General features: G+C 38.8%; 94 protein-coding genes, 1 tRNA gene, 1 rRNA gene and 4 pseudogenes (1 of these 100 running past the window's edge). 43 read left to right on the top strand and 57 right to left on the bottom strand.

Annotation, left to right across the window (positions count from 1 at the left end; all coding sequences use genetic code 11):
- Positions 1-1,859, bottom strand: partial view of a M14 family zinc carboxypeptidase gene (locus H4J46_RS09225; protein WP_182233209.1) — the 5' portion only. The gene continues 694 nt to the left of window position 1, outside the view; the window shows 1,859 of its 2,553 coding nt (coding positions 1-1,859); the start codon lies at positions 1,857-1,859; the stop codon falls past the left edge of the window.
- 235 nt (positions 1,860-2,094) lie between these two features.
- Here H4J46_RS09225 and nfuA point away from each other — a divergent pair, with 235 nt between their 5' ends.
- Both nfuA and H4J46_RS09215 read left to right on the top strand, forming a co-directional pair.
- Entirely contained in the window at positions 2,095-2,673 is a 579-nt protein-coding gene (gene nfuA, locus H4J46_RS09220; RefSeq protein ID WP_182191695.1) for a Fe-S biogenesis protein NfuA, read from the top strand.
- Between the two features lie 27 nt (positions 2,674-2,700).
- Positions 2,701-2,937 carry a hypothetical protein gene (locus H4J46_RS09215; RefSeq protein ID WP_182233208.1) on the top strand — a complete coding sequence of 79 codons (237 nt, stop codon included), beginning with the start codon at positions 2,701-2,703 and terminating at the stop codon, positions 2,935-2,937.
- A gap of 55 nt (positions 2,938-2,992) precedes the next feature.
- Here the strand turns inward: H4J46_RS09215 and H4J46_RS09210 are convergent, their stop codons facing one another.
- Positions 2,993-4,324 (bottom strand): MATE family efflux transporter, encoded by a 1,332-nt coding sequence (locus H4J46_RS09210; protein ID WP_259365763.1) that lies wholly within the window; start codon positions 4,322-4,324, stop codon positions 2,993-2,995.
- Between the two features lie 101 nt (positions 4,325-4,425).
- Between H4J46_RS09210 and H4J46_RS09205 the strand changes: the two genes are divergently transcribed.
- Positions 4,426-5,475 (top strand): polysaccharide deacetylase family protein, encoded by a 1,050-nt coding sequence (locus H4J46_RS09205; RefSeq protein ID WP_182233207.1) that lies wholly within the window; start codon positions 4,426-4,428, stop codon positions 5,473-5,475.
- Positions 5,476-5,698: 223 nt separating this feature from the next.
- Here H4J46_RS09205 and H4J46_RS09200 read toward each other — a convergent pair whose 3' ends face one another.
- The 5 genes from H4J46_RS09200 to H4J46_RS09180 are packed head-to-tail and all read right to left on the bottom strand — an operon-like array spanning position 5,699 to position 9,682.
- Positions 5,699-6,388 (bottom strand): SCO family protein, encoded by a 690-nt coding sequence (locus H4J46_RS09200; RefSeq protein WP_182233206.1) that lies wholly within the window; start codon positions 6,386-6,388, stop codon positions 5,699-5,701.
- Entirely contained in the window at positions 6,388-7,305 is a 918-nt protein-coding gene (gene cyoE / locus H4J46_RS09195) for a heme o synthase (protein WP_182233205.1), read from the bottom strand. The genes H4J46_RS09200 and cyoE overlap by 1 nt, the downstream gene beginning before the upstream one ends.
- Before the next feature lie 9 nt (positions 7,306-7,314).
- Entirely contained in the window at positions 7,315-8,322 is a 1,008-nt protein-coding gene (locus H4J46_RS09190; protein WP_182233204.1) for a heme A synthase, read from the bottom strand.
- Complete coding sequence (locus H4J46_RS09185; protein WP_182233203.1) at positions 8,323-8,883, bottom strand: hypothetical protein; 561 nt, start codon at positions 8,881-8,883, stop codon at positions 8,323-8,325. It lies immediately after the preceding gene.
- Positions 8,884-8,935: 52 nt separating this feature from the next.
- Positions 8,936-9,682: an SURF1 family protein gene (locus H4J46_RS09180; RefSeq protein ID WP_182233202.1), complete on the bottom strand. Its 747-nt coding sequence runs from the start codon at positions 9,680-9,682 to the stop codon at positions 8,936-8,938.
- Positions 9,683-9,733: 51 nt separating this feature from the next.
- On the opposite strand from H4J46_RS09180, the gene H4J46_RS09175 reads away from it, so the two are divergent.
- Positions 9,734-9,943 carry a DUF2909 domain-containing protein gene (locus tag H4J46_RS09175; RefSeq protein WP_182184364.1) on the top strand — a complete coding sequence of 70 codons (210 nt, stop codon included), beginning with the start codon at positions 9,734-9,736 and terminating at the stop codon, positions 9,941-9,943.
- Between the two features lie 70 nt (positions 9,944-10,013).
- On the opposite strand, the gene H4J46_RS09170 is transcribed toward H4J46_RS09175, so the two are convergent.
- The 5 genes from H4J46_RS09170 to lexA form a co-directional block, all read right to left on the bottom strand.
- Positions 10,014-10,898, bottom strand: a complete 885-nt coding sequence (locus H4J46_RS09170) for a cytochrome c oxidase subunit 3 (RefSeq protein ID WP_182233201.1) — start codon at positions 10,896-10,898, stop codon at positions 10,014-10,016.
- A 30-nt stretch (positions 10,899-10,928) separates the two neighbouring features.
- Entirely contained in the window at positions 10,929-11,513 is a 585-nt protein-coding gene (locus tag H4J46_RS09165) for a cytochrome c oxidase assembly protein (protein ID WP_182233200.1), read from the bottom strand.
- 11 nt (positions 11,514-11,524) lie between these two features.
- On the bottom strand, positions 11,525-13,129 hold the full coding sequence (ctaD, locus tag H4J46_RS09160; RefSeq protein WP_182233199.1) for a cytochrome c oxidase subunit I: 1,605 nt from the start codon (positions 13,127-13,129) through the stop codon (positions 11,525-11,527).
- 12 nt (positions 13,130-13,141) lie between these two features.
- Positions 13,142-14,698: a cytochrome c oxidase subunit II gene (coxB, locus tag H4J46_RS09155; protein WP_404851781.1), complete on the bottom strand. Its 1,557-nt coding sequence runs from the start codon at positions 14,696-14,698 to the stop codon at positions 13,142-13,144.
- 571 nt (positions 14,699-15,269) lie between these two features.
- A complete protein-coding gene (gene lexA / locus H4J46_RS09150) occupies positions 15,270-15,884 on the bottom strand; it encodes a transcriptional repressor LexA (RefSeq protein WP_182233198.1) in 615 nt (204 codons plus the stop codon).
- Positions 15,885-16,230: 346 nt separating this feature from the next.
- Here lexA and H4J46_RS09145 point away from each other — a divergent pair, with 346 nt between their 5' ends.
- Together H4J46_RS09145 and oxyR are read left to right on the top strand one after the other, a co-directional pair.
- Positions 16,231-16,533: a hypothetical protein gene (locus H4J46_RS09145; protein WP_182233197.1), complete on the top strand. Its 303-nt coding sequence runs from the start codon at positions 16,231-16,233 to the stop codon at positions 16,531-16,533.
- Positions 16,534-16,793: 260 nt separating this feature from the next.
- Positions 16,794-17,696, top strand: coding sequence for a DNA-binding transcriptional regulator OxyR (oxyR, locus tag H4J46_RS09140; RefSeq protein ID WP_182233196.1), 903 nt, complete (start codon positions 16,794-16,796; stop codon positions 17,694-17,696).
- Positions 17,697-17,945: 249 nt separating this feature from the next.
- On the opposite strand, the gene ahpF is transcribed toward oxyR, so the two are convergent.
- The 4 genes from ahpF to H4J46_RS09120 form a co-directional block, all read right to left on the bottom strand.
- Complete coding sequence (gene ahpF, locus H4J46_RS09135) at positions 17,946-19,547, bottom strand: alkyl hydroperoxide reductase subunit F (protein ID WP_182233195.1); 1,602 nt, start codon at positions 19,545-19,547, stop codon at positions 17,946-17,948.
- 110 nt (positions 19,548-19,657) lie between these two features.
- On the bottom strand, positions 19,658-20,227 hold the full coding sequence (gene ahpC / locus H4J46_RS09130; RefSeq protein WP_182135820.1) for an alkyl hydroperoxide reductase subunit C: 570 nt from the start codon (positions 20,225-20,227) through the stop codon (positions 19,658-19,660).
- Positions 20,228-21,395: 1,168 nt separating this feature from the next.
- The gene (locus H4J46_RS09125; RefSeq protein WP_182233194.1) at positions 21,396-21,815 is read right to left on the bottom strand and encodes a hypothetical protein; all 420 of its coding nucleotides are present in this window, start codon (positions 21,813-21,815) and stop codon (positions 21,396-21,398) included.
- Between the two features lie 107 nt (positions 21,816-21,922).
- Entirely contained in the window at positions 21,923-22,063 is a 141-nt protein-coding gene (locus tag H4J46_RS09120) for a hypothetical protein (protein WP_182233193.1), read from the bottom strand.
- A 164-nt stretch (positions 22,064-22,227) separates the two neighbouring features.
- Here H4J46_RS09120 and H4J46_RS09115 point away from each other — a divergent pair, with 164 nt between their 5' ends.
- From H4J46_RS09115 to H4J46_RS09090, 6 genes are all read left to right on the top strand, one after another.
- The gene (locus H4J46_RS09115) at positions 22,228-23,055 is read left to right on the top strand and encodes a PepSY domain-containing protein (RefSeq protein WP_310650223.1); all 828 of its coding nucleotides are present in this window, start codon (positions 22,228-22,230) and stop codon (positions 23,053-23,055) included.
- Positions 23,052-23,777, top strand: coding sequence for a PepSY domain-containing protein (locus H4J46_RS09110; RefSeq protein WP_182233192.1), 726 nt, complete (start codon positions 23,052-23,054; stop codon positions 23,775-23,777). Before H4J46_RS09115 ends, H4J46_RS09110 begins: the two co-directional genes overlap by 4 nt.
- Positions 23,778-23,923: 146 nt before the next feature.
- Entirely contained in the window at positions 23,924-24,823 is a 900-nt protein-coding gene (locus tag H4J46_RS09105; RefSeq protein ID WP_182233191.1) for an endonuclease/exonuclease/phosphatase family protein, read from the top strand.
- A gap of 183 nt (positions 24,824-25,006) precedes the next feature.
- Positions 25,007-25,663 (top strand): alpha/beta fold hydrolase, encoded by a 657-nt coding sequence (locus H4J46_RS09100; protein WP_182233190.1) that lies wholly within the window; start codon positions 25,007-25,009, stop codon positions 25,661-25,663.
- A gap of 178 nt (positions 25,664-25,841) precedes the next feature.
- The gene (locus H4J46_RS09095) at positions 25,842-27,476 is read left to right on the top strand and encodes a methyl-accepting chemotaxis protein (RefSeq protein ID WP_182233189.1); all 1,635 of its coding nucleotides are present in this window, start codon (positions 25,842-25,844) and stop codon (positions 27,474-27,476) included.
- Between the two features lie 477 nt (positions 27,477-27,953).
- Positions 27,954-28,205, top strand: a complete 252-nt coding sequence (locus tag H4J46_RS09090; RefSeq protein ID WP_182233188.1) for a hypothetical protein — start codon at positions 27,954-27,956, stop codon at positions 28,203-28,205.
- Between the two features lie 390 nt (positions 28,206-28,595).
- On the opposite strand, the gene H4J46_RS09085 is transcribed toward H4J46_RS09090, so the two are convergent.
- Complete coding sequence (locus H4J46_RS09085) at positions 28,596-29,492, bottom strand: AraC family transcriptional regulator (RefSeq protein ID WP_182233187.1); 897 nt, start codon at positions 29,490-29,492, stop codon at positions 28,596-28,598.
- A 158-nt stretch (positions 29,493-29,650) separates the two neighbouring features.
- Here H4J46_RS09085 and H4J46_RS09080 point away from each other — a divergent pair, with 158 nt between their 5' ends.
- Positions 29,651-30,799, top strand: coding sequence for an iron-containing alcohol dehydrogenase (locus tag H4J46_RS09080; protein WP_182233186.1), 1,149 nt, complete (start codon positions 29,651-29,653; stop codon positions 30,797-30,799).
- A 75-nt stretch (positions 30,800-30,874) separates the two neighbouring features.
- On the opposite strand, the gene H4J46_RS09075 is transcribed toward H4J46_RS09080, so the two are convergent.
- From H4J46_RS09075 to H4J46_RS09065, 3 genes are all read right to left on the bottom strand, one after another.
- A complete protein-coding gene (locus tag H4J46_RS09075; protein ID WP_182233185.1) occupies positions 30,875-31,411 on the bottom strand; it encodes a hypothetical protein in 537 nt (178 codons plus the stop codon).
- 199 nt (positions 31,412-31,610) lie between these two features.
- Complete coding sequence (locus H4J46_RS09070) at positions 31,611-32,642, bottom strand: CNNM domain-containing protein (RefSeq protein ID WP_182233184.1); 1,032 nt, start codon at positions 32,640-32,642, stop codon at positions 31,611-31,613.
- 528 nt (positions 32,643-33,170) lie between these two features.
- On the bottom strand, positions 33,171-33,662 hold the full coding sequence (locus tag H4J46_RS09065; protein ID WP_182233183.1) for a LuxR C-terminal-related transcriptional regulator: 492 nt from the start codon (positions 33,660-33,662) through the stop codon (positions 33,171-33,173).
- Between the two features lie 297 nt (positions 33,663-33,959).
- Here H4J46_RS09065 and H4J46_RS17520 point away from each other — a divergent pair.
- The 4 genes and pseudogenes from H4J46_RS17520 to H4J46_RS09050 form a co-directional block, all read left to right on the top strand.
- Positions 33,960-34,199, top strand: a pseudogene (locus H4J46_RS17520) (efflux RND transporter permease subunit); the annotation flags it as partial.
- Positions 34,200-34,520 carry a DUF3240 family protein gene (locus tag H4J46_RS17235; RefSeq protein WP_310650222.1) on the top strand — a complete coding sequence of 107 codons (321 nt, stop codon included), beginning with the start codon at positions 34,200-34,202 and terminating at the stop codon, positions 34,518-34,520.
- A 12-nt stretch (positions 34,521-34,532) separates the two neighbouring features.
- A complete protein-coding gene (locus H4J46_RS09055) occupies positions 34,533-35,252 on the top strand; it encodes a cytochrome b/b6 domain-containing protein (RefSeq protein WP_182233182.1) in 720 nt (239 codons plus the stop codon).
- Between the two features lie 433 nt (positions 35,253-35,685).
- Positions 35,686-35,916, top strand: a complete 231-nt coding sequence (locus tag H4J46_RS09050) for a TIGR02922 family protein (RefSeq protein WP_259365761.1) — start codon at positions 35,686-35,688, stop codon at positions 35,914-35,916.
- A gap of 120 nt (positions 35,917-36,036) precedes the next feature.
- On the opposite strand, the gene H4J46_RS09045 is transcribed toward H4J46_RS09050, so the two are convergent.
- The 5 genes from H4J46_RS09045 to H4J46_RS09025 form a co-directional block, all read right to left on the bottom strand.
- Positions 36,037-37,017 carry a Gfo/Idh/MocA family protein gene (locus H4J46_RS09045; protein ID WP_182233180.1) on the bottom strand — a complete coding sequence of 327 codons (981 nt, stop codon included), beginning with the start codon at positions 37,015-37,017 and terminating at the stop codon, positions 36,037-36,039.
- Between the two features lie 105 nt (positions 37,018-37,122).
- On the bottom strand, positions 37,123-37,833 hold the full coding sequence (locus H4J46_RS09040; RefSeq protein ID WP_182233179.1) for a DUF6445 family protein: 711 nt from the start codon (positions 37,831-37,833) through the stop codon (positions 37,123-37,125).
- 34 nt (positions 37,834-37,867) lie between these two features.
- Positions 37,868-38,581: a SapC family protein gene (locus H4J46_RS09035; RefSeq protein WP_182233178.1), complete on the bottom strand. Its 714-nt coding sequence runs from the start codon at positions 38,579-38,581 to the stop codon at positions 37,868-37,870.
- 47 nt (positions 38,582-38,628) lie between these two features.
- Positions 38,629-40,182, bottom strand: a complete 1,554-nt coding sequence (locus H4J46_RS09030) for a tryptophan halogenase family protein (RefSeq protein WP_182233177.1) — start codon at positions 40,180-40,182, stop codon at positions 38,629-38,631.
- Between the two features lie 116 nt (positions 40,183-40,298).
- A complete protein-coding gene (locus H4J46_RS09025) occupies positions 40,299-43,571 on the bottom strand; it encodes a TonB-dependent receptor (RefSeq protein WP_182233308.1) in 3,273 nt (1,090 codons plus the stop codon).
- Between the two features lie 426 nt (positions 43,572-43,997).
- Here H4J46_RS09025 and H4J46_RS09020 point away from each other — a divergent pair, with 426 nt between their 5' ends.
- The 5 genes and pseudogenes from H4J46_RS09020 to H4J46_RS09000 form a co-directional block, all read left to right on the top strand.
- A complete protein-coding gene (locus H4J46_RS09020; RefSeq protein WP_182233176.1) occupies positions 43,998-44,567 on the top strand; it encodes an RNA polymerase sigma factor in 570 nt (189 codons plus the stop codon).
- Positions 44,560-45,645 (top strand): FecR family protein, encoded by a 1,086-nt coding sequence (locus tag H4J46_RS09015; RefSeq protein WP_182233175.1) that lies wholly within the window; start codon positions 44,560-44,562, stop codon positions 45,643-45,645. The genes H4J46_RS09020 and H4J46_RS09015 overlap by 8 nt, the downstream gene beginning before the upstream one ends.
- A gap of 158 nt (positions 45,646-45,803) precedes the next feature.
- Positions 45,804-47,255 (top strand): annotated as a pseudogene (locus H4J46_RS09010) (sugar porter family MFS transporter); the annotation flags it as partial.
- A 598-nt stretch (positions 47,256-47,853) separates the two neighbouring features.
- Positions 47,854-48,888, top strand: a complete 1,035-nt coding sequence (locus H4J46_RS09005; RefSeq protein ID WP_182233173.1) for a metal-dependent hydrolase — start codon at positions 47,854-47,856, stop codon at positions 48,886-48,888.
- A 193-nt stretch (positions 48,889-49,081) separates the two neighbouring features.
- Positions 49,082-49,266: pseudogene (locus H4J46_RS09000) on the top strand (transposase); the annotation flags it as partial.
- A gap of 272 nt (positions 49,267-49,538) precedes the next feature.
- On the opposite strand, the gene H4J46_RS08995 reads toward H4J46_RS09000, so the two are convergent.
- The 11 genes from H4J46_RS08995 to H4J46_RS08945 form a co-directional block, all read right to left on the bottom strand.
- The gene (locus tag H4J46_RS08995; protein WP_259365760.1) at positions 49,539-50,438 is read right to left on the bottom strand and encodes a sugar phosphate isomerase/epimerase; all 900 of its coding nucleotides are present in this window, start codon (positions 50,436-50,438) and stop codon (positions 49,539-49,541) included.
- Positions 50,439-50,497: 59 nt separating this feature from the next.
- Complete coding sequence (locus H4J46_RS08990; RefSeq protein WP_182233171.1) at positions 50,498-52,222, bottom strand: GMC oxidoreductase; 1,725 nt, start codon at positions 52,220-52,222, stop codon at positions 50,498-50,500.
- Positions 52,223-52,304: 82 nt separating this feature from the next.
- Positions 52,305-52,940, bottom strand: a complete 636-nt coding sequence (locus H4J46_RS08985; RefSeq protein WP_182233170.1) for a gluconate 2-dehydrogenase subunit 3 family protein — start codon at positions 52,938-52,940, stop codon at positions 52,305-52,307.
- Between the two features lie 22 nt (positions 52,941-52,962).
- Entirely contained in the window at positions 52,963-54,189 is a 1,227-nt protein-coding gene (locus H4J46_RS08980) for a sugar MFS transporter (RefSeq protein WP_182233306.1), read from the bottom strand.
- 30 nt (positions 54,190-54,219) lie between these two features.
- Positions 54,220-55,272, bottom strand: coding sequence for a sugar phosphate isomerase/epimerase (locus H4J46_RS08975; protein WP_182233305.1), 1,053 nt, complete (start codon positions 55,270-55,272; stop codon positions 54,220-54,222).
- A 22-nt stretch (positions 55,273-55,294) separates the two neighbouring features.
- Positions 55,295-56,521 carry a Gfo/Idh/MocA family protein gene (locus H4J46_RS08970; RefSeq protein ID WP_259365759.1) on the bottom strand — a complete coding sequence of 409 codons (1,227 nt, stop codon included), beginning with the start codon at positions 56,519-56,521 and terminating at the stop codon, positions 55,295-55,297.
- A 494-nt stretch (positions 56,522-57,015) separates the two neighbouring features.
- Positions 57,016-58,545, bottom strand: a complete 1,530-nt coding sequence (locus H4J46_RS08965) for a tryptophan halogenase family protein (RefSeq protein ID WP_182233169.1) — start codon at positions 58,543-58,545, stop codon at positions 57,016-57,018.
- A gap of 74 nt (positions 58,546-58,619) precedes the next feature.
- On the bottom strand, positions 58,620-60,107 hold the full coding sequence (locus H4J46_RS08960; protein WP_182233168.1) for a tryptophan halogenase family protein: 1,488 nt from the start codon (positions 60,105-60,107) through the stop codon (positions 58,620-58,622).
- 64 nt (positions 60,108-60,171) lie between these two features.
- Positions 60,172-61,239 carry a cupin-like domain-containing protein gene (locus H4J46_RS08955; protein ID WP_259365758.1) on the bottom strand — a complete coding sequence of 356 codons (1,068 nt, stop codon included), beginning with the start codon at positions 61,237-61,239 and terminating at the stop codon, positions 60,172-60,174.
- 42 nt (positions 61,240-61,281) lie between these two features.
- Positions 61,282-62,040, bottom strand: a complete 759-nt coding sequence (locus tag H4J46_RS08950; RefSeq protein WP_259365757.1) for a SapC family protein — start codon at positions 62,038-62,040, stop codon at positions 61,282-61,284.
- A 174-nt stretch (positions 62,041-62,214) separates the two neighbouring features.
- The gene (locus H4J46_RS08945) at positions 62,215-65,325 is read right to left on the bottom strand and encodes a TonB-dependent receptor (RefSeq protein WP_259365756.1); all 3,111 of its coding nucleotides are present in this window, start codon (positions 65,323-65,325) and stop codon (positions 62,215-62,217) included.
- A gap of 455 nt (positions 65,326-65,780) precedes the next feature.
- Here H4J46_RS08945 and H4J46_RS08940 point away from each other — a divergent pair, with 455 nt between their 5' ends.
- Complete coding sequence (locus H4J46_RS08940; protein ID WP_259365755.1) at positions 65,781-66,560, top strand: AraC family transcriptional regulator; 780 nt, start codon at positions 65,781-65,783, stop codon at positions 66,558-66,560.
- Positions 66,561-66,617: 57 nt separating this feature from the next.
- On the opposite strand, the gene H4J46_RS08935 is transcribed toward H4J46_RS08940, so the two are convergent.
- From H4J46_RS08935 to H4J46_RS08925, 3 genes are all read right to left on the bottom strand, one after another.
- Positions 66,618-67,835, bottom strand: a complete 1,218-nt coding sequence (locus H4J46_RS08935; protein WP_182233166.1) for an SMP-30/gluconolactonase/LRE family protein — start codon at positions 67,833-67,835, stop codon at positions 66,618-66,620.
- An 83-nt stretch (positions 67,836-67,918) separates the two neighbouring features.
- On the bottom strand, positions 67,919-68,974 hold the full coding sequence (locus tag H4J46_RS08930) for a LacI family DNA-binding transcriptional regulator (RefSeq protein WP_182233165.1): 1,056 nt from the start codon (positions 68,972-68,974) through the stop codon (positions 67,919-67,921).
- A 74-nt stretch (positions 68,975-69,048) separates the two neighbouring features.
- Positions 69,049-70,425, bottom strand: a complete 1,377-nt coding sequence (locus H4J46_RS08925; protein WP_182233164.1) for a GntP family permease — start codon at positions 70,423-70,425, stop codon at positions 69,049-69,051.
- A gap of 244 nt (positions 70,426-70,669) precedes the next feature.
- Between H4J46_RS08925 and H4J46_RS08920 the strand changes: the two genes are divergently transcribed.
- Entirely contained in the window at positions 70,670-71,212 is a 543-nt protein-coding gene (locus tag H4J46_RS08920) for a gluconokinase (protein WP_259365754.1), read from the top strand.
- A 351-nt stretch (positions 71,213-71,563) separates the two neighbouring features.
- Here H4J46_RS08920 and H4J46_RS08915 read toward each other — a convergent pair.
- Positions 71,564-73,006: pseudogene (locus H4J46_RS08915) on the bottom strand (IS1182 family transposase).
- 546 nt (positions 73,007-73,552) lie between these two features.
- Positions 73,553-74,014 carry a nuclear transport factor 2 family protein gene (locus H4J46_RS08910; RefSeq protein WP_182233163.1) on the bottom strand — a complete coding sequence of 154 codons (462 nt, stop codon included), beginning with the start codon at positions 74,012-74,014 and terminating at the stop codon, positions 73,553-73,555.
- Positions 74,015-74,302: 288 nt separating this feature from the next.
- On the opposite strand from H4J46_RS08910, the gene msrB reads away from it, so the two are divergent.
- Positions 74,303-74,746, top strand: a complete 444-nt coding sequence (gene msrB, locus H4J46_RS08905) for a peptide-methionine (R)-S-oxide reductase MsrB (protein ID WP_182233162.1) — start codon at positions 74,303-74,305, stop codon at positions 74,744-74,746.
- Between the two features lie 3 nt (positions 74,747-74,749).
- Positions 74,750-75,244 carry a peptide-methionine (S)-S-oxide reductase MsrA gene (msrA, locus tag H4J46_RS08900; RefSeq protein WP_182233161.1) on the top strand — a complete coding sequence of 165 codons (495 nt, stop codon included), beginning with the start codon at positions 74,750-74,752 and terminating at the stop codon, positions 75,242-75,244.
- Between the two features lie 280 nt (positions 75,245-75,524).
- Here msrA and yihA read toward each other — a convergent pair whose 3' ends face one another.
- Positions 75,525-76,181: a ribosome biogenesis GTP-binding protein YihA/YsxC gene (gene yihA / locus H4J46_RS08895; protein ID WP_182233160.1), complete on the bottom strand. Its 657-nt coding sequence runs from the start codon at positions 76,179-76,181 to the stop codon at positions 75,525-75,527.
- 196 nt (positions 76,182-76,377) lie between these two features.
- On the opposite strand from yihA, the gene H4J46_RS17230 reads away from it, so the two are divergent.
- Both H4J46_RS17230 and H4J46_RS08880 read left to right on the top strand, forming a co-directional pair.
- Positions 76,378-77,610: a cytochrome c gene (locus H4J46_RS17230; protein ID WP_259365753.1), complete on the top strand. Its 1,233-nt coding sequence runs from the start codon at positions 76,378-76,380 to the stop codon at positions 77,608-77,610.
- 245 nt (positions 77,611-77,855) lie between these two features.
- The gene (locus tag H4J46_RS08880) at positions 77,856-78,476 is read left to right on the top strand and encodes a cytochrome c (protein ID WP_182233159.1); all 621 of its coding nucleotides are present in this window, start codon (positions 77,856-77,858) and stop codon (positions 78,474-78,476) included.
- Positions 78,477-78,650: 174 nt separating this feature from the next.
- Here H4J46_RS08880 and H4J46_RS08875 read toward each other — a convergent pair whose 3' ends face one another.
- Entirely contained in the window at positions 78,651-79,148 is a 498-nt protein-coding gene (locus H4J46_RS08875; protein WP_182233158.1) for an outer membrane beta-barrel protein, read from the bottom strand.
- 251 nt (positions 79,149-79,399) lie between these two features.
- Between H4J46_RS08875 and H4J46_RS08870 the strand changes: the two genes are divergently transcribed.
- On the top strand, positions 79,400-79,978 hold the full coding sequence (locus H4J46_RS08870) for a HutD family protein (protein WP_182233157.1): 579 nt from the start codon (positions 79,400-79,402) through the stop codon (positions 79,976-79,978).
- A 437-nt stretch (positions 79,979-80,415) separates the two neighbouring features.
- Entirely contained in the window at positions 80,416-81,927 is a 1,512-nt protein-coding gene (locus H4J46_RS08865; RefSeq protein WP_182233156.1) for a S10 family serine carboxypeptidase-like protein, read from the top strand.
- A 69-nt stretch (positions 81,928-81,996) separates the two neighbouring features.
- Here the strand turns inward: H4J46_RS08865 and H4J46_RS17225 are convergent, their stop codons facing one another.
- From H4J46_RS17225 to gorA, 5 genes are all read right to left on the bottom strand, one after another.
- Positions 81,997-82,125, bottom strand: a complete 129-nt coding sequence (locus tag H4J46_RS17225) for a hypothetical protein (RefSeq protein WP_259365752.1) — start codon at positions 82,123-82,125, stop codon at positions 81,997-81,999.
- A gap of 270 nt (positions 82,126-82,395) precedes the next feature.
- Complete coding sequence (locus H4J46_RS08860; RefSeq protein ID WP_220462985.1) at positions 82,396-85,245, bottom strand: pitrilysin family protein; 2,850 nt, start codon at positions 85,243-85,245, stop codon at positions 82,396-82,398.
- A 445-nt stretch (positions 85,246-85,690) separates the two neighbouring features.
- On the bottom strand, positions 85,691-88,435 hold the full coding sequence (gene polA, locus H4J46_RS08855; protein ID WP_182233155.1) for a DNA polymerase I: 2,745 nt from the start codon (positions 88,433-88,435) through the stop codon (positions 85,691-85,693).
- A gap of 531 nt (positions 88,436-88,966) precedes the next feature.
- Positions 88,967-89,878, bottom strand: a complete 912-nt coding sequence (gene menA / locus H4J46_RS08850; RefSeq protein ID WP_182233154.1) for a 1,4-dihydroxy-2-naphthoate octaprenyltransferase — start codon at positions 89,876-89,878, stop codon at positions 88,967-88,969.
- A 218-nt stretch (positions 89,879-90,096) separates the two neighbouring features.
- On the bottom strand, positions 90,097-91,449 hold the full coding sequence (gene gorA, locus H4J46_RS08845) for a glutathione-disulfide reductase (RefSeq protein WP_182233153.1): 1,353 nt from the start codon (positions 91,447-91,449) through the stop codon (positions 90,097-90,099).
- Between the two features lie 248 nt (positions 91,450-91,697).
- Between gorA and prlC the strand changes: the two genes are divergently transcribed.
- From prlC to H4J46_RS08820, 5 genes are all read left to right on the top strand, one after another.
- Positions 91,698-93,740, top strand: a complete 2,043-nt coding sequence (prlC, locus tag H4J46_RS08840; RefSeq protein WP_182233297.1) for an oligopeptidase A — start codon at positions 91,698-91,700, stop codon at positions 93,738-93,740.
- A gap of 5 nt (positions 93,741-93,745) precedes the next feature.
- Positions 93,746-94,459 carry a DNA-3-methyladenine glycosylase I gene (locus H4J46_RS08835; protein WP_182233152.1) on the top strand — a complete coding sequence of 238 codons (714 nt, stop codon included), beginning with the start codon at positions 93,746-93,748 and terminating at the stop codon, positions 94,457-94,459.
- Positions 94,449-95,240 carry a class I SAM-dependent methyltransferase gene (locus H4J46_RS08830; RefSeq protein ID WP_182233151.1) on the top strand — a complete coding sequence of 264 codons (792 nt, stop codon included), beginning with the start codon at positions 94,449-94,451 and terminating at the stop codon, positions 95,238-95,240. The genes H4J46_RS08835 and H4J46_RS08830 overlap by 11 nt, the downstream gene beginning before the upstream one ends.
- Positions 95,241-95,490: 250 nt before the next feature.
- Positions 95,491-95,943 carry a peroxiredoxin gene (locus H4J46_RS08825; RefSeq protein ID WP_404851783.1) on the top strand — a complete coding sequence of 151 codons (453 nt, stop codon included), beginning with the start codon at positions 95,491-95,493 and terminating at the stop codon, positions 95,941-95,943.
- A 229-nt stretch (positions 95,944-96,172) separates the two neighbouring features.
- A complete protein-coding gene (locus H4J46_RS08820; protein WP_182233149.1) occupies positions 96,173-97,357 on the top strand; it encodes an NAD(P)/FAD-dependent oxidoreductase in 1,185 nt (394 codons plus the stop codon).
- A 210-nt stretch (positions 97,358-97,567) separates the two neighbouring features.
- On the opposite strand, the gene H4J46_RS08815 is transcribed toward H4J46_RS08820, so the two are convergent.
- Positions 97,568-98,332 (bottom strand): ABC transporter substrate-binding protein, encoded by a 765-nt coding sequence (locus tag H4J46_RS08815; RefSeq protein ID WP_182233148.1) that lies wholly within the window; start codon positions 98,330-98,332, stop codon positions 97,568-97,570.
- Positions 98,333-98,813: 481 nt separating this feature from the next.
- Here H4J46_RS08815 and H4J46_RS08810 point away from each other — a divergent pair, with 481 nt between their 5' ends.
- From H4J46_RS08810 to H4J46_RS08795, 4 genes are all read left to right on the top strand, one after another.
- Positions 98,814-99,731, top strand: coding sequence for an ABC transporter ATP-binding protein (locus H4J46_RS08810; RefSeq protein WP_259365776.1), 918 nt, complete (start codon positions 98,814-98,816; stop codon positions 99,729-99,731).
- Positions 99,728-100,489, top strand: coding sequence for an ABC transporter permease (locus tag H4J46_RS08805; RefSeq protein WP_182233146.1), 762 nt, complete (start codon positions 99,728-99,730; stop codon positions 100,487-100,489). The genes H4J46_RS08810 and H4J46_RS08805 overlap by 4 nt, the downstream gene beginning before the upstream one ends.
- A 1,122-nt stretch (positions 100,490-101,611) precedes the next feature.
- Entirely contained in the window at positions 101,612-103,252 is a 1,641-nt protein-coding gene (locus H4J46_RS08800) for an acetolactate synthase large subunit (RefSeq protein WP_404851782.1), read from the top strand.
- Positions 103,253-103,311: 59 nt separating this feature from the next.
- Positions 103,312-104,721 carry an aldehyde dehydrogenase family protein gene (locus H4J46_RS08795; RefSeq protein ID WP_182233144.1) on the top strand — a complete coding sequence of 470 codons (1,410 nt, stop codon included), beginning with the start codon at positions 103,312-103,314 and terminating at the stop codon, positions 104,719-104,721.
- A gap of 328 nt (positions 104,722-105,049) precedes the next feature.
- Here the strand turns inward: H4J46_RS08795 and H4J46_RS08790 are convergent, their stop codons facing one another.
- Complete coding sequence (locus H4J46_RS08790) at positions 105,050-105,298, bottom strand: DUF3297 family protein (protein ID WP_182135882.1); 249 nt, start codon at positions 105,296-105,298, stop codon at positions 105,050-105,052.
- 462 nt (positions 105,299-105,760) lie between these two features.
- On the opposite strand from H4J46_RS08790, the gene H4J46_RS08785 reads away from it, so the two are divergent.
- A complete protein-coding gene (locus tag H4J46_RS08785) occupies positions 105,761-106,387 on the top strand; it encodes a GNAT family N-acetyltransferase (protein WP_182233143.1) in 627 nt (208 codons plus the stop codon).
- Between the two features lie 90 nt (positions 106,388-106,477).
- On the opposite strand, the gene H4J46_RS08780 is transcribed toward H4J46_RS08785, so the two are convergent.
- Complete coding sequence (locus H4J46_RS08780; protein ID WP_182233142.1) at positions 106,478-108,424, bottom strand: DNA topoisomerase III; 1,947 nt, start codon at positions 108,422-108,424, stop codon at positions 106,478-106,480.
- 279 nt (positions 108,425-108,703) lie between these two features.
- Between H4J46_RS08780 and H4J46_RS17680 the strand changes: the two genes are divergently transcribed.
- Together H4J46_RS17680 and H4J46_RS08770 are read left to right on the top strand one after the other, a co-directional pair.
- Positions 108,704-108,910, top strand: a complete 207-nt coding sequence (locus H4J46_RS17680; RefSeq protein ID WP_182233141.1) for a cysteine-rich CWC family protein — start codon at positions 108,704-108,706, stop codon at positions 108,908-108,910.
- A gap of 325 nt (positions 108,911-109,235) precedes the next feature.
- Positions 109,236-110,363: an alpha/beta hydrolase gene (locus H4J46_RS08770; protein WP_182233140.1), complete on the top strand. Its 1,128-nt coding sequence runs from the start codon at positions 109,236-109,238 to the stop codon at positions 110,361-110,363.
- Positions 110,364-110,547: 184 nt separating this feature from the next.
- On the opposite strand, the gene H4J46_RS08765 is transcribed toward H4J46_RS08770, so the two are convergent.
- The 3 genes from H4J46_RS08765 to H4J46_RS08755 all read right to left on the bottom strand — a co-directional run bounded on the left by H4J46_RS08765 (position 110,548) and on the right by H4J46_RS08755 (position 112,714).
- Positions 110,548-111,804, bottom strand: coding sequence for a DEAD/DEAH box helicase (locus tag H4J46_RS08765; protein WP_182233139.1), 1,257 nt, complete (start codon positions 111,802-111,804; stop codon positions 110,548-110,550).
- Positions 111,805-111,810: 6 nt separating this feature from the next.
- Positions 111,811-112,164 carry a DUF2750 domain-containing protein gene (locus H4J46_RS08760; protein ID WP_182233296.1) on the bottom strand — a complete coding sequence of 118 codons (354 nt, stop codon included), beginning with the start codon at positions 112,162-112,164 and terminating at the stop codon, positions 111,811-111,813.
- A 73-nt stretch (positions 112,165-112,237) separates the two neighbouring features.
- A complete protein-coding gene (locus H4J46_RS08755) occupies positions 112,238-112,714 on the bottom strand; it encodes an acyl-CoA thioesterase (protein WP_182233138.1) in 477 nt (158 codons plus the stop codon).
- Between the two features lie 108 nt (positions 112,715-112,822).
- Between H4J46_RS08755 and H4J46_RS08750 the strand changes: the two genes are divergently transcribed.
- Positions 112,823-113,266 (top strand): YaiI/YqxD family protein, encoded by a 444-nt coding sequence (locus tag H4J46_RS08750; RefSeq protein WP_182135889.1) that lies wholly within the window; start codon positions 112,823-112,825, stop codon positions 113,264-113,266.
- A 53-nt stretch (positions 113,267-113,319) separates the two neighbouring features.
- On the opposite strand, the gene H4J46_RS08745 is transcribed toward H4J46_RS08750, so the two are convergent.
- From H4J46_RS08745 to rrf, 3 genes are all read right to left on the bottom strand, one after another.
- Complete coding sequence (locus H4J46_RS08745) at positions 113,320-114,687, bottom strand: DEAD/DEAH box helicase (protein ID WP_182233137.1); 1,368 nt, start codon at positions 114,685-114,687, stop codon at positions 113,320-113,322.
- 414 nt (positions 114,688-115,101) lie between these two features.
- Positions 115,102-115,186: transfer RNA gene (locus tag H4J46_RS08740), tRNA-Tyr, on the bottom strand.
- A 43-nt stretch (positions 115,187-115,229) separates the two neighbouring features.
- Positions 115,230-115,343 (bottom strand): 5S ribosomal RNA (gene rrf, locus H4J46_RS08735).

Genomic DNA, 115,343 nt, shown 5'->3' with positions numbered 1-115,343 from the left:
TATTGAGATACGCCTTTACCACCCACCAATAATACTTTTGGCGCTGAAACTGGCCGAAATGAACTACTGCCAATATCAATGCCCTTTGCAGTTAATCCAGTATCTAAAGCGTTAAGCGCTATCTGGCTTTTAGCTGCAAAGTCAGTGAGCATACTACGCCAGTTTTCCACTAGCTGAGTACCCGCTGGTATAATAATAGTGCCTTGATCGAAGGTTTTAACTTCGCCGTTAACTGTCGCGGAAAATGCCTTAGTGGCTACTTTTGCCTTGATCTTAGCCTTGGTAATTTTATTTAACAGTTTGGGCGCTAAAAAATCATGCCATTCAAACGCATAAGCGTAAGCCAAATTGCTTACATCAGCAGGTTTTACAGCGCTAGACTGCCATGGTTTTTCTTCAGTTTTTAAACCCCAAGTACGTCCAACAGGCGCAAATTTTATATTCATGGCTAGTGGCAAAGTCCAGCCTGAGACATCGTAAAAGGTATTATCTTGAAAACTTTGTTGTTGATTAAATAGCGCTTTAATCACTCGGTATTGCGGCTGTTCTAATGGAATATAATAACTATACTGCGCAAAATAAGTTAAATCATTAATTTTATAATCTTGCTTAAGGGGATAAACCTTAATTTGATGTTGCTGCAACTTATTTAAAAAAGTCTCAAGGCGATAATGATCTTTAGTTTCAGTAAAAATATAACCATTAAAGTTTTCATTACTGGCTTTTTTTTGTGCACGTTGATAAAAGTCTTCACGATAAGCTTTAAATTTAGCTTGGTTTTTCCACGCACCTTCAATGGTTGATAACGACGTTAACACATGGTTTTGTATACCGTATTCAAAAGTCAGTAAGCCATTAACGGTGTCTTGCTGTAAACCTCGACTACTGGCTTGTTCAAACAAAATACCAATGCCGCCATTAATGTCTGGATACGTTGAACCCTTGCCGTAATAAAAATCATCAAAGCTTTCTTCACTGTAATATAAACGCTCTTTTTCATCGAGTGCTTTGGCGTGATAGGTCGCGAGTAACCGTGTTAGCTCGGTATTTTTTTCTGGTGTGAGAGGATGCGTTCGTGTGGGAATTCCTGGCTGAAAAAAATAGCTGCTATTAGCGCCCATTTCATGAAAATCACCTAGAACATTTGGCTGGTATTGATGAAAATAAGGTAAGCGATTTTGACTTTCTTTTTGCGACAATAGCAACCAATCCCGGTTTAAATCAAAACCAAAATGATTGGTACGGCCCGTACGCCAGTTTTGATGATGTTCGATATGGTTTGGATCTGAGTTCTCAGTGATACCACTATGGGTCGCCACCCAATTAACAAATCGATCCATGCCGTCTGGGTTAATACTCGGCTCTATCACGATAATAGTGTCGTTAAGCATATCGGCCACGGTTTTATCTTGCGATGCCGTTAAATGATAAGCCAGCACCATAGCAGCATTAGTACCGCTAATTTCATCACCATGCACACTATAACCTAACCAAACCACAATAGGGTCTTTAGCAGAAGCGACTATATCTGAGCGCCGCGCTAAAATTTTCTCAAGGTGATTTAAGTTTTCAGGACTTGAAATAGTTAATAAAATTTGTGAGCGAAACTGTGTAGTTCGACCCATTTCTTCAATTTGGAGTCGAGTTGATGATGCCGCGACTTGCTCTAGATAGCTTATTACTTGATCATGGCGTGGATGGCGTTCACCAATACCAAAGCCCAAAGCAGATTCTGGCGTTGGCACTTTTTCGCCATAAACTGCGCCCTTCGGCAAGTATGTACTTACATTGGCACTAAAAACGGTAAACGAAACACTTAATAAACAAAATATTACAATTCGATACAACGATAACAACATGCGAGATCTCCTGATTCAATAGCTAGATAAAATAACAAAATAATGCCATATGAACTAGTTATCTCGTGATAATTGCCCATTTATATATTTTATTGTTAACTTTTCATCTGCTGGCTATATAAATTATGCTATCTAGGACTAGCTCCAAATGACAGACAAGAGTAAAATTGTTATACTTGAGTAAAATAGTCGGGTATTGACAAGTTCAAGCCCAGTAGGGAGAGTAAATAGTATGATGGTTAACATTTCAGAAACTGCACAAGAACACTTTGTAAAACTACTTTCTGGGCAAGCTGAAGGTACGAGTATCCGTGTGTTTGTTGTAAACCCAGGTACAGCAAGCGCAGAATGTGGTGTATCCTACTGTCCGGCTGACGCTATAGAAGCTGACGACATTGAATTAAAGTTTGAAAACTTTTCAGCTTACATAGACGCCGACAGTAAGACTTATTTAGAAGAAGCAGAAATAGATTTTACCTCTGACCAAATGGGCTCGCAATTAACTTTAAAAGCGCCAAATGCTAAGTTACGCAAAGTTGCCGATGACGCGCCATTATTTGAGCGTGTTGATTACTTCTTAAAAGCTGAGGTTAACCCTCAGCTAGCTAGCCATGGTGGCGATTGTACGCTAATGGAAATCACTGAAGACGGCTATGCTGTATTACAATTTGGCGGTGGCTGTAATGGTTGTGCCCAAATCGATGTCACCGTTAAAGACGGCATTGAGAAGCAATTAATTGACATGATGGCGGGTGAAATTAAAGGCGTAAAAGACATGACAGAGCATGAACGTGGCGAACACTCATACTACTAATAACCTGCTGTTGTCAGTAAGGTTTTAATGTCATTATTAGAAAAAATAGGCCAAGATCCACAACGCAGTATGCAGCGTTTTCTCAGTGGACTTGGTCTTTTTATTATCGGCGTTTGTTTTATATTTCTTGGTTACTATCAGCACTATCTTTGGCAAATGATTGGCGTGGTTATTTTAGCTTGCGGTTGTCTACTTGCTATTTACGCTTATATTGGATTATTTGCTAATCGTTTGTATCATATATTTAATCGCATTAAGCATTAAAGTACTCACCTAAAAAGTGCTACTCTTAAAAACACTAAGCTATAAATAATAAGCGCTAAAAAGTATGCTTATTTCGCTGGTAATGCCAAGCTAAGGTCATACCACGTACTAACATAAATATTGAAAATGCCGCCCATAAACCATGATTACCATAATCCTTTAATAGCCACCATACCGGAAAAAAGCAGCCAAAAGTGGCGATAATCATACTGTTTCTCATAATATGCGCCTGCATCAAACCAACATAGACACCATCATATAAATAACACCAACAGGCCAGTAAGGGTAAGGCGACAATCCAAAATAAATGTTGTTGGGCATAATCAACCACAGCCGATATATCCGAGATACTGACAATAAAATAATGGCCCGCCAGATAAAACAATAAACTATAAGCGAGCGCAAATATTCCAGTCCAAAAGAGCGCAATATTGACACTGACAAACATGCTTTTTTGATTATTCTCTCCTTTCGCTTTACCTACCATCACTTCTGCCGCATTGGCAACACCATCTAAACCAAACGATATTAACAACAAAAAATTCATCAATATAGCATTAGCAGCAATCACATCATCGCCTAATCGAGCACCTTGAAAGGTCATAAAAATAAAGCATATTTCTAAACATAAAGTGCGAATTAGTATATCTCGATTCAGTTTAAAATAGCTTAACAATGCGGTTCGCTCTAAAGCCGCAGCAAACATTTGCTGTACGCTAGCAAATAAGCCAATAAACTTTTGTTTAAAGTTATTGTATACAAAGGCTAAGCCGATAAATAAACCACTATATTCTGCAATCAGTGTTGCCATAGCTACACCTTTAACTTGCCAAGAAAAACCGATAACAAACAGTAAATCTAGGCCTAAGTTAATCAAGTTAGTGGCGATAATTAACCACATCACCACTTTGGCTTGGTGATTACCTAGCAACCAACCCAAAATAACTAAATTAGCCAGTGCTGCTGGCAAACCCCAAATTCGAATAGCGCTATATTCTTGCGCATAAAACTGCACTTGCTCAGAGCCACCGGCTAATGATAATGCAAGATCAAGATAAAAATTTTGAAATATAATAACGACCAAACCAATGGTAAACGCAACAATAATTCCGCGTAGCAGTATCAAACAACTTAATGCATTATTTTTTTGGCCAAACGCCTGCGCTGATAAGCCGGTGGTCGACATACGTAAAAAACCACAAAGCCAGGTGATGGCAGTAATGATCATGGCGCCAACCGTACTACCACCTAGATAATAAGAATATTCTAGGTGGCCAATAACAGCGGTATCCACTAAACCTAACAAAGGCGCAGTAATGTTTGACAAAATCATGGGTAAAGCAAGAATAAATAACTGCTTATGCCGTTCTATATTATTAAATTTCAAAAAAAAGCCAACCCTTATGGCAAATAAACTGTTTAAATAGTTGAAAAAAAGCTATTTTACCTAAGCGCCTAACGCTCTATAAATACCTCAGGAAGATTAACATGAAATATCGTTTGTTAGCAGCAATATGCTATTGCCTCCACATCACCAGCTTCGCCACTGTCATTCTACAATATCACCATGTCAGCGATAAAACTCCAGCCAGCACCAGTATCTCTCCAAGCCAGTTTGCGCTGCATATGCAATACCTAGCAGACAACAATTTTGAGGTAATTGCTTTATCAAGCTTAATGAATTCAATTAAAACCCAAACAGCGTTGCCAAATAAGTCTGTGGTTATTACCTTTGATGATGCCTATTTAGATATTTTAACCCAGGGTAAGCCCATATTAGATCAACACGATTATCCCTTTACCATCTTTATTAACCCTGGCATTGTCGAGCAAAATTCCGAGCATTATCTCTCGTGGCAACAACTCAAAGTGATGGCAGACGACGGGGTAATTATTGCTAATCATGGCATGGAGCACGATTCATTAATCCGAATACCTGATGGTATGACAATGCAACAGTGGTTAGCTAAAAATACGCAATCGTTGCTCAGTGCAGAAAAAATAATTGCAGAAAAAACCGGACAGAGTTGGCGCTATTTCGCTTATCCCTACGGTGAATATAGTCCTGAAATTCAGCAGTGGATACAAGACAATAACTTTGTCGCTTTCTCGCAACAATCAGGCGCTGTTGGCTTGGATACTAACACGACAATTATTCCACGTTTTCCAGTCTCACAGCCTTATGATCAATTACCAAGCTTACGCGATAAACTCAATGCTTTACCTTTTAGTATTCGCGTTGAGGCAGAAGATCAACAAACCATTTTTCAACAGGGTGAGTCAACTTCAGTAAGTTTTAAGGTTGATGTGGACGATTTTAATCCTGAACAATTAAATTGCTATATTTCTGGTTTAGGCCGTCAAGAAATTCAATGGCAAGGTGATGAGCTATTTACTATTAATTACAGCGCAGCACTGCCAACAGGTCGTGTGCGTTGCAATTGTACCGCCCCCAGCATTAGTGAACCTGGACGCTACTATTGGTTTTCAAAACCTTGGTTTATTCTCAAAGAAAACCGTCAGTGGTATCCGCTATAGCCTTATTGTCGGTAAATATTACCTGTTAACACTATTGGCATTAAGGCCAATAGTGTTAACGAGTCATACTTTCTGTCGGTAGGGTTTATGCCTTCAAGTAAGCCTTAACCTGTTCACTAGATTGCTAAATCAATATGAAGAAAAAGTCCAATCACCAAGTGACCTTTAAGCTGACAGTTATTAACCAACAGCTTAAAAACTTAAAATTTACTTTAACTCTAGCTCAATACAAAGCGACAATTTTTGCAAAGTCACTGACCAATTTGTCGCCTTCAATTACAGGAACTTCACCAAGTGCTTGTTTAGGTTTAAAAATAGCTTCTACTTTACCTGCAGGGTTAATCAAAACCAATGACGCACTGTGATCGACTAAATAACGGGTCGCAGTTGCGCCATGATTGTCTTTAGCATCGTTATTAGCTTTTTGCCCTGATTTTTTCTCTGACGCCGGCTCTGATTCAGTTATCGCATACATTAGCCCTAAATTACGAGCAAATGGAAACAACACACCATGATGGCCATATAAGGCCTTAAATTCCGGGTTGAAATAACCTATGTAACTGGCAAGCTTTGTTTGTGTGTCACGTTTTGGGTCAACAGAAACTAATAATACTTGGCTTTTATGGCTGATCGCTTTTAAATCATCATAAATAAAGTTCATTTCTTGCAAGGTAGTCGGGCAAACATCTGGGCACGATGTATAACCAAAAAACACCCAATTCCAATGACCTTTTAACGACTCGTTGTTAAACGCTTCACCTAAATGATCAGTTAATTCAAAAGCTTTAACGTCTCTTGCTTGTTGATAATGCAAGGCAAATTCAACAGGGGCTTTTTTATTGATCTGACCAAATAACATCACACCTGCGGCTAATGCCCCCAAGGCGACAATCATAATAACAATTTTATTCATTAACCTGTTACCGGTAATAGATAATGATCGAGTAAAAGAATAATAAATAACGCCATTAAATGCACAATAGAAAACTTGAAAGTATCCATTGCCGTATTTTCATCAGCATTAAATTTCAGTTTCCATGCGTAAGCAAAAAACACTAAGTTCAATACCACAGCGCCAATTAAATATAACCAATTACTCATACCTACTAAATAAGGTAACAAGCCCACTATAAAGAGCAACACGGTATATAACAAAATTTGAGTTTTGGTAAAATTAACGCCATGTGTGACCGGTAACATAGGAATGTTTACTTTTGCATACTCGTCTTTTCGATGAATAGCCAACGCCCAAAAATGTGGTGGCGTCCAAGTAAAGATTAATAACACTAATAATAACGCATTAGGATGCACTTCATTGGTCATTGCTGTCCAACCCAATAAAGGTGGAATAGCGCCGGCTAAACCGCCAATAGTAATATTTTGTGGGGTAGCACGCTTTAAGTACATAGTATAAACAAAGCTATAGCCAACCAAGCCTGAAAAAGTTAACCAGGCAGTGAGCGGGTTAACTAGGCTATATAAAATAGCGAAGCCAGTTACCGCTAGAGTCATAGCAAATGTTGACGCATTACGCGCAGTAAGTCTGCCATTCGGCAAAGGACGATTATAAGTACGCCCCATTTCACTGTCGATGCGCTGATCGACAATATGATTAATCGCTGCCGCAGCAGATGACAAAAAACCAATACCTATCATCGACGGCACTAATACATGCCATGGAATAACACCCGGCACTGATAAACACATGCCCACTAACGCAGTTAATACTAATAAAGCCACTACCCGAGGCTTGGTAATTTCATAATAATCACGCCAAATGGGTGTACTAGGTGCGCTATGGCTCGCTTCTATTGTGTTGCTTTGACTCATAATATGCTCCTAAGTTTTACGTTTTAAACTGTATGTCATAGTAATTAATGACATCATTAACATGGCGGCTACTACGTTGTGACTGACCGCAACATTTAGCGGTAGTGAGAACCAAACATTACTAATACCCAAGCCAACTTGCACGCTGAGTATAAAACCTAAACTCAATGCGGCGTTCTTAAAAAATGGTGAATGCGCCTTACGATAAATGCGAATAGCAAACCAAAATAAGTACAGTGTTGTTACTATAGCACCTAAGCGATGCATTACATGAATGGTCAAACGTGAGGCATGATCAAGGTGGCCGAATTCATAACTTTCTTTCTCCGGCGGAATAAGATCAAAAGCATGTTCAAAGTTCATCTGCTCTAGCCAACCCGCTTGGCATATAGGTAGTTCAGCACAAGTAAGCGCGGCATAGTTAGATGATGTCCAACCACCCAAACCAATTTGTCCCACTAAAATAAAAATACCAATCACAGCAAATTTAAAGTATTTTTTCAGGCCAATGTCACCGCCCGGCACTCGAAAATCACTCAAACGTAAATACAGTAATAGCAATAAGCACAGCGTAGTAAAGCCACCCAGCAAATGCCCCATTACCACCACAGGCATTAACTTCATGGTAACAGTCCACATGCCAAGTGCCGCTTGAAAAATCACCACTATTAGCAGTAAAATTGGCAGTCCTAACGGACCGCGTTGCGCGCGACGCTTTAGAGAAATTAAGGCAATAATAAGGATCAATACCCCTAATGCACCAGCGAAATAGCGATGGATCATTTCATTCCATGCTTTTTCTGGTTCAACAGGACGTTCAGGAAACGCTTGCTCAGCAGCAATAATTTGGGCACTAGTTTTAGGGACTTCAACTAAACCATAACAGCCTGGCCAATCTGGACAGCCAAGACCTGCATGAGTTAGGCGTGCATAAGCACCTAAACTGACCACCACAATAGCTAATAATATGCTAACAAAAACAAGTTTTCTAAGGTCGGAAGAGCTTTGTGTTCTCATTTAGCCAATCCTTGAATACTTCAGCAGTTTCTTAAAGTCTGCCAGTATGGCTTTGCCAAATTGTGGCAGTTGCTCGGCACTTTTTGGTGGTACATGGCTAAGAATGACATTACCTAGCGGGTCAACAATCAAGACTTGTGATTGTGTTATCGCCACCTTTGCCAAAGCGGGCATGGTTTGAATATGCCAGCGTTTAAGTTGAATTTTTTCTGCTTGCTCTGCGCGTAAATCTTGTTGTGTTAAGCCGACGAGTTTCACACGTGGCATTTCTTTACCTAGGGCAATATAAGTATTATTAACACTGACCAAGGTATTTTCACATTGCTCATCACAACTTGTTGGCAAGGCGTACAACATCAACCATTGGTGATCAAAGTCATCAATACTTAAGCCAAGTTGCGCTAGGGTTAACTCATTTTCAATCAGTTGCCCTTGATTGGTCACTCCGTAATTAAACCATTGCTGATTCAACGCCAATTTAGCTAGTGCAATGGGAATGATGAATACCGCCAAGAGAATTAGCATACTGCGGCGCGATTTATTTAACTTTGAAGAACTCATACAACTCAGCCTTTTATTCTTATTATTTGGTTTCAGTATTTGTCTAACCTGCTTATTCAGACAGATCTTTTTTAGCCATTTTTATTGCTGCCCAAACCATCAAACTTATCCAAGCTAACGCTAAACTAAACCATTGAAACGCATAGGCTCGGTGTTTTTCTGGTGGCATGACTATGGGCTGCCAATTTTTTATATAACCTATAGTCTCTTTTTTATCTAAGTAAACGACAAAGGGCAATAGTTTTTTACCAATTAATTGTGAAAACTTATCTAGTTCGATTTGCTGTACTCGTAATGGCCATGACGGATTAGTTAAGTTTTGTGCTTGTAATTGAATACCCACTTCCACTTCTCGCACATTGCCTGTGATGGTGTGCTGGCCAGTAACGGGGCTAATTTTAGGTAATATATTTCGGTCAATTGAGCCTTGTACCCAACCTAGATTAACTAATATAGCATCACCATTACTTTCAATGATTTGATAAACACGATAACCCAAACGGCCTTTATTTGGTTGGTTGTCGAGTAAAAATACTTTATCGCCAACAAAGGTCCCCTTTAACTGAATAGGCAAATCGTTAATACCATCTTGTAAACCGCTCAGTGTTAATACTTGCGCTAGTGATAAGGCTTGGCGTTGGCTTAATTCACTGATGCGCTGTTGACGTTGTTCTTTTTCAAGCGCTCGGTCAATCTGCCAAAATCCGAGCTTGATTAATGACGAAAATACTAGCATGGTAAATATAACCATCGGCCAATTAAGTTGCTTGAATTTGTGCTTAAGTGATACCGACTTCATAGACTACCGCGTGTTGACTAACTAAAAACAGATGATAAAAGAGAGAATACTGTGTTAATTAAATTTATTGTTGTCGGCTTATTAGCCTTTATGGTTTATAACCTATTTCGAGCGTTATTCATTATGAATAAAAATGACCCGAATAAAGCATCCATGTCTAAGTTTATAGGCCGACGGGTGATGACCTCTGTTGTACTGGTGTTATTACTACTACTGGGTATTCTCACCGGGGTGATCACACCGAACCCTAGTCCATACTAAAAAGTCAAAAGGTACGATATTTATCAAGATAAATATCGTACCTTAAACTGCTTATTCAAACACAATAGCGTTAAATAATATAAACAAAAACGAACAGTATTACCCAGACTACATCAACAAAATGCCAATACCAACTCGCGGCTTGAAAGGCAAAGTGGTTTTTCGGCGTAAAATGTCCCTTAAATACTCGAATAAGCATCACCAGCAGCATAATTGTCCCTAAGGTCACATGCATTCCGTGAAAGCCCGTCAGTAAATAAAAGGTATTGCCATAAATGCCACTGTCTAAATACAATTTCATTTCGTCGGCATAACCATGGGCGTATTCTAAGCCTTGGCAAAACAAAAACACCACACCTAACACAACGGTCAGTCCTAACCAAAACTTCAATAAGCCGCGTTTATTCTGCTCTAACGAAACATGAGCAAAATGGGCAGTAATTGATGAAGTTAACAACAAAATAGTGTTAATTAATGGCAAACCATACCAACCCATAGCAGTAGTTTCAGTACCGTCTGGCGTTTTAATTAATGGCCAAGTCGCGGTAAATTCAGGCCATAAAATTATTGCCGTTGCGGCATTATTTCCAGCACCATCAAGCCAAGGTACTGAAAAAGTACGGGCATAAAGTAAGGCGCCAAAAAAAGCGGCAAAAAACATCACTTCTGAAAAAATAAACCAACTCATACCTTGGCGAAATGAATTGTCCATTTGAGGACTATATTTTCCTGACATTGACTCGGTAATAACATTATTAAACCAACCAAACATCATGTAAATAATCAATGCGATACCCGCCAGCAATACCCAGCCGCCGCCTGCATTTTCAGGGTTATTCAAATTTGCTACATAATTTGCCGCACCTACGGCAATCAAAAACAAGGCAATGGCGCCTACTATTGGCCATTTGCTTTGCGCTGGTACATAATAACTTTCGTATTCTTTTGTTGTCATTGTTGTTCCCCTCATTTAAGTGCCAAGCACTTAAGAATCAACCGAACTTGTAATGTCGTACAAGGTGTAAGAAAGGGTGATGGTGGATACGTCATCGGGTATGTCTAAATCGACATAAAATTGCAATCCCATTTCAACATCTTCACTGGCTTTTAACGGTTGGCTATTAAAACAAAAGCATTCTATCTTTTGAAAATAAACCGCTGCCCGCCCCGGTGATACTGACGGCACAGCTTGACCGACAATATCGCTTGTAGACTCATTTTTAGCATAAAATATAACGGTTTTTCGCTCACCTGGGTGTACTTTTACTTCATTAACCATTGGCTCAAACTTCCAAGGGATACCTTTGGCTGTCCGAGTCAAAAATTGTACGGTAATCGTACGTTCGGTATCTATGCTCTTGACGTTGTAACTGGCCGCAACATTAGATGTTTTTCCGTTTAACCCCGTGATATCACAAAACACGTCGTATAACGGCACCAGCGCAAAACCAAAACCAAACATACCAAAAACAATCAACATCAGTTTTTTCACTGTTTTTTTCACTGAAGCATCATGCGTTTTCGCTTGTGCTTGCTTTGATAACTTGTTTTGCGATTCACCGTTAGTCATTTTAGCTCCACTTAATCAATTTTTGGTGGTGTTGTGAACGTGTGGTATGGCGCAGGGCTAGGCACTGTCCATTCCAAACCTTCAGCTCCATCCCAAGGTTTCATCGGTGCCTTTTCTCCGCCTCTAATACACTTGATAACCAATACCAAGAAGATTAACTGCGAAATACCAAAGGCAAAGCCACCAATACTCACCCACTTATTAAAATCAGCAAACTGCAAAGCGTAATCAGGAATACGACGAGGCATACCAGCCAAACCTAAAAAGTGCATTGGGAAAAACAATAAGTTTACTGAAATAAGTGAACACCAAAAATGCCACTTACTTAACGTATCGTTGTACATGTAACCTGTCCATTTTGGTAACCAGTAATAAGCGCCAGCAAAAATAGAAAACAACGCCCCAGTAACCAATACATAGTGGAAATGAGCCACAACAAAGTAAGTATCGTGATATTGAAAATCAGCTGGGGTCATTGCTAACATCAAGCCAGAAAATCCACCAATAGTAAACAAAATCACAAAGGCAATAGAGAACAACATAGGGGTTTCAAAACTAATCGACCCACGCCACATAGTCGCTGCCCAGTTAAAGACTTTAACCCCTGTAGGTACGGCAATTAACATCGTACAATACATAAAGAATAATTCGCCAAATAACGGCATACCCGTGGTAAACATGTGATGCGCCCAGACAATAAACGACAAAAATGCAATTGATGCGGTTGCGTAAACCATTGAACTGTAACCAAATAGTGGCTTACGTGAGAAGGCTGGGATCGTTGTAGAGACAATACCAAATGCAGGTAAAATCATGATGTAAACTTCAGGGTGACCAAAGAACCAAAAAATATGTTGGAACATTACAGGGTCACCACCACCGGCGGCATCAAAGAAACTAGTGCCAAAATAGGTATCGGTTAACACCATAGTGACGGTACCCGCGAGCACCGGCATCACCGCTATTAACAAGTAAGCCGTAATGAAAAATGTCCAAACAAATAATGGCATTTTCATGTAAGTCATACCAGGTGCACGCATATTCATAATGGTTACAACAATGTTAATTGCGCCCATAATTGAGGAAATACCCATAATATGTACCGCAAAAACGAAGAACGCTGTACTACCGTTACTATAGGTGGTTGATAAAGGCGCGTAGAAGGTCCAACCAAAGTTTGGTGCACCACTTTCCATAAAGAAAGACGACAATAAAATAGCGAAAGCAAAGGGTAATATCCAAAAGCTCCAGTTATTCAGCCTAGGGAGTGCCATATCTGGCGCACCAACCATCATAGGTAGCATCCAGTTAGCTAAACCGGTAAAGGCTGGCATTATTGCACCAAATACCATAATAAGACCGTGTACTGTGGTCATTTGGTTAAAGAAGTCAGGTTCAATTATCTGTAGTCCAGGCTGAAATAATTCAGCTCGAATAACCAACGCCATAGCACCGCCAGTTAAAAACATGATAAAAGAGAACCATAAATACATAGAACCAATGTCTTTATGGTTTGTGGTATATAACCAGCGTTTTATGCCGGTCATTTTATGATCATGGTGCTCACCGTCATGTGAATCATGCTCGGATTGATCATCAATTACATCAGTAGTCATTATAACGCCTCCCTACTTCGCGCTAGCAGCAACAACGGCTGCTGGCTGGACTAAATCACCGGTGTTATTACCCCAAGCGTTACGCTCATAAGTGACAACCGCCGCAATTTGCGTTTTAGTTAATTGGCCGGCAAAAGCCGCCATCGCTGGATTTTTCTTGCTGCCGTTAAGCACCATATCCAAATGCACTGCTACATCACCGGCAGCGATTACACTACCTTTAAGTGCAGGAAAAACAGGCGCCATACCTTCACCAGTCGCTTGATGACAAGCAGCACAAGCTGTCATGTAGACATCTTCACCCAGGGCCATTAATTCATCTTGGCTATAAACCTTTGATAAATCTTCTTCCGGTGTGACTTTGGCAACAGTTGCAGCAACTTGTTCTTTAACTTCTTCAACCGCTTGCTCAACCATATCTGAGGTGCTTGCGCCACTAACCGCTTGCACATCAGCAGCTTGAACAGCTTCACCCGTATTGTTACCCCAAGCATTACGCTCATAAGTTACAACAGCCGCAATTTCTTTTAAGCTTAATTGCTTACCATAAGCTTGCATGCCCGTACCTGCTTTACCATTAACGACAATATCTATATGCGCGCTAGCAGGACCTGTTGTGGCAATAGCACTACCTTTAAGGGCTGGAAATGCAGGTGGCAAACCTTGTCCACTGACTTGGTGACACGCTGCGCAGTAGGCGGTATAGGTCGTTTCGCCCAGTTGCATTAATTCGTCCATTGAAGCCGAAGCATTTAACGACGCCGCTTCAGCAGCTGCTGCATTGGCTTTCATTTGCTTCTGCTCATCGAGCCAAATGGCATAATCGGCTTCAGACTTAACTTCAACCACTATCGGCATAAAGCCATGGTCTTTGCCACACAACTCAGCACATTGGCCACGATAAACACCGGGTTCATCTACCTTAGTCCAAGCTTCATTAATAAAGCCTGGATTAGCATCTTGTTTTACCGCAAATGCCGGTACCCACCAAGCGTGGATAACATCATCAGAAGTAATAACAAAACGCACTTTTTTATTGGTTGGAATAACCAAAGGACGATCAACTTCTAATAGGTAATGTTCACCTTTTTCTGCTGAGGTACCATCTTGGTTTTCGTATTGTTCACGCGGAGTAGAAAGCACTGAATAAAATTCAAGGTCTTGATCAAAGTATTTATAATGCCATTTCCACTGAGAACCTGTTACTTGAATAGTTAAATCCGCATCATCGTTATTTTCCATATCGATCAGTGTAATAGTGGCAGGAAAAGCCATGGCGATTAGAATAACGACAGGAATCGCCGTCCAAAGAATTTCAACTTTTGTGCTTTCATGAAAGGTTGCTGGTTTAAAGCCTTTTGATTTACGATGAAACACCATAGACCAAAACATTGCACCAAACACTACAATACCAATACCAGTACAGATATAGAGCACCAACATATGTAAATCATATACGTCTCTACTAACCTCAGTAACACCTTTGGTTAAATTCAGCGACATATCTGCCCACACTGAACTAGACAACAAGCCCCCTAGCAAGAGTAAACCTAGGTTACGTCTTTTCACACGACATCTCCTTCACCTTTAATTTAGGCCAAATAACGTATTTTCATTATGAAAACCGGCTAGTTAGCGCATACATTTATTATTATTTAAGTGACGCATTAATCAACAGCTGTCAATTGCGCCCTATTGTTTTTTTTGTACGTTTTCCAGACTAGAATTACTTAAAACTTGATAGGGGTCAATTTTTAATTTCAAAAGCATGATAAATAAAAACTAACAAATACAATAGAGTAAAAGCCCTAAACTGGACGACAAGTAGATTTTTAAAAGGATGGCTGCAATGTTCATATTTTGTTCAAGGCATGATTTTCAGGCTAAATAATAAATAATCCACACAAAAACAAGCTGTATAAAAAGCAAGCTATTAGTGGTATTTATTGCTGAATAAGAGGATTGTTCTAACTAAAAAAATTTAGGGACATAGTAGGCACATAAATGATTATCTAACGTAGGAAATGCGCAGATTTTAACCCCTTGGTTTAACCCAAGTGACAGTTCAATCTGCGAAATATAGTGTAGGAAAATAGTGTTTAGGTAAATATTAGCATCTATGAAGTAGGAGCAACCTGAACTACATCCAATCAGCCGCGCGAATAACACCAACGGCTAAGCCTTCAACATTAAATTGCTGAGACTTTAAATCGACCTTAATCGGTGCAAAACCTTCATTTTCAGCATGTAAATAAACCACATTTCCCTCACGCTTAAAACGTTTCACGGTAACATCATCTTCTACACGAGCAACTATCACTTGACCATTTTGCACATCGGTTGTTTGATGAACAGCCAACAAGTCGCCATCCATAATGCCGATATCTTTCATGCTCTCGCCATTAACACGCAATAAATAATCAGCCGGAGGATGAAATAAATTACCATCAACTTTGTAATGCTGCTCAACATGTTCTTGTGCCAAAATAGGCTCACCAGCCGCCACACGACCAATAAGTGGCAAACCATCTTCAGCGATAAACTCTTGTGCAAGACGAATACCGCGCGATGTGCCAGGTAGCATTTCAATATAACCTTTCTTTGCTAGCGCTTTTAAATGTTCTTCTGCTGCATTGGCCGACTTAAAACCAAAAAAAGCAGCAATTTCAGCACGCGTTGGCGGCATACCTGTGTCGGAAATTTTTTCTCGGATCAGATCAAAAATCTGCTGTTGTCTGGGTGTTAAAGGGCGCATAGTTGTTCCTTAAGCTACTTAAGAGCAAGCCTGTATTTTTAAACAGTATTACTGTTATTGTATACAGGCTGTAATTAAACGCAAGAAAATAATCATCCGCCTTTACTAGTTTGGGTTTTGGTTGCAATGGTGGTGTTTCTAGAAACATTAAGTGCTCAATCTATGTTGTTGTAAGCCGCTTTCACGACTAAAATTAGTTAGGTGTGCATCACTGCCAATTTCATTGTTGATGAATCAAAAAGTACTACTGATTAAGGTCATTAAAAATACCCATCAATAAAACTATTAACCTTGCTGAAAAAGCAGGTATATAGGTAAATAAATCTTAGAAGATGAATAGAAAATAATGAATAAACGCGAATATTTAGATTGTTGCCAAACACAGTTGCTGAAAGTTTTTAGCCTCGCAAAAAATCATAAAAAAGATGATAAGCAAAAATTCAGGGCTGAAGGTTTTATCCATGCGGGTAAAGCGTTAGGCGTTATATCTCATGCAGAGGCTGTCGATGTTATCGCGCAAGCTCACTTTCAAGTGTTTGGTGAAAGTATTGAGTCTCGCCAAAATAGAAAAGCAAGCTTAAAGGAAGCGATTGCCAAAGGTGATGAAAATTTTATTAACATTCCGGCTTATGAACGATCAAAGCTGTAATGCTTTAATCTCCATCAACTTCTAAGAAGTTAAGACTTCAAAGTACAGTAGGTCATTTTAAACAACGGCTTAATACCCAGTAATGCAATAAACGCCTTAGTTAGCCAAGCTGTTAGCAAGTTTTAGCCTTTGAAAGCATGGTTTAGTCTGGGTATTAGCGCTTTCATTGCTGACTTTGCTTTGCAGTAGCTAGCTAAAATAAGTACCTTAAGCTAACATAAAAATAGCTATCAACCACCTAATATCAATAGATTTAAACTATGATAAAAATTCGTGATTTAAAATATCTAACGGCTATTGCCGAGTATAAGCATTTTGGCCATGCCGCTGAGGCTTGCTTTGTTAGTCAGCCAACGCTCAGTGGTCAAATTCAAAAACTAGAACAACGCCTTAAGCTAACTTTAATTGAACGCCAACCGCGCAATATTATGCTAACACCCGCAGGAGAACAGTTAGTACAACAAGCTAGGCAAGTACTTAACGCCGCGAATAATTTTGAAGAAGCAGCTAAAGCGCTACTTGACCCACTGTCAGGTGATTTACATATAGGATTAATACCGACGTTAGCGCCATATATATTGCCGCATATTATGCCGGCACTAAACAGCAATCTAGCGAAAATAAACTTCTATTTACATGAAAATAGAACCCAAGATTTACTGCAACAATTGGAAACAGGTAAACTCGATATTTTAATTTTGCCTTGGTTGCCAGAAATGGCGCGTTTTGAACGTTACGATTTATTCACCGAGCCTTTGGTGATGGCAACGTCACCTTCACATCCACTCGCTAATAAAACTAAAGTAACATTTGATGATTTACATAATCAAAAAATTCTCACTTTAGAAGATGGCCATTGTTTGAGAGATCAAGCCATGGGCTATTGCTTTAGCGCTGGTGCGGAGGAAGATCATAGTTTTCGAGCCACCAGTCTTGAAACCTTACGTTATATGGTGGCCAGCAATATGGGTATTACGCTGCTACCACAGTTGGCGACAATTAATTATGCTCCACAAAAGCATATTAATTATATTCCTTTTGAAAGCCCGCAGCCAGTGCGTGAAATATCCTTACTTTGTCGTGCTGGTTACGCACGCATGGAAAGTGTTAGAGCGGTGGTTAATGAAGTGCGCCAAGCAGTGACGGGCTTATTTGATGAATAAATTAGCAATGCTTCACAACCCGCTTATGAGCTTCAAGCAAAAGCAGTTAAACTTCATTTAACTTGATGAACTAAAGTCCAAGCTATATCACACCTGCATTGAACCTACATGGGTCAAAGGTTAAATCAGTGTAACAGCAAGCGCGCTATTAACGAAAAAACGCTACCGTTGCCAACGATAGCGTTTATTTTTTTAGTACTTATTGTACTGGCGTTTCAGTGTTAATTTAAGCTACGAATTAATCCGCTATTAGGCTGCAGCTTCACTAACGCTTTCAGTTTTTTCAAGCGGGTTAGGTGTTCTAATTAAATAATCGAATGCACCTAATGCTGCTGTTGCACCACTGCCCATAGCGATAATAATCTGCTTAAATGGTGTGTTTGTTACATCACCCGCCGCATAAACACCCGCGGTATTGGTTTCGCCTTTGTGGTTAATGATCACCTCGCCTCGCTCGGTTAAATCAACACTTCCTTGCAAAAACTTTGAATTTGGCACTAGACCAATTTGTACGAAAATACCAGCAAGCTCGATACTCTCTTGTTGATTGGTTGCACGATTAAGGTAGTTTAGTCCAGTAACATGCTTGCCATTACCTAATACTTCGGTGGTTTGAGCATTAACAATAATCTCGATATTTGGCAACGAACGCGCTTTATTTTGTAATACCGCATCAGCACGTAGTAAGCTATCAAATTCAAGTACAGTAACATGCTTAACTAACCCAGCTAGATCAATGGCTGCCTCAATACCTGAGTTACCGCCACCAATTACCGCAACTGATTTTCCTTTAAATAATGGTCCATCACAGTGCGGACAATAAGCAACACCTTTACCACGGTATTCCTGCTCACCAGTAACGTTCATTTCTCTCCATCTTGCGCCTGTTGCAATAATGGTTGAGCGTGTTTGTAAGGTAGCGCCGTTTTCTAATTCAACGGTGATTAAACCACCTTTAACATCACTTTCTATAATTTTTTTCACCTGTTGATTATTCATAATATCAACATCGTATTCATTAACATGGGCTTCTAGGTTAGCCGCTAGTTTAGGCCCATCAGTCCCATTCACTGAAATAAAATTTTCAATTGACATAGTTTCTTGTAATTGGCCACCAAAATTGTCTGCCACTATGCCTGTGCGTATCCCTTTACGGGCACTATATATCGCTGATGATGCGCCTGCTGGGCCACCACCAAGAACTAATAAATCAAAAGCTGCTTTGTTGTTTATCGCCTTAGCTTGTCTCGCACCAGCATTGGTATCAACTTTGTTTAAAATCTCAGTTACCGTCATTCTGCCTTGGCCAAACGCTTTACCATTTAAGTAAACTGCAGGTACTGATAAAATATCTCGTTTGTAAACTTCTTCTTGAAATAATGCCCCATCAACCATCACATGCTTAATTTGCGGATTAATTGCCGCCATCATGTTGAGGGCTTGCACTACGTCTGGGCAATTTTGACAACTTAAAGAAATATAGGTTTCAAAGCTATGCTCACCTTCTAGTGAGGCCACTTGCTCAATCACAGCTTTATCAAGCTTTATTGGATGTCCACCACTGTGTAACAAGGCTAATACCAGAGAAGTAAATTCATGTCCCATCGGCACACCAGCGAAGCGCATTTCGCCGCCAGTTTTAACTGATTTTACTAACATTGATGGCACTCGTTCGTTGCTTGCATCTGCTGCAACAACCGAGACTAATGCTGACATTTCAGCAATTTCTGTCACCAAAGTATTTAATTCTTTTGATTTAACGTCGTCACCTAAAAATACTGATAATTCAACAGCCGAGGTTAAATTCTGTAAATAGGTCGTTAGTTGTTGCTTTAATTTCTTATCTAACATGGTTTATTCCTTTGAAAAAACTGATGAATAGGATGATTTTTAGGTCATGCTGAATTGGCTTGATAAATACCGCGATATTTTAAAAGTATCGCGGTAATTTTTTACTTTATTTAGATTTTGCCAACTAAATCTAATGATGGTGTTAATGTTTCTGCACCTGGCTGCCATGCTGCTGGACATACTTCACCGTCATGTTCAGCTACATATTGTGCCGCTTGAATTTTGCGCACTAGTTCTTTTGCTGAACGGCCTATACCTAGATCATGTATCTCAGCAATTTTAATTTCGCCTTCAGGGTTGATAACAAACGTGCCACGTAATGCTAGGCCGTCGTCTTCAATCATGACACCAAAGTTGCGAGTAATTTTGCCTGTTGGGTCGCCAATCATTGGGTAGGTAATTTTGCCAATAGTGTCTGAACTGCCATGCCAAGCTTTATGGGTAAAATGTGTGTCCGTTGATACTGAGTAAACTTCAACGCCCATTTCTTGCAGTTGAGCATAATGGTCAGCCATATCGCCTAGCTCTGTTGGACAAACAAAGGTAAAGTCAGCTGGATAAAAGAAAAATACTGCCCATTTTCCTGCAACATCAGCTTCTGAAACCTCGACAAATTCGCCTTTACTAAATGCTGTTGCGTTAAATGGTTGGATGGTTGAATTGATAATTGATTTATACATTTTTATCTCCACTTGTTTTAAAAATATGAGTACTTGTTAACTTGGAGCAATGATACGCCAGCATTTAAAATAGGAACAATCGTTTGAATTTATTATATCGATAGGCAAAACCTATGGATGTGCTATGGAATGAAATATAGAAAGAGAGGATGTTGTTTTATTGCTGTGATTGTTTAACTTTATTTTATAGATGGCTAAAATTTAAATATTGCAGGAAGTGATATGAAAAATAAGATTGCATATTAATATCAGCTTAATTTTTTTAGCTATGATCAAAGCAAAAAAAAGACAAAAAAAACGCCCCTCAATTGAGGAGCGTATAAAAAATATAAAACACTAATAAAAACAAAACCGAGGGGGGAATCTCTTAATAAGTAAGAGTGCTATTATTATGGTTAGTTCAATTTAAATAAAAATAAACCTAAATCCCTCGACAAAGATTTGGTGAAAATAAATGACTTACTACTCATGGAACACTTTCAATAATTCATTCGCCAAAAAATATAGGCAAAAAAAACGCTCCTCAATTGAGGAGCGTATAAAAATATAAAAACACTAATAAAAACAAAACCGAGGGGAGAATCTCTTGCTAAGTAGGAGTGCTATTATCATGGTTAGTTCAATTTATATAAAAATAAAACCATAGCTTTCGCCGTTGACAGTTAGCACTTAACAGCATGCCATGTTGTTTGGAGAAATAGCCCTATCCAAACCAAGCTCTCCTCGACGAAGACTTGATGAAACTAAATGATTCACTACTCATGGAACAAAAATCAATCTCTTTGTTCCTTAAGCACTTATAATAACTATTTTCTCACTTTCAATAACTAATAAATCATCTGCCAAAAATTATAGGCAAAAAAACGCTCCTCAATTGAGGAGCGTATAAAAATATAAAAACACTAATAAAAACAAAACCGAGGGGGGAATCTCTTGTTAAGTAAGAGTGCTATTACCTTGGTTAGTTCAATTTATATAAAAATTAATGTCTTTGCCACTTTCAATAACTAATAATTCATCCTCCACAAATTATAGGCAAAAAAACGCCCCTCAATTGAGGGGCGTATAAAAATATAAAAACACTAATAAAAACAAAACCGAGGGGAGAATCTCTTACTAAGTAAGAGTCACTTGATAGTGGTTAGTTCAACTTTATTGAAAAATAATTTTATATCTGTGTAAGTTGCTGTCTATCAGCAATTAAATTCAGTATCTTAGACAGTTTTTTAATAAGGTAACCAGACAATAGTTTCGGCTGTTGGCGTATTAATTCGGATTCCGCTACTGTAATAGCAACATGACAATCTATCAACTTGTTGTTTGAGCTCAGCAACAAAACGTCATCTGCAAACGTTTCTACTTCAACATTCGGTGCTTGTTTTGTTAAATTGCCAAGTTCGTCAATCGCGACAAGATAAAAATTGATCTGTAAAACATCTGCTTCATCGCCATACCAATTCGCCGTCATGGTATGAAAATTTAACTGCGCCTCGAGTTTATTACTAATGGCGGCAATATTTTTTATTTCGGCCACTAGGTCATCACTCACCTGAATAGAAATTGGTAAGGTTTCAGTCATAATATCCATGATGGTTAACGCCTTTTTAATTAGTAGTTTATCGGTAAATCATGAGCGCTCAACACAACTATATAATTTGATGGTTTTGCCCACGTCACTATACCATAGCTAACTTGTTAAATTATTTTTTGCATATCTGTACATTTATCTTCATATCCGTCCATAAAAATCGCGCGATTAAGTTCACTAGGATTAAGTTCAATAGTGAGTAGACTAAATAATACGCTCCACGCCATTAAAAAAATAAAAACAGACATTTCTATCTCATAGTTATTCAGTTGCTATTGTTGCTCTTTTATCGATATTATAAGGTCACAGCGTATGATCAAACGTTATTAATCGCACTGTTGCAGCAATGATGGGTGGAATCGTTAAGGCTGCAACACTCACACCATTAACTACTGCCAGCAGAATAACTATTGTGGAGAATAACGCAATTAAAACAACACTGACTAAAGCTAGAACAATAAGAAAAAAGCCTTTAAAACTTTTTAATCTCAGCCATAAGCTGCATAAATGGTTGATGTTATTTATTGGTGCGCAATTTGTTATCTGGTCTATTACGGGTGCTTATATGGTCTTTTTTGATATTGATTATATTCACGGGGATAGCTTAATTATCAACCATCAACATAAAATAAAATCAGAGAACTTAACTTACTCCTCACCAACATTATTTAAACAATATCCGCGGGCTAAAAACTTAAGTGTTGGCATGCTAGTAAACCGTGAAGTCTATCGCTTTAACATAGCTAAACAAGCCTTTATAGTTGATGCTCAGAGCGGCGAACGGTTATCGCCATTAAATAAAAATACGGCAATTACCATTGCAAAGCACCTTTATTCTGGTGATGGCAAAGTACTTAATGCCGAGCTAATAGCCACAAACCCGCACTTTGGCTTAAGTGCTCGACATTTACCCGTATGGCAGGTTAATTTTGACAACTTCGCCTCACCGTCACTTTATATCTCAGTTAGTAGCGGTAAAGTTGTTAGCAAACGTCATCAACTTTGGTATTTGTTTGATTGGATGTTTCGCTTGCATATCATGGATTATGGCGACGACGAAGATGTCAGTAATTGGTTGCTGTTTTTTATTGCTTCATTGGCATTTTTTGCTGCCTTTAGTGGTTTAGTACTGACTTATTTTAAAGTGGTCAAACCGATAATAATCTCACATAAAAAAAGCCGCGATAGCGCTAAAAAAGCGCAACAAGAAAACCGCTTATCTTATGGAGATAAGTCATGATGCTTTGGATAAAAAAAATTCATAAATGGGCCTCATTACTCATCGGTCTACAAATACTTATTTGGCTAACCAGTGGCTTAGTCTTCAATGTCATTGATCACAAAAAATCTCGCGGTAATGCTTATCGTCAAACGGCAATGGCCGAGCAACCAACCCTAGCAAACAAAGCACTGTTACCCGTTAAGAGCGTACTAAAATCATACCCCGCTACACTTGAACTCAACCAAGTCAGTATCCTCTCGCAGCCTTATTACCTGCTAACTCAACAGCGAGGCTTATATCGCCACTTTGCCAACAGTTACCATGTCGTTAATGCTATTACAGGTGAGTTAACCTTGGTGGATGAACCATTCGCCAAAGCTATTGCCAAAGCAAATTATAATGGCCCAGGTAATATTAAATCTGTCGCGTTAATAACGCCGCCAATTGCCGACTTCCTCAAACATAAAAATCCCAGTTGGCAAATTAATTTTACTGATGACTTAGCCACCAGTGTTTATGTTGAACAAGGCTCGGGTCGTTTAGTAGGCCATAGTAACAGTGATAAACGCTTTGCCGATTTTTTCTTTATGTTGCACTTTATGGATTACGGCAGTGCCGGCAGCTTCAACACAATTCAAATGATATTATTTGCTTTTATCAGCTTGTGGCTCACGCTTTCTGGTTTGATATGGACATTACATATGCTGCGAAAAGGCCAATACCGCTTAAAGAAATTTTAGCTCCATCGCCATAGTGCTAGCCATGGTTCTAGCCATAGTTCTGCTCCTCACCTTGGTGATAGTCTAAGTACAAAGCTAAACACTTTATTTTAATTTGCTCTGCCAGCGGTTACTATAGCTGCCCATATATATTGTAGAATAACCTAATGACAAAATTAATTAGCCTTGTTTGCATCGCACTCACGTTTTTAAGCACCACAACTTTTGCAGAAACCTTAAAAGTCGCTTCTTGGAATATCGCCTGGTTGGGTTCTCATGAATATAACCAACGCAAAGACACCGATTACCAAAAGTTAGCGCACTATGCACGTGAATTAGATGCCGATGTCATTGCCTTACAAGAAGTTGAAAGCGCAAAATGGGCTCAAAAAGTTTTTGGTGACGACTATGACTATTTTTTCACCACAAAAGACTGGGTGCAGCGTGTTGGTGTAGCGGTAAGAAAAAGCAGCGGCTATAAAGCCAGTGCGGTCGAATACCGTGAACTTGACCAAGGCCTTGCACGCCGAGGCATGGACGTTACCCTAACAAAAAATGATAAGAGCGTTCGCTTATTAGCTGTGCACATGAAATCAGGCTGTTTCGATAAAGCACTGGACCAAGCCAGCATTGCTAAAATGCCTAATAGTAATGAGAAAGAACAGTATGCAAAAATTGCCTGTGCAGAACTTGCCAAGCAAGCCAAGCCATTAGAAGCTTGGGTTGATGCCCGCGCTAAAGAAGGTATTCCTTTTATATTACTCGGTGACTTTAACCGTCGCTTTGTTAAAGACATAGCGTTAAATTACACTGAAGTACAAGGCCTGTGGCAAACCATTAATGATGAAGGTGGCGAAGCACTTTGGGCGCCTACTATTTCAGCAGAATCAAAATGCTGGGGTGGGTATTACAAAGACTATATCGACCATATAATTTTTGATCCAAAAGCAAAAGCGCATTATGTTGAACACTCATTTGAGCAATTAGTCTTTGAGCCAAAATACACCCGAGAGCTTAGTCAGAAACTAAGTGATCACTGCCCTATTTCAATAAATTTGGCACTGTAAGCGCTTATTAACCCCCCGGCATTAATGCTAAGTGGTATTTTTATAACGTATTATAGTATGGCTATTAATCTTGTCAGTCATTGTGCTAAGCAGACACTATTTCAAAAGTAGTCGCAACAACCAATACCTGAGCTAGTGACAAAATGTAAGCAGAAACATTTACGCTAAACAGTGGAATTAACTATGAATAATATCCAGAGTGCAACGAAAGAATACGTCATTTTATTGCACGGTTTAGCGCGTTCAGCACATTCGATGGACAAAATGGCACAATGCTTAACACAGCAAGGTTACAGCGTGTTAAATATCGACTACCCTTCACGTTCTTACTCTATTGAACAGTTAGCAGAACAAACCATTTCAGATGCGTTAGCACAATGCAACAACATGCCAGTCAGCTTTGTCACCCATTCGATGGGTGGCATTTTAGTACGGCAATTTCTCAGTCACCATAGTATTAAAAACCTCAATAAAGTGGTCATGCTTGGGCCACCAAACAAAGGGACTGAAATTGTTGATAAACTTGGTAATTTACCAGGTTTTCACTTAGTTAATGGTGATGCCGGCATGCAATTAGGTACTGGCGCATTAAGTGTGCCTAACCAGTTAGGCAAGGCCAATTTTGATGTCGGCATTATTGCGGGCACCCAAAGCATAAACTTGCTGTTATCGACCCTCATTCCTGATGCTGACGACGGTAAAGTCTCGGTCGAAAGTACTAAAATTGATGGCATGAATGATCATATTGAAATACCAACCTCTCATGTATTTATGATGCGAAATGACGCGGTTATTGCACAAGTCATTAGTTACCTTAAACAAGGCAAATTTAACCACTAATATAACGATAATAGCTCTGACAATATTGTTTAAGCCCTCATAACTAAAAGATAATATCCTACTGCCTGCGACCACAAACCATCTCAATAAAGACTAAGGTCTGATTGACAACCCCATCAACGTTGACTAGGGTAAATCACAAAAATAAATGGGTTAAATAACCACGCGGTGATAAGTCATGTCTACAAATCGTCAGATTGCAGCTTCACTAGCTTTACTTGCGGCCACTTTAATAGCATTGCTATTAATTGCCTTAGCACAGATAACAACCAATATAATTTGGTATGTATCATCTATATTTATAGCAAGTCTGGTTACTTTTTTCGTCAGTATCAACTTTGTAATTAATAAAAATCAACAAAATCAGCGTCAATTATTGCTTCACGCTTTAAAGCTTGATATTTCAACCAACCAATCTTTGCAAGATATTCTCTGTAATCAGGCGAGTAAAGCCAGCATAGCAGGAAAAAATATTGACGATAAAGCCAGTGAATTAGCCATTAACTCTGCAGAAGTCAGTTTTTTCCTTGAAAAGCTCAGTAGTGCTATTGAATTATCTAGTGAAGATGTTGATCGGCTAGCCAGCGCTGCGGAGCAAATGTCTATTAGTATTAAGGTGATGAATGATAATTCAGCCATAGCGTCGCAACAATCTAGCCAAGCCATGACGGCCACCTCGGCCGGGTCACAGCAGCTAAATGACAATGTCGAGGTGATTGAGCAACTCAATAGTGATGTGATAAATGCCGCTGAAAAAATAAAATCACTCTCACAAAAAGCTACTAAGATTCAAAATATCAATAATGTTATCGATGGAATTTCACGCCAAACCAACCTTTTGGCATTAAATGCGGCAATCGAAGCCGCTCGTGCTGGCGAACAAGGTCGAGGCTTTGCGGTTGTGGCTGATGAAGTCAGAGCATTAGCATCGAAGACAGCTGAAGCAACAGATCAAATTGGTAGCATGCTCACTCAGATCAATGAAGAAACGTTACAAACCACTGAGGTAATGGCGCAAGTTGTTGAGCAAAGCCATAATATAGTCAGTAGTATGGGTTCTCTCGCTATTTCTTTAAGTGATATCAATCAAAAAATGACTGAGTCGTCTGATGCCAGCAGCCTCATCAGTAACGCACTAGAAGAACACAATGCCACCAGTGATGAAATTTCCATGGCGATCACAAATTTGCATGACTTTTTGCTTGAAAAAAGTAAAGAAACCCATAAAGTCTCAGATAAAGCAAAAGCGCTATGCGAAAGTACCGAGTCAATATTCATTGATCTGGCTGAATTCAACACTGGCTCTTTAGTGGAAAAGATTTGTTGGCAAGCGCAGCTTGCAGCACAACAAGTCGCCACTATGTTTAGTGATAAAATTTCACGTAATGAAATTAGCCAACAAGCTCTTTTTAACTTTAGTTATAGTAAGATTGCCAATACTAAGCCGCAAAAATATCACAGCACTTTCGATGACTTTACCGATAAGTTTTTACCCGCTATTCAAGAGCCGATCTTAACAGAAAATCTTGAAGTTATCTTTGCTGGCGCTGTTGACATCAACGGTTACTTTCCTACTCATAACCAACGTTATTCGCAACCACTAACCGGTAACATCGCCACTGATAACATTAATAATCGCACTAAGCGAATATTTGACGATAGCACAGGCATTCGATGTGGCCGGCACAGGCATAAATTTCTCTTGCAAACATACAAGCGCGATACGGGTGAAGTTATGCATGATGTTTCTGTGCCAATTATCGTCAACGGCCAACACTGGGGGGGCTTTCGTATCGGCTTTAAAGCACCGTAATGTTAAACAGCACCTCAAGGCTATTGTGAAAGTTTCAAATTAACGATGTCGATCAGATAAAAGTTTAGTATGGTAACTTTAAGGGTTTGTTAAAATTTTTGATGGCTTTTACCGGCGATAATTTGCTTTTGATCATAGACAAGTACATATACTTAACCGTTACTTGAGTCAAACATGTGATGCAGACGAAAAGGGCTAACAGTGTTACTAATTGCATTAAATATCACTTGTTCTTTGCTGGGAGGAATTTACATAGCACAGGTTGCTAGATACCTTGCACCGCGATCAAGCTGTATTGAATACCAAAAAAATAAATATTAAAATTAACAACCCCTTACTAAAACAGTATTTAATAAATCTAGGTGAGGGAATCAAGATGATATTATTTAAAAATTAACGCTACCAACTGTTGTGGTATTAAGTGCGATATCGAGTTTTACGTCGGCAAACGAAATGGAAATCACGGCTATAAAATAAGTGATTTCAGAAAATAGTAAACTGCACACCTACAGTGGCAATGTCAGAATTGCCTTTACCCATGGCAACTTGTCGACTAAGTCAAGTCGTGCTTCTTTTCAAAAAGGTAAAACTGTGATGGAAGGTGATGTAGAGATTATTCTCAGTAACGCCATTGCCAAAACTCAAAGAGTCACTTTCATACATACACAACAGGGCTTGGTGGCTGAATGGATAAAGTTAGCTTTACCTATAAATAATCACAAAAAATAGCGCGTTAGTCTTATTCTTAATGCGAACTTCATAAGCATAATTTTTATAACCCAACCACTACTACTGGTTGCAGTGTCAAAGGTATAAGTGACACTGTAATTTTTTGGCACTGCTGCACGGCACATTTGTTAGGTTATGCAGTTTACAGCTTAATTGATTAGAGATAAAAATGAGTAGGTAACCAATATTATTTTACAAATAATAAGATAGTGTTTGGCCATTTATTTGTCGGTTGGACTTGAGTATGGCAACTGTTGGGCGGTCAATTAATGTTATGAGCCAAAAAACATTTGTAGACTAATATTATTTTTATCGCTCGGCATTTGTGCTGATAACAGTTAGTTTCACCTAAGACGGAAACAATTAACCTTTGACATAGCTGAGCCACAATCAACTATCTATGGTTCTGGGTGTGGCATTAAAGTGGCGCTTAAATTCGCGGCTAAATTGTGACGGGCTAGTATAACCTACCAACATTGCTGCCTCTGTTGCCTGTTTACCTTCTGTGACAATCAGATCTTTGGCTTTGTTTAGACGTATTTTTTTTAAATATTGCAATGGTGTTTCGCTGGTAACTTGACGAAAAGCGCGATGAAAACCTGAAACGCTCATATGTGCTTGATTAGCTAAGTGCTCAACCGATATTACCTCGGCATATTCTGTGTGCAGCGTATCAAGCACGCGAGCAATCCTAGCATAATGACCATCATGACGAGCTAAATCAAATAATATGTGGCCATTATCACCCACCAAGGCTCGGTAGACAATTTCTTCAACAATCGCCGGCCCCAGAATTTTTGCTTCAACATCATGGTGTAATACTTTGATTAACCGAGTAGTCGCACTATTGAAATTATCATCTAAACTATTTGATTTAACACCAAAATCTAATAGCGTTTTATGACTCGGTGTTGTTAGATTACCTAACGTATTTTGTTCATTAATTTGGTTAACTAGTTTATGTAATATATGCGAGTCAACATCAATAATTAACCCTAAAATAGGCAAGCCATGATCAGAAAACGCTTCACATTCTAACGGCATTGGCACACCTAATACTAAATAGTCACCTGAGCCATATTGCACACAATTATCTGCAATATAAATATTTTTACGCCCTTGCCCGATGACAATAATGCCTGATTGATAAAGTAATGGTTCTCGATCACTACCGGCACTAGCACGATAAAATTTTACGCCCGGAATCAGTGTTTGATAGCCCCCATTTAATGTGTTCAATGATTTTAAATGCGCAAAAGACTGCATTAGTTGTGCTAAATTTTTCATAATTTACTCAAAAAATAAACATGCTTATCATCATATTTATACAAATAGGCAATGATTATCGATAAAAACGCCTATTTACACAATATTTATTACAGTAATATGCAATACAACAAAAGCTACTATGCTTTTTATTCGAAAAATATTAAATGAGGTATCCCATGGAATTTTCATACGTTAACCCAACTCAGATCTATTTTGGCCAAGGTAAAATTGCCAGTGTAACTGACGCTATTCTAAGCACTAGTAAAGTGCTGGTTATTTACGGTGGTGGCTCAATCAAAAAAAATGGTGTTTATCAACAAGTACAAAATGCTTTAAGCCAGCATACTTGGATAGAGTTTTCCGGTGTTGAGCCTAATCCAACGATGGAGAATTTAGATAAGGCTGTCGCCCTAGTTAAAGCTGAAAAAGTTGATTTTATACTAGCGGTTGGTGGCGGTTCAGTGATCGATGGTGCGAAATATGTTGCTGCCGCTGCATGCTATGACGGTGCAGGCTGGGACATTTTATTAGGTAAGCATACCGTTACTAAAGCTATTGCCATTGGTGCTGTACTGACCTTACCTGCTACGGGCTCAGAGTCTAATTCGGGATCAGTTATTACCCGCGCAGAAACTCAAGATAAACTACCATTCTCCTCACCAGCCGTGCAGCCAAAGTTTGCTGTGCTTGATGCCGATGCGATGAAAACATTACCAGAACGTCAATTAATTAATGGTTTGGTTGATGCTTGGGTACATACCTGTGAGCAATATTTAACTATGCCAACGGGTGCTATGGTACAAGACGGTTACGCAGAAGCCTTACTTAAAAACTTGCTAACTTTGGCTAAACAATACGACCAACATGAAACACTACAATGGCGTGAAAACCTCATGTGGACAGCAAATCAAGCGCTTAACGGTTTGATTGGTGCCGGTGTACCACAAGACTGGGCAACACATATGATTGGCCATGAAATGACCGCACTGTACGGCGTTGATCACGCACGCTCGCTAGCGATTGTACAACCCTCATTATTGCGCAACCAACTGACGGTTAAAAAAGCTAAGTTAGAACAGCTAGGTAATAATGTTTTTGCCTTAGCTGCTGGTGATGATTTAGCTGAACGGACAATTGTTGCTATTGAAGCCTTCTACCACAGCTTAAATGTTGCTACCCAATTAACTGAACACGGTGATGATAAAGCTGGCGCTATTGATAAGATCATCGCACAGCTTGAAGTACACAAGATGACAGCGCTAGGTGAACACCAAGCAATTACCTTAACGCAAAGTCGTGAAATATTGCAGTTAGCGGTTGAGTAATAGTCTGTAAAATAAGTAACACTCAACAAAAAAACTAAGCGAGTATAATTTTTCAATACTCGCTTAGTATGGCCGCTATTTACTTAACGGCTGGTTTGATAACACACCTCTGATCTTATTTAGCGCATCTACCGCAAAACCTTGATCATAAAAATACAATATTTCGCCTTTATTATTTAGCAACACCACACGGGCATTAGAAATGTTTTCATTGCCGGTAAAAGCCTGAACTTGTTCACCGTCATCATAAATCGTCACCACCCCTTGCCATAAAGGTTTTGGAATGCCAGATCGCATACCATTATCAATAAAGGTACTAAACATTTGTGGAAATAACCCTTGAATAGTCGGTACTTCGTAAACTTTTACCTGAGTATCGGTTACATCTAAAGCAATTAACCAACGATCAATATCAAATTGTGAATTTTGCACATAGCCAATTAAAAGTAAGGTTAAGTCGTCAGTAAAATCACTTGGAATGGTTAATGATTTTTTTTCTAAGGTTTGACCCACTACGGTTGGAAATATTTGTCCGGTAATATCTTTATTGGGATATTGTGTGCTACAACCTGTTAGCAAAAATAGTGCTAAAAAATAGCTTGTTATTCGCATGTTATGCTCCTGGTTAATCTGTTAAAAAACAATACGTCATCGCTTTTATTTTGGTTCATACCATAAACCAATAAGTAGATGACATTTAATAGCAAAAATAGTCAAAAAGTGCCAATAAACTGGTGGAAATAATCAGAGATTTTATTGTCGGGTTAATCGAGGAACACAACAAAGTTTAGTACCATTACAAAGCATTATGCTACTTAAGCCCTCTTAATCGCTCACGATATTTATCACGCGCCAGTGCTTGCATATCAGTTACCGCATCGCTTTCATCAACAATTTCACGACCGAGTAAGCTTTCAATAGCGTCCTCTAAAGTAACAATCCCTGAGGTTTGACCGAACTCATCTTCAACTGAGTAGATATGTATCTGATTTTTAATAAACATATCTAACAACTGCTGAACTGGTAACTTTTCAGATACCGCAGCTAACTTAACCACAAAGTTGCTAATTGGCTCATTACCATGCCCGTTACGTTCAGCTTCGTACAAATCCCCCTTAATCACTTTACCGGTAATATCATCAATGGTTTTACCGTAAACGGGTATGCGGGAAAATTGCCGTGTTTGTTCATGATTTAGCGCCGCAGTAACTGTTATGTCTTGATGTAGCATGTGCACTACCGTGCGTGGCGTAAATACATCGCCAGAGCGTAATTCTCGAAAATTTAGTATATTTGATAAATATTCGTTTTCTTGCGAGAACAAACTGCCATCTTTGTAGCCTAATGACGCTAAGGCTATAATTTCTTCTCGGGTAATTTCATTGGCTTTACCCCGCTTGAATGAGCGGGTTAACCGAGTTGATAGCCAAACCAATGGGTAAACAATTTTCACCAACCAAGTGATAACAAAGGCAGAAGGTATAGCCAAACGGCGCCAAAATGTTGCCCCTAACGTTTTAGGAATAATTTCTGAAAAATACAAAATTACTAGTGTTAACAGCACTGCAATCATGGTTTCCCACTTTTCACCAAATATACCGATAGCCTGTGCGCCAACACCTGCCGCCCCCATGGTATGTGCAAAAGTATTAAGAATTAATATACTGGCAAGTGACTCTTCTAAGTGCGTTTTAACTTTTGCTAGCACCGCACCATGCTTAGGTTTTTTTGTTTGCATTTGCTCAACAAAACTTGGCGTTATCGATAATAATACCGCCTCAAGTATTGAACATAAAAATGACACCCCAATCGCAATTGCCAAATAAATAAACAGTAAAGTCACGTAGTCATTCCAAATCTATAATATTAAATTTCACTATTAAATAGCATATCACAATGTAGGCAAAGCACTTGATCTGAGTACTTAGCTTAAGGGTATTAGTGGGGATTGAGGTGATTAATTAAACAAAGCAGTGTCAAATTTATTGCCCTAATGGATTTTAATTTTTTAACGGTAACTCGCTGTATTAATTTTACACCAATATAAATAGTACATTTTTTGAAATCATATTAAAAATTTACAGCAAACAACTAAACTTTATGTAAAATTATTCGCCAACAAAGTGGCTATAAATAACAACCTGGTGTTGCCATTGAAAACAAAGCGCCAGAAACCCCCAACGCATTTAATCTTAAAACTGTTAAGGCTTACTGGTTGGTTTCTCAAGCTAATGAATGATAATTTAAAGGACAAGAAATGAATTTTTATCACTTGTCTGCATGACACAGCGCAATATATTGCGCTGTGTCATTAAAATTTTTGAGTGTTAAAATCGATGAGCCATACTTATTTAAAGTAAAAGCGCTTTATTTACGCCATAAAATCTTCTAAAAACCAAGCTGCAAACTCATGCCGCCCTTCTACATTGGCTTTGCTATATATCACAGAGGCTTGCTGTCGAACCGTTTTGTCTTTGGTATTTCGAATACTACTTATTTCTTTGAAGCTTAGCCCTTTAAGTAGCAACATGGCAATTTCTTGCTCACTAAGTGTTAAGTGCCATTGTTCAAACTGGCTATAAATAACATGACTATAGGCATGGCGGGCATTTTTCATTTCTTGAGAAATATTTCTCAATTTGTCATCTGAAAAGACTAACTCTTGTTTTAACCTAAGGGTATTTAATGTGCGAGAACGTATGTCTTTAACTAAAAAAAGCGCACCAAAACCAGAAACTATCACAACAAGACTTTCTGAGAAAATATGCCACATAGGTACACCTAAAGAAATATCAGTGATCACGTCAAAAAAATTTAATAGCATTATTATAACTAAAGTTAACACTATCACTTTATCCTTCATAAAATCTCTTTATATCAATTAGTTGAACACACAACAGACAAATGTACCATCACGAAGAATAAGCTTAAATTAAGTAAGATTCGACCTATGTCTAATGACCATTAATATAATAACAGCAATAATTACCTTACAACGTTTAATTGTCTGTATGTTTTTTGCCTTTACGCTATTTATTGGTGCTAGAGCCTGGTTAAGGACACCTGTTGATGCGTTTCCATAAATATCACCCAGACAAGTTAAAATTGTTCTTAAATTACTGGGAATGAATGCTTTAGAGATTGAGTCGTAAGTAACACGAGTTATTTTAAACAAACCAAATAATTTTCAGATAGTTTAGTTCAGCGTATTATTGATGGTGCAAAACGCAGACTAAGACCGGTGTTAATGACCGCAACAACGGCAATGTTTGGCTTTTTACCACTGGACCCGGTGCTGAAATTAAAAGCCTTTAACTATCGTGGTTATTGGCAGCTTGATAACATCAACAGTGACCACCTTGTATCTATTACCCATTTTTACTGCTGGTTGGAGAAAAAAATGTCTGAACATATATTGTTTACTTTGAATGCACCCAAAGGGTTAAAGGATGACCTTGTAGAAAAGTTGATCACTTTTTTAAACATATCTGGGTTTAATTTAAAAAAAATAAACCGCTATAGTAAAGAACATAGCCAATTCGATATTGCTAAACAGGTTGAAAGCTATCGAGCGTTTTATAAATTTGAAGTTCTTATGTTTTTTAAAGACCTAGAAAAACTTAAGACCATACTTAAGACCATACTTAAGCCAATCAGAAAGTTTAAAATGCTTGATCACCCCTGTTTTACAATCAAGTCATTTTTGATACCACAGCAATAAAAGAGAAATAATATGAATATTAATAGGCAACAAGTTTTCGTCTGGAGTCGTAAAATAAGGTTTTTTCATTGGATAAATGTTATCGCAATTTTGTTACTCATTGTGATAGGCACAGTAATATTAAATGGCAAAATATTTGGCCTTAATACCGAAGGTAAAGTGTTATTAAAAACCATACATGTGTTGGTGGGATATGTTTTTGCGAGTAACTTGATTTTTCGATTAATCATAGCTTTTGTTGGTAAAGGTTATGAGCGGTGGCATAAAATTCTACCTTTTAAAAAAGGCTTCAAAGCTGAATTAATTGCATTTACACAAAGTAAAAAGTTAGTTTACAAAGGCCATAGCCCTGCAGGTAAATTGATGGTACTAGCACTGTTATCCGTTATGACCGTACAAATGATTTCAGGTCTTGTTATCGCCGGCACCGACATTTACTACCCCCCCTTTGGGCAATATTTTGCTGAAAGTATTGCCCTCAATAAAGACAAGATAGCAGCGATAACACCTTATTCAAAAGAAAACATCGATGCAGCCGCTTATCAAGTGATGAGAGATTTTAGAAAACCTTTTATTACCGCTCATGTTTATGCTTTTTACTGTCTGCTATTACTTATTCCACTGCATATTATTGGGGTAATTATTGCTGAAAGACGGGAAAAAAGCGCTCTTGTTTCTGCCATGATCAACGGTTATAAATACCTGCCCAATAATAAGACTGATGAGCATTAAAGCTTAATTATTATTTCAACTAAAGCTAATTAAATATGAGAAAAATCCTAAACACCACACTAGCAGGTGGTGTTGATCAGCTGTTTGAATAAAAAACTTTAATCCACATTAGCAAACAGATGAACTCCTCAATAAACCGGCTAAATAAAGCTTATATTGACCTGACCATATTAATGTTAGATGAGGGATGAGGGATGTTAATAAAAAATAGCGCCCTTGGGCCAGAGTAGTAATAAGTCAAGGCCACATCACGCTAATAACCTGCTCAGATAAATACTACAGCAGTTTCACTTTGTGCACCTAACTAAGTATATTGATTCAATTTTAACAGAATATCAAAGTGCTACTATCTTAATATAGTTGGACAACCTATGTTTAATAGACGATAGTTTAAGCATGTTAGCCACTAATAATTACTTTAATGGAGCTCAAATTGGAGACTAAAAATTTAACTACCGTCACTATTATTTATTACCAAGAAGACAGCTTAGAATTAAAGCATGAAATTAAAAGCTATCCTAAAAATCAATCTGGCAGGGTTATTATCCCACAGGAGTTCAAACAGAATAAGTCTATATTAGCTGTCTGCCTTGGTGAGATAACTATCATAAACAAAATCGGTGATAGAATTATGTCACTTGGGATCGAAGATAATAACTTTTAGCATTTAAGCTTTATCGACAGCTAAGCCATATTAAATTTTTCAATAATCAGTCTATACCTGCTTTCATTATTAAAAAATAATTAACAGCTAGGCAACCGCTTTAGGTAGTAATATTTCACATCAATAGTTCAAATCAATAATGGCTCTAACCTTATCTAAGGTTGTTATCAGTTGGCGACTAAAATTAAATGTCATGATATGACTTTCTTTGCTTCCTTGGCGTAATAGTTCATTAAAATGGCTAATTTGATAATTATAGCCATGGGTTTTACAGTCAAAAAATACCGATTCTTCATTGTTATCGTTAATTAAGGTCACCGTTGAAGGACTATGAAAGCCACTGTTAATTTTAATAATGCCTTGCTCGCAATAAAAAATAGCTTCACTGGGGGTAGGCTCCAATAGTGTTGACGTTAGTGTTGCTACTGCATTATGGTAATTAAATACCATAATGCAGGAAGAGTCAGCGCCATTCTCAAAAAAACTTGCCTTGGCTGTTATGGTCTTTGGCACGCCAAGTGTTGAAAGTGCAGCAAAAATAGGATAAATGCCAATATCTAAAAGACTGCCTCCTCCTAGCGATTTTTTAAAAAGCCGAGACTCTTCATTGAAGACCTTAATAAAACCAAAATCAGCTTCAATTCTCAGAAGATTGCCATAAGTTTTGCGACTCAGCTCTGCTAAGACAAAGTTATAATGGGGCAGAAAATAGGTCCAAAGTCCTTCCATCAACAGAGTATTATGTTTAGTGGCAGCAGCAATCATACTATTCACTTCATCAATATTCATAGCAAAAGGTTTTTCACATAATACAGCTTTGCCCTGCTCTAAACACAACAGCGTATTTTCTTGATGTAAAGAGTGTGGCGTTGCTATATAAATAGCATCAATGTTTTCATCGTTTACTAACGCTTCATAACTACCGTAGGCTTTAATTGCTTGATATTTTTTGGCAAAGTCATCGGATTTTTGCTGTGTTCTTGATGCAACCGCATAAAGTTCAGCACCTTCTACGGTTAACAAATCTGTCGCAAACTTATTGGCTATATTACCTAAACCAATAATTCCCCAGCGTATATTTCTATTTTTCAATGACTTCATTGACTATTTCTCAATATAAAAAGTGACAGAAAAAGGAGTTTCTTATGTATCTAATCGCCCTAGAGATAGCACAACGACCTACAGCTAGAAAATACTTTCTTTAAATTATTCAACATAAATGAAACTACCAATAGTTAGCCTGCCTATTTGAGGATCTGAAGACAAACCTAATATCGGATTAATGTCACCTGAGTGTAAGGCCATACTGGGATAGATCACGGCTCTATTCATACCTGCAGCAACTGAATGAAATTGCTCAAACAGGCGGTTATCTGAGTTCACGTAGCAGGGGTTTTTATGTAACTGATGCGCAATAGCCTCCTTTTTTAGTTGCTGACCATAACTGACTAAACGCGCTGATGTTATGCGCTCATAAGCACTAGCCCGGTGTCGATAAAAAGAAGTTCCACCATGCTTGGGCTCACATAAGTAATGTACTACCGCCAATTGATTAATATTGGCCGTATCAAAATGCGGCAGCATTTGTATCGGCTTTAAATGCTCAGGAGCTCTATCTGAAACAGCAAATGCAGACATTAATGCTGTAGCAATAGTAGCGGTATCAAAACCAAAATATGATTTAAATAGTGATAAGTATTTTTTACAAATTTGTTCACTATATATGGCTGGTGCTAAAAAACGTTTGCCCGGATAGAAGTTTTGTTGATCGGCTCTAAATAATGAGCCATCACCCGCGCAGGAAATTAAATCATCAGGTTTGTTCGCAAAACCATCAATAATCAACAAGGGGATATTTTCTTTACCTATCGTCAGCTTGGTTAAGCTAGGGTTGTCATTTAGTGTAAAATCTAACATCGAATAATTTTTACTCTTGCTAAATCTCTAGTGATTAACTTAGAGACTTATTTTTTAAATCAATTAGTGTATGAATTTGCCCTAAAGATATCATCATTGTATGTATAGCAGACAATAAGCCACTTTGATGTAAAGATAAAATTTGTTCATTGTTTAATGTTGCGAGTTTTACTTCGTCAATGGTATATAAACCGGCTAATTTAGTGGCGCTTTGATTCATAAAAGTAATGTCTAACGACATGGGCTTAATTAATGCCATTGACGTGAGGGTCGCTATTAAGACTGTATTTTCTTTTTCACCCAGCAGTAGTTGCGACAGATTTGCTTTAACAGTTTTAAAGTAGCTAGATTCATCACCTTTTTCATCAAAAAGTGCCTGTCCGATTTCTTCTGATACCGCGGGACTATCGATATTCAAACAAACAGCAAGTTCGTTATGATGTTTTTCATCGCTCGTATCAACAAAAAATGGTTGCCGCCTTATTTGCAATGGCACATAAAGTCCTTGCCATTGTGCCTGCTGCCAAAATAAGTTTTCATTTTCCTCAAAGCCTAACATCGCAGAAAATACAAACTGTCCTGTGTCGCCATTTTTAGTCAGTACAATCGGATATTGCACCGCTAAATGAATAAACTCGGCTAAAACAACTGGAATCAGAGGTAAATTAGCACCATGGTGCTCAACTTTGTTGAGATCTACTTTAGTGTTTAAATGCTTTTTATTGTCTACTACAACTAAACTAGCCATGTATAATTTCTCTTGTTAGCTGATGACTTACATTCGGCTAAATTCGGTTAAATTCGGTTAAAACCAAATTCAATAATTTTATTAATTAATTCACGGTTTTTCGGTAGTGTCGATACCGCTTTGTCAGTGAGTTTTTTATTTTGCGCAAAATGATGTTGTGCAAAATCAATATTATCGAGTGCATAAGTATTTTGGCTATAATCGCTTTTAAAACCCATACCATATAAAACATACTGATAACTTGCTGCAGGAAAAACTTCATTATTACTGGTAAAGTCATGATCCGCGGGTGCTCGATATTGCCAAAGCGCCATCACTTCTTTTAAACTGTCAGGAATAGAGTGAGGATTGCGGTTATCGGTCCAAAAAGCGTTATCTGTTCTTTTACTTAAAATGTAATGTAACTTAAGAAAGTCGATGATTTTCCCCCATCGATAAAGAAATGTTTCATTAAAGCGCTTGGCGGCTATGTCCATAATGTCACGAGACTGCGGCAATTGTTCACTGATCATTTGTGCTGACAATTCTATCATGACCAAAGCAGATGCTTCTAATGGCTCTAAAAACCCTGCCGACAAGCCTACCGCCACACAATTGTTTTGCCACATTTTTTCTCTATGACCACTGACAATTGGAATTTTTCGTACCGTTAATGATGAAAATTTATCACCAATATACTTGGCTAATACTTCCCTGGCCTGCTCTTCAGATGAATATTTACTCGAATATACATAACCAACACCGCGGCGATGTTGTAAGCCAATATCCCATATCCAACCCGCTTCTTGGCCAGTTGAAACAGTATGAGAGGCAATTGGCGAATCAGCATCATCATAGGGCACTTGTACCGCTAACGCGGTATCAATAAATAATACGTCACTACAGCTCTTAAATGGCACTTGATAATGTTGACCTAAAAGCAGCGAGGAGAAACCGGTGCAATCAACAAATAGATCACCGGTAACATCCGCATTATTGTCAGTGCTCACTGATGCAATATCACCGTTTGGGGCTGAATTAACACCCGTAACGTTATCAATAATATGAGTAACCCCAAGCTTTTCTGTACAGTGTTTTTGTAAAAACACTGAAAACTTTACAGAATCTAGGTGATAGGCATAATTAGCAACTGCCGCAAATTCAGGCGTTCTAATCGTTTTAGGCGCTAAGCCATTTTCACAAACCGACTCTTGAAAACAAACGTCTTCAGAAAATGATTTAGTCCCTGCTTGGCCTTGCTTTGCCAACCAATGCGCCGCTAAGTCACCTTGTGAAAATCCTTGTGGAAGCACTAAGGGATGATAATAAAAATCATCTTCACTGCCATCAACCCATTTAGCAAATTTTGCGCCTTGCTTAAAACTGGCATCACATTCACGAATAAAATCTGTTTCACTGATACCTAAAGCACTCAGCGTACTGCGCATAGTGGGCCAAGTTCCCTCTCCAACGCCAATAGCAGCGATATTAAGAGACTCAACTAAAACCACAATTAAACCTTGTTCCGTATTACTTTTATGTTTTGCGGCTAAACGCCCAGCGGTAAGCCAGCCCGCTATTCCGCCACCCACAACAACAACTTTTTTGGTCAATTTATTCATAACTAATCTGCTAATGTTATTTTAGCTCTCGTGTAGTAAGAGAGTAGTGAAGTAGACTTTTACTTCTAGAGGAAGTAAAAGTCTTTATGCATAACTAAGATTATAAATTACTAAGCTTAGAAACTACCGCGTACGCCTAATGAAATACGACGGCCACTATCAACAACGTCGAGTATTTGATTAGAGAAACGACCACGGCTATGAGTGTATTCTTCAGTTAAGTTAATACCCTCAACAAACACGGTGATTTTTTCAGTGACATCAAAACTAGCACTAGCATCCCACTGTGCGTAATCTTCAACGTATGTCACACCATCACCGCCACCTTGGCTAAGGCTTTGCAAGAAAGTGTCACGCCAGTTGTAAGCGATACGTGCTTGTAATGGACCATTTTCATAAAAAGCTACTAAGTTAGCTGAGTCACTTAAACCGGTAACCGCAAATACTTGTGTAATGTCGGTATTATCAAGTTCAGCATCACTATCAACAAGTGTTGCGTTCGCTAAAAGACCAAAACCTGTGTCTCCAAAAGTATGCTGGGCTGCAATTTCCCAACCATCTACTATTGCTGATTCACTATTACTAGGAGCCGTATTAGTAAAAAATGCCACACTATCTTCACTATCAGGCGCACTAACATCAGTACCCGTAGACGGATCTGTTAATAAACTACTATTAGCTGTTACAAAAGTTTTTGCTAGCTTGGTGTTGGTAATAAAGTTAGTAACATGCTTTCTAAAATAACCGGCAGAAACATAGCTTGCTTCGTCATAATACCACTCAAGTGACAAATCTAAGTTATCAGAACTAAAGGGTACTAAACCTGAATTACCACTTGACGACTGTAAGTTACCTTGACGAGTCGTTTCCAGAGAAGTGATAGCTCTTAAACTACTTAAGGTAGGACGTGTTAAGGTTTTTGAAACCGCTACACGAGCAATTAAGCCTTTATTTATTTCTAATTTAACACTGAAATTAGGTAAAATTTCACTGTAACTATTATTTTCCATAAAATTAGTTGTATCACCGTATGCCGCCAACATTTCAGTTGCATCCAGAATACGTAAACTTTGAGGGTTTGCTTGCGAAGCACTCACCACAACATCTGTAGTTTCATAGCGGAAACCTGCTGTACTAGAAATAAACATATTGGCTATTTCACCATAAAAATCAAGTTCTAAGTACAGAGACGCTGTTTCTTCTTCAACTTCAAAAGAGTTATTGGTTTTAACGGCGTCAAAATCGACGCCTTCAATATTACCTAGGAAATCAAATAAGGCTTCACCATCAAAAGTTAACCATTGTGTTGGTGAACGGCCACTACCACTTACACTACTTAAAAAGTCATCACCGGCATCAAATACTTCCTGAAGGAAAGCGCTAATATCTGGAAAATCTTTATAGTTGCAGTAAGTACAATGAATGCCGCTTTCATCATTATTCCAGGTATTTACCGTTTTAGTTTCAGACGAGAACATAGCACCAAATCTTGCTTTAGCAAAACCTATGTCAGCATCAGCCACCCAAACACTGTCCCAGCGAAACTGCATAATATCGTCTTCAACTTCATCACCACCACGGATCATCACGTGTGCGCCGCTGTTAGCTGTATCTAAATAATCAGATACACCTGCAGGAGCAACATAATCAGGACTAGTCGGGTCTTGGTTAACACCATCGCCTTCTTGCTGACCACTGTATATTGAATCATTAGCTGTTGCGAAGTCTGAGTAATAAGGCAAAATATTATCATCAAGATTCCATTGAACACGGTTAGCATAGCCTAACAGCGCTAAGCTACCGCCTCGACCATTGTTAGCCGCGCGTGTTGCATTTGAGTTACTAATATCAAACTGCATATTTAAGTTATCATTAATATCCCAGTCAAAATTAAGACCAAATGAAGTAGACTCTGTTAAACGATCGCCCTTTTTCGCATGAAAATCAGTTGCTAAACCCACTTGTTGATACATCTCAGTAACCGTACCATTTTCATCAACAATAATGTTTTCTGCGTTATCAGAAGTAAACCAGTGACCATAAGATGTAGTATCAGAATTAACATCAAAATCAGAATATAAAACATCCGCAGTAACGATTAAGTTATCCGCAGGCGCATACTGTAAAACTAAATTAGCATTAGTACGTTCACGTTTTTCAGTAGTAACTAAAGAATCAAAGTTTTGAGGAATAAAGACGTTACCTACGTAATCATCTCCTGATACTGTTTTTGGTGTCCCACGAGTGAATGATGAATTTTCTCGCCAACCAGCAGATTGTGCTCTATTTAAACGTGTTTCACGCTCTAAATAAGAAACAGCAAATAAAGTACCAAAAGTTTCATCGTTAAAGGTATCACTGATTAATAAAGAGGCTTGTGGTGTGGTCTCTCCACTATTGCCATCGTAAATACCTTTAATGCTACCCGCTAACTTAAAGCCACCAATAGCGAAAGGTTTAGCTGTTTCAATATTAATAGTAGAACCGATGCCACCAGATTGCATGGTTGCTGTCGATGTTTTATGCACATCTAGCGTTTTCACCATTTCAGCCGCGATGGTATCAAAACTAAAGTCGCGACCTGCGCTTTCAGTTGCTTGTTGACGACTATTAACTAATACCGTGTTAAATTGTGGACCAAAACCACGGACAGTAATTTTTTGACCTTCGCCGCCTGAACGATCAATTGAAACACCTGAGATACGTTGCAGTGACTCTGCAAGGTTAGTGTCTGGAAATTTACCAATATCTTCTGCTGAAACTGAATCTACAACACCACTTGCTTCACGTTTGGTGTCTATAGCACGACTTAATGCCCCCCGAATCCCCCGAACTTCAATTATTTCTACTTCTTTAGCTATACTTTCTGTTTCTGCAATTGAGGGTGCTGTTTCAACTAAAGGTAAAACCGCTAATACTGCACTAGCTACTTTATTTTTTTTATAATGTGTCCCGTTGTTTGTTTTCTCAAATCTTGAATCTATTAAGATAGATAACTGCCCACTCTCGCTAATATCTGTTTTAAGCCCGCTATTTCTAAGTAATTTAATCAGCGCATCCATCATAGAAAAACTACCTGAAACGCGATTTGTTTGCTTATTCGCAATGTTATTTAACGGAAAAAGTAATGTTATATTGGCCTGTTCAGCAAAACTTATTAACGATATGTCAGCTCTTTGTCTGGGGATATTGAAAGATATTTTTTCCTTGGCATGCACCCAACTAGGTAGGCTAAAAAGCATAACAATACAGAAAAAATGTACTTTAACTTTCCAATATCCCACATGTATAGATTTTCGCCACAAATAAAACAAAGACGACTGGTCTATTTTTTTCCTCCATAAGGATTTAGAAATTATGGTTAAATTATTTTTTGAGAGCAAACCCATCATTAATTTTTTTAAGCCTTATTTAATTTTTATGGTTCTTTTTATTGGCAAAAAACGAAAGTCGAATAAAACAAAAATACACACTAAACACTTAAAGAGACTAATAATTCAAGCGGCCACCCAATGATTTTTAGACTTGTTTAACGTTACTGTGTATATTTTGTTTGTCACAACTAAATTACATCTGATCGACCATATTCAACTCTACGCTGAATTACAAGCGCTGAATAGATTCAATAGCAGCGAGTTTTGTAAAACACATTTAAAAGTAAATATTTGTTGATACGTTGTAATATGTTATTTATCGATAGCGGATTTTTTAACATGAATCGTCTTAGTTGTTACTAAGGTAACTTTATGGTTTACACAGCAAACGTTAACTATAGAACATTATCAAAAATTACAATCATAAATAGAAGTAACCTAATGTCGAGCGATACCTTATTTTACAAAATATATTTAGCATCGAGAAAAAGTATTTCTCGCGTGGTATCTCGCATTGTTCCTCCGGATGAAATTGAAGATATTGTTCAAGAAACCTATGTCCGTATTTGCCAAATAGAAAATAAAGAAAATATTACTTCACCAAAATCGTTTATGTATAGAACGGCACGGAATTTAGCGCTAGATTATCAAAAAAGAGCCGGTGTTAAACTTGTTGACCGTGTTGACGATCTGCAAGCTTTGGAGTGTTTATTATCAAATGACGTTGATGAAATGTATGAAAACACCTTAATTAACAATGAATTTTCGCACTTTTGCGAAGCCGTCAGACAATTACCCACACAATGTCGCAAAGTTTTTGTATTAAAAAAAGTGTATGGATATTCGCAGCGTGAGATCGCTGCTCAATTAGGCCTTAGTGAAAGTACCGTGGAAAAACATATAGCAACCGGCATGAAGCGTTGCACGCTCTTTATGCGAAACATTAATAAACTAGAGAGTAAATCTTCTGCTAGCACTTCTCAAAGTATTGCTGGAGGCACTCATGAATAATGTTCATCAAATTAATAAAAAATCGACTCAACGACAATCTGCTGAGCGGTTAGAAGAAACTCGCTTAAATGATGCTAGCGATTGGATCGCCAAATTAGATCGTAGCTTAACTACATTAGAAAAAAAGCAGCTAACTGAATGGTTATCGACTGATGTTTTAAATATTGAAGTATTATTTGAAGTAGCGCAAATGTGGGACAAAATGGACCACTTAAGTCGTTTATCTGATATTTTTCCACAAGCTAACATTAAGAAAAAACAAACAAGAAATGCCATTGCCGCTATGGCTGCTTCATTCATTGTCGCATTAACACTCATGCTTTATCAAAGTGGCTCCAACCTTTTACCTTTTGCCCAAAGCACATCTGCTATCGTTGCAATGCAGGCAAGTTATCAAACAAATATTGGTGAAAGTAATACCATTAATTTACCTGACAACAGCAAAATAGTGCTTAACACTAATAGTTTTGTACAAGTTAAATATAGCCAAAACTCTCGAATAATTGAGCTACTACGTGGTGAAATTCATATCGATGTGGCACACGACACTGCACGGCCCTTAAGTGTTATTGTTGGTGGTAAGGTTATTCAAGCCGTGGGGACTGCTTTTAACGTCGAAGTGCGTAATAACTTAGTCGAATTGATTGTCACTGACGGTAAAGTGTTGGTTGCACAAAAAGATAATGCCCTTGGCGATGAAATTGAGCAGATAGTAAAAAGACTACCAAAAAATTCGATGGCGATATCCAAAGGCGAAAAAGTCGACTTAGACATCTCGGGTAAAACACAAGAGAAAGTCATAAAAGTAGACCCTATAGAAATGGCGGCTAACTTAAGCTGGCGTCAGGGAAATTTAATATTTCGTGGTGAGTCGCTTGCAGAAACAATGGCAGAGATTAGCCGCTACACTGATATAGAATTTGAATTAGCTGATGATAAAGAACTTCAAAAGGTACAAGTCGCTGGTATGTTTAAAACAGGCGATGTAATTGGCTTACTTGATGTACTGACGCGTAATTTTAATATTAGCTATCAAAAAGTTGGCCCACATAAAATCATCTTAAAATATGCTGGTTAATGCTTGCATTACATAAAAACCAAAGGCTTAGCTTTTCATATTAAGCCTTCAAAAAAAGCCTTTAAACCACAGTTATAGATTGACCATTATGCAAAATAATGGTTTTTTTTATTTCAAGCGCTTAATTAAAAAATTAACACAATAACAATAACAATAAAGGAAATAGCATGACTGAACAAACACATTTAGCTGGTTTAAATGGCACACAACAAACACCAGAAGAAGTTAATTCCTCGGTTTTATATGTACTCTTTATTTCTTCTGTCGCTGCTTTAGGTGGTTTTCTTTTTGGTTTCGACTCCGGCGTTATCAATGGCACAGTGACAGCGTTAGGCAATGCTTTTCAATCCAATGATGTGGCAACCGGATTTAATGTCGCCTCTGTTCTATTAGGTTGTGCCGTCGGCGCATTAATGGCTGGACCGATTTCTGACCGTTTTGGCCGTAAACCCATCATGATTGTTACCGCCATAATATTTGCTATCAGTGCCTTTGGCTCAGGTATATCAGATACTTCTCTTGAGTTTATTTTTTATCGACTCATCGGCGGCTTAGGTATTGGTGCTGCATCTGTTTTAGCGCCTGCTTATATTGCAGAAGTTGCACCTGTTGCATTGCGTGGTCGCTTAGCGACTCTTCAACAACTCGCGATAGTACTAGGTTTATTTGCCGCATTTTTAAGTAATTATATTATCGCCTCATCAGCAGGAAGCGCAGGAAATTCATTTTTACTCGACCTATCAGCTTGGCGATGGATGTTTTGGGTCGAATTAATACCAGCGACATTGTTTTTAATTGGTGTGTTGTTTATTCCAGAATCACCACGTTATTTAGTCGCAAAAGGCAATATAAAACAAGCACATGGTGTATTTAAAAAAATATCAGCTGGCACCGAAAACGAGCTTGTTGATGAAGTAAAAAAATCATTACACGGCAATAAGAAAACTCATCTTGCCGATTTGTTTATTGATGGTAAAAAGAATATACATCCTATTATTTGGGTCGGTATTGCACTTTCTGTTTTTCAGCAATTTGTTGGTATTAATGTTGTTTTTTATTATGGCGCTGAGCTATGGCAAGCGGCAGGCTTTGATGAGTCGCAATCGCTCTTAATCAATGTAATGACGGGAACAACCAATATAATTTCAACCTTTATTGCCATTGCTTTAATAGACAAAGTTGGCCGCAAGCCGTTGTTATTAGTCGGTAGTATCGGTATGTTTATTAGTTTAGGTATCTTAAGCTTTATTTTTGGTAGTGCAGGCTTTGATGAATTAGGTAAGGTAGCATTATCGGATGCGATGGGAACTTTCGCTTTGGTTACTGCTAACTTATTTGTCGTGTTTTTTGGCTTAAGTTGGGGCCCAGTTGTTTGGGTATTATTAGGCGAAATGTTTAATAATCGTATTCGCGGTGCCGCTTTAGCAATTGCCGCTAGTGCCCAATGGATAGCAAACTTTGCCATTACCATGACCTTCCCTATTATATTAGGCTCAATTGGTTTAGCAGGCGCTTACGGTTTGTACACCATATCTGCGTTTATCAGTATTTTCTTTGTTGTGAAATATATCAAAGAAACCCGTGGCGTTCGTTTAGAAGAAATGGAGTAACCTTTCAGGTTGATAAGGTTCGTAAGCTTAAATGCTATCGAACCTTGTTCTATATGCCATGGTTGAGCAAATTGACAACGTAAGTGAAGCAAGTGGTGTGAATATAATTTATCTGTTTAATGTAAGCGTTCTTGTCTAAATAGTCGATTACCTGGTATGAGTAAAGGTTGTGTAAAACACCTAGCTCTTATCTTATCTGTGGCTAGCAATAATATTTAAGATTAGTTTCATATACGACAGTGAGGTTTTAAAAAACTATAGACATATTAACTTATTTTTGAAAATCACCCTTCAGTTATCATTTCTGATATTCAACCTCAAAGGATAATAAGCACTTTGTATTCTTGGTGTTTTTCAAAACAGTTATGAGCTATTAATTTTTTGTCATTTAATCCAACTAATCAAATTATGTTGCTTGAGCAGAGAAGAAAACCTATTTTTTATGTTGTCGAAAAAACAGGTCGCTAATTCAAAGCTTGAGTGAGCCTATAGAGATAGCTTATCGCTCATAACATAGAAAGTGGCTGTATTAACTGATCTAGCATTAAGGGTTAAAGCGTAGTAAAAGGTTAATCATGGTTAAATTAACAAGGTCATTATGGATTCATTAACACAAGTTGTCTTAGGTGGTGCGGTTGGTTATGCGGTATTAGGCAACAAAGTTGGCCACAAAGCCGCCATTTATGGTGCTCTTTTAGGGACCTTGCCTGACTTAGATGTTCTCCTGCCATACAGTGGTGAAGTAGAAGCTTTTACTTACCATCGAGGATTTAGTCACTCGCTGTTAATACACTTGTTAATCAGTCCTTTTATTGTCTGGCTACTAATCAAATATCATCAAGCTACAGCAATTTATAAGAAACACTGGTTTTGGCTAGTTTTCCTTTGTTTATCTACTCATGCGATTTTAGACAGCTTCACGGTTTATGGTACACAATTGTTGTGGCCTATCACTGAGTATCCCTTTGCAGCCTCTAATTTATTTATTATTGACCCCATGTATACCTTGCCGTTATTGTTTGCGTTTGTTGTTATTTTTTTGCCCAGAATCAAGCCAGCAAAGATCGCAAAAATCAATCATTTTGCATTAGCCATAAGCTGCCTTTATATTTTTTGGTCTTTAAGCGCAAAATTTTATATCGACAAAAAAGTAGCAATTGCGCTGAATGATAGGCAGATAGAAGTCGACCATTATTTGAGTACCCCTGCGCCTTTTTCCACCTTACTTTGGCGGGTATTGGTAATGTCAGACGGTCAATATTACGAGGGTTATCTCTCTGTGTTTGACTTAGCATCAGATGTAAGTTTAGAGGCCTATCATTCGTCAGATGCTCTACTTACTAATATCAAAGATGAATGGGATGTACAGAGGCTTCAATGGTTCACTAAAGGCTTTTATTCAGTCAAAGCAGAAGAACAGAATATTGTTTTATCTGATTTACGTATGGGTGTGGAATGCCGTTATGTGTTCAATTTTATTCTCGGCGAACAAACTAGCAAAGGGATTGTTAAAAGCGAGGTTGAGAAGGTGAGTGAACGACCTGATTTCAGTATGCTTGGCAGTATTTGGGAGAGAATTTGGGATGCTTCAGTTTCATTGGCTCCACTTAAAAAAAACGGTGTGTGTCAATAGGGAAAGTTAATTGTATAGCGACGCTTAACAAGACGGGCATATTAAATAGTAAATGCCCCCAGTCGGCCAGCGAACAGCGTTGTAAGCTATTAATTTTTTTGTCGCTTAATCGGAAAAACCTGTAGTGACATAGTTAATTTGGCCACCTAACTAGAGGTGTTATTATGCACCTCATCAAACTTTAGGTGACACTATGACAAAAAGAACCAAACCCAATTTCACAGCAAAATTCAGACTTGAATGTGCTCAATTAGTCCTTGATAAAAAATACGTTATCATTAAAGTAGCTCAAGTGATGAATGTAGGTAATTCGTCATTAGATAAATGGGTTCATCAATTAAAAATGAACGTAATGGCCTCACGAGTAAAGCGATGCTATAAACGCCAGATCAACTTGAAATTCGTCAACTTAAAAAACGTATTGCTCGCATTGAATAACAAAGAATATGAACTCTCTTCTTTATTAGCCTCTTGAGCTTTTAATTTTTCTGGTTCTACTTTTGTTTTAGATAAGGAAAATGTGATGTGTTAGCTGTACGCCATTCCGATTTTCAATAATATATTTAAGCAGGAAATATGAACTTGTGTTAAGATATCACATGAAATAAACGGTGAAAAGGCCAGATTATATACTGACCTAATTTTACTAGTTACAAGTTTATAATCGCTTTATCCAAACCTTGCTTTGATAATTTAACCGCTTGAAGTGGTGTTAAACCATCTGGATATTCTTCTTGCTCTATAACAAACCATTTTGTACCACCAACCATTATATCTGCTTTTAAAACGGCGGCCCAATCAGTTACATCATCCCCAACGATCTGACGTTTACCATTAGTGGCCATTTTAGCTGCTACGTCTCTTGGAAGTTTTGCTTTGATATGTGTGGTTGATGTGCGATTTGGATAACGATTGATATATACAACAGGGTCTTTTTCCGCAAGTGTCACCCAACCAACATCCATTTGTAAAACAAAATCTTTCGGGGTTGATTTAGCGATATGATCCCAAAATGTCGCACCGTTATAATCATCAAATTCTTGCTCGTGATTATGATAACCAAAATGAAAGCCTTCAGCTTTAAGCTTGGTAAATAAATTATTTAAATCCGCAATTAAACTATCTACTTTTAAACTGTCCCAACCTCTATCATCCCAAGCAACAATGAGTGTATCGGTTTCTAACGCTTTATAAAAAGCCACTGATTTATCAAAATGTTTTACATCAAAAGCAGTAAAGTTAATGTGTGCCGCACTTACTTGTAAGCCTAAACCATCTAGAAAAACTTTAAGTCCTTTAGCATCATCATTATAAGGTCCAAAATCACCAGCAAACTCGACACCATCAAATCCCATAGCCGAAATCTGCTTTAATGTGCCTTTAAAATCACTTTTTAGTTCATGTTTTACTGACCATAATTGTACGCTTACTTTGGGTATTGCCTTTTCCTGGTAGGTTTGTACCTTGTTCTGCATTTTATTATCCTGTGCTTGCGTAAAGCATGACAGAGCGATAATTGCGGAAAGTGTTATAATTTTAAATATTTTCATTCTTATTCCTACTTTGTTAAATTCTTTATTCACATGCTAAACAACTATAGTGTTAACCACTATATTCGTTTAGCAGCTAGTTCTTTTACTGCAAAATCAACAGCTCTGGCGGTTAATGCCATAAAGGTTAAACTAGGGTTTTGTACTGCTGAAGAACAAAAGCTGGCACCGTCAGTCACAAATAAATTAGGAATATCATGACTTTGATTAAAACCATTCAGTATCGATGTTTTAGGATCTCGTCCCATACGTGCTGTACCTAGTTCATGAATGGCTAGGCCCGGAGGTCCGTGCTTCGAATTACCTAAAACATTTGTTAATCCAGCCGCTTTCAACATATTAATCGACTGCTCTGTGGCATCTTCCATCATTAACTTTTCGTTTTGAGAAAACCTCACATCGAATTCTATTTGAGGAATACCCCATTTATCTTTTAATGTTGGATGTAGACGCATCTGGTTTTCAAACCTAGGTAGCATTTCACCCTGTGCAAATAAACGAAAACGCCATTTACCTGCATGCTTCAGTTTATTTTTATACTCAGCACCTAAACCATCCTGATGCTGTTGAGAATCCCATCCTTCTCGATATGCACCACCACCTAAGGCATAGCCCCTTAGAAAACCACGTTTAGGATTTTGCTTATAATAGAAATTAGGTATCATTATGCCTGAAGGCCTTCGACCAGAATAATACTCGTCTTCAAAACCGTCAATATCACCAGAAGCTTCAGAATTGTAGTTATGGTCCATTAAATAATGACCAAGTACACCTGAGCTATTAGCAATGCCGTTAGGAAACTTTTTAGAGACGGAATTCATCAGTATTTGGGTTGAACCAATCGTTGATGCACAAACAAAAATAACTTTAGCAAAGTATTCCCGTTCGCTTAAATCATCGTTATCAATGACTCGTACACCCTTAACACGATTAGTTTTTTCATCATAAATAAGGCTATGCACAACACTGTTGGGCGCAATGTGTAAATTACCTGTTTTTGCCGCGGCTGGTAAAGTTGAGCTTTGCGTAGAAAAATAAGCACCGTAAGAACAACCAGCATGGCATTCATTTCGTGCCTGACACTTTACTCGACCTTGTGACACATGTAATTCTGAAGGTTGAGTTAAATGAGCCGTACGCCCCATAATTAAAGGGCGTTCAGGGTATAATTCAGCAAGTTTTGCTTGTATCGCTTTTTCTGGCGACGTCATTTCAAATGGAGGCAAAAATTCACTGTCAGGTAAATTGGGTAAATTTTCTTTAGAGCCACTTATACCTGCATGTATCTCAACGTGTGAATACCATTTTTCAATATCTTTGCTGCGAATTGGCCAGTCATTTCCATGACCATCTAGTTTATTGGCATTGAAGTCATACTCACCTAAACGGTAGGTTTGTCGATGCCATAATAAAGATTTTCCGCCTAACTGATTTGCCCGTATCCAAGAAAATTCAGTACCTTTTTTGGTGGTGTAAGGTAGGTCGCGGTCATTACCAAAAAAGTGCTTAGTGGTATTACCAAAAGCGTAACATTGCTTTTGAATATGATGTTGTTGATCGACTAAAATATTATCGACACGCCCGCGAAGTTCTTGCTTCCACATTGGTGTATTTTCACCGGTGTAATCTTTACGATGCTCGACAACACGGCCACGTTCTATCATTAGGGTTTTATGACCGCGTTCACAAAATTCTTTTGCTGCCCAACCGCCGGAGATCCCAGACCCAATAACAATGGCATCATAAACTTCACTAGTTTTATTTATATATACTTGTTCTTTCATTATGATTATCTCATATCAAATAGACTGACCGAGGTGTTAAGCACTCTATGGGATTAACTCCTATACATTGAGCTAAGGCTTATTAATTAAATAAACCTCTGGTAGCCCATGAAGGGTCCAAGTTTTTATAAGGAATTGAACCTTGAAAGCCACCCGGAACTGGGTCATAACGTAACTCTTGTGTTGCCCCTACTTCCGAAGTGTAATAACCAAAACAAATATATTGTTTTAACAACTTAAAATCGTCACGCTGAGTTTGATTAAAACGTTGTTGTCCCAAATCAAAGTCATTCAACAGTTGAAATTGTTGCTCAGACGTTAGCTTCATAAAAGACATTGATAACTGTTTTTTAGCACTTTCATTAACCAATTTTAATAATGCTAACACCGTTTTTTGTTCTTCTTTGGTATGACAATGAAAAAGTTGATTATCAATAAAACCATGAGTATCAACTTCTGCGGCGCCTAAAGTATCTGTTTTTGGAATAACAATTGAGCATATTTGTTTAAGTAGCATTAATTGGCTTTTATTAAAGACTTTACCGTCAGTTAAAATACTGTCACTGTTTGGTACATAGGCCATCGCAACAGAGATAGCATTACCTGTTAATAGTGAACCAACAGTAATGCCGCCAAGCATAGTAGTGAAGCCCTTTAGAAAATTTCGTCTGGACTTTTCATTCGTTGTTACTAATGTTGATGTAATATCATTATTCATAATCCCCCCCCCTAACCTATTTTTAATTAATATCAGCAGTCACAACAGTCTGTGACTTATTTTTATTCATATATAAGTATAAAAATGTAAAAGCGATGATGAGTATCGCGGGGAAAAAAGCTAGATTAGCGAGTACGCTTTGGCCTGCTACAAGCTCTGGATCTATGCCTGGTATAACTGAAGCATTGGCACTTTCACGCGCACTGTCTATCCAGCTACCAATAACAGGATTCCATAGACTTAAGGCAAACATGCCTGCAGCACCAATCATCGACATGCCTAAAGCACCACTTTCTGGAATGTTCTCTGCAACAAATCCCACCATGGTTGGCCAGAAATACATCACGCCAATCGCAAATAATATTGCGGCAAAATAAACCATTGAACCAGTAGCAATGCTCATTGAATATATTCCCACAGTGGCAACAATGGCAGAAAATAGAAGCACGCCAACAGGATTGAGACGATGAATGACTGGGCCTGCAAAATAACGTCCTACAGCCATTAATCCGGTAATTAGTGCCATGATTAGCATAGGAGATGCACCTGATGCTCCCAAAATCCTTTCAATCCATTGCTGTGTGCCCAATTCGGCGGTAGTTGTTAATGTCATACAAATCGCCATAAAAATGAATAGCGGTGAAAATAATGCTTTTACATTGTCACGGGTAGAGCCTTTGATACGTTCAATTTCTGGAAAGTGCTGTTTTAACGTCATCACGCCATATAAAATGGCAGGAATTAGCATGACCGCAATTTGTAATTGCCAACCTAAATTCGCATCGGTCATCGCTTTTGAAATAAGCGCTCCTACAACGATTCCTCCAGGAAACCAAACATGAAATCTATTTAACATTGTAGTTTTGTTATCTGGATACGTTTCAGCAATTAATGGGTTACAACCAGCTTCTACTGCGCCATTAGCAAAACCAATAAAGAAGGTTGAAATGAGTAAGCCCCAAAATCCTTCTGCTGATATAGTTAACAGTAGACCTGCTAAGTGACATACAAAGGCAATTATCAGTAACTTTTTAGCTCCAAGGCTATTATATAAAGCCCCACCTATCATCATAGCGACAGGAAAACCTAAAAAAGCCATGGCGTTTACCCAACCAAGCTGACCATCGTTAAGCGAAAACTCAGCACCTAGTTGACTTAAAATACCTGCCCGTATTGCAAAAGTCATTGAAGTAACAAGCAAAGCTAAACAACAAATGGTAAATATTCTGGATGAGTTCTTTGCGCTTATTGTTTTATTTACAGTCATAGTCTTGCTCTTTTATTTCAGCCCTAAAAGGCTTTTATTAACATTATTGTCTGTAGCTACGGCAGCAAAATTGTCAAAGGCTTTGTCCGTTGGATTAATAAGATGTTGGGCAATAAATATCGCCCCTTCTTTAGCACCATCTTCTGGATGTTTAATACAACACTCCCACTCGAGCACAGCCCACCCCGTAAAACCATATTGAGTCAGTTTGCTAAAAATGGCTTTGAAGTTAATTTGACCATCGCCCAAGGAGCGAAAACGTCCTGGCCTATCTTGCCAAGATTGATAACCACCGTACACACCGCTGCGACCTGACGGATTGAACTCGGCATCTTTAACATGAAAGGCTTTAATTCGATCATGATAGATATCGATAAAAGCAAGGTAATCGAGTTGCTGTAAAACGAAGTGACTTGGATCATATAAAATATTAGCGCGAGGATGGTTATTTACCGCTTCAAGAAAGCGTTCGAAGCTTGCGCCATCATGTAAATCTTCACCTGGATGTAATTCATAACAAACGTCAACACCCGCTTCATCAAATGCATCAAGAATAGGTAACCAGCGATTAGCTAATTCTTCAAAACCTAATTCAACTAAACCGGGAGGTCTTTGTGGCCATGGATAAAAGGTGTGCCACAACAATGCACCTGAAAAAGTAGCATGAGCTTTTAAACCGAGTCTTTCACTCGCTTTCGCCGCACATTTCAGTTGTTCTATCGCCCATTCTGTTCTAGCTGAAGGATTATTTCGTAACGCTTCAGGTGCAAAACCATCGAACATTTTGTCATAAGCAGGATGTACTGCGACCAGTTGACCTTGAAGATGTGTCGAAAGCTCAGTGATCTCTAAACCAGCTTCAGCCACTATCGCTTTTATTTCATCACAATAGCTTTGACTGATTGCCGCTTTCGATAAGTCGATAAGTTTAGGGTCCGTGGGTAATTGAATACCTTTATACCCTAACCCCGCAGCCCATTGACATAATGATGGTAAGTCATTAAATGGAGTTTCATCGCCAATGAATTGTGCAAGGAAAATAGCGGGACCTTTAATTTTTTTCATTGATTTTCCCATGAAATTCTCCTTATGCTTTTTTTAGTTTGTTTGGAATAGTAATGTTTTGTGGTACTAATAAAAAAGGGTGCCATTTCAATTCAGATTGACTCGCAGCCACAACATTCTCAATAAAGGCCATACCCCTTACTGCAGACTCTATGCCTGGGACATCATTCATAGCGGCGTCATTAATGCTAACAAGGTCGTTAGTCTCTTTATTACACGTGCTGGGGAATAATCTTCTGCGTATTTGATATGAGAACTGCGTATAAATATTAGCGAATGCTTCTAGGTAACCTTCTGGATGACCTGCAGGCGTTCTCATGTTTGCTTGTGTTATAGCATCCATTCCACCAACGCCGGCACGAATCAACTGACTCGGTTTATCTGTAAACTTCATCCAAACACTGTTAGGTTCAAGTTGTGACCATTCAATACTTGCTGTTTCACCGTATACACGTAATTTAAGACTATTCTCTTCACCCACTGAGATTTGGCTCGCCAGTAAAACACCTTCTGCACCTGAATTAAAACGTAACAATACAGTGCCGTCGTCATCAAGTATTCGTCCGGTAACACTACTCGATAAATCAGCACAAATTTCCGTTATCGCAAGACCTGTCACGTATTCTGCGAGGTTGGCAGAATGTACGCCAATATCCCCCATACAACAGCTAATCCCTGACTTTTTAGGATCTAATCGCCATGAAGCCTGTTTACTGCCTTCATCTTTTTTATGTGCTAACCAACCTTGTGGATATTCAACAACAACCTTTTTAATATTACCCAATTGCCCATGTTTAATGCGCGCTTTAGCTTCTTTTATCATAGGGTAACCCGTGTAGGTATGTGTTAAGCCGTACAATAACCCAGTGTGTTCAATAATTTCTTTCAACGCCAAGGTTTGAACTAAGTCAACCGTTGCCGGTTTATCAGACATCACATGAAAGCCATATTCAAGGGCCATTTTAGCAACAGGGAAATGCAGATGATTAGGCGTGACAATAGACACCATATCCATACGTTTATCATCACTTAGCTTTGCTTCTGTCTCAAACATCTCTTGGTAAGAGCGGTAGCATCTATCTTCATCTAAATACAGTGATTTACCTGATGAAACTGCATTGTCAGGATCAGAACTAAACGCGCCACAAACTAGCTCAATTTGGTTATCTAGTTGTGCAGCTATACGATGAATAGCGCCAATAAAAGCGCCTTTTCCACCACCCACCATTCCCATTCTAATTTTACGCATAATAATTAACTCTTTTTAAATAGATATTATGGTTATGCAGTCACGCTATTTTGCTCAAACTTAAAACCAAAACATCTACTAGAACTGTTTATTTACTATAGAGACATTTTTCAATATTGTGTTAAGAATAAATCGGTTTTTTATACAACAAAATCGGCGTTGTTTATTTTTTGTTGGTTTTTTATTTGTTGAAAAAGAGACAAGACAATCAATTACTTTCTTTTGATGAGTTATTTTTACGGACTTTAGTGTTTATATAAATTGAATAATACTTAGATGCAAATATTACTTGTTCAACAGATCCAAGCAATTGAGCGTATCGACTTTATAGTCGCGATACTTTGGGGGGATTTTGTGGTGTGTCCACTATTCTTAAACAGTTATAAGAAGCAGAAAAAGTTATCATCAAATCGATCAAGTATTCAGCTAAAGACTGAACGAAGGTAACCAGAATTTATTTTAATAAATGAGTATCGATTCATAAATAACTCTATTTATTTTTGCCTTATTTTAGAGAGAAACTCCCTGTTCGTTGGCAATGCATTGAACAATTGCTCAGTAGTATTACGCGTTTCGTTGAGTAGACGCTTTATTAACGAAGCTTCTTTCTGAGCTAATGTTTGTTTCATTGTATTGAAGCCCATACCATACAAAACGTACTGCTTACTTGCTGACGAAAACAGTTCAAAACGTTGATTTGTCTCATAAAGCCCTGGAGCTTGTGAACGCCATAGTTGCAATGATTCCTGTAAACTTTCGGGAATTGACTCTACTTGTTGATGCGCTTGCCAATACGCACTGTCTGTTCGTTTCGATAGTAGGTAATGTAACTTAAGAAAATCGATGATTTCTTGCCATCTTTGCAAGGTTAAATGATTAAACCTTTTCGCCAAAACTTTCATAGCACTGCCATCTCGCGGAAGTTGCTGACTGATCCACTCAGCTGATTTTTCAATTAATACCAAAGCAGTAGCTTCTAAAGGTTCAACAAAACCCGCTGAAACACCAATAGCTACACAGTTCTTATGCCAGAATTTTTCTCTATAACCTGGAGTAAACTTAATTTTTCGAGAGGTGATATTTTGTGAATTAATAAAGGGATCGTTTTTCAAATACCTATACAACGTCTCGTCTGCTTTTTCTGAAGTTGTAAAATCGCTCGAAAAAACATGACCTATTCCTCGTCTATTTTGCAGCGAAATATCCCAAATCCAACCACTGTTTTGAGCGGTTGCGACAGTACATGAAGCGATAGGTGTTTGATTATCAACATGCTCGACTTGAACCGCTAATGCCGTGTCATTAAACAAAATATGTTGCTGTGACTTAAAAGGGACTTGATAATGTTTGCCAATCAAAATAGCAGCAAAGCCACTGCAGTCGATAAATAAATCGCCCAACATTTGCTCGCCACTCGTTAATATAAGTGAAGCTATATCGCCATTTTCTGCAGGTAGAACCTGCTCAACATGCCCTTGTATATAACTAACCCCTAGCTTATCAAGACAGTGCTGATGAAGCATTTTAACAAATTTACCTGCGTTAAGGTGATAGCCATAATTCAAACTAAAAGCATATTCAGGCATTTGTGGAAGTTTAGGCGCTAGATTTTTGTCACAAATAGCCCCTTGTGCACAAACCCAACGTTCAAAATCTATATCTTTCGTTGATGCTGACCAGTGATCAGCCATGCTTAACGCACCATAACCGGAAGGTGCCGTAAAAGGATGATAATAATGCTCATTTTTCCCCTGAGACCAACCGACAAATTTAGAGGCTTGTTTAAAACTCGCGTCACAACAAGAGAGGAACTCACGCTCAGAAATGCCAATTTGGCGAAGGGTATCTCGCATAGTTGGCCATGTGCCTTCACCAACCCCCAAATTTTTAACATCTGGCGATTCCACAAGGGTAACTTGAGTATTCTGTGTTGGAGAATCTTTTATATAATGACGAGCAGCAATAATACCTGCCGTTAACCAACCTGCTGTACCACCACCAACAATCACAATTCTCGTTTTCATTTTATCTTCTAATATCAATTGAATTCAGTTGTTAATCATTTATGCTCCGCTAAGTAACATCTACTTTTGGTAAATTAGTCACTTTTAGCGGGACAGTATTTTTTAATAAAGTCTGAATGTTGTGGTAATTGAGCAACCGCGTTTGCAACCCTATTTCGGAGTACCGTCATTTGCTCTTTTAACCCTTCAGTAGGCAGAACACAGCTACCTTTATGATGTTGCTCAGGCATAATGCCCTGTCCCATCATTACTTGCACCCAAGAATCCACTCTAAATAAGCCAATATCATCAAGCCATGCATAACCATTTTCTTTAAAAATAGCCATTCGATGAGCCAACGATTCAGGAATTTCCATGGAACGATAATGATCCCAAAATGGGCTGTCATCTCGCTCGGTTAAATGATAATGAAGAATGATAAAATCACGAATGGTTTCAGCTTCTAACTTTACCTCATGATTATATTGTTTAGCCAGTAAAACTGTATTACCGCCAAAGGGAAACATTTTCATGAGTCGAAGTAAGGCGGTCGTAACAAGGTGAATACTGGTTGACTCCAATGGCTCTAAAAATCCACTAGATAAACCAACAGCAACACAGTTTTTATGCCAGGCTTTTTCGCGTCGACCCGTAGTAAAACGAAGTTGTCTAGGCTCAGAGATTGGTTCTCCAGTGAGATTTCCCATTAACGTAGTGCGAGCATCATCATCAGATAAAAATTTGCTGCTATAAACAATACCATTGCCGACACGGTTTTGCAGGGGAATTCGCCATTGCCAGCCTGCGGAGTGAGCCATAGCTTTTGTATATGGTATTGGTTCTTCTACTGCTTTTGTTTGCACAGCAATCGCACTGTCTGCCGCTAGATAATGACTCCAATCTTGATAACCAACGTCAAGACTTTCTCCAATAAGTAGTGCTCTAAAACCAGTACAATCAATAAAAAAATCACCTGTAATTTCTTTACCATTGCCTAAGGTCAGTGAGGTTATATTGCCAGTTTCATCTTTGCTTATTTGTTCTATAAAACCTTCTTCACGCTTAACACCTGCCATTTCACTTTTAGTCCGTAAAAATGTGGCATATGCGGTTGCATTGAAATGATAAGCATAATTAATGTTTTTTTTGCCTGTTTGTTTGGCAAATTTATTCGCTTTAGCTGCTTTTAGCTCAAGACAGTAATCTTCAAGGCTCCCACCAAACCCTTGTGCTTTAGCTTCCATCCAAAACTCATGAAATTCTGCCATCCAAGAGCGTTGACCAATTTCACCAAAAGAGTGAAAATAACTGTCTTCTGCTTGCCCCCAATTTTCAAACTGAATACCTAATTTGAAGGTTGCTTGAGTCGCAGACATAAATTCTTGTTCATCTATCCCAATTAATTGATGATACGCTCGTATGGTAGGGATTGTCGCTTCGCCTACACCAATAGTGCCAATCTGATCAGATTCTACTAGCGTTATATCCAATAGACTGCCAAGGCGAGATACTAAGCTATATGCGCTAAGCCAACCAGATGTTCCACCACCAGCGATAACTACTTTAGTTTTTGAATCGGTCATTATATTCTGTCTCTTAGCTTAAGCATTAACACCAATGTAATTTTAGTTTTGTGTTAGTTTAATATTAGCGATTGAGGTTATTTCTCAACATGGCACCCAATCGTCTCGATTGATTTTCGTCAATATTGGCTAACGCGCCATGACTTTCGGGCGGTAAGTGTGCACGTACATTTTCGCTATCACCAAAAATGTAGTAATCAAATAATGCTTTCCATGCTTCTTTATCTTTTGTTGGGCGATCTCTTATGCTCATCATGGCATGCATTAATGCATCCATTGGGCTGCCTAAATAAGGGTCTGCTTCCATCCACCAATAATTCACCATGACATTGAAACGATCAAATGCTTCTACTTCATGCCACCACATACTGGGGTAATATAGGCCATCACCAGGTTCAAGATCTGCAATATAGGCATTATCAAGCGCTTCTTTTAAACGTGGAAAGCGGCTAAAGTCTGGCTTGCTGAGATCAGCTAAGGTAACCACTTGACCTCCAGGGGTAGGACTTAATGGTCCAGGGTATAGATTATTGATTTGATCTGGAGGAAACAAAGTGAAACGTCTTTTACCTGCTACGCAACAGGCAATATTTTTGGGTTGATCAAAATGTGCGGCGGCAACAGATTCTGTGCCTAACCAAATTTTTGAAACCGGTTGGTTATTTTTAAATTCGGCATGATCAAAGTCTAATTTATTCGTTTGATTAAGCGTAGGGAACCCTTCATCAAATCTGAGTGAATTAATGTAAAAATAATCATGTTCTTCTTGGCTAAGTTGGTTACGTATAGCATCAAAAACTTCGGAAAGGGTGCTTCGGTTACTAGAGAAGTTGAAACCGGTGCAGCTTTTGTTGTAACCAAAACGGGCTTTATTTTCAGTGGGAGCTTTGTAAACAAGTAATGGACGTTTATTGTAATGCTGCTCGAGTTGAGCCATTACGCTATTAGAGGATTGCTGAGCTGATTCTTGTCCAGCTTGCACTAACGGCCAGTCTTTGACTAACCCTTTTAAAATAATAGGCTGGTTATGCGAAAATAGTTCATCATAAGGGATCGTTTGAGGGGTGATCCCTTCGAGCACCTTTACTACCATTTTAGTATCGGTTTTACGCTGATTGTTAATTATCATCATGCACGTCCTTCGTTAGTTAGAATATACCGTTTTAACAAAGGATTAATACATTGCAGATTTTGCATTTTTTAGCGCTATCAATGTTTGGAAATTCCCCATCGACGACAATACAAAATATAACAAACTTAGTACGCCATATTGGTTCAACTCAGCTAAATTAGCGCCATCGAGTTTTGCGAGTTTATCTTGGTTAACCGTATAATAATCAGTGAAATTCACTTCTTCTACATTACTGAGTTTAATGTTGATAGATACGGGTTCTAACAAGTCCATTGACTTAACTAGGGTATAAAGTGTTTTATCAAATTGCATTCCACGATCAATAGTTTGCAGTGCTTTTTTTACATAATTTAGGTAAGGTGCTTCGCCACCAAATTGAAGAAAAACATTCTCACCCTGATCGGTATTTACCCGAGTATCTTCCATATCAATGCAAATAACAGGATCTTGTTGCGCGTTATTTTCTTTAATCGCTTTTTTATAGCCTAAACTAAATGGGCCTCTTGCAAGTAATGCGGGTACAAATCGAGTTGTCCAACCATTATCACCCATAAACAGGTTTTCATCTCTTTCCAAACCCAATATCGCGTGTAACTGTGTGAGCCCTGTTTCAGAATTTTTGTGAAAAACCAAGGGGAATTCTTTATGTAATTCGCCTATTTCAGTAGCGTATATCAATGAACGATTTACATTTAAGTTAGATTCAGGTCGTGTATCAACCTTAATATCTTTATGATCTACATTATTTAAGACTATTGCATTGCTCATCGCATACTTCGCTTTATTATAAAGTTGTGTCATACCCCCATAAATTACTAGGAACAATGACCTTAAAAAAAGAATGAAACATTAATATCATGTTTCATTCTTAGGTAATACCAATCCTCATAAATAATTTTATAACGTAAAATATGAGGAATGGTATCGAATAAATATCTTCAGCTAATTGATTGAACTGAAAAATTTAATCAAAGTCTAAAATTTGTAATTAGCACTTAACACAAAACGTCTATCTGCTTCTTGAACAAAGAAAATATTGTTTTTACTACGACCATACTTACGAAGACCTTCTTCAGTTAAGTTAATAATATCTAAACTTACAGTTAAGTCTTCAAGTGGACTATAACTCACGTTAATATCGATTTGCTCAGCTTCCGCAAGATATACTGGGTTACGTGGACCTTTACCACGATTAGTCGTACTTAAAAACTCATCTCTCCAGTTGTAAGCAATACGTGTTGAAAAGCCGTCCATTTCATAAATTAATACGGCGTTAGCCGTATCGCTTAAACCTTCCAATGCGAATTGATCAACATTGATAGAACCACCATTATCATAACCAATATCACCATTTACGGTAGTATAGTTTACTTGATAGCCAAAACCAGTTTCACCAAAGAAATGCTGCCATGCAAATTCAAAACCGTCGATCACCGCACTTTTATCGTTAACTGGACCCGTTACTTGAAACTGTAATTCTGGATCACCAGCTTGTGCAAATACATCATAAGCAGCAAACACTTCACCTTCAAAATTTGGATTTACACCAGGGTCTTCAAAGTCTGCAGCGCCATTAGGAAAGTCAGCTGGATTTTGTAAAACTGCCGACATGGTAAATAAGTTAACTTCGTTAACATCATAACCACCTGCATTTAATGCTGCTATTGCGTCACCTGAAGTAGTACCATCCGCACCTGAAGTCGCATCGAGTAAACCAAATAATGTTTTTTGACTTTGCGCTATACCCACAAAGTTTTCAACGTCTTTTCTATAGTAACCGATAGAAATTAGGCTTGAATCGCTGTAATACCACTCTAAAGATAAATCAATGTTTGTTGATTCAAGTGGATCTAACTGTGCATTACCTGATTTACCAGTTGCTACACCACCCAATGCTGTTATGCGGGGTTGAGGTGATATTGACGTAGACTGAAACAGTTGATCATAAGAAGGTCGAGCCAATGTTTTACTAAAAGAAGCACGGGCCTTAATGTCGTCGTTTACGTTAAGCGTAAAATCAATACTTGGTAAAAAGTTAGAGTAGTCATTTTCGTCTCTGATCGTTTCTACTGTGTCACCTAGTACGGGTAAAAAGTCGTTATCAGCTTCCCAAATTATTTGTGTAGGCAAAAATTGATTCGACGATGAAGTAACATCTGTTTGCTCGTAACGTAAACCTGCAACGATATTTAATGTCATATCAGCAACGTCATAATCCATATTCGCTTGAACATATACAGATAAAATGTCTTCTTCAACCGTATTATCATCATCTGTATTAATGGAGCGACCCGCTAAAGATACACCATAGGCAGGACCGACTGCATTTAGAAGTGCTACTGGATCACCACTAAATGAAACACTACCGAGTGGTATTGTTGCACCACCTGGAGAAAGAGTATCGGCACCGTCAACGCCAGATATATCATGGTCTTCAAACGCACAAGCTGTACAGCTTTGATCAAATAAACCCTCTGGGATATCGCCTGGAGCTGTTACACCCCAATCACCTAAAGCGTCAGTTGACGCTTGACGTGTTTGTCTCATTTCTGTTGAAATATATCCAACACCAAAATCAACAGTAATGTCATCAACAAACCATTGGCCTTCAATACGGAATTGGTCAACATTTGAAACTTGATTAGACATATCGGTTTGTGTGACTTGAGAGCCAACATCAGCTTTATCAAAAATCCCATTACCGTTGCCACCTTTTAGTGAATCTTCAATTAAGATACTTGCTGCAGGAATTGGCTGAGTAAAGTCAACTGTTTGAAAACCAGCTGTTGCACCTGCCATATTAAAACGAACAGAGTTTAATCCTAAAGGACCAGCACCACCACTTGTTGCTTCTGAAGATGCAACATCAAAACTTAAGCTTAAGTCATCATTTACTTCATAAGCCGCATTAAAACCAAAAGATTTTAATTCATCTTTTGTTGCTAACGCTAAATTTTGGAAGAAGAAATCTTTACCAATAACTTGGTTATTTGCGCCACCTGTCTCAGAAAACTTGACCGGTGTAGACACTACAGGGTTACCATCAAATTCAACAGAGCTGAATTGACGTGCAAACCAAATACCATCGATAAGTGATGTAGATTCTTTCTCATTTTTTGCATATGTTGCATCAAAGGTCAATCTAAGCTCGTCGATTGGTTGATATTGCAACGTTAGCATCGCATTAGTACGCTCACGATGATCTTGGTTAGTACCTAAGCCAATATTACTAGGTATCGCTAGAATTTGACCAATAGTCGGTTCATTTACTACGGTAGCACCTGGGATGGTCAGAGAATCTAAATCCTCTGCGCCATTATATGTACGCAACTCGTACACTTCAGTACTCATGTGTCGACTGCCAGAGTCACGTTCTTGGAATGAACCAAATAATGAAACACCAAAAGTTGAGTCATCATTTACCCAAGTTGTTACACCACTTATTTCAGGCGTGATACCATCGCCACTTTCATCTTTAACGCCTTTAACGCCAATAGAAGTTGAATTTTCGCTTTGTTCAAGTGGTTTAACTGTATTAATGTTGATTGTTGCACCAATACCACCAGAAGAACCTGCAGCGCGTCCTGTTTTATATACTTCTATTCCACTTACGCCTTCAGAGGCAAGGTTTGAGAAATCAAATGAACGACTCGTCCCTGCTGCACCTTTATCTTGTGGGTTACCCGTAATAGTACCAACGTTTGCTGCTGGCATTTGACGGCCATTTAAGGTCACTAAATTAAAGTTACCGCCAAAGCCACGTACGGTGACTTCTGAACCTTCACCGTTAACTCGGTTAATTGATACACCCGTAATACGTTGCAAAGATTCTGCGAGATTGGTATCAGGAAATTGCCCCATATCCACAGCAGAAATAGCATCAACAACACCTGTTGATTGACGCTTAACATTCATTGATTGAGATAAACTGCCTCGCATACCTGTGACTTGAATAACTTCAAGTTTTTCTTCTTCTGTCTTAATTTCTTCTGCTAACACTGGCACCATTACTGAAGTACCAAGCATTACACTAATAGTTTTGGCGAGTAATGATTTATTAAAGGTTTTATAATTATTGTTCATCATGCTTATGTTGCCTATTATAGTTTTTTATTATCAAGGTGTAGTGCATACGATACTGCTATTACATTCGTCTATAGCTAAACCTTTCTGTTTTTTTGTTATACTTTGTTTCTTATTCCCCCTGGTTTTCTTGAACGCCAGATTTCCTTTTCCTATGTATAAAGACGAATGAAATTTATTTTTCCGCTAGTCAATTTGCAATTTAGAACTGACTCTCAATCAAATAAATATACTTACGCTTAAAAATCAACACTCTTTGCACGACAAGCTTAAATGTATAGATATGCATAAAAAGTGATTATTTACTATAATGATGTTTTTCAATGAAGTGTTAAGAGTAAATCGGTTTTTTATACAACAAAATCGGCGTTGTAATTTTTTTACTGAGCCCATACACTGTAATTTCTTCAGGTGTTCAATCGCTAATAAAACAATGTTTAAGTATGAGTAAGGTGGCTATGTCGGCAGCTTGTGTAGATAGGTTTATTAATCAATTTAGTGTAAAACAAATCATTGAAATGTTTGATCTGATGCCTGATGTACTTTTTTGGGTAAAAGATGAACAAAACTGTTTTGTTTATGCAAATCAATTCTTTTTGGAGCATATTGGCGTCACGTCACTTGTTCAAATTATCGGGTTAAGTGATTTTGATTTTTCTCCTGCTCATCTTGCTAAACAGTTTACTGTCGATGATCAGAAAGTGATGCATGGCGAAGTTGTTAATAACCGCTTAGAGATGAACAATACTACATCAGGTGATATCGCTTGGTTTACTACATCAAAACGTCCTTTGCTTGATGAGCAGGGAAAACCTATTGGCTCTTATGGTATATCACGACATTTAGAAAAAACATCACTCGCACTATCTGGAATGGATGCCTTAAAGACACCTGTTGCTTATGTGCGAAAAAACTATATGCAAAATATTTGTTTGAAAGAACTTGCTGATATCACCCATTTGTCTATAAGTGCGCTAGAGCGAAGGTTTAAAAAGTATTTACGTCAAACACCTACACAGTTTATCAATGAAGTACGCTTAGAAAATGCGCGACGCTTACTCATAGAAACCAATATTGCTATTGCCACTATTGCTAATGATACGGGCTTTGCTGATCACAGTTATTTTAGTCGACAGTTTCAAAAGTTATTCGATCGAAGCCCTTCCGCATTTCGCCATGAGCATTGGTCGAATCAAACATTAAATAACAATACAACAGTCAATGTTGAATTAGCGTAAAACGCCAATTCCCATAGGTAGTTACATACTTATATTTAATGCCCTTTTAAAAAACAGTTAAAAAGGAAAGCCTTGTACATTAAGTTTGGTGGTATAAATACCAGCTTTTAAACAAGCCTTATCACCACATTGACGGAGTTTATTCCCGTCCATTGGTGCGGTTAACCCTGTCACAAAAAGTGTTTTTCGGTCATCCCCGCCAAAAGCAATATTAGTAACAATATGAATACCAGGTACTTTTAATATACCCACTTCCTTGTGTTGTTTATCTAATATAACGACCACTTGCCCATCTTTTCTTTCTGACGTTTCTCGTGTGGTTGTCACATAAATATTGCCACTACAGTCTTTACCTAATCCGTCAATTGGCGTATTTAGCAGTTGTTTAGGATTAGCAACCTCCCCCGAATGTAAATCAAATACCCATAAACCTTGCAAGCCGCCAACGATTAATCGTTGCTGATTAAGGGTTAACATAATGCCATTAGGTTTATCACTAAGAGCAGGTACCAAAGTAGTGACCTTAGTTGCTTTAACGCTAGCTTTTTCAGTACTATTTGTTGTCATTCGATAAATTCTTTGCCCAGGAGCAGTTGAGCCTTCTTGACCACCACCTTGGACACTTTCTAAACTAATATTTGATGGTGTATTCCAATTTGGATCCGTGAAATATACGGTATCGTCGTATCCAATAGTTAAATCATTAGGAGAATTAAAGCGTTTATTTTGGTATGTACTTACCATGGGAGTAATTTTTTTGCTATGCCAGTCAATAGACGAAAGTGAGCCATCAAGCTGACGAGTGACGATTAAATTACCTTTACTGTCTAATGCTAAGCCATTGGTACCTGCCTCACTATCTTTCATCCAAACTTGTGGCTTACTTCCCGGTACCCAACGCCAAATGGTTGTTTGATTGCTTAATACAAAGTCATCTTCATCGGGTTGATGTGAACCCATATTGGAATAATACAATGCCCCTTTATACCAAACAGGACCTTCTATATTGTTATAACCTTGATACATCAATGGAATGTTCTGTTCACGAACCAGCTTTATACTGGCTAAATCCAGCTGAACATCCTCAGAGCCTGCGGAGCAATAGCGTGCGTTAGCGTCAGAAACAGAGTTGATAACAGCGTTTGATACGCTATTATTTGTTGCTTGAACAACTACCTGAATTACATTGTCATCAGCACAAGAAACAACTAATAAACTAATACATAAAGCGCTAACGAGTTTGATTTTTTTGGGTTTAGTTAGTTTAAAACTCATAAGAATACCTTGGTTAAATTACATAGTTTTGTTTAGTTTTGTTTAGTTTAGTTTAAAGAATTATTTATTTCGCTTTTTCATCACTATCCGGTTGAATTACGCATGAATAATTCAAACCCCGTGTTTACATAACTTTGTTCTGTGTTTATCTGTGCATTGTCACTAATTTCTGAGTTATTTAAACGCGCAAATATCAGTTCCATGGCTTGCTTACCCATTTTGTATCGGTTAACACTCACGCTCGATAATGAAGGTTCAGCATATGTTGCCATTTCAATGTCGTTAAACCCACACACTCCAAATTTACTGGGTACGTTAATATGCATTTTTTTACATTCATGCAATACTCCCAAGGCTAAGTCATCGTTACAACAAAAAACGGCATCACAATCACCAGCAGTGGCCGCCATCAACTCTCTAAATAAAACCGTTCCCATGGCAACAGAAGAGGGTTGTGGATTAGTTATCACGCGTTTTAAATCTAAAGACTCAGCCGCAGCTAGTACTGATTTAAAACCCGCCAAGCGGTCACAGGTTCTGGGATCCATTCTGGCGCCAATAAAACCAATTTTATGATATGACTTTGCAAGTAACATCTCTGCAACGGCTGCACCTGCATCATAATGAGAAAAGCCAACATTAATATCTATTGGCGATTCAACCTTATCCATAATCTGAACTACAGGCACACCAGAGGCTTTTAACATTGCTTTAGCGGCGTCAGTTTGTTCACCACCAGTGACGATTAAGCCCTCTGGAGATTGTCCAAGCAAAGTACGTATTGATCTTTCTTCTTCTATTGGTGAATAATGAGTATCTGCTAGTAGCACCTGATAATTCGCAGGGCCAGTAATGTCGTAAATTCCACGTAAGACATCATTAAATACCACATTAGATAATGAGGGAATTAAAACACCAATTAATTTTGAACGTGATGAAGCTAAAATACTGGCTGATCGGTTAGGGATGTAACCAAGTTCACTAATTGCGGCTTCTACTTTTTCACGAACATTTTCACGTACTCCAGCATAGTCATTTACTACTCTAGAAACGGTAATAGCGCTTACCCCAGCTTTTTTCGCAACGTCTTTTAACGTTATTTTCTTAGCACTTCGTGATTTATCCGTAGAAATAGACATACAAAACCTTAAATTTTTTAATTCAATACCGCATTGGCGCTAATATGTTGTTATGACATTTATGGTGTCTAATACTAAAATACAAAACTTAAAACCAAAACAATTAAAAAGGCGATACTTCCCAATAATGTTTCCATAACAGTCCATGTTCTTAACGTGGTTTTTTCATCCATTTCAAGTAAACGACTTACTAACCAAAACCCGGAATCATTGAAATGGGATAATACAGTTGCACCACCCGCGATAGCAATAACAATGAAGCAAAGGTCAAGCGATGACAGACCTACTGTCGAGGCCACCATCGGGGATATAAGTGCGGCGGTGGTAGTAAGCGCCACAGTAGCTGAACCTTGAGCAACTCTAAGACAAGTAGCAATAACAAACGCAGCCACAATAACCGGCATACCTGTATCTGTAAACAATCCAGCAAGGGCATCACCAATTCCGCTGGTGCGTAAGACTCCTCCATACATACCTCCAGCACCGGTAATCAAAATAACACCACATATGGGTGCAAGTGATTCACTGCATAAGCTATCTAATTTTTTCATTCCGTAGTCTTTTGAAAAAACAAAAAGACAAACTAACAGCGTTATAAGTAACGCAATGGGGGTTTTCCCCATCATTCTCAAAACCCTAGTCAATGAGTTCGATCCATCAATAATACCGGCAGCTGTTAAAGTATTGAGGCCGGTATCAAGAAATATAAGCAACATAGGTAATATAAGTATTGACATGACTGTTGCAAATCTAGGGAGTTTAATCGGTTGCAAGTTCGACTCTGTGGAATGGAGTATATTCGACAGTGAAATGTGAAATTTATGGCCAGAGTATACACCAAACAAATAAGAGCCCAGATACCATGTTGGCACCGCTACCAGTAATCCCACCATTAACAAAAGACCAATATCCGCGCCAAGAAAACCAGCGGCAGCAACAGGTCCTGGGTGAGGTGGAACAAAAGCGTGCATTACTGCAAATGCCCCGGCAGCAGGCAGCGCATAGATAAGTAAAGAACCACCAAATCGATTAGCTACACTGAAAATTATTGGCATCATCACAATTAAACCCGCATCGAAAAATATTGGGAATCCAAATATCAATGAGGTTACGCCGAGGGCAAGCGGGGATTTTTTTGCACCAAACTTCCCTATCAATTTATCTGCTAGTACCTGAGCACCGCCTGAGACTTCTAATAGTTTCCCTATCATGGCACCAAGTCCAACCAATAAGGCGACTGATGCAAGGGTACCGCCAAAGCCACTCATTAATGTTGGCACAACTTCTTCACTGGGAATGCCAGCAATAACAGCGGTAAAAAAACTAACAAAAATCAGGGAAATAAATGCATGAACTCGACATTTTATGATCAGTAATAGTAGTGCTACGATTGAAAGTGCGGCGACAGATAGTAAAAAAAATGGACTTGGGGTTTGTATAATATCTTGCATGAGATCCCTTATAAGTACCGTTATAAAAATTTAGATTGCTAATTTATCGTGATAATTTGTATAAAAAACCTGTCATTATTTATTTCCGATATTAACAATGACTATTGCTAGCGCAACCATCCTATGTAACAATATGTTCGATTGCAACCACGATATAAACTAAGCTCTATTAAAGTGGCTATTTTAACTATAAAATATCAAGAAAAATGGTTGCGCTGTCATACAGGAGATAAGGAAACTCATATTGTTAACCAGTCATGAGATAAAAAATAAACCATCACCTATCTTGGTAGTCGTTATGGGTGTGTCCGGATGCGGAAAAACAACCCTAGCCAAAGAAGTAGCTAATCATTTTAATATTACCTTCTTAGATGCAGACTCTTTTCATAGTGAAGACGCCATTAAACAAATGTCACAAGGTATCCCTTTAACTGATAAGCAAAGAAAGCCTTGGATAAAACGTATTGGTAAACAACTAAACCTTTTTGCGTCTCAAAATAAAAGTTGTGTGTTGGCCTATTCAGGATTAAAAAAACAACACAGAAAATCAATATTTGACTCATATCATCATGGAGTAGCAATCTTACTTAATGCAGAGCAATCTTTAATTGAGCAACGGTTAGAGAGTAGGAAAGAGCATTTTATGTCGTCACAATTGCTAAGTAGTCAAATCTCGTCGATGGAGCCTATCAATGCTGAACCTGAAGAAAATTTATCATTGTTGATATTAAGTGCAGCGGAACCTGTTGAGAACTTACTAGTAAAGTCTATTCGTTTTATTATGTGATATTTATATCTCACTTTCTGCCCCATAACGACTTAGAAATAAAAATTATGTCAGCTTTAAGATCTGAAAGTTGACGTTTGATATTTTGCCTAATCTTGTTCCACTCTGTGCACAAAAAACAACCAGTAAAGTTCATTCAATTGAGTTTTTATAAAATCACCACAAAAAACCTACAGATTGCACTCAAAATCGCACACTTACTTTTCCTCGTTTTATGTTGAATGTTTTTAATGGCTAAGCGGACTATATAAAAACTCATTGTTGTTTGTATAATTTTAAAATACATTCTACCAATAAGTTTTTTATTTTTGATGAGAGTCCAATTAAAAATAAAAAGAAAAGGCTACAGCCCTAGATTGTGACCTTTATAGCGTTTATTAAGTCTTCCTTTCCCATTCTGCTTAACCTTCGTTTAAAGTTATAAGCCAAAATATCAAGATTCATCTCTGTTCGAACGTTTTTGAATCAGCGAATGAGTATATGTGTCATTCCCATCAAACATTTAATAGTGCCGAATGGATGTTCAACAGTCTGCTTTCTTATTAGCATGAGGTCAGGCCGTTTTTTCATTAATTTATCGATGTTATTAATACAATCTTGATGCTCCCATCGAGTTAATTTTCTTGGGGTCAAACTTTTCGTACATTTAGAACTCAATGAGCGTTCTTGACAGGTTTTAAGTCTTGCTCGGTAATTAATTTGGTATATATCACGATTTTTTGTCTTAGTTTTTCCAGGCGTTAGCTGCTTATTGTTGGGGCAAACATATACATCACTCGCTTTATCATATGTAAACTTTGAACGGTTAAATATGCCTTTCTTATCACTACCCGAAGTATCGCCTTTTAGTACAAGTGTTATCATACCAGCGTCTTGAGTATCTTTGATCTCTTGGCCACTGAAGTAGCCTTTATCAGCAATAACCGATAGGTCTTTTCTTTTTAATGCGTATTGAGCCAAGATAGCTTTAGGGCAAAGTTGTCTTCGGTCAGTCGTGTTGGTCACTTCATGTGCAACAATAAGGTGATGCTTAGTATCAATAGCACTTGTATGTCGTAACTGACCACTCTCGTCATACCTTGTGTTTTCATCAACCTTGAATCTGGATCCGTGGTCGATATTTTTTTTCCTGGGTGGCCTTTAACTTCTTTTTCTAATGTTTTTAATTCAGCGAGTTTCTGTTTTAAGTTGTTAATGGTTTCTTGAGTTGCCTTGATTTTTTGAGGACTATGTTGCTCTTTATCTGCTCTGTCTGGTTTTTCTAAATAGTTGCTAATATGCTTTTCAACACGTTCAATATGAAAGGCCATTTTTTTTGGGGTGTAATTGTTATCTTTGTTGTTACTGGCTTTAAATTTACTGCCATCAATAGCAATCTCGCCTTCATCAAACATGTGAAGTTGTCGACATAGCTGAACGAATATTCGGCAAACATGCTTAATCCCCTTAGCATTATTTTTTCTAAAATCAGCAATGGTTTTAAAGTCAGGAGCCAATCAATTCAAGTAACCACATTAATTCAACATTACGATTCGCTTCAATCTCTAACCTTCGAAATGATTGAACGCGATTTAGATATCCATAGAGATAAGGCTTTAACATGATACTAGGATGATACTTAGGGCGGCCAGTAGATTTGGTGATCGCACCCGTGAAACCTAACTCAGCTAAATCCAATACTTCAATAAACACATCAATGACTCTGACGGTATTTTCAGCATTAACAAAGTCATTGAGAGATTCAGGAAAGAAGGTAAATTGCGAGCGGTTAACACCTTTAATAAAACCTGACATGATACTTACCAATAAAGATTAACTTACTAATAGGTATAGTAAAAATATTTTATGTTTGTTGAGAACGTTAAGACCGATTGATCATAACTATCAGGAATTTAAATAAAAAGGTGATCAAAAAATTTTCACACAGTGTCTGGCAAAAGTGAATATTCAGATACGAGTCGCCACCGGCAACAATGAGCTTAAACCTACCCTTAACTCAAGTATTATGCATAGCTACACAGTGCCTAAATTCTCACTTATTGATACCATCCTCATTTTTCATAACACCTCCACACAGTTAAAACTGTCTTTTTTTGATTTAAATAAACTATTTTAGAGTAAAGGCTTTACTTTTGTAGAGTTGTTACTCTATAATGAAGTTGTTCTCGTTTGAACCTGTTGTATTAATTTTGAATTCTAGCTTCCCCAAGCTTACATACCGATGACCCTTTTAGTCATCGGTTTTTTTATGTCTAAAATTTAGCTTTTGTTCTCACCCTGAAAAATTAACAAAAAGACCCATCTCAACATTAGCTAGGAGTTAATTTCAAACAGAATTAATTAATATTTTTTCGCTTCATCAGCACAATGCCAAGCGACAAATTTCCAGACTTTGCCATCTTTGACTAACACATCACTACAACGGCCATGAGTAACCTTTTGCTCTCCTTTTTTAGCCGTAGTGCCATTAGAATAGTAATAATGTGCAACGGCGGTATCACCATGAACAACAATGGCTGTTGGGCTATATTCAGCAACATTGTTAGTTGAACCATCTTCAAAACTGAATTTTTCCCATCGTTTTACTGCACTTCGGTCACGAGGCATTGGGGTACTATTTCCCCAAACCATGGCGTCTTCGGTTACCCATTTATCTGTCCAATTATTATCACGTTTATCGATATCTGCATATGAAGCTAAAACTATATTCCATACTTGTGTTTGCTGTTCATTCCAACTTTCAGCATAGCTGCTAAAAGCGGTAACCGTGACTATTAGTGCTATGGTTAATTTGAAGTTCATTTTATCTTCCTTGTTAATATTTCGACAAGGCTTACTAAACAACGCACTTCTCAGTAAACTCGAATTTGCGATTATCGTCCCTTAAATATAGCAGGTTTACATTAGTCGGCTGCTTTAACTTAGGTAAGCCTTGTTATATCGAATTTTTGCTCAATATAGTTTGAATACTATGGTGAATTAATCATGACATTTCCGGTCTATTATTAAGCGGTAATGAGCAGAGTCATATTTCATTAATTTATTGCTGCAATAAATCATTAATCGCCATCAAACCACTAAGGAGATCTTATGTCACAATATTCCAAATCAAACGATGCTATTGCTGCGTTATCCGCTGAGCAATATCGTGTTACACAAGAAAGCGGTACTGAACAGCCTTGGACTGGTGAGTTATTGGAAAATACCTCACCGGGTATTTATGTTGATGTGGTTTCGGGTGAGCCTTTGTTTGCCTCAGCTGATAAGTTTGACGCGGGTTGTGGCTGGCCTAGTTTTACTAAGCCCATTGAAAGCAATAATGTTAGTGAACTTAGCGATGAAAACCATGGCATGGTGCGCACAGAAGTCCGCTCGGCACATGGTGATAGTCATTTAGGCCATGTATTTACTGACGGTCCGACAGCACAAGGTGGCTTACGATATTGCATTAACTCAGCTTCACTGAAATTTATTCACCGTGACGATATGAGCGCTGCAGGTTATGAAGCCTATTTAGCCCAAGTAGAAGGATAGAATATGACTATTGAACGAGCCGTATTAGCTGGCGGTTGCTTTTGGGGTATGCAAGATTTAATTCGCAAATTACCCGGCATCACAAAAACCTCTGCCGGTTATACCGGTGGCGATGTTAAAAATGCGACTTACCGAAACCACGGTACTCATGCAGAGGGCCTTGAGATTTACTTTGACAATACAGTGATCGGGTATCGAAAGATTTTAGAATTATTTTTTCAAATACATGATCCTACTACAGAAAACAGGCAAGGCAATGATCTAGGCACTGGCTATCGCTCGGCAATTTATTATACTTGCGCAGCGCAAAAAGCCATGGCAAAAAAAACCATTGCTGATGTCGATGCCTCTGGCTTGTGGCCGGGTAAAGTGGTTACTGAAGTTGAGCCCGTTGGTGATTTTTGGCAAGCCGAGGTAGAGCATCAAGACTATTTACAGCGGGTGCCCAATGGCTACACTTGCCATTTCCCAAGACCTGATTGGGTGCTACCTGAATAATAAGGCTAGGCAACTGACCTAAGAGACTTTGTATAAGAGTTGTTTATTCCAACGGATAGGGCGAGGACTGATGTCTTGGCCTCGGAGCTATGAATGACTAAGAGCGGCTTGTGCATAGTCAATCTTTCACATCCATGTGATCGCGACATTGCCGACAGGGAGATCGGTACTTAGTTTTTGTCTGGAACAAAAAACTGACCCTACTTCCTGTATGGCGTGACTTATTAGGTTGTTATGTCAATATAATCAGTTGAGTAATGTATTGCTCAACTGGCTATTTTTATTCTTCGATTAAAGGCGCTTCACCTAATTCACTTAAGGCTTGCAGATTTTCATCTTGAAACCAATCGCAAATTACTTTGTCTGCTTGCTCTGAGCCAGTACGTTTTAATGACGAAAACGCCTGCACTTTAATATTAGCATTTAATGCTGCTAGCTCTTTTCTGACCGCAAGTACTTGCCCACTGACTTTGCCTTGAGAAAGTTTGTCGCTTTTGGTTAATAAGGCTAACACCGGTAACTCTCCGTCTACAGCCCATTGAATTAGGTCCATATCAAGGTCTTTTAACGGATGTCTGATATCCATCAGTATCACTAAACCTTTCAAACATTCGCGTTTTTCTAGGTATTCGCCTAAAGCTTTTTGCCACTTTTTTTTCATTTCCATAGGCACTTTAGCGAAACCATAGCCCGGTAAATCAACTAAGCGCTTATTTTCAGCAATTTCAAAAATGTTAATCAACTGAGTTCTGCCCGGTGTTTTACTGGTCCGTGCAAGGCCTCTTTGATTTGTTAGGGTATTTAACGCGCTTGACTTACCTGCGTTAGAGCGACCTGCAAATGCCACTTCAATACCACTATCGGCTGGTAAACGACGGATATCAGGTGCGCTAAGGGTAAAAGTCGCTTTGCTTAGATGAATGGCTGTAGATGACAAGATTAGATCCAACGATATAAATTAAAACCGCATTATATCGTTTTTTTATACTAAAGATGCAATTGTATTAGAATTTAGGCAATTTTTTTCATTAAACAAGCCGCTCAATACCCTTAATGGTGTATAATATCCCCGATTTTTCTGGCTTATTGAATGTATTCAATAAAAAACACAAAAGCATGTTGAGAATTTTCCTATGAGACATATTTTAACTTCATTAATTATAACCTTATTAAGTATTAATATTGCTGTAGCCGCCACTGGTGACGCAGATGCAGGTAAAGCTAAATCAGCTACTTGTGCTGGCTGTCATGGTGCAAATGGTATTGGCATTAGTGATACCTTTCCTAATTTAGCAGGCCAACATGCTGATTATATTGTAGTACAACTGAAAGCATTCAAATCAGGTGAGCGTGAAAACTCATTAATGTATTCAATGGCAGCAGGTTTATCTGAACAAGACATGGCTGATCTGGCGGCTTACTTTGCAGCTTTACCGCGTAATGGCGCAAGCCAAGATACTAGCGCTACTGAAGCAAGTACAAGCGCAGCGACAAATAAAGCACCTACTGCTTACGTACCTGACCCTGCAGCGGGTAAGAGCCTATTTGAATTAGGCGATCCTTCGCGCAATATTGCCTCATGTATTGGTTGTCATGGTAGCGAAGGTAACAGCAAGGTATTAATTTATCCAAACCTGGCCAATCAACATCCTGAATACATTGCCACACAGTTAATGAATTTTAAAAACAAAGACCGCATTAACTACGCCATGAACCAATTTGCCGGTAACATGACTAACAATGATATTGCTGACATGGCCGCTTACTTTGCTGACACTGCGGCCGTTGCTAACGTGGTTTCACGTAGAGTAGCGCCATCAGCTCCGGTAACGGCTGAAGTTATTGCGGGTAAAGCCAAAGCCGCAACTTGTACTGCATGTCACGGCGCCGATGGTAACAGCCTTGTTCCTATCTACCCAAAACTTGCAGGACAACATGCGGATTACCTTGTAAAACAGTTACAAGAGTTTAAATCGGGTGCGCGCGAAAATGCGGTTATGTGGCCTATGGCATCAGCATTGAGTGAGCAAGACATGGTAGAGATTGCCAGCTATTTTGCCGCTCAAAAAATTATTGTTGCTGATTTGGAAGGTTCTGATATTGGTAAAAAACTTTATCTAGGTGGTGATGCAAAACGTAAAATCACTGCTTGTGTTGCTTGTCACGGTGTTAACGGTAAAGGTGCCGATAAGGCAGGTTTCCCCGTTGTCGCCGGCCAAAATGAAGCCTACCTAAAAGCACAATTAATGCAATTCAAAAATGGTGAGCGTTATAACGATTACAACACTATGATGCGCAGTGTGGCTTCTAAGCTTACAGCTAGCGACATGGATGAGTTAGCGAAATATATGGCGTCAATGAAGTAGTATTAGTCAACATGGGCTAACGTCAGCTATTTAATCTCAATAAAAAGCAGCGTTTATCGCTGCTTTTTATTGCCGTGATTTTATGCTACCAGTACAGCAAAAAAATTTACTGTACTGGTATTAACTAATTTTTTTAATGACATTATTTCACAGCCATTAAATTCGTGTAGAATGCCAAAACAACATTTTAGCAAATTTTATAAGTAAACCCTTTATCGTGTTTACGACAAGCAGAGACTAAATCAATGAAAAAATTTATCATTACTGTTTTATTAGGATTAAGTGCAATCACTACTGCCAATGCAGTGCAAGGCAATGCCGAAGCAGGTAAAGGCAAAGCAGCCATGTGTGCTGCTTGTCACGGTGCTGACGGTAATAGTCTTGTGCCTATGTACCCTAAGTTAGCGGGGCAGAGTGCTAACTACTTAGTTAAGCAACTTACTGAATTTAAGTTAGGCATGACCTCTGGTGGTAAGTCAGGTCGTGTAAACGCCATCATGGGTGGTATGGCAATGGCACTTAGTGAGCAAGATATGGCTGATATCTCAGCATTTTATGCCAATCAAAAAGTCACTGATGGCAACGGTATCGCTAATGCGAAAGGTAAAAAACTTTATTTAGGTGGCAGTGCCGAAATGGAAATTACTGCTTGTGCCGGCTGTCATGGTGTTAATGGTAAAGGCATGGCAAATGCTGGTTTTCCTGCTCTTGCTGGCCAAAATGCTGAATACTTAAAAATTCAGTTAGACGCATTTCGTAATGGCTCACGTTATAATGACCTTAATGGTATGATGCGAGGTGTTGCTGCGAATTTAACTGATGCAGACATTACTGCACTGTCGCAGTACGCATCGTCATTAAAATAAGCCCTAAGCCATTTAATTAGCTTTTTAAAAGTTAATATTTATAAAAAGCAGCGTTAATCGCTGCTTTTTATATTCAGTCTCGCTTTCGCATTTGATCGTGACATATCGTTCGTCTTGAACATAAAAGGGCAGCACTATGACTTCCCTTTTAAATAATAACGTTTATTTAAGCGCTTAAAAAGCGTATTTAAAACCAACCGTTATCATGTCAACATCAGTGTCATAACGTTCAAAAGACGCTTCAACGCTAACTTTTTCGTTCAGTTTTTTACCCACACCTGCACCAAAACCAAACTCCCATTCATCATCGCTAACAGACGTGCCACGGAAACTGGCTCTCAGATCTAAGTTGGCATATGACGGCATCACATAAACATAAAAACCATTATCATCATTGTATTGACCACGAACAGAGAGTGCCATAAAACGTTCAACTTCTACTTTAATACTATGATTTTTATCATCAGATATACCGGTACCAAGGCGCAATTCAGGTATTAATGAGAATTTACTCCCCTCTTCGACAAATTCATAAGCAACAGCGCCATAAATAGCGCCTAAAGAAAGATTTTCAGGTGATAAGTCTGCATAGCCTGCGCCAGCTGACCAGTTAGCCGAAACTGTTAAAGGTAATACCAATAAAGAAAGTGCAATTAAAGATTTTTTAAACACAATAATATCCTTTTATTAATTTAAATAGTGAGTTTAAATAGTGAGTTAATGAAGATAAGAAAGCGCGCATGCTAACAATGCGCCTTGCGTTACGCAATTATTTTGTCCAGGTTAAATCAGAAAAATAAGTAACACGTTATGTCTTTAGTCTGATCGCTAAATAAACCTCATTTACCAAAGACATCGGGTTCAGTTTCACGCTATGATCTAAATAATGAGCAGAATATGCAGTTTTAATCAGGATTCACAAGATGATAGAAATTATTCAACCCACACAATTTAAAACCGTACCATGGAAGAATGGTCAGGGAGAAACCATTGAAATGGCGATAAACCCAGGCGGCAGCTTAGACCATTTCGACTGGCGATTAAGTATGGCAAGTGTGGTTGAAGATGGCGTTTTCTCTAGTTTTACTGGCTATACCCGTAACCTAATTTTAATTGACGGAGACGGAATCAACCTACAACACAATGATAATAAAATTGACCGTTTAACCCAGCTATTAGACCTGGCTACTTTTGATGGTGGCAATAAAACCGTTGGCAACTTACATACTAATGAAATAACCGACTTTAATGTTATCGTCCAAACTTCCGCCTTTAATACCAAGGTAAGCTGCCAAAAAAGTGTGAATAATTATTTACTTGAAACAAGCGCCCTGTGCTTTATTTATAGTTTATTCAAAGACGCAACACTGACCTTAAACCACAGCCAAGAAGTCATCACCTTACCTGCTCAACACTTAGTAAAAATAATCGACTTACCTAACAACTTCGCCAGTCTGAGCGGTGAACACCTTATTGTTGTTTACCTAACGCATTGCTCCTGATTTTTTAGGCCGGTGCAATTTGCACAGTTTGACCACTTAAGTAAGACTTTAAGTAGTCAAACTAACAGTTGACGGACTAAAGTCCGCCCAACAGAAAAACAACCTAAAACCGCAGCACCATAAGTAGTCACTTTGTAAGTTCAATGCAGGTTCAATGTAGGCCTAATATAGAGTGGACTTTAGTCCATTAAGTTAAATAAAATTTAACCGTCTTTAAGATAAATACCGACATACAGGTGATCATTAAGCTTTGAAACTGACTTACTCATTTAAATACATAGGCGAGCCTTATTTTAGTACGCCGCGTTTTAATCAGTGGTTAAGGTTATTAATCGCTAGAAATACTCGTTCTAACTTTTAATTATGACTTTTTCTTAATGCTGACGTAGGCTCAAGAGACAAAATAAAAATTACGCCTTAACCCTAAGGACAATATTATGACCATTAAGTATTTTATAAGGCTAGCTAGCCTACTGTTAATGTTATCACCCTTGGCAAATGCAGAGTTTGACCGCAAAATTTCCATTGATGAAAGTAACACCAGTACTCACAGTACAAAAGTTAATGGCAAGAAATTTGATTACACCGCCACTACCGGTACTCAACCGGTTTGGGACGAAGAGGGCAAGCCTACTGCCAGCCTTTTTTATACCTATTATCAACGCGCAAATGTAAAAAACAAAGCCACTCGGCCATTGCTCATCTCATTTAATGGTGGTCCAGGCTCAGCATCTGTTTGGATGCATGTCGCTTATACTGGCCCTAACGTACTTAATGTCGACAGCGAAGGTTTTCCATTACAGCCATACGGTGTAAAAACTAATGACTTCTCCATTTTAGACAGCGCTGATATTGTCTTTGTTAACCCAGTCAATACTGGCTATTCACGAATTTTACCAAATAAAGAAGGTAAAATGCCGTCAAAAGAAGCACAAAAGAAAATGTTCTTTGGCGTAAATGCTGACATTAAATACTTGGCAGAGTGGATTAACACCTTTGTTACCCGCAATAATCGTTGGCAGTCACCCAAATACCTTATTGGCGAAAGTTATGGCACTACTCGTGTTGCAGGCTTAGCGTTAGAACTACAATCTCGCCAGTGGATGTACCTTAATGGCGTTATTTTGGTGTCACCCACTGATATTGGTATCAAACGTGATGGTCCAGTAAAAGCAGCCAATCGTTTACCTTATTTTGCCGCAACCGCTTGGTACCACAAAGCGCTTGCTGATGACTTGCAAAATAAAGATCTATTAGACATTCTACCTGAAATTGAAAAATTCACCCTTGAGCAATACTTGCCCGCGCTCGCCAAAGGTGGCTTTATTGCTCAAGATGAAAAGCAGCGCATCGCCGAACAAGTCGCTCGATATTCTGGTTTATCGATACAAGAAGTCTTGCGTAATAACTTAGATATTGAAGCGTCTTATTTTTGGAAAGAAATACTTCGTAATCGCGAACAAACCGTTGGTCGTTTAGATTCTCGCTATTTAGGTATCGATGAAAAAGTTACCGGTAGCAGCCCTGATTACAATGCCGAATTAACCTCTTGGTTGCACAGTTTTACGCCGGCAATAAATTATTATTTGCGTGAAGAGCTCAATTATAAAACCGACCTTAAATACAATATGTTCGGTAATGTGCATCCTTGGGATAGGAGCAACAATAAAACGGGCGAAAACTTACGTTTAGCGATGGCGCAAAACCCGTACTTAAATGTGATGATACAGTCAGGTTACTATGATGGTGCCACCAACTATTTTGATGCTAAATATACCTTATCCCAAATTGACCCAAGTGGTAAAATGCAGGAAAGATTATCATTTAAGGGTTATAAAAGTGGCCATATGATGTATTTACGTTATCAAGATTTAGAAGCGTCTAACCAAGATCTTCGTGAGTTTATGCAAGCCACCTTACCGAATAAAACCACACCAGCAAAATATTAAAGCAAACGCTAATTTAGCCAGTATTTTACTGCCTTAATTAAGATTGTCAGTGCCTAGGCACTGACAATCTTATTTCCAGCGCTGTCTATCAACCCACACTATTTCTAAATTTTTTACCTGCAAACCACTACCAATACCGAGTACTTTTGTTCTTAAAGCAAAGCTCACCACCATGAAATCCATAAGTGCCCTGCTCATTCCCTTCTCATTATTTCCTCTCTGTAAAAACATCTCACAGGGAGACAAACAGGAGAAATACAGAAGGAGAAGCACAGCAAGACCAAGCTTAAAACTTCTTTTAACTTACTGACAACTGACAGCTAAAAACTTGTCGTTAAACTTCCCTTAATCCCTCCTCATTGTTTCCTCCCTGTAAAAATAATAAAACAATTCACCAGGAGATAAGTAGCAGGACTACAGAAAGTAAAAAGGCCACCCATTGGCAGCCTTAAGTAGCATTACGTTCGTTTAAATTTCGTAATTAATTACTTGGTAACCTAAAGCTTCAAGCTGAGGTTTTAAGGTCTTAGCGTCGCCCACTACTACCATTAGCATTTCGCTTAAAACTAAATGCTTTTTCGCTAAAGCGTTAATGTCGGCTTTACTGATATTAGCCACAATGTCATTGCGCTCCTTGACAAAATCAGCGGTGAGATCATGCTCTAAAATTTGTGCTAAAAAGCCGAGTTTACGACCCGGTGTTTCATATTTCAACGCATCTTTTTGGTTGATGGCGTTGCGCATGAAAGCTAACTCTTCATCATTAATCCCTTGCTCCGCATAGTGGGTGATTTCTTTCACAAACTCAACAATTGACTTGTCTGTTACATTAGCTCGAACTTCTGCGCTCGCGGTATAGGTGCCAGAGAATTTATCACCATAAAAATACGAACGCGCACCGTAGGTGTAGCCCTTATCTTCACGTAAATTTAGATTAATACGGCTATTAAATGCCCCGCCTAAGGCAAAGTTCATTAGGTAAGCTCGATAGTATTCACCAGTAATATCTTCAGTAAGTGAACGTTTACCAATACGAATTGCAGCCTGCGTGGCATTGTCTTTATTTACTAAATAAATAACGCCTCGCTTGGTAGTTGAGTCGGGTAAGGTTAATAACAGCTCTTTGCCTGCGCCCGTCAGTGCTTTAAAAATACTCAAAGACTGCAAAATATCACCTTGGTCTAAATCTGACACCAATATTATTTCACTGCCTTTTGGCTGAACTTGCTCTTGATAAAGTGCTTTGATATCGGCTAATTCGATATTAGTTAATGAAGCTTCTGAACCCGCACTAGAAGTTGCCGCAATATTATCGCCATGCAGTAACTGGCGATAAGCATTTGACGCTAAATATCCGGCATCTTTTTTACCATTAATAGCACCTTGAATGGCATTGCTTTTATTACGCTCAAATTCACTTGGCAAAAACGCCGGCACGGTTAATTTTTCATAAACTAAGGCAAGCGTAGCGTCTATATGCTTAGTTAAGGTGTTTATATTGATCGCTAAATAGTCATTACCCGCTGAGATACTAACCGAAGCACCCAGTTTTTGCAGGGCTTTGCTCATGTCTTCGGCGCTACGTTTGGTGGTAGACTCATTTAACATGGAGGCTAAAAGTGCTGCTGTGCCAGCCTTTTCTTTACTTTCATAATAGTGACCCGCGGGGATTTTGATCAACATTGAGGTGGTTGGTGTCTCGCTGCTTTGTGTTGCCAGTATTTTCATACCATTAGCAAAAGTTTCGCGCCACATTTTGGGTACTTCAACAGCTTTATTTGCCCCAGCAACCGGCATAAGGCTGCGGTCAAAATCGTCTTGCGCTTTACGCACTTGTAAGTCGGTATCTGAAGTCATCGCACGTTCAGGGATAACCCGTGTTGGTGGTGTGAAATTATCTAGCGCAGCAACTAATAATTTTTGCCCTTTTGGTACTATGCTCATGATCACGCCATGTTTATTTTTGATATATTTTTCATAAACACGCATTACATCAGCTTTGGTGACCTTGGCATAACGGGCAATGTCTTGCTCAATATAATTTGGATCGCCTTTAAAGGTTTCATTCGCTGCCAGTTGGCTAACTTTACCGGCTACACTTTGCAAACCAAAAATAAAGCTAGCTTCCATTTCGGCTTTTGCTTTGATTAAGTCATCATCTTCAACACCACGGCGTTCAAATTCAAGTAAGCTAGCACGAATCACTTTTTCCATATCTGCCAAGGTCTTGCCTGACGCTGGATGTGGAAGTGCTAACATATTAAAAGTACAAGCGAGTTCCGCACAGGGATGACTTACCGAGGCTTGCACAGCCAACTGATTTTTAACTAAGTTTTTATAAAGTAATGAGGTTTTACCCCCACCTAAAATACTCGAGAGTAAATCTAGTGCGGCTTCGTCTTTATGCCTAACACTCACCGTTGGATACGACATATACACTAAAGGTAAATGCACATTGTCTTCCATAGAAATATAGCGATCAGCCTCGAGTATAAAGCTGGGTTTTTCAGGCATTTTTACTGCTGGGCCACGAGGAATAGTGCCAAAATATTTGCTCACCATTGCCAAAGTGTCAGCAATATTAAGATCACCGCCTATGGTTAATGTGGCATTATTAGGACCATACCAACGCAAAAAAAAGGCTTTTAAGTCATTAACATTAACCCGGTTTAAATCGTCAATATAACCTATGGTTTGCCATGAATAAGGATGGCCTGCAGGATACATAGCTTCCGCAACACGTTCTCGCAAAAGCCCATAAGGACGATTGTCGTAACTTTGGCCACGTTCGTTTTTGACTGTTTCACGTTGTATTTCAAATTTCTCTTGTGTCACAGCATCAACTAAAAATCCCATGCGGTCAGCTTCAAGCCACAACATTTTTTCTAGTTGGTTCGCTGGCACGGTTTGAAAATAATTCGTGCGATCGCTGTTAGTAGTGCCATTCATGGTGCCACCAGATTCAGTGACTATTTTAAAGTGCTCGTCGTCAGCAACATTTTCTGAGCCTTGAAACATCATATGTTCAAAAAAATGTGCAAAACCTGACTTACCAACTTCTTCGCGGCCAGAGCCAACGTGATAGGTCATATCCACATGAACCAAAGGATCTGAGCTGTCTTGATGTAAAATCAAAGTTAACCCGTTGTCTAAAACATATTTTTGATATGGGATCACCGTTTTTTTCGCTACTGTTCGCACTTGCTCAACAAAAGTGATGCCATCAATAATGCGATCAGGTGTTTGGCTTTGCAGCTTATCGGTATCTTCACAGGCGACTAAACAAGTCAGTAAAAGCGGTAACGTCCATTTCTTCAAAATATTCTCCTCAATTCAATCATGATATAAATTTGGTAAAGCGGATCTAATTTTATCGCCATTGTGCATAAGTACAATAGCTAATTGATATTATTCCACTGTTGAGCTTTAGCTTAATGTAAAGTTCAACAGTGCTTGTGCCTGCACTTACTCGCCTAAGGCAATTTAGACGCCTTAGGCTTAAGACAGATAAACGTATCAAGTACAGTTAAGTTCATTCAAAACCCGTCTTATAGCTCGAATGAGGGAGTATTGAATAATAGAAAAATGGTGTAAAAAAAGGCCTCTGAGTAGAGGCCTGAATAACAACACACAATGAAGGGATCACTCGGCATTATTTAATAAGAACGTGAAGCAAAGATATTAACTTCAAATAAACAATATTAAATAAAAAATATTGTTTATTTGAAGTTCAAAACATTAGAGCAATACCTCTTTGATATCACTAATGCGCTTGTTCCCAGTTATCTCCAATGCCAGCTTCGGCAATTAATGGCACACTCATGGTAATGGCATTATTCATAATTTCAACCAAGGTTGCTGTAGTTTTCTCAACAATATCTTGGTGAATTTCAAAAATTAATTCATCGTGTACTTGCATGGTCATTTTGATTCTAGGATCGTTGTGCGCTTGTATCCAAGCATCAACTGCCAACATGGCTTTTTTGATAATATCAGCCGCAGTACCTTGCATGGGTGCGTTAATAGCCGCACGTTCAGCCGCTTTTTTGCGCATGGCATTTTTTGCTTTAATGTCTGGCAAATACAGTCGACGACCAAATAAAGTTTCTACATAACCTGTCTCAGTGGCTTGTTGACGGGTGTCTTCCATATACTGAGAAACATTAGGATAACGCTCAAAGTATTTATCAATATAGGCTTGTGCAGTATGGCGAGGCACATTAAGTTGTTTTGCTAAGCCAAATGCCGACATACCATAAATCAAACCAAAGTTAACCGCTTTCGCACTGCGGCGCTGATCTATAGTGACTTCATCAAGCGGTACGGCAAATATCTCTGCTGCCGTTGCCTTATGCACGTCTTTGCCTTCAGAAAACGCTTTAACTAAGCCTGGGTCGTCAGATAAATGCGCCATAATGCGTAATTCAATTTGAGAATAATCTATCGCAACAATTTTATGCTCAGGGGGAGCAATAAAAGCCAGACGTATTTTACGTCCTTCTTCACTACGAATAGGAATATTTTGCAGATTTGGATCAGTCGAAGATAAACGCCCTGTTGCGGTAACCGCTTGTTGATAAGAGGTATGAACACGGTTAGTAGTTGCCCCAACTAATAACGGTAACTTATCGGTATAAGTTGACTTTAACTTACTTAAGCCACGGTTTTCTAAAATCACTTTCGGTAACGGATAATCTAACGCTAATTCTTGTAATACTTCTTCTGCAGTTGAAGGCGCACCTTTAGGAGTTTTCTTAATAACCGGTATTTTTAGCTCTTCAAACAAAATTACCTGCAATTGCTTAGGCGAGCTTAAGTTAAAGCTTTTACCTGCAAGATTATGCGCTTCAATCTCTAACTCCGCTAAACGTGTACCAATTGATTGGCTTTGTTGAGCCAACATATCGCAGTCAATTAATACCCCATGTTGCTCCATACGAGCAAGTACAGGCAGTAACGGCATCTCAATATCAGTAAAAACTGATAGCTGCGAACTCACTTTGGCTAATTGCGGGTAAATAGCTTGATGCAAACGCATGGTAATATCAGCATCTTCAGCAGCATAATGACCGGCCTTTTCAATTTCAATTTGATTAAAGGTTAACTGCTTTGCGCCCTTACCAGCGATATCTTCAAAATGTACGGTTTTATAAGCTAAATATTTTTCTGCTAGCGCGTCCATGTTATGGCGCGTTGCCACACTGTTCAAACAATAAGACTCAAGCATAGTGTCAAAAGCAATGCCTTTCATGGCAATATTATAATGCGAGAGTACATTGGCATCGTATTTTAAATTTTGCCCAACTTTACAGCAGGTTTCACTCTCTAATAATGGCTTAAGTTGCTCAAGCACCCAATCGAGTGCTAGCTGCCCTGGCGCATCAATATAATCATGCGTTAGAGGCACATAAGCGGCTTTTCCGGCTTCAATACAAAATGATAAACCGACCAGTTTAGCTTTCATATAGTTAACGCTGGTGGTTTCAGTATCAAAAGCAAACAGTTCAGCAGCGCGTAACTTTTCAAGCCAAACATTAAAGCTGGCTTTATCAAGAATAATGTCATATTCAGTATCAACGTCAGCAGGCAAGTCGGCAACAGTTTCGCTGCTTTGGGTCGTTGCAGTATCCGCTTTGCTATCGCCAGCGTCTAAATCGGTTAATAGCCGTTTTAATTCAAATCTTTGGTAAAGCGTTCTTAATGTTTCAGTATCAGGTGCTTTAGGTTGCAGTTCAGCAACGCTTTGCTCAAGGTCAACGTCGAGCTTAATAGTGGCAAGTTCATAAGAAAGCGGCAGGTGTGCTAAAGCGGTGCGTAAGTTTTCACCTACTTTGCCTTTAACGTCGTCAGCATGTGCCATAACTTCTTTTAAGCTAGGGTGTGCGGTTAACCATTTTACCGCTGTTTTAGGTCCACACTTTTCAACGCCAGGAATGTTATCAACTTTATCACCCATCAAGGCAAGGTAGTCGATAATCTGATCAGGGCGCACACCAAATTTTTCAATAACGCCGGCTTCATCCATTTCTACATTGGTCATGGTGTTAATTAAACGCACATGCGGGTTAACTAACTGAGCCATATCTTTATCACCAGTTGAGATCACGGTTTCAATACCTAAAGCGGTTGCTTGATGCGATAAAGTACCAATGACATCATCAGCCTCTACGCCTTCAATAACTAACAGCGGCAAACCCATGGCAACAATAATTTCATGTATTGGCGCAATTTGCGTGCGTAAATCATCCGGCATTGGCGGGCGATTAGCTTTATATTCAGCATACATATCATTACGAAAAGTTTTCCCTTTGGCATCAAATATCGCCACAATATTGCCATTGGGATAGTCTTTTTTTAGACTTCTGAACATGTTCAAAACGCCAGTAATAGCCCCGGTAGGTTGGCCGTCTAAAGTGGATAAAGCTTGCAAATATGGCACGTGATAAGCACGAAATAAATAAGATGAACCATCGACTAAAATAAGCGGTGATTGGTCAGAAGTTGGCATGATAATTTTATAACTGGGAGAAAGATTGGCTAAGCATGCCATAATCGGCAAATTGTCTCTAGCTATTCATTATATTTAAGCGCATCAATTAGCAATAATTGTGGATAAGTATGTTGAAAACCACAATGAAAAACCTTAAAGCTCTGGCGAACTTTACGGCAACTATTATTTAACTGCTTGTATTAGATATAAAAAGGTAAGTCTAAAATCCTTTTAAAATATTTATTATTATTTTTTTATTATGTGGATAAATAAATGTCTCAGCTTAAATTTAGCTGTTTAATTAACGAACAACATAAATAAACGAGCTAAGAGGTTACCAGAAAAAAAGCTCATTACCAGACAATTGTTAAACTATTTTTACCGTTTTATGACACCTATAAATAACAAAAAAACATAAGCTATATTAGACAAGGGCTAGCTTAATTAAATAAATTTAATTGTTGTAAAAATTTATTTAATCTTGGGCTTTACTAAGCCAAAATATGACAAAATCGTACATCTATTTTTCCACTCACTGTTACAGCGTTATTACAAAAATATAATCAAGCTCAAAGCGACACTAAAGCAATATAAAAAACCTACTTTAGCAATATTAGCTAATAATGAATTAAGTGCCGATTCTTGCGAGGTAAAGCCCTTTTTAATCACATAATAACTTGGCGCCACAAGTAAAATAGTAGTGAGCCAAAGTATAGGCGATACCTGTATGGCAAATATTGCATGAATAATTAACGCACCCGTAATGAGCATAGCGAGTAAAACTCTTGCGTTGTGTTCACCTAGAATAACCGCCAAGGTGTATTTTTTTACCGCTTGATCCGTAGCAATGTCTCTAATATTGTTCACGAGCATAATAGCGCTGCTATACAATCCTGCACTGGTGGCTAAGCCAAAGGCGAGTAATGAAAGGGTACCCGTTTGCAAATAATAACTGCCCAGCACTGCCACCCAGCCAAAGAAAATTAACACGGTAACTTCACCCAAAGCATTTGACGCCAATGGAAAGGGTCCGGCACTGTAAGCAAACACACCTAAAAATGACAACACGCCAAGAGCCAATATCGACCAACCCCCTTCAACCGTAAGATAAAATCCTGAAAGCATAGCCACAGTACATATTAGTGCTAAGCCAAGCTTTATCGCTGATAATGAGATTAAACCCGCTTGCACCACTCTTACCGGTCCCACTCTTTGTTTGCTATCCACCCCAGATAAACTATCAAAAAGGTCATTCGCTAAATTAACCGCAATTTGCAGTGACATAGCACAGACTAAGGCTAAGAAAAATATGCCCTTGTTAATGTCAACGTCACGGGTCGCCAATGCTGTGCCTAATAAAATGGGTCCAATGGAGGCGAGTAAGGTGCTAGGTCGAATGGCCAGCCACCAATAGTTGAGCTGCGACTTGAACTGAGATGTGAGCTGATACTTTATTAACATTAGCTTGGCTGTTGAGGTATTAGGGTTATTGACCTTATCTTATATGCAGACAATGACTAGCCAATATTTAGACATAAAAGAAGATAGATCAACTTAACCTTTGAAAAATAAAAAACGCTGTATCCTATGATGAATACAGCGTTTAAATTAACGCAAAAACACGCTTAATAACCTAATAACCTAATAACCTAAAGTGTAATCAGCTACAGCGTAATGAATTACATAGTGACAAATTCTTCTGCTGAAGTTGGGTGAATAGCCACAGTATTATCAAAGTCAGCCTTAGTTGCGCCCATTTTCATGGCAACCGCAAAGCCTTGTAATAATTCATCGCTACCAAAACCTATGCTATGAATACCCACTATTTTTTCTTCTTTACCTACGCAGACTAATTTCATACGAGTAGGGTCACGATAATCTTCAGTAATCGCTTGATATAAAGCGGTAAATTGAGAGCTGTAAACCTTAACTTGCGCTTCGCCATACTCTTCTAACGCTTCTTTTTCTGATAAACCCACCGTACCAATAACCGGATGACTAAACACCACTGTGGCTATATTGGAATAATCTAAATACGAATTGGGCTTATTATTGAACAAACGCTCACATAAACGACGTCCAGCAGCCACGGCAACCGGCGTTAACTGGGCTCGGCCGGTATTATCACCAACGGCATAAATACCATCAACATCAGTATTTTGATATTTATCTGTGGGAATAAAACCCCGTTCATCAAGCTCAATACCTGCTGAGGCAATATTAATATTATCAGTTGCTGGCTCACGACCAATCGCCCAAATTAAGCTGTCTACTGGGCCAACACTATTACCATTTTCTAAATGAATGGTTAATTTGCCATCCTGATGTTTCTCAACACGTGTTGGCACACTTAGGGTGTGTAGTCTTGGACCATGCTTGGCCATTTGCTCTACTAACGTGTCGCTCAGCATGTCATCAAAATTACGTAATGGTTTTTCTTTACGTACTAATAAATGAGCTTCGCTACCCAGCGCATGCAACACGCCGGCAAGCTCAACGGCAATATAACCCGCTCCCACCACAGCCACTTTTTTAGGTTGTTCGGTTAAAGCAAAAAAGCCATCTGAGTCAATACCATGCTCAGATCCTTCAATATCGGGACGACTTGGGCGTCCGCCTGTTGCAATGGTAATATGGTCAGCGGTATATAAAACCCCATCAACGTCTAAGGTATTTTTATCAACAAACTTAGCAAACCCCTTGATCACAGTAACGTCATTACTGGCAAAGCCACGCGCATAAGCTGCATGAATGCGTTCAATATAAGCTTCTCTATTTTTTACTAACTTTGACCAGTCAAAGCTTTGCAACGGTGCTTTAAAACCGTAGTCATTCGCGTAATGTAATGCATCGGCAATTTGTCCGGCATACCACATCGCCTTTTTCGGTACACAACCGACATTCACACAGGTGCCACCAATATGCTTAGCTTCAATAACGGCGGCTTTTTTGCCTAAACGCGCAGCTCGGTTTGCAGAAGCGATGCCGCCACTGCCGGCGCCAATCGAAATGTAATCAAAATGTTGTGTCATATTATTATTCCTATGTGATTATATTGCACTTAAAACATCAAAGTGATTATATTGCACTTAAAGCATCAAAATTCAAGCATGTCAGCCAATGTCGGTCATTATTGCCTCTTTATGACAGCAAAGGACATAATATTTAACGATTAAATTTCAAATTTGTCGCGCTAATGTTAAATAGTGCAAGCTACACCTTGATTATCGACTTATCTGCCATTACATCTACAGCATCATCTAGCAAACATGCGAATTTTATGACCAATCCATTATTACAAAAGACATCACTGCCGCAATTTTCTAAAATCAAGCCAGAACATGTTAAACCTGCGGTTGAGCAAGCCATCAAAGATTGTAAAACAGTGATTGAGGATGTATTAGCAAACAATACACAATTCACTTGGGCCAATTTAGTTGCCCCTATTGATGAAGTAAATGATGTGTTAGGTAAATTATGGTCACCCATTTCGCATATGAATTCAGTGGTCAATAGCGATAAGCTGCGCGATGCTTACGAGTCATGTTTACCACTTTTATCTGAATACGGTACCTTTGTTGGCCAGCACGCTGGATTATTCGCGGCCTACCAGCAATTACATGACAGTGCAGCGTTTAAAATACTTAACACAGCACAACAAAAAGTCATCAGTAACACCTTAAAAGACTTCAAACTCTCAGGCATTGCACTGAACGAGAAAGATAAAAAGCGCTACGGTGATATATCCACACGCTTATCAGAACTTAGCTCAACTTTTGGTAATAATATTCTCGACGCCACACAAGCCTTTAGCGTTAATATTACTGATGAAGCAGACTTAGCAGGTTTACCTGAAAGCGCCAAAGAAGCGGCACAAGCTTTAGCACAAGCACAAGAAAAAACCGGTTGGTTATTTACCTTAGACATTCCCAGTTACTTACCCGTAATGATTTATTGCGACAATCAAGCGCTACGCGAAAAAATGTATCGCGCCTATGTTACCCGCGCCTCTGAAATAGGGCCAAACGGTGGTGAATACGACAACAGCCCTATTATGGCGGAATTACTTTCTTTGCGTCATGAAATTTCCAACTTACTCGGATTTAATAGCTTTGCTGATAAATCATTGGCAACAAAAATGGCCAATAACAGTCATGAAGTATTAGGCTTTTTAGAAGACCTAGCGGTTAAGTCAAAAGCGCAAGCCGAACAAGACTTAGTCGAAGTTACCGCCTTTGCGAAACAAAATTTTACCCAAAGTGATTTACAAGCATGGGATTTACCCTATTACAGTGAAAAACTAAAACAAGAGCGTTACGCTATTTCGGATGAAGAACTACGACCTTATTTCCCTGAAAGCAAAGTGGTTACTGGCTTATTTGAAGTGGTGCATCGCTTGTTTGGTTTAAATATCAGCGAACGTAAAGGGGTAGATACTTGGCATAAAGATGTCAAGTTTTTTGATGTTTTTGACAGCAAACAGCAACGTCGAGGCAGCTTCTATTTAGACTTATACGCCCGTTCAAAAAAACGTGGCGGCGCTTGGATGGACGATTGTGTCGGCCGTCGTGAACTAGCTAATGGCGATATTCAATACCCGGTTGCTTACCTGACCTGTAATTTTAATGGCCCAGTCGGCGATAAACCGGCATTATTTACCCATGACGAAGTCGTGACCTTATTCCATGAATTTGGCCATGGTATTCATCACATGCTAACGCAAATTAACGCAGCGGGTGTTTCGGGTATCGACGGTGTGCCATGGGATGCGGTTGAACTACCCAGCCAGTTTTTAGAAAACTGGTGCTGGCAGCCAGAAGCACTGGCCTTTATTTCAGGTCACTACCAAACTGATGAAGCTTTACCGCAAGACAAGCTCGACAAAATGTTAGCGGCCAAGAACTTTCAATCCGCAATGCAAATGATCCGCCAACTTGAATTCAGTTTGTTTGATTTTAAAATGCATGCAGAATATTGCCCAGAAAAAGGTGACCAAATTCAGCAGGTGCTAAATAAAGTACGCCAAGACTACGCCGTTATTAAAGCGCCTGATTTCAACCGTTTTCAACACAGCTTTGGCCATATTTTTGGTGGCGGTTATGCCGCTGGCTATTACAGCTACAAGTGGGCCGAAGTATTATCAAGTGACGCTTTTTCTCGCTTTGAAGACGAAGGTATTTTCAACCAAAGCGTGGGTCATGACTTTTTAACCAATATACTGGAAATGGGCGGTTCAAAAGAGCCAAGCGAACTCTTTCAAGCCTTCCGTTGTAGACAACCCAATATAGATGCCTTACTGCGTCACAGTGGCATCACAGGTTAATCACAATGGCATTAGAAAAATTTGACGATATTTATCAACGCGCCGCTGCTCGCAAAGGCGGTGCGGCTAAACTTAATATATTATTAGGCCGAGGTAAGCAAGATCATTTATTACCAACAATAACTGACGACAGATTTTTATCTGAGTTCAGTAAAAAGGTCTTTCAATCAGGTTTTGTTTGGCGCGTAGTGGAAAATAAATGGCCCAATTTTGAAGAAAGCTTTTTCAATTTTACTATTGAAAAAGTCTTAATGATGCCAGAAGAAATGATGGAGCGAAAAGCCAGCGATCCTAAAATAATCCGTAACTTTAATAAAGTTAAAACCATTAAAGCTAATGCCCTGATGATTTTTGACCAGCAGCAACAAGGTCATAGTTTTGCAGAGTTTATTGCCCAGTGGCCCAGTGCTGACATTATTGGCTTATGGGCTTATTTGAAAAAGCACGGTCAACGCCTGGGTGGCAATACTGGGCCTTATGCTCTGCGCGCGTTAGGTAAAGACACCTTTGTTCTCAGCCGAGATGTGGAAGCTTATTTTCGTGCTCACGACATTATTACTGGTGGTATTCAAACAAAATCTAGCTTAAGTGCCATTCAAGCAAGCTTTAATGACTGGCAAACACAGTGTGACTTGTCACTCGGCCAACTCAGTCGTTTAATTGCTTATGCGACAGGTGATAATCATGTTCATTTAGAAGGTGTTATCGATGCTAAATAATATTGCTGTTGCTTACGTAGATTCTGTCGACGTCGAAAAGGCGAAAAAAATTGCCAAAAAATGGCAACTTGATTATATCGGTGATATTGCCGCAATAAAAAATCATCCTCACTTACTGTTTGCCTTACAAATTAATATGCAACGCTTAGAGCTGAGTAAACTTGATGAGCCAAAACTTGGCGCTATTTGCGTTGATTTTGTTGATGGCGCAACCGCCCATCGGCGAAAATTTGGTGGTGGCCGAGGTCAAGATATTGCTAAAGCGGTGGGCTTAAAACATGGTTTTACCCCCAAGGTACTTGATGCCACCGCAGGCTTAGGCCGTGATGCCTTTGTTTTAGCGACCTTAGGTTGTTACGTCACCATGATGGAACGTATGCCAATTGTAGCCGCCTTACTCGAAGACGGTTTAGAACGCGCTAAACTCAGCGCTGAAATTAATGATATTACCGAGCGCATGAGTTTAATTAGCTCGTCATTGATTGCAGATATTCCGTTAACCCATCAGCCTGATGTAATTTACCTTGATCCTATGTATCCGCACCGTGAGAAGTCAGCCGCAGTTAAAAAAGAAATGCGCGTATTTCAATCGCTAGTAGGTGAAGACCTTGATGCTGACAACTTACTAGCACCCGCGATTGCCTTAGCCAAATATCGTGTTGTAGTTAAACGCCCAAGCTATGCACCACCGCTAGCCGGTAAAGCACCATCAACCAGTATTAATATGAAAAAAAATCGCTTTGATGTTTATGTAAATCAAGCGATTCCAAAAAAAAACTAATATAACTATACCAATACTTAACTTTTATAAGTTGGTGAATATTTAAATATATAGTCTTTGTTCATGCATTCACGTGCGCAGTGTATCGCATTACTCTACACTCAAAGCAGATCTATTTAGCTAGTACTGATGGCTTTATAAATACTGCACCCATACTACAAACGATAAAAATTATCTGTGTACTGCGTTAAAATTCTGGTACTTCATAAACCACAACAATAGGAATATTATGATCACATTAAATGCAACTATGCCTGATGGGCAACTTAAAGAATTAAAAGATGGTGAGATGATCACCCACAACACTACTGAGCTTTTTGCTAACAAAAAGGTGGTAATGTTTGCTGTACCTGGCGCATTTACCCCAACCTGTTCGGTAACTCATTTACCTGGCTATGTGGTATCAGCTGATGAATTAAAAGCAAAAGGTGTTGACGCTATTATATGCGTCGCGATTAATGACGCCTTTGTAATGTCAGCTTGGGGTAAAGCACAAAATGCTGAAAACCTAATGATGTTGGCTGATGGCGATGGCAGCTACACCAAAGCACTAGGCCTAGAAATGGACACAGCAGCGTTTGGTGGCTTACGCTCGCAACGCTATTCTATGGTAATTGACAATGGTGTGGTAACAAACTTAAACGTTGAAAAGCCTCAAGAGTTTGAAATCAGTGATGCTGAAACTATTCTCAAACAGCTGTAAAAGCATTTAATCTGCTGTTAAAGAAAAAAGGGAGCAATTGCTCCCTTTTTTATTACCCGTCGTTGCTTACAGGTTACAGCAAGACAAATAAATCTGGAATTAAATAACCTCAACGCTAAGTAAGCAAGCCAACGAATATTAGAGGGCAACAAGCACGTTTTATGGTATCGCACTAGTACGTTATCTCACGTATAATGCTGGCCTTTAAAGCATAAATAAGGGTATTTCGTTGATATTTTCTGATGTAGTTATTATCGGTGCCGGCGCCGCGGGCTTAATGGCAGCAGCCACTGCGGGCTATCGAGGCCGCAGTGTTACTGTGGTTGATATGGGTAAAAAACCAGGCAGAAAAATTTTAATTTCTGGTGGTGGTCGCTGTAATTTCACCAATGAAAACGCCAGCCCAGAAAATTACTTATGCCAAAACCCTCATTTTGCAAAATCTGCCCTTAGCCGTTATAGCGCACAAGACTTTATTGAGCTTGTTGACCGCCATGGTCTTAATTATCATCATAAAACCATAGGGCAGTTATTTTGTGACAACAGTGCTCAAGACATCGTGGATATTTTAATGACCGAATGTGAATGGGCCGGTGTCGATATTGCCATGCGCAGCGAAGTAATCTCAGTCAACAAAAATGCGACCGGATATGAAGTCATTACCGCTGATGAAAGCTACCAATGTGAATCATTAATTATTGCCTCAGGTGGCTTAACCATGCCGAAATTAGGTGCCAGCCCAATTGGCTATAAAGTTGCCGAACAGTTTGGCTTGAAGGTATTGCCGACAATCGCAGCACTAGTGCCTTTTACCTTGCACGATCACGACAAACAAAAATTTGATGGGTTATCAGGCATCAGCATAGCGACTGAAGTTACCAGTGAAGATGGCACAAAATTTAAAGAAAACATTTTATTTACCCACCGTGGTTTATCTGGCCCCGCCATCTTACAAATTTCGTCATTTTGGTGTTCAGGGCAAGCGGTTACTATTAACTTACTGCCAGAGTCACCCATTGATCAGTTAATGAATGAATGGCGTGAAAACAGCGGACAAAAGTCACTAAAAAATATGCTCTCAACTGTATTACCCAAGCGCTTTATTGAAGCTTTAGTAAAACAAAAAGATATTTCTGATAAAGCCATTAACCAAATCAGTAATGACGAAATTACTTACCTAGGCCAATATCTACATCACTGGCAAATAAAGCCCAATGGCACTGAAGGCTATCGCACAGCTGAAGTGACGTTAGGCGGTATAGACACTGACGAAATATCATCAAAAACCTTTGAAGCGAAGAAGGCCAAAGGCTTATATTTTATTGGTGAAGCAATAGATGTAACCGGTTGGTTAGGCGGCTATAATTTCCAATTTGCCTGGAGCAGCGGCGTGGCTTGCGGGCAAGCTGTTTAATTGAATGCTAATAATATAACTAGTTCAATGGAAGTTAAGTTGTCTATTGAACTAGTTCTTTCAGATCGCCTTAGGTAATCTAAAACAATCGCTTTTCAAAACCGTGCTTGAGGAGAGCAGCTTTAAGCTAGCCTGAGTTTTAGTGACCCTAGGTGGGATTAACTTGTTTTTTCCAACAGCAAAAACGACCCTGGCAGAAAAATCATCTCATTAGTAATCAGCTTGAGATAACTTATAATGCTCTTTAATACTTAATCTTTGCTTGGCAATCTCATCAAAGGCGGTTTGGTAGGTTTCTATGACGTTATCTGATGTATTGATATTAAATGCCAAGTAATTCGCATTTTTGTTGACCAACCATACCTGTTCATATTCATTAGCATCAAACTTAAGTTGTGTCGCTAAATGGGTAAAACCATGAGTAGCCACAATAATCATGTCGACACGGTCAGCTTGCATCATTAGAAAGGCTTGTTTTAATTGAGACGCTTTTGCCATATTGGTTGAGGGAAAACCAACTTGCTGCAGTGATATTTCTGAAATATCACCTTGCACTGTTGCAACGGTATGGTCAAAAGTTTGCCCTAAATTGGAAAAATTAAAGTTTTTTGATTTTTTTGCCATTAATACATAGGTAGAGGTAAATAAAGGCCCCACCCATTTAAATAAACGTTCACGAGCTTGAGTTCTAGACATAGCCAATAAAGCGGTATTATTTTTGTTCAAGGTAAATCTGTAGCCACGCACCCAGGGTACTAAAAATATTTTTTGTTCTGGTAGCTCTAGATGCTTCCATATCGCCTTTAATGTATCTACTGAAATCCCCTTAAGCTTATCATTTTCTATATAATTATACGGGGGGTAATTTTCGGTGTAAAAAGTGGTATTTTCAATAGATGATGAATATTGAAATGCTTTTAGCTGAGGCAGCATTAAAAAAAACAACACCATTGATTTTAAAATAAATTTTTTCATTAAAAGATAAATTTTTTCATTAAAAGATAAATATTAAGCTCTAGGTAGTCATGATAACAAAATTTCGCATATTAATTAAGCTTATCAATACCTATATTACCTTTACTTAAGCACCGCTATATTCTTATATATTAAATTCATCTTCCTATGAATAACTAGCCAGGTTACTGAGTTTTTATTGAACAAATACAATCGTTTTTTTAGCACTTTTTTTATTATCTGTTGCGAGCAGTTATTTTTTAATCGCGTATTTCCAAGGTGAAATTATCTTTGTAATCACGCATGCAAACGCTAGCTATGGCATCTGATTTAGTCTTTGATGGCATAATTATGCTTGATAAAGAGCGACCCTTTAGTGGTAAGAGTGAGGAGCGCGTAGAGAAATTTAGCCAGTTAATTTAATGATTTCCCTAGCTATCAATAGGGCAACTCGTATACCTTAGTAGCATTCAAATTTTGACGGAAAATAATCTTGCAGCCAATGATTCAAATCACCGATGTTAATAAGATTTATGCTAGTGGTTTTCAAGCACTTAATAATATTAACTTAGCAATAAAACCTGCTGAAATTTTTGCCTTGTTAGGCCCTAATGGTGCCGGTAAAACCACACTCATTAGTGCTATTTGCGGCATTGTTGATGCAACCTCTGGGCAAATCACCGTTGACGGTAAAGATATTGTTAGCGATTACCGACACACCCGGAGACTTATTGGTTTAGTGCCACAAGAGTTGACCACCGATGCCTTTGAAACAGTGTGGACTACTGTGTCATTTAGTCGTGGTTTATTTGGCAAAAAACCTGATCCCGCTTTTATCGAAAAAACACTTAAATCATTGTCACTTTGGAATAAAAAAGATAGCCGTCTCATCGAGTTATCAGGCGGTATGAAACGCCGAGTGATGATTGCTAAAGCACTGTCTCATGAACCGACTATTTTATTTTTAGATGAACCCACGGCAGGCGTTGATGTAGAACTGCGTAAAGACATGTGGCAATTGGTACGACAATTACGTGACGATGGCGTCACTATTATTTTAACCACCCATTATATTGAAGAAGCGGAAGAGATAGCAGACCGTATTGGCGTGATTAAAAATGGTCAACTTATTTTGGTTGAAGATAAAATAATGTTAATGAATCAATTAGGTACCAAACAATTGATCCTAGATTTAAAAGAACCCTTAACTGAAATACCAGCCAATATGACTGATTTTAATTTACAGCTTAAAAATAATGGGCTGCAGTTAATTTATAGTTATGACACCACCGAAGAGCACACGGGAATTTCTGTTTTACTTCAGCATTTGTCAGTTGCCGGTATTGCCTTTAAAGATATCAAAACCGACCAAAGCTCGTTGGAAGACATATTTGTCTCATTAGTAAAGGAAACAACATGAATCGTTACGCTGTTGCGGCTATTTATAAATTTGAAATGGCTCGCACTAAACGCACTATTTTTCAAAGTATTATTTCTCCTGTAATTTCTACTTCACTTTATTTCGTGGTTTTTGGCTCGGCGATTGGCTCTCGTATCACTGAAATAGGTGGCGTTAGCTACGGTGCTTTTATTGTACCGGGATTAATAATGCTATCACTATTAACCCAAAGTATTTCTAACGCATCATTTGGTATTTATTTTCCAAAATTTACCGGCACTATTTATGAATTACTTTCTGCTCCGGTATCTTCTTTTGAAGTGTTACTCGGTTATGTGGGTGCGGCAGCGACTAAGTCAACGTTATTAGCGTTAATTATTTTAGCCACCGCGCACTTTTTTGTGCCACTTGAAATAGCCCATCCATTTTGGATGTTATTCTTTTTAGTGATGACCGCCATTACCTTTAGTTTATTTGGTTTTATTATTGGGATCTGGGCTGACAATTTTGAGAAGCTACAAGTGATCCCACTGATTATTATTACCCCACTGGTTTTCTTAGGAGGCACTTTTTATTCTGTCAGTATGTTGCCACCTTTTTGGCAAACCGTAACGCAATTTAACCCGGTATTTTATTTAATTAGTGGCTTTCGATGGAGTTTTTATGAAGTGGCTGATGTAAGTTTAATCACAAGTCTTTGTGTGATGGGTGGCTTTTTAGCCTTGTGTTTATTAGCGGTTACTTGGATATTTAAAAGTGGTTATCAAATAAGACGATAATTGTAATAAGATGAATATTTTCAAGGCAAAACAGAGTTTCATTGAATAACTTTTGTCTGTTCTAAGCTAATAAATACTGTTGAAGGATAAATTAATGCTGCCCTTCAGCTTTAATTTTCCTTCTGAAAATTACTCTTCCCTATTTATGACCCACAAAAAATAAAAACGCCCAATGGTTTCATAATAAAAGCAGATTGTTAGTTGGTTATTATCGCAAAGGAAATAATACTTAATTTTCTGCCTCCGTTATGATTCAGCGGCGCTAGTTAACTTAATACAGTTAATAAAAGTTTAAGTTTTGTCATCATTTTAAGATGGAGTATTGGCAATGCTCCATCTTACCTGTCTTAGCTAGAGTTGGTGCAGCTTCAATGTTTAGTTCACAAAGCATCAATGCCTAAATTAAACAGTTTAACCAGACGAGGTTGGTGGTTAGGCACGTTCATATTTAACACATTGCCCACGACAACGCTTTTGCCATTTAAGGGAATCAACGAAACGCTAAGCTAGCAGGCATTGGCTTTATTCGCTGAAAATATTACCACTCAAGTTATAGTGTGGGCATTGCTTACTGGGTTTATTTTAATGTCACTGTTTCTACTTTGGCATTTTTTGTTGAACCACAAAACCGGTGCTAGTTTTTCAAGCTACGGATTGACTTGGAACGGTCTGGTAAAAACATTCTCTCTTGCGCAGTTGTTTTTACCAGCGACTGCCGTGTTACTGTTTGGGTTTATACCGGCAACTTTATTAACGCCATGATCATCACTTGGGTGATTGAAGCTAATCAAGCAATACATTACGCATTCTGATTAATGTTTCGTTAGGCAATACAACCAGCCTGTTACTTAGCGTTCATGAACCCTGTGTGAAATATCCCTATAGCAATATTGACAATAATTCCTTAAATATTCAAAAAGATAATCCAGATAAAAGGTAACAACTGAGCAGGTCGAAAAATGGACTTAAAGGCTGGCAACTTATTACTCGCTAAAATTATTCTGTTATTAATGCGCCTGCAGATACTTTTCAGTATTTTTAATGATAATGTGCTTAAGTAAACATTTTTAAAATCATTGTCTGCAGACTGATAAAGGAAAAATTATGAGTGAGAATAACAAGATAAAAGCATCTGATTTATTTGTGCAAGCACTGGAAGCTGAAGGGGTAGACCATATATTTGCCGTACCAGGAGAAGAAAACTTGGATATGGTCGAATCCTTACGAAAATCATCCATTAAATTAGTCTTAACTCGCCATGAACAGGGCGCTGGGTTTATGGCTGCTACTTATGGTCGCCTAACTGGCAAAGCTGGAGTTTGCATGGCAACACTGGGGCCTGGCGCAACAAATTTAGCAACGCCTGCCGCTTATGCTCACTTAGGGGGTATGCCCTTAATTATGATTACGGGACAAAAGCCGATTAAAAAATCAAAGCAAGGCCAGTTCCAGATTATCGACATAGTTGGCTTGTTTGATCCTATTTGTAAAATGTCTAAACAAATTGTCCACGGTGATACTATTCCGTCATTAGTTCGCGAAGCTTTCCGCCTTTGTGAAGAGGAACGCCCAGGCGCGGTGCTTTTAGAGTTACCCGAAGATATTGCGGCTGAAGATTGTACACCAGGAGTAATGCCCCCCCATAAACGGCTTTATGCTAGCCCTAATGATTTGGCCCTAGAAGAAGCGGTAGCATTAATAAAAAGCGCTAAAATGCCCTTAATACTCATTGGCGCTGGCGCAAATAGGCAAAATGTTCGAGAGGCAATGTGTAGCTTTGTTCACTCAACACGTATTCCGTTCTTTGTTACACAAATGGGTAAAGGCGTAGTTGATGAACGCTCAAGTCTCTTTTTAGGTACTGCAGCGTTATCAGCAGGCGACTATTTACATTGTGCCATTGAACGTGCAGATTTAATTATTAATATTGGCCATGATGTTATTGAAAAGCCGCCATTTTTTATGGAAGAAGGCGCCAAGAAAGTGATTCATATTAATTATAAATCAGCCCAAGTTGATCAAGTTTATTTTCCACAATTAGAAATTATTGGCGATTTAGCGGCTTCTGTTAATGCCTTAAAAAATAAGTTAATGGGAGAGGTTGAGTTCGATAGAAGCTATTTTGATAAAATAAAACTCGCCATTGAGCAGCATATTGAAGTAGGAGCAGATGACGAGCGTTTTCCTATTATTCCACAACGCTTTGTAGCTGATATTCGCAAGGTTATGGGCGAAAAAGATATTATCACTTTAGATAATGGTATGTATAAACTATGGTTTGCCCGTAACTATAAAGCTTATCAACCCAATACCGTATTACTTGATAATGCCCTTGCCACCATGGGAGCAGGCCTGCCATCAGGTATGATGGCTGCAATGCTAAATCCTGACCGACGCGTAATGGCAATATGTGGTGATGGCGGTTTTATGATGAATTCACAAGAATTAGAAACCGCCATTCGTTTAGGCTTGAACTTAGTGGTAACCGTGTTAAATGACAATGCTTACGGCATGATCCGTTGGAAGCAAACCAGTTCTGGTTTTGCTGATTGGGGCTTAGAGTTTAACAATCCTGACTTTATTAAATACGCAGAAAGTTATGGCGCAACTGGTCATAGAATAACTTCTGCTGACAATATTATTGCTACCTATGAAAATGCTTTTTCAGCTGGCGGAGTTCACCTGGTCGAACTACCCGTTGATTACTCTGAAAATCAAAAAGTATTAGTTGATGAATTGGCAGAAAAGGTGTGTTTACTATAGAACTATTATTTTGATATGGCTTGTTAGCAAGCGACTTTTAACTTATTAAAGAGCATATTATGACCGAATTAGACAAAAGCAAAAGCGCTGAAACGTTCGATATTGTTAACCCTTATGATCAAACTTACTTAGGGTCTTTACCGTTAGTCACCTGGGATGATATTGACAAAGATTTAGCTACTGCTCAGCAACTATTTAAAGACCGCCAGCAATGGCTTCCTGCCTTTGAGCGGATTAATATTCTCAAAAAAACAGCGATATTGATTTCACAAAGAGCAGATGAATTAGCGCTTTTAATCGCCAGTGAAGGCGGAAAGCCGCTAGTTGATGCGCGTGTGGAGGTTACTAGAGCTATTGACGGCGTAGAGCTTTGTGCAAAAGAAATATCAACATTAACCGGTACGCAAATTCCGATGGATTTAACCCAAGCTGGTGCGGGCAGAATCGCCTTTACGACCAAAGAGCCGATTGGTGTTGTGGTTGCTGTTTCAGCATTTAATCATCCATTAAATTTAATTGTCCATCAAGTCGCGCCAGCGATAGCTGCCGGTTGTCCTGTGCTAGTTAAACCTGCACGAGATACGCCATTATCTTGTAAAGCATTTGTTGATATTTTACATGAAGCCGGATTACCGGCACAGTGGTGCCGTTTTATTATGTGCGAAACGTCTATCTCTGAAAAAATGATCACCGACCCTCGTGTCGCCTTTTTCAGTTTTATTGGTTCAGCCAAAATAGGTTGGATGTTGCGTGCTAAATTGGCACCCGGTACACGTTGTGCATTAGAACATGGCGGAGTTGCCCCAGTTATCATTGAAGAAAGTGCCGATATTGCAGCGATGATCCCAAGTTTACTAAAAGGCGGTTTTTATCATTCGGGACAAGTGTGCGTGTCTGTACAACGTATTTTTGCGCCTAGGGATCAAGCCAGGGCTATCGCACAAATGTTGGCTGACGGCGCAGAAAAAATTATTGTCGGCAACGCTATTGATGAAGCGACCGAATGCGGCCCTCTTATTCGTCCTAAAGAAGTTGATCGGGTCGAAGCCTGGGTTGATGAAGCCGTATTGGCAGGCGCAACCCTAGTCACCGGCGGTAAACGTCTGGGTGAAAGCACTTATGCACCCACAGTGCTACTTGAACCCCCCGTTGATGCCAAAGTCTCTACCATGGAAATTTTCGGCCCTGTGGTTTGTGTCTATGGCTATGACGATATTGACCAAGCCATTGCTCAAGCTAATTCGTTAGAATATGCCTTTCAAGCCTCGGTGTTTACCAAAAACCTTGATATAGCAATGAAAGCAGTACAGGCATTGGACGCTACAGCAGTAATGGTGAATGACCATACGGCTTTTCGCGTTGATTGGATGCCTTTCGCTGGACGTAAACAATCGGGTTATAATACCGGTGGTATCGCTTATACCATGCACGATATGTCTCAGGATAAAATGGCGGTTATTAAGCTTTAACGTAAGTAATCTGTACTATAACTATCCATTAAAAAAAGAGTCGCTAATTATTAGCGACTCTTTTTTTACAACGTTAACTTAAAAGTTATTGCTCTGCGATAATTCGTTCAACATCTGAACAACGTTATCATGCCAAAAGATAAAGTGTGACTAAACATAACTTGAAAATAGATTAATTAACTATGGACGATTTAACTCATAGCCCTCAAAGCCGATAGCAGAGCTTGGGATATCAATTTATATTACTTTGATAGTGTCGATAATAATTGGCCTCATTCAATATGACTTGGACGAGGCTTTCAGGTTATCAACTTTTTATTAATAGTTATTAACGATAAAACGCTTCAACAGTGCCTTTTACCTTCATCAAAAGTGGCTGTCCACGACGATCTAATGCTTTGTGTGTGGCGACTTTTACCCAGCCTTCACTAATGCAATATTCTTCGACATCTGAACGGTCTTTGCCGTTGAGCGTAATACCAATATCATGCTCAAAAATTTCTGCCACATGATGTGGGCTACGGGGATTGATCGAAAGACGATCGGGTAAAGCGGGTAGCGATTTAGTGTCATTCATGTTGGTGACCTGTAGTAAATAAAAAGTGCGCTATTGTAGGCAATATAAGCATTCCCCTCAATAGTGCTTGGTGTATTTAAAAGCTATTTTAGCTGTATTGCTTGATATTAGATGCTGGGTTAGGCATTTACCTTTCGCTAGCCAGGACTATCTAAGACAGCAATATATGATTTTCATTAGCAGCTTAATATGGCAACAACTAGTAATCGCTCAAATTATATTCTTAAGCCGCATTTATCAAGCAAAATTGTCATCAATACTTTTTAAACATTAGCCTCTCGTTGCCTAGCGCTTAAAAAATCAAACGCTGGTATGACAGGCATACTAGTGGTATAAACGGGCCAGAGCATGAAAATCTGCAGTAATCGCAAAATTTTTGCCTTAAATTTACTGTGCCAACCACTTAAGGCAGTCGCTTGTTATCCGGTGCTATATCACCGTTAAGCTAAGCACTGAAATATAATGAACTTAACCATAGAATTTAATAAACCAGAAATAAAAAGTGCCTTTGACTGGCAATTAGCACAAGAAATTAATGTTAAAAATGACGAAAACCAAGTCATTGCCAAAGCAGAAATTGAAATAATCACTTTAAATAAGCACCGTGGTGCTGACGAAAGCTATGAATTATTAAGCCAGCACGATGCTACAGACTGGGAAGTACCATTAAATTTATTTTTTAAAAAACAAAATGTCGCGGCAGATTTAGTCGAAAAGTTACACGTAAAAATTGATATTAAAGCCAAAGATCATATCTTAATTGAAGCTATTAGTGTCTTACCCGCATATCGTCAGCAGGGTGTTGCTAAATTTTTACTAAAAGAAATTGCCCAACACTACAGCAAAGTGCAGTCAATTTCGGCACTGTGTATGCCAATGAGTTTATTTGTTGATGCACAAGACTGCGAAACACCTGAAAACACCGCCTATTATCAGGCCATGAACTTAACAGCAGACGAGTTAAGCACTGAAGCATTAAGCGCGTTCTTTGAGCGGTCAGGTTTTAGTTATTTAGCTATAGATGACAGTGCGTTGGAAGCACCCTTACCTTTTAAAGTATTTATCGCTAGCCCGCAAACTATCTTGTAGCACTAGCGTATCTAGCCTACTCGTGAAAATAACTCATTCACGAGTATTCGCTTTCTTTTCAACTATTAGTTACACAATAAAATCGTGACTTTATTTAACTGCGGCTTTTTTCCACGTATTGGGCTTTTTGGCTTTTGACTTACGCTTAAAAGCCACTTTGGGTAATTGGGCAAATGACTGTTGCTCTGACTGCTGAATCATCTGCGCTATAGTCGCTGTTAAAGGAGCAATTAAATCTTCATAACGGCTTTTTTTCTCACTAATGTTAGTCAGAGTGGCTTCCCAGTGGGCGGTCATATCAGGCATGGTAGCCGCAACAGGCAAAGCATTGATCAGTGATGTGCCAATCACTGTGGCATTGATATTCTTGCCTTGGCGCTGCAAATAATCACGTTTAAATAATAAGTCAATAATACCGGCACGCGTTGCTTCGGTACCCAAACCGTCATTTTCTCGTAAAAGTTTTTTTATCTCATTGTCACTGACAAACCTAGCAATGCCAGTCATGGCACTAAGTAAACTGGCATCAGTAAACGGCTTAGGCGCTTGTGTCATTCGGCTGATGAGTTCGCCATGACGACAGTGTATTTGCTCGCCTTTAACTAATTTTGGCAATAGTTGATTATTAAGCTTTTCGTCATTATCTTGTGCTGTGTTGTCAGGCTTATTTTTTGCACGCTGAAATAACACCTTCCAACCTTGTGCAATCGGGGTTTTAGCATTAGCTAAGAATTTACCCCCCGCAATGAGCAGCTCAACCCGACACTGGTTATATTGGTATGGCGGATAAAACTGTGCTAAATATTGCCGAACAATCAGAAAATAAATTTTCTTTTCAAATGGGTTCAACGACAACTTGTTCGCTGATTTCTCGGTCGGAATAATGGCATGATGAGCTGTTACTTTGGCGTTATTCCAGGTTTTACTTTTTAACGCGCTATTAGCACCTTGCGCAAACTTGCCATAGTCATCATCAGCGCTGGCTAACATGGCAATAATGCCTTTAGCCTGAGCATGATGTTCATTGGGTAAATAGCGACAATCAGAACGAGGGTAAGTCACAAGCTTATGCTTTTCATACAATGCCTGACAGACATCTAATACCAACTTCGCATTCAATGAGTATATTTTTGCCGCGTCAATTTGCAGTGCTGATAAACTATAAGGCAATGCGGCTGCTTGCTTTTTCTGCTGCTCAATCACTGAGCTTACTTCAGCGGTTTTATGGTCAATACGACGGACAACGTTTTCAGCTAAAGCACGATTAAGCACGCGGCCTTCTTCATCCATATACGGTTGGCAGGCCTCGCTAGGTTGCCACTTTGCAATGAATTGCGCTTGGTTACTGGTTTCTAAGTGTGCGTGCACATCATAAAAGTCTTTCGCGACAAAATGGTCAATCTCTTGTTGGCGTCGCACGACTAAACCTAAAATTGGCGTTTGTACCCTACCCACAGATAACACGCTATTAAAGCCAGCTTTTTGCCCTTGTAAGGTATAAGCTCGTGTTAAGTTAATACCGTATAGCCAATCTGCTCTTGAGCGCGCTAAAGCAGAAATTGATAAGGGCATAAACAATTGATTACTTTGTAAGTTAGCCAGCGATCTTTGCACTGCGGGCAGATTTAAATCACTAATTAACAAACGCTTAGTATTTTGCTTCTTCTTTGCTGATACCTTGAAAAAATCAATAACCTCATCAACTAACAGTTGGCCTTCTCTGTCAGGATCACCCGCATGAATAATTTCATCTGCTTGCTTAACCAGTTTTCGTAACACGGTAAGCTGTGACCGAGTTTGTGCTTTAGGTTTTAGTTGCCATTGCTCCGGCACAATCGGTAAATGGGCCATTTGCCACTTTTTAAATGCGGGATCGTAATCTTCAGGGTTCGCTTGTTCAAGAATATGACCAATACACCAACTGACTACGTCACCATTGGCCAGTGCGATATAGCCTTGATGATTCTTTTGAGGTTTTGGCAATGCGGCGGCAATTGCCCGACCTAAGCTTGGTTTTTCGGCGATATATAATTTCAAGATGAATGCTTATCTGTAGAGCAAAGGCTGCTGATGTTTTAGACAGCCTAGCATTTAAAACTGTTTATTTATACAGTTAAGAAAAAGTTACTTATTAATAACTTTCTCTAGCGCGACTAACCAGCAGTCTCGGCTATTACAAGTGCTTAACCAAGTAATTTTACCTAAGAACCAACCATTAACGACAACAGCGCCTAAAATTTACCACTAAATATTTTACTGTTAGTGAAGTTATGCTATTTTTAAGCTTAATAATCTTAATCTAGAGCAATAGTGCTAATGCCTGCCCTTGATACCAGCCAATGCCCTTTATGCCAACAAAAAAATTTATGTACGGTCAAAGATAATGAACCTTGTTGGTGCGTAAGCCGTGATGTTAAACGCGCATTATTGACACAAGTGCCACCCGCCTTATCTGGAAAATCATGTATCTGTAAAAACTGCATCGATAAATTCAACTTTAACCACGTGATCAACAAGTCTTAAAAATACCTAGGTATTTTTAAATCATTTAACTTAATGCTCACCTAATTACTTGCTTAAATAAATAAACCCAAATAAAAACCAATTTATTTTTACTCAGCCAACTTTTCAAAAAACACCCGCCCTAGCTTTTATTTTGTGGCCTTGGAGTCATGGCTCAACTTGTTCTATCTGCATTAAAATATTAAACAGTAATTATGACAATGCCACGCTAAAGCAAGGTTTTCAACGTATAAGACCAACATAGTGATCTAAGTAGCTTGTGAGCAAGAATATCTTAACTACAATTATTCTAGTTTAATTTAATTTAATTTTACAGGATGTTTCTATGCTCACCTTAACGCTACATTATGCCACTAACAGAAATCACTTAGGTCAACGTTGGGCTCCCGACAGTTATGGACAAGATTTTAGTGCTGACCGACCTAATAACTTACGTTTTGGTCGAGTCACGGTTGAAGTTAGTGCTAATAAAGTAACCGATTACCTGAATGATAAAGTCAATAGTCGCCACGGTGATGGTGAAAGCCTATCAGGCTATATTGAGAAAAAATTACGTAAAAAAAATCTTATTACTGCTTTTGTAGAACCAGAAAACCTCACCAATGCCACAAATTCACCTCTGGCTTCCACAGTGGCTTTTAATGAGCTCAAGAAACAAATGGAACGCAAACGCGATTTGGTGGTTTTCATTCATGGTTTTAATGTTGACTGGTTTGAAGCGGTCGCCTCTGCCATGGCATTAGAGTTAATGTTAAACCGACACTCTCAAAATAATGACAACTTAAAAGATACTAGCGTGTTTCTTTTTACTTGGCCTTCAAACGGCGCTATGGTGAAAAATAAAGCTTATCTATCTGATCGTAACGATGCTAGAGACTCAAGCGTAGCGGTAGCGAGAGGATTTCTTAAATTACGCGACTTTCTGATGACACTCAGACCTAAACATCATGATCCGACGATAAATGAGTGTGGTCAACAACTACACTTACTGTGCCACTCAATGGGTAATTATGTTTTACAACATGCCCTCGTTTCAATAGATAAGCGCAATGACCACAAAAAATTTCCACAATTATTTCAGCATATATTTATGTGTGCGCCCGATATTGATGATAATGTTTTTGAAGATGAACGACCTATGGTTAATTTACATCGATTAGCCAGGCATGTAACGGTTTATTACAATAATGGTGATTTAGCCATGTATATTTCTGATTACACTAAAGGCAATACCGATAGGTTAGGCCATAATGGCACAGCACGACCCTTGCAATTGCACAATAAAATCAGCCAAGTCAACTGCTCTGATATTGTTCGAGGCGTCACCGAGCATAGTTATTATTTATGGGCCACGGTTAATGAAGATATTAGACAAAGTATTGATGATCTTGCTTACGATGACAGCGCACGTAAAAGAAAGTGCAAATCAGCACAAGTTTGGCGCTTAACCTAGCCTGCCTTTACCTTACTTCAATTTAATTTACCTAAGTTCAAGAGCAAAGCTAAACAACGTTCAACAAACGCACACCAATGCTAGGACTTAAGCTAATGCAATAACGAGTGATCATTTAAGATCACGATATCAATGTTATTCTACTTATGATGTCATCATAAGTAGAATAAACTCATTTATTGCTTTAGCGTTTACGTGACTTATGCGGCTTATTCAACTTAGCTTTACTGTTATCGCCAAAGGCCTTTTGTCGACCATGCTTTTTTTGCTGCCCTAAGGTGTTTTTACGGGCTGGTGGGTCAGTTTTAGTTAAATCTGGCTCATAACCTGGTAGCCATTGTTGCATTAAGCGAGTATCTAACACTTTTTCTACCGCTTCTAGCAACCAGGTTTCTGATGGACTCATTAAAGAAATAGCTAAGCCTTCATTACCTGCTCGTCCAGTGCGGCCAATACGATGAATGTAATCTTCAGCAATATAGGGTAGTTCATAATTGATCACATAACGTAAGTCGCTAATATCGATACCACGCGCGGCAACGTCTGTCGCGACTAAGGCGCGAGTTTTACCTGCTTTAAATTCTGCTAAGGCTTTATCACGCGCACCTTGTGATTTGTCACCATGAATAGATTGGGTTTTAATACCATCTTTTGACATTTCTTTTGCTAGTTCATCCGCGCCCAGTTTCGTGCGAGTAAAAATAAGCACTTGTTGCCAGTTTTTGGAACCAATTAAAAATGAAGTAAGCTCACGTTTTCGGTCGCTATCGACAGTATAAACAATTTGCTCTACTTTTGTTGCTGCGGTATTACGTTCACTGACTTCAATAAGTTCTGGATCATTAAGTAAGGTTTTACTGAGTTTGAAAATGGCATCATCAAAGGTCGCTGAAAACAATAAAGTCTGACGCTTTGGCGGTAGACGATTTAAAATACGGTCAATTTCATCCTTAAAGCCCATATCTAACATACGGTCAGCTTCGTCAAAAACAATAGTTTCAAGGTGAATTAACAAAACACTGCCATTAACAATATGGTCTAACAACCGGCCAGGGGTGGCAATTAATATATCAGCGCCTTGTTCAATGGCTTCAATTTGGGGTTTAATACTGACACCACCATAAGCCACCGCAATATTTAGCTCAGTATTTTCAGCATAACTAACAAAGCTTTTATACACTTGCTGCGCAAGTTCACGCGTCGGTGTTAATACCAAGGCTCTAATCGGCCTTTGTGCTGGAATATTCTCGCTTAAACGTTGCAGAATAGGTAAAGCAAAGGCGGCAGTTTTACCGGTACCAGTCTGAGCTCCAGCCATAATGTCTTTATTGGCTAAAATAGCCGGAATGGCTTGCTGTTGAATCGGCGTTGGCTGATCATAGCCTAAGGCTTTGACGGCATCGGTAAGTGACTTATCTAATGCTAGGGACGAAAAACTCATGATGATCTATCGCTTATTAATCGAATGTTGTTTTTGTTTAAGTTCATACTCAAGTTCATCAGGGTAATATACTAAGCCTTGCTCGTCTTGGCTTGGAAACACCACAATAGCGAGTTCGTCATCCGCTAAACCCGTACTCCAACGACTAAACCATTTGTTTAAAGAAATCGCTTCAGGTTGGCAGGCTTGCCAACCATCAGTAGCCCAAGCTTGGGCAAACTCTTTATTCGGCCAAACCGGTACACAGTCCTCTTCTTCGGTGTTTAGCATTACACAGCCATGCTCATCCGTTAAGATCCATAACTCGTTTTGGCTGACCGCTTCATTGATAAAGTAAACAGCGCGCTGCGCGTCATCCATCTGTAATATTTGTTTGATTTTTTCTGGCTCTAACACATGAACTCCTGATGAAAACTATTTTTAAATGGCGGCGCTATTCTACAAAAATTTGCATTTCTTCGCCGATGTTTTTCCGCATTTCCATTAACTTTATTGCGCTGTCATGCTCTTTTTTATCTGCCGCTGTTTTAGGTATCCATTCAGGAACACGCTCAGATTGACCATTCTGATCAACAGCCACCATAATTACAATACAATGCGTAGTGAGTCGACGATTTAATGACTTAGGATCACAGGCATTTACTTTCAACGCTATATGCATGGAAGACTTACCGGTATAAATCACTTTCGCTTCAACTTCTACTAAGCTACCAACATGAATTGGCGCCACAAAACGAATGCCACCCGCATACGCGGTAACACAATAACGACCACTCCAACCTGCTGCACAGGCATAAGCGGCCAAATCAATCCATTTCATTACTGCGCCACCGTGAACTTTTCCACCAAAGTTAACGTCTTGAGGTTCAGCTAAAAATCTTAAGGTTATATCGCGTTGCGGTTGCTTCATGGTGCTTCCTATTTATCAGTAAAATTAGCGCTAACAGTGGTTACAATACTTGCGGTTTAGAGGTACATTACCACCCGTTAAGTCATAGTTGAAATTTAAAGGATAACCATGAAAATTTGGGTTGATGCCGACTCGTGTCCGGTAGTTATTAAAGAGATTTTATTTCGAGCCGCAGAGCGTACTCAAACACTCACAACATTATTGGCTAATCATTACCTAAAAGTACCGCCGTCTAAGGTGATCAGCTTCGTACAAGTGAGTGCTGGCTTTGATGTTGCTGACGATGAAATTGTTAAACGAGCCGAACCAAATGACTTAGTGATAACAGCAGATATTCCTTTAGCGGCTGAAGTCGTCGAGAAAGGCTGCTTAGCACTTAACCCTAGAGGCGAGCTTTACACAGAGGCCAATATTCGTCAACGCCTGAATATGCGTGACTTTATGGATACGCTGCGCTCTAGTGGTATTGAAACAGGTGGAGCGCCACCTATTAGCCAAAGTGATCGGCAAGCTTTTGCTAACAATCTTGATAAGTTACTAGCGCAGCAGTAAGTTAAGCAACTAAACCGCAACGGCAAAAGTTTATTTTACCGTTGCTATTATCATTATTTACTTGGATTAGGATTAATGCGGCGACGTCCGCCACCATTACCATCGCTATTGCCATAAGGGTTACTAGCAGAGCTATTACCGATATGACGTCTGTTTTTTCCAGTAGGTTTATGACCACGAGCATTTTCACCCGAGCGTTGACCATCTTTATGTTCAACACTTTCTGATTTAAATTTTCTTGGCTTTTGCGCTTTTAAAGCGCGTAAATTACGTGACTCTGGTAAGGCATGTACGGGTTCAAAACCGGCAACTACTTCTCTTGCCAAGTGTGTTTGTATGACATGTTCTACATCGTTAAGTAAATCTATTTCATCAGCACAGACTAAAGATACTGCATGGCCAGTAGAACCTGCTCGGCCGGTACGTCCAATACGATGCACATAGTCTTCTGGTACATTAGGCAATTCAAAATTAACCACTTGTGGCAACTGTTCTATATCGATACCACGAGCCGCAATATCAGTAGCAACGAGTACACTAATATTACCCTCTTTAAATTGTGCTAACGCCTTAGTTCTCGCACCCTGACTTTTGTTGCCATGAATAGCAGCGGCTCTGATACCTGCAGCATCTAACTGTTTAGTTAATTTGTTTGCGCCATGTTTAGTTTTCATAAACACGATAACTTGTTGCCAGTCATTCTCTAGAATTAAATGCGTCAGTAAAGCTGCTTTTCTGTTTTTATCAACCGAATAAATTAATTGCTCAACCGATTCAGCTGTCGTGTTTTTTGGGCTAATGGAGATTTCAACGGGATCATTGACTATGCCTTTAGCGAGTTCACGAATATCGGGAGAAAATGTTGCGGAGAATAATAGTGTTTGACGTGTTTTTGGCAACAAAGATAAAATTTTCTTAATATCACGTAAAAAACCCATATCCAGCATTCTATCTGCTTCATCAAGCACCAAAATTTCTAATTGATTAAATCGCACCGCTTTTTGATTATACAAATCGAGTAGACGCCCAGGAGTTGCGACCAGAATATCAACGCCTTGACGCAAGCGCTGCATTTGTGGGTTAATTTTAACACCACCAAAGACTACAGTAGATTTCAATGGTAAGTATTTACCATACATTTCTACGTTTTCAGCAATTTGTGCCGCAAGCTCGCGAGTTGGAGTGATAATAAGCGTTCTAGCCTGGTTTGGACGGACATTATCGCCCTTTGATAACAGCTCAAGAATAGGTAAAGTAAAACCGGCTGTTTTACCTGTACCCGTTTGCGCAGCAGCCATAACGTCTTTACCATCAAGCACGGCAGGAATAGCCTGAGCTTGGATAGGTGATGGCGTATCGTAACCTTTTTCCGCAATGGCTTTTTGAATGGGTGCAGATAAACCTAAATCGGTAAAACTCATAGAATATTCTCTTCTCGCTGTTGGTTTGATCCAATGTCAAACGGCGATGCAGAATACAGTATAGACGGCTTTAGTGCAATGAAAGTGCTTACTCTTCTATCATAAACAGCAACTAAATTTATACTAATGGGGAAGGCAAAGCTAGGCTGTCCTTTAGTGTCTTAAGTATTCCTTCCCTTCCTGTAAAATAAAAAATATCTCACAGGGAAAGAAGCAAGAGAACTACAGAAGGTAAACACTAAAAAAAAGTATTTTTATATGCCTTGATTGCTTACTTATTCACTTCTCATCCTTCCTTTTTGTAAAAATTCACATACAAAAAGAAGAATTATCGGCGGCAAGGCTCTAAAAAATATGATTAATTGGTAGATAAAACGAAAAAACCCGTAACGTAAGTTACGGGTTTTAGAATGGTGGTGGAGGGAGGTGGATTCGAACCACCGAAGGCTGAGCCGTCAGATTTACAGTCTGATCCCTTTGGCCACTCGGGAACCCCTCCACAGGGCCGAAAACCCAGCCTTGGCTGGGTATTCTAAATAGAAGCCTAGCAATGTCCTACTCTCACATGGGAACTCCCACACTACCATCGGCGCTAACACGTTTCACTTCTGAGTTCGGAATGGGATCAGGTGGGGCCATGTCGCTATTGTCGCTAG

It is taken from the genome of Colwellia sp. MB02u-6 (genome assembly GCF_014077095.1).
Classification (GTDB): Bacteria; Pseudomonadota; Gammaproteobacteria; order Enterobacterales; family Alteromonadaceae; genus Cognaticolwellia.
This window is presented reverse-complemented; position numbering and strand designations above follow the sequence as displayed.

Excerpts from the sequence above, each read along its gene's own strand:
- nfuA (WP_182191695.1), top strand. The coding sequence starts at position 2,095 with ATGGTTAACATTTCAGAAACTGCACAAGAACACTTTGTAAAACTACTT.
- H4J46_RS09215 (WP_182233208.1), top strand. The coding sequence starts at position 2,701 with ATGTCATTATTAGAAAAAATAGGCCAAGATCCACAACGCAGTATGCAG.
- H4J46_RS09205 (WP_182233207.1), top strand. The coding sequence starts at position 4,426 with ATGAAATATCGTTTGTTAGCAGCAATATGCTATTGCCTCCACATCACC.
- H4J46_RS09200 (WP_182233206.1), bottom strand. The coding sequence starts at position 6,388 with ATGAATAAAATTGTTATTATGATTGTCGCCTTGGGGGCATTAGCCGCA.
- cyoE (WP_182233205.1), bottom strand. The coding sequence starts at position 7,305 with ATGAGTCAAAGCAACACAATAGAAGCGAGCCATAGCGCACCTAGTACA.
- H4J46_RS09190 (WP_182233204.1), bottom strand. The coding sequence starts at position 8,322 with ATGAGAACACAAAGCTCTTCCGACCTTAGAAAACTTGTTTTTGTTAGC.
- H4J46_RS09185 (WP_182233203.1), bottom strand. The coding sequence starts at position 8,883 with ATGAGTTCTTCAAAGTTAAATAAATCGCGCCGCAGTATGCTAATTCTC.
- H4J46_RS09180 (WP_182233202.1), bottom strand. The coding sequence starts at position 9,682 with ATGAAGTCGGTATCACTTAAGCACAAATTCAAGCAACTTAATTGGCCG.
- H4J46_RS09170 (WP_182233201.1), bottom strand. The coding sequence starts at position 10,898 with ATGACAACAAAAGAATACGAAAGTTATTATGTACCAGCGCAAAGCAAA.
- H4J46_RS09165 (WP_182233200.1), bottom strand. The coding sequence starts at position 11,513 with ATGACTAACGGTGAATCGCAAAACAAGTTATCAAAGCAAGCACAAGCG.
- ctaD (WP_182233199.1), bottom strand. The coding sequence starts at position 13,129 with ATGACTACTGATGTAATTGATGATCAATCCGAGCATGATTCACATGAC.
- lexA (WP_182233198.1), bottom strand. The coding sequence starts at position 15,884 with ATGCGCCCTTTAACACCCAGACAACAGCAGATTTTTGATCTGATCCGA.
- H4J46_RS09145 (WP_182233197.1), top strand. The coding sequence starts at position 16,231 with ATGAATAAACGCGAATATTTAGATTGTTGCCAAACACAGTTGCTGAAA.
- oxyR (WP_182233196.1), top strand. The coding sequence starts at position 16,794 with ATGATAAAAATTCGTGATTTAAAATATCTAACGGCTATTGCCGAGTAT.
- ahpF (WP_182233195.1), bottom strand. The coding sequence starts at position 19,547 with ATGTTAGATAAGAAATTAAAGCAACAACTAACGACCTATTTACAGAAT.
- ahpC (WP_182135820.1), bottom strand. The coding sequence starts at position 20,227 with ATGTATAAATCAATTATCAATTCAACCATCCAACCATTTAACGCAACA.
- H4J46_RS09125 (WP_182233194.1), bottom strand. The coding sequence starts at position 21,815 with ATGGATATTATGACTGAAACCTTACCAATTTCTATTCAGGTGAGTGAT.
- H4J46_RS09120 (WP_182233193.1), bottom strand. The coding sequence starts at position 22,063 with ATGTCTGTTTTTATTTTTTTAATGGCGTGGAGCGTATTATTTAGTCTA.
- H4J46_RS09110 (WP_182233192.1), top strand. The coding sequence starts at position 23,052 with ATGATGCTTTGGATAAAAAAAATTCATAAATGGGCCTCATTACTCATC.
- H4J46_RS09105 (WP_182233191.1), top strand. The coding sequence starts at position 23,924 with ATGACAAAATTAATTAGCCTTGTTTGCATCGCACTCACGTTTTTAAGC.
- H4J46_RS09100 (WP_182233190.1), top strand. The coding sequence starts at position 25,007 with ATGAATAATATCCAGAGTGCAACGAAAGAATACGTCATTTTATTGCAC.
- H4J46_RS09095 (WP_182233189.1), top strand. The coding sequence starts at position 25,842 with ATGTCTACAAATCGTCAGATTGCAGCTTCACTAGCTTTACTTGCGGCC.
- H4J46_RS09085 (WP_182233187.1), bottom strand. The coding sequence starts at position 29,492 with ATGAAAAATTTAGCACAACTAATGCAGTCTTTTGCGCATTTAAAATCA.
- H4J46_RS09080 (WP_182233186.1), top strand. The coding sequence starts at position 29,651 with ATGGAATTTTCATACGTTAACCCAACTCAGATCTATTTTGGCCAAGGT.
- H4J46_RS09075 (WP_182233185.1), bottom strand. The coding sequence starts at position 31,411 with ATGCGAATAACAAGCTATTTTTTAGCACTATTTTTGCTAACAGGTTGT.
- H4J46_RS09065 (WP_182233183.1), bottom strand. The coding sequence starts at position 33,662 with ATGAAGGATAAAGTGATAGTGTTAACTTTAGTTATAATAATGCTATTA.
- H4J46_RS17235 (WP_310650222.1), top strand. The coding sequence starts at position 34,200 with ATGTCTGAACATATATTGTTTACTTTGAATGCACCCAAAGGGTTAAAG.
- H4J46_RS09055 (WP_182233182.1), top strand. The coding sequence starts at position 34,533 with ATGAATATTAATAGGCAACAAGTTTTCGTCTGGAGTCGTAAAATAAGG.
- H4J46_RS09045 (WP_182233180.1), bottom strand. The coding sequence starts at position 37,017 with ATGAAGTCATTGAAAAATAGAAATATACGCTGGGGAATTATTGGTTTA.
- H4J46_RS09040 (WP_182233179.1), bottom strand. The coding sequence starts at position 37,833 with ATGTTAGATTTTACACTAAATGACAACCCTAGCTTAACCAAGCTGACG.
- H4J46_RS09035 (WP_182233178.1), bottom strand. The coding sequence starts at position 38,581 with ATGGCTAGTTTAGTTGTAGTAGACAATAAAAAGCATTTAAACACTAAA.
- H4J46_RS09030 (WP_182233177.1), bottom strand. The coding sequence starts at position 40,182 with ATGAATAAATTGACCAAAAAAGTTGTTGTTGTGGGTGGCGGAATAGCG.
- H4J46_RS09025 (WP_182233308.1), bottom strand. The coding sequence starts at position 43,571 with ATGGGTTTGCTCTCAAAAAATAATTTAACCATAATTTCTAAATCCTTA.
- H4J46_RS09020 (WP_182233176.1), top strand. The coding sequence starts at position 43,998 with ATGTCGAGCGATACCTTATTTTACAAAATATATTTAGCATCGAGAAAA.
- H4J46_RS09015 (WP_182233175.1), top strand. The coding sequence starts at position 44,560 with ATGAATAATGTTCATCAAATTAATAAAAAATCGACTCAACGACAATCT.
- H4J46_RS09005 (WP_182233173.1), top strand. The coding sequence starts at position 47,854 with ATGGATTCATTAACACAAGTTGTCTTAGGTGGTGCGGTTGGTTATGCG.
- H4J46_RS08995 (WP_259365760.1), bottom strand. The coding sequence starts at position 50,438 with ATGAAAATATTTAAAATTATAACACTTTCCGCAATTATCGCTCTGTCA.
- H4J46_RS08990 (WP_182233171.1), bottom strand. The coding sequence starts at position 52,222 with ATGAAAGAACAAGTATATATAAATAAAACTAGTGAAGTTTATGATGCC.
- H4J46_RS08985 (WP_182233170.1), bottom strand. The coding sequence starts at position 52,940 with ATGAATAATGATATTACATCAACATTAGTAACAACGAATGAAAAGTCC.
- H4J46_RS08975 (WP_182233305.1), bottom strand. The coding sequence starts at position 55,272 with ATGAAAAAAATTAAAGGTCCCGCTATTTTCCTTGCACAATTCATTGGC.
- H4J46_RS08970 (WP_259365759.1), bottom strand. The coding sequence starts at position 56,521 with ATGCGTAAAATTAGAATGGGAATGGTGGGTGGTGGAAAAGGCGCTTTT.
- H4J46_RS08965 (WP_182233169.1), bottom strand. The coding sequence starts at position 58,545 with ATGAAAACGAGAATTGTGATTGTTGGTGGTGGTACAGCAGGTTGGTTA.
- H4J46_RS08960 (WP_182233168.1), bottom strand. The coding sequence starts at position 60,107 with ATGACCGATTCAAAAACTAAAGTAGTTATCGCTGGTGGTGGAACATCT.
- H4J46_RS08955 (WP_259365758.1), bottom strand. The coding sequence starts at position 61,239 with ATGATGATAATTAACAATCAGCGTAAAACCGATACTAAAATGGTAGTA.
- H4J46_RS08950 (WP_259365757.1), bottom strand. The coding sequence starts at position 62,040 with ATGACACAACTTTATAATAAAGCGAAGTATGCGATGAGCAATGCAATA.
- H4J46_RS08945 (WP_259365756.1), bottom strand. The coding sequence starts at position 65,325 with ATGATGAACAATAATTATAAAACCTTTAATAAATCATTACTCGCCAAA.
- H4J46_RS08940 (WP_259365755.1), top strand. The coding sequence starts at position 65,781 with ATGTCGGCAGCTTGTGTAGATAGGTTTATTAATCAATTTAGTGTAAAA.
- H4J46_RS08935 (WP_182233166.1), bottom strand. The coding sequence starts at position 67,835 with ATGAGTTTTAAACTAACTAAACCCAAAAAAATCAAACTCGTTAGCGCT.
- H4J46_RS08930 (WP_182233165.1), bottom strand. The coding sequence starts at position 68,974 with ATGTCTATTTCTACGGATAAATCACGAAGTGCTAAGAAAATAACGTTA.
- H4J46_RS08925 (WP_182233164.1), bottom strand. The coding sequence starts at position 70,425 with ATGCAAGATATTATACAAACCCCAAGTCCATTTTTTTTACTATCTGTC.
- H4J46_RS08910 (WP_182233163.1), bottom strand. The coding sequence starts at position 74,014 with ATGAACTTCAAATTAACCATAGCACTAATAGTCACGGTTACCGCTTTT.
- msrB (WP_182233162.1), top strand. The coding sequence starts at position 74,303 with ATGTCACAATATTCCAAATCAAACGATGCTATTGCTGCGTTATCCGCT.
- msrA (WP_182233161.1), top strand. The coding sequence starts at position 74,750 with ATGACTATTGAACGAGCCGTATTAGCTGGCGGTTGCTTTTGGGGTATG.
- H4J46_RS17230 (WP_259365753.1), top strand. The coding sequence starts at position 76,378 with ATGAGACATATTTTAACTTCATTAATTATAACCTTATTAAGTATTAAT.
- H4J46_RS08880 (WP_182233159.1), top strand. The coding sequence starts at position 77,856 with ATGAAAAAATTTATCATTACTGTTTTATTAGGATTAAGTGCAATCACT.
- H4J46_RS08870 (WP_182233157.1), top strand. The coding sequence starts at position 79,400 with ATGATAGAAATTATTCAACCCACACAATTTAAAACCGTACCATGGAAG.
- H4J46_RS08865 (WP_182233156.1), top strand. The coding sequence starts at position 80,416 with ATGACCATTAAGTATTTTATAAGGCTAGCTAGCCTACTGTTAATGTTA.
- H4J46_RS17225 (WP_259365752.1), bottom strand. The coding sequence starts at position 82,125 with ATGAGCAGGGCACTTATGGATTTCATGGTGGTGAGCTTTGCTTTAAGA.
- polA (WP_182233155.1), bottom strand. The coding sequence starts at position 88,435 with ATGCCAACTTCTGACCAATCACCGCTTATTTTAGTCGATGGTTCATCT.
- menA (WP_182233154.1), bottom strand. The coding sequence starts at position 89,878 with ATGTTAATAAAGTATCAGCTCACATCTCAGTTCAAGTCGCAGCTCAAC.
- gorA (WP_182233153.1), bottom strand. The coding sequence starts at position 91,449 with ATGACACAACATTTTGATTACATTTCGATTGGCGCCGGCAGTGGCGGC.
- prlC (WP_182233297.1), top strand. The coding sequence starts at position 91,698 with ATGACCAATCCATTATTACAAAAGACATCACTGCCGCAATTTTCTAAA.
- H4J46_RS08835 (WP_182233152.1), top strand. The coding sequence starts at position 93,746 with ATGGCATTAGAAAAATTTGACGATATTTATCAACGCGCCGCTGCTCGC.
- H4J46_RS08830 (WP_182233151.1), top strand. The coding sequence starts at position 94,449 with ATGCTAAATAATATTGCTGTTGCTTACGTAGATTCTGTCGACGTCGAA.
- H4J46_RS08825 (WP_404851783.1), top strand. The coding sequence starts at position 95,491 with ATGCCTGATGGGCAACTTAAAGAATTAAAAGATGGTGAGATGATCACC.
- H4J46_RS08815 (WP_182233148.1), bottom strand. The coding sequence starts at position 98,332 with ATGAAAAAATTTATTTTAAAATCAATGGTGTTGTTTTTTTTAATGCTG.
- H4J46_RS08810 (WP_259365776.1), top strand. The coding sequence starts at position 98,814 with ATGATTCAAATCACCGATGTTAATAAGATTTATGCTAGTGGTTTTCAA.
- H4J46_RS08805 (WP_182233146.1), top strand. The coding sequence starts at position 99,728 with ATGAATCGTTACGCTGTTGCGGCTATTTATAAATTTGAAATGGCTCGC.
- H4J46_RS08795 (WP_182233144.1), top strand. The coding sequence starts at position 103,312 with ATGACCGAATTAGACAAAAGCAAAAGCGCTGAAACGTTCGATATTGTT.
- H4J46_RS08790 (WP_182135882.1), bottom strand. The coding sequence starts at position 105,298 with ATGAATGACACTAAATCGCTACCCGCTTTACCCGATCGTCTTTCGATC.
- H4J46_RS08785 (WP_182233143.1), top strand. The coding sequence starts at position 105,761 with ATGAACTTAACCATAGAATTTAATAAACCAGAAATAAAAAGTGCCTTT.
- H4J46_RS17680 (WP_182233141.1), top strand. The coding sequence starts at position 108,704 with ATGCCTGCCCTTGATACCAGCCAATGCCCTTTATGCCAACAAAAAAAT.
- H4J46_RS08770 (WP_182233140.1), top strand. The coding sequence starts at position 109,236 with ATGCTCACCTTAACGCTACATTATGCCACTAACAGAAATCACTTAGGT.
- H4J46_RS08765 (WP_182233139.1), bottom strand. The coding sequence starts at position 111,804 with ATGAGTTTTTCGTCCCTAGCATTAGATAAGTCACTTACCGATGCCGTC.
- H4J46_RS08760 (WP_182233296.1), bottom strand. The coding sequence starts at position 112,164 with ATGGATGACGCGCAGCGCGCTGTTTACTTTATCAATGAAGCGGTCAGC.
- H4J46_RS08755 (WP_182233138.1), bottom strand. The coding sequence starts at position 112,714 with ATGAAGCAACCGCAACGCGATATAACCTTAAGATTTTTAGCTGAACCT.
- H4J46_RS08750 (WP_182135889.1), top strand. The coding sequence starts at position 112,823 with ATGAAAATTTGGGTTGATGCCGACTCGTGTCCGGTAGTTATTAAAGAG.
- H4J46_RS08745 (WP_182233137.1), bottom strand. The coding sequence starts at position 114,687 with ATGAGTTTTACCGATTTAGGTTTATCTGCACCCATTCAAAAAGCCATT.